The sequence below is a fragment of the Arthrobacter sp. 05T423 genome, assembly GCF_056396245.1.
This window is the reverse complement of the sequence record NZ_JBFTLC010000001.1, coordinates 1-112,735: the sequence shown is the minus strand read 5'-3', so window position 1 is coordinate 112,735 and position 112,735 is coordinate 1. Positions and strand designations below refer to the sequence as shown.

Genomic DNA, 112,735 nt, shown 5'->3' with positions numbered 1-112,735 from the left:
TGTAGACGTACACATTGCCCACCACGGCCGGGCAGATGCCGCCGGCGCAGATGAAGTCGCTCATGTCCATCAGGCGCAGCCCGTCCACCTTGCCCCGGTAGGCGTCCAGCGGCGACTTGGCAGCGAGGGATTCGCCCAGCGGCGGGTTGCACTCCGGCGCGTCCGTGCCGTACTTCTGGACGCATTCCGGCATGTTGATGGCGAAGCGCGGGTTGTCCCGGACCCCGACGACGTCGATCCCGGCGTCGGTGAACGGCTTGATGCCCTCCAGGTAGCCGGGCACCTCGGTTTCAAACGGGGCTTCCTTGTGCGTGAGGGATGCCACAGTGAACACCGCGTCCGGCTTGTGCTCCATGACGTACGCGGCGCTGGCCCTGTTGAAGGCGTTGCAGTCGGCGTCGCGCTCCGTCGATTCGGCGCCGAACCGGCAGTTGCCCTTCAGGAGGGTGACCACCTCCCAGCCGTGCTCCTTGGCGATCGGGCCGAGCGCGGCCATGTACTGCTGGGCGTGGGAGTCGCCGAGCACCACGATCCGCTTGGTGACCTTGTCCGGCTTGCTGTTCTGCAGGCAGCCGCTGAGCAGGGGGTCGCTGGGGACGTTGCCGTCGGTGCACAGCCCGTCGATGTCCGCCCACTCGTTTTTCATGGCGGCGGGGGCCGGAATCACGGTGGCTTCCGGCGTCGGCTTGCCGGCGTTCTCCGGCGCCAGCGCGGCGGCGCCGGGAGTCAGCTCGCGAGGTTGCGCGGCCGCCGCGGCCTCGTCGGCGGTCAGCTTGGTCTGCCACACCGCGACCGGACCGGCCAGCAGGGCGCCGCAGGCAACAATTACGACGGCGGTGCGCCAGGCCCGCAGTTGCGGCCAGTGCCATTCACGCAGCGGCTTCTCGACGAAGCGGGTGGTCAGGACGGCCAGCACCACGGAACCCGCCACAACGGCGAGGCCCTGGACCAGGTTGGGCTTTTCGATGCCCGTGCCGGCCAGTGCCAGGACCAGGACCGGCCAGTGCCACAGGTAGAGGGCGTAGGAGTTGTCCCCCAGGGCCACCAGCGGCTTTGAGCACAGGATCCGGTCCACGCCGAACCGGCTGCCGCTTTGGCCGGCGACGATGATGGCAGCCGCGGCCAGGGTGGGCCACAGCGCAATAAAGCCCGGGAAGGACCGGTCAACGGTGAGCACCAGGCCGCAGGAAATCATGGCGGCAAGTCCGGCCCAGCCCAGGGCCACACGCAGCGCCTTGCCTGGCTTCAGGTAGGGCAGCGCCAGGGCCAGCAGCGATCCCAGCGCGAACTCCCACAGCCGGGTCCGCGTGTCGAAGTAGGCGTAGGCCTGGTTGCTGGCCGTCTGGCCGATCGAGAACACCAGCGAGGCGATGAAGATGCCGCCGAAGGTGACCATCAGGACAGTCCGGTAGCTGACTTCTCGGCGGCGCCGCAGCAGCCGCCACACCAGGGCGGAGCCGGCGAAGATGAGGGGCCAGAGGATGAAGACCTGGCCCTGGATGGACAGCGACCAGAAGTGCTGGAGCGGGCTGGCCCCGGAGTGGTCCTGCGCGTAGTAGTCCACGGCGCTGTTGGCCAGCAGCCAGTTCTGCCCGTAGAGCAGGGACGCCCACGCCTCGTTGAGGACGTCGGGCCAGCGGCTCTGCGGCAGGACCAGCCAGGTTCCGGCCAGCACACCGAGGATCACGACGACGGCGGCCGGGATCAGCCGCTTGAAGAGGTGCAGCCAGTGGCTCACGAGGCGCAGCGGAGCACCTTTCTCCACCTTGCGGACGAAGGACAGGGTCAGCAGGAACGCAGAGATCAGCAGGAAGATGTCCACGCCGCCGGAAACCCGGCCAAGCCACACGTGGTACGTGACCACCATGAGCACCGCGAGGGCACGAAGGCCCTGCACCTCGGGCCGGTAACCAGGCCTGGCCTTCAGCCGGGCAGCCCGCGGCTCATGGTTTTGGTTCCCTGCCGGTTCCTCGCGCGGCATGCTTTCCAGCGGGTCCGTCGATCTCGCTTCTGGCACAGATAACCCCTCAAACGGCAGCACAAAGCACCCATGTTACCAATTCGTGACATTCCAGACGAATCAACCACGCAGGTGCGACCGGGGTCTTAGCCGGGAGAATCCGTCTGAAAGCGCAGAGAAGGCCCGCCCAGCGGCAGCTGGACGGGCCTTCTCATGAGCCGCTTGGAGCGGGCTGCAGCCTAGTGGCTGTGGCCTGCGTGCTCGTCTTCCTCGGCGGCCTTCTCAGCCACCAGGGTTTCGGTGGTGAGCACCAGCGCAGCGATGGAGGCTGCGTTGCGCAGGGCTGCACGGGTGACCTTGACGGGGTCAATGACGCCCGCTGCGATCAGGTCCTCGTACTCGCCGGACTTGGCGTTGAAGCCGTGGTTGTTGTCCTGCTCGGCAACCCGGGCGGCCACAACGTAGCCGTCGTGGCCGGCGTTCTGCGCGATCCAGCGCAGCGGCTGGACCAGTGCACGGCGGACGATGCCGACGGCGGCAGCCGCGTCACCTTCGAGTGCCGTGACAGCCGGGTCCTCGTCGAGTGCCTTCAGCGCGTGGATCAGGGCGGAACCGCCACCGGCCACGATGCCTTCTTCGAGGGCCGCGCGGGTGGAGGACACTGCATCTTCGATGCGGTGCTTCTTTTCCTTCAGCTCAACCTCGGTGGCTGCGCCGACCTTGATCACGCCGATGCCGCCGGCCAGCTTGGCCAGGCGCTCCTGCAGCTTCTCCCGGTCCCAGTCGGAATCGGTGCGGGTCAGCTCGGCGCGCAGCTGCGCAACGCGTGCTGCAACGTCCTCGGCCGAACCTGCGCCGTCGACGATGGTGGTGTTGTCCTTGGTCACCGTGATGCGGCGGGCGGTACCCAGCACCTCGAGGCCCACGGAGTCCAGGCTCAGGCCCAGTTCCGGGGACACAACCTGCGCGCCGGTCAGCGTCGCGATGTCCTGCAGCATGGCCTTGCGGCGGTCACCGAAGCCCGGAGCCTTGACGGCGACCACGTTCAGGGTGCCGCGGATGCGGTTGACGATCAGCGTGGACAGGGCTTCGCCGTCGACGTCCTCGGCGATGATGAACAGAGGCTTGGAGCTCTGCAGCGCCTTCTCCAGCAGCGGCAGGAATTCCTGCACCGAGGAGATCTTGCCCTGGTTGATCAGGATAAGGGCGTCCTCGAGGACGGCTTCCTGGCGCTCGGTGTCGGTGATGAAGTACGGGGACAGGTAGCCCTTGTCGAACTGCATACCCTCGGTCAGAGCCAGTTCGGTCTGCGTGGTGGAGGATTCCTCGATGGTGATCACACCATCCTTGCCAACCTTGTCGAAGGCCTCGGCGAGCAGCTCGCCAACCTCGTCGCTCTGCGCGGAGATGGCGGCAACGTTGGCCACCTGGGTGCCCTCAACGGGACGGGCGTTCTCCAGCAGGCGTGCTGCGATGGCCTCGACGGAGACCTCGATGCCGCGCTTGATCTGGCCAGGAGCGGCGCCGGCGGCAACGTTGCGCAGGCCTTCCTTGACCAGTGCCTGGGCGAGCACTGTGGCAGTGGTGGTGCCGTCACCGGCGACGTCGTTCGTCTTGGTGGCGACTTCCTTGGCCAGCTGGGCGCCAAGGTTTTCGTACGGGTCGTCCAGTTCGACTTCCCGGGCGATGGTCACGCCGTCGTTGGTGATCGTGGGGGCACCCCACTTCTTGTCCAGCACGACGTTGCGGCCGCGGGGACCAAGCGTCACCTTAACCGTGTTGGCGAGCTTGTCGATGCCGGCTTCAAGCGACCGGCGGGCAGCGTCGTTAAACGCAAGCTGCTTTGCCATGGTTTGTCCTTTCAAGACAGAACCCCGTGCAGCCGCCCGGCCAGACAGAATCAGACTCGGGCAGCGGCACGGGGATCCAAAGAGTTACTTTACGACGATCGCCAGAACGTCGCGGGCGGAGAGCACGAGGTACTCGGTGCCGCCGGTCTTGACTTCGGTTCCGCCGTACTTGGAGTAGATGACGACGTCGCCAACAGCTACGTCGACCGGTACGCGGTTGCCGTCTTCGAAGCGGCCGGGGCCTACTGCAACAACTTCGCCTTCCTGCGGCTTCTCCTGGGCGGAGTCCGGGATGACCAGGCCGGAAGCCGTGGTCTGCTCGGCTTCGAGCGGGCGAACAACAATACGATCCTCAAGAGGCTTAATAGAGACCGACACTCGGACCTCTCCTTTTCATCAAAATTCATGGACAGTAAAAACTGTTGCGCCGTGGCGGCAGACCGTCGTCGCGGTGCCGGCAGCAGCCAGGCTGGCAGCTCTTCGTGTGTTAGCACCCTCCTAGGGAGAGTGCTAATGATGACTCTATGTAAGGGGTTAGCACTCGGTCAAGGTGAGTGCCAGAATTTCATCCGCCGTAACCCGCCAGGACCCTTCGTTCAGCGCCCGGCGAGGTCGTCGAACCCCAGGTCCTCGCCGCCGTCGGCGTCCTGGTCCCCCCGCTTACGCTGCTCGCGGACAAGCACGGCGGCGGCCGCCGCTGCGGCAAGCACCGACACGATGAGCACCACGATTCCGCCCACGCGCGCCCCGAGGTACAGGTCGCGGATCTGCCGGGCTTCCTCGGTGGCGTCGCTGATGTTCTTGCCACCCACCGAGTAGACGGTGGAATTGAAGGAGTCGAGCAGGAAGATGATCACCAGCAGGACAAGGCAGACGACGGCGATCACAGCGCCGGCGATCAGCACCGGGCGTGCATACCGGACCAGGCGGCTATGCTGCGCCGGTCCGGGGTTGTTGCGTTCGGGCTGACCAGGGGTTGGCGTTTCGCTGGATTCCATTCAGACCACCCTATCGGGAAGAGCTTGGGCGGCCCCTCCACTAGGCTTGATCCCATGTCTGAAGCACCGCAGGACCAGATCGCCCCGCTCCTCACCGAAGAAGGATGGGAGCTGCTGGCCTCGCTCGGACCGTACCGGGAGGACGATTCCTTCACCCTCAGCTCAACCCTCCGCAAGGCCGGGCACTCCCCCGAGCTCGTCTCCGCCGTCCTGACGCAGTCACGGCTCAGGACCAGGGCCGAGGGCAAGTTCGGCGAGTTCGCCCGGCAGATGCTCTTCACCCAGGCCGGCCTGGAGCAGGCCACCCGGCTCAACGTCGCCGCCCGGCACGCCCAGCGCTTTGCCCAGGCGGGCGTCAGCCATGTAGCCGACCTTGGCTGCGGCCTCGGCGCGGACGCGATGGCCCTTGCATCGCTGGACATTGCCGTGACGGCTGTGGAGGTGGACGAGACCACCGCCGCCTGCGCCACGATAAACCTCATTCCCTTTCCGCACGCCACGGTGGTCCATTCGGACGCGACATCGGTGGCGCTGGAGGACGGGGCCGGCGTGTGGCTGGACCCCGCCCGGCGCACCACCACCACGTCCGGCACCAGGCGGATCTGGGACCCCGAGGCCTTTTCTCCCCCGTTGTCCTTCGTGGAGTCGCTGGCTGCCGCCGGGCGCGCCGTCGGCGTCAAAATGGGTCCCGGCATGCCGCACGAGTCGGTGCCGGCCGGCTGTGAGGCGCAGTGGGTCTCGGTGGGCGGCGACGTCACCGAGGTCACTCTGTGGTTCAACGCCGTGGCCCGTCCGGGCATCCGCCGGGCCGCCCTGGTCATAGGGCCGGAGGGCGCCGCGGAACTTACCAGCGGGGAGGAGTTCGACGGCGGACCCGTTGCCCCCGTGGGCCCGGTGGACGGTTTCCTGTATGAGCCTGACGGCGCGGTCATCCGTGCCGGGCTCGTGGCCGACCTGGCGATGGACCTGGGGGGCCACCTCGTGGACGAGCACATCGCCTACATCTGCGCCCCTGAGCTGGTGGACACTCCGTACGCCCGGGCCTACCGGGTCCTGGAGGTCATGCCGTTCAACGTCAAGGCCCTCAAGGCCTGGGTCCGGGAGAACGGCGTCGGCGTCCTGGACATCAAGAAGCGCGGCATGTCCGTCACCCCGGAGGAGCTGCGCAAGCAGCTGCTGCCCGGGGGCAAGGCCGGCGGGAAGGGCGCCGGTAAAGCCGGCGGGAAGTCGGCGGGCAAAAAGACAGGCACCCTGGTCCTCACCCGGATCGGGGAGGAGAGAGTGGCCGTCTCCGTGGAGCCCGTGTAACTACTGGGCCCGCACTGGCTACTGGGCGCGCACGAACGCCTCGGCGTCCCGGACCTGCTGCTCTGTGGGCCGGATGCCCGTGTACAGCACAAACTGCTCCAGCGCCTGGATGGTGGCTACCTCTGCGCCCGTGATGACCTGCTTGCCGGCTGCCCGCGCCGCCTGAATGAGCGGCGTTTCCGCGGGCAGGGCCACGACGTCGAAAACCACCTTGGCGGCCTCGATGGTTTCGGCGGGAAAGGACAGCGCGTCGGCTTCCGGTCCACCGGCCATTCCCACCGGCGTGACGTTGATGACCATGTCAGCCGTGGCCTCCGGGCCGGTGCCCAGCTCCCCCCGCCAGGCAAAGCCGTAAAGGTCGGCGAGCGCCCGGCCGGTTGCCTCGTTGCGGGCGATGATGCTCACGTCTTTGAATCCCGCGTCACGCAGGGCCGCGGCGGTGGCCTTGGCCATGCCGCCGGCGCCCGTGAGCAGCACCGATGACTCCGCAGGCACGGCGTTGCGCTGCAGCAGCTGCTCGATCGCCGTGTAGTCGGTGTTGTAGGCCGTCAGCCGCCCGCCGTCATTGACGATGGTGTTGACGGAATCGATGGCCTTGGCGGACGGGTCCATGGCGTCCACCAGGGCAATCACGTCCTCCTTGTAGGGCATGGAGACGGCGCAGCCCCGGATCCCCAGGCCGCGGACGCCCGCGATCGCCTGCGCCAGGTCGGTGGGCGCGAACGCCTTGTAGATCCAGTTCAGGCCCAGCTGGTCGTACAGGTGGTTGTGGAAGCGGGTCCCGTTGTTGCTCGGCCGGGCCGAGAGGGAAATGCACAGGGTCATGTCTTTATTCAGAATCGGCACCCCTCCATTAAACGGCGGGGCTGGTCGTTTAACCGGCGGGGCCGTCTTTGTTACCTGCAGCCGGTGCCGGGCGGGTAGGGTCCGACGGCGGCCGGCAGCTTTCCGGGGGCGGTGGCCTTGCTTCCCGGTGCTGCCGGAGGCTTCCTCTGCGCGGTCCGGCCGCGCCAGATCATCATCGTGACCACCCGCCGGGCGGCGTCCTCAAGGCGCGGGAGCGGGAGCTTACCCTCCGTGACCGCACGGACGACGGCGGCATGCGCGGCGGGGGCGTCGGCCGGCATCAGCAGCAGGTCCGCCCCGGCTGCAAGCGCGGCCGGGGCTGCGGAACCGCGGGGATAGCGGCCGGCCGCCGCGCCCATGTTCAGCCCGTCCGTGACGGCCACGCCCTTGAAGCCCAGGCCACGGAGCGCCGAGTACGTTGCCTTCGAGAGGGACGCGGGCACGCCCGGGTCAAGGGCACGGGCCGCGATGTGGCCGGTCATGACCTGGAGCACCTGGCCTGCCTTCTCCTCCAGGCTCATTTTTGCCACCGCCGTGGCGGCAGCGTCGGCGTCGCGCTGCTGCGGGCCCCAGCCCAGCGCCGCCGTGTCCTGCGTTGCAGGCCCCGCCGTGGATGGGGCCGGGCGGTGTGCACCCGGCTGCGGCGAACCGGACCGGGGTGAATTGCCGGGGGTTGCGTTCGGTGAGCCGGAAGCCGAAGCCGCGGGCGCCGTCGTCGTACGTTGTCCTGGTTCGGATGCCGACGGTGGCGCAGTGCACGACGCTACGGCGAACAGCGCCGCGAGCACTGCAGGTGCGGTACGCGCAGGTGCAGTGCGGGAAAGTTTTCTGGGGGATTTGGGGCGGCTGGTTGTGTGAACACTCTCACGCGCCCTGTGTAGCCAGGCCATCACTTCGATGCGACCCCTGCACTAGACTTGGATGACCGTTCCCCTGTCAGCCGTTCGCCAGGAACGGACGGCAACCAGACGTCACCAGGCCAGCACACAGCGAGGAACACATGAAGATTGATTTCGCTTCATCCAGGCAATCAACTCTTGGTGTGGAATGGGAACTCGCGCTGGTGGACGCCCAGACCGGTGAACTTTCGTCGGTGGCCAACGAGGTCCTGCGCGGAGTCGTGGCACGGCATCCCGAGCTGAACGAGGATGACGAGCACCCGCACATCAAGCAGGAGCTGCTGCTCAACACCGTGGAGCTGGTCACGGGCATCTGCGAGACCGCCGCGGAAGCGAAGGAAGACCTGGCCCGCTCCCTGGCCGCCCTTCGCGAAGTCACGGACCCGATGGGCGTGGAAGTGTTCTGCGCCGGAAGCCACCCGTTCAGCCCGCCGCAGCTGCAGCCGGTCACGGACAAGGAACGCTACGCCAAGCTGATCGACCGCACCCAGTGGTGGGGCCGGCAGATGGTGATCTACGGGGTACATGTGCACGTTGGCCTGGACCGGCGCAGCAAAGTACTCCCCGTGCTGGACGGCCTGGTCAACTACTTCCCGCATTTCCAGGCCCTGTCCGCGTCGAGCCCGTTCTGGGGCGGCGAAGACACCGGCTACGCCTCGCAGCGTGCCCTCATGTTCCAACAGCTGCCGACGGCGGGGCTGCCGTTCCAGTTCGCCAGCTGGGAGGAATACGAGTCCTACGTCCAGGACATGTTCACCACCGGCGTGATCGACACCATCTCGGAGATCCGCTGGGACATCCGCCCTGTTCCGGCCCTGGGGACCATCGAGATGCGGATCTGCGACGGCCTGGCCACGCTTGAGGAAGTGGGCGCCGTGGCAGCCCTGACCCAGTGCCTGGTGCATGAATTCTCCACCATCCTCGACGCCGGCGGCAGCATTCCCACCATGCCGCCGTGGCACGTCCAGGAAAACAAGTGGCGGGCCGCCCGCTACGGCATGGACGCGATCATCATCCTCGACGCCGAGGGCAACGAGCAGCTCGTCACGGACCACCTGCTGGAGACGCTCAAGCGGCTCGAACCGATCGCCGCGCAGCTGGGCTGCCCGGATGAGCTGGCCGACGTCGAAAAGATCATCAGCCGCGGCGCGGGGTACCAGCGCCAGCGGCGGGTGGCCGCCGAAAGCGGCGGAGACCTCCAGGCCGTGGTCCTCGACCTCGTGAAGCAGATGCGGAACGGCCCGACGGCGTAAGTCGCCGCTTTCCGCCCACCGCCTAACCCGGCTAGGTAGCAGCTGAGGGCGTTCCCAGCGCTGAGAACGCCCTGTCCTGCGACCTACCTGGGGCCGACACCGTTGTCACCGGCATGGACGAGTCCGGCGCGAAATTGAGGCCGCTCGGTTCGATGCCCGCCATGACCAGCTGTGCGCCGAGCGCCGCCACCATCGCGCCGTTGTCCGTGCACAGATCCAGCGGCGGAACGTGCAGCGTGATGCCGGCGGCCGAGCAGCGCTGTTCGGTCAGCTGCCGCAGCCGTGAGTTGGCGGCCACTCCCCCACCCAGCAGCACGTCCGTAATTCCATGCTCGCGGCAGGCCATGACCGCCTTGGACGTGATGACATCCACCACCGCTTCCTGGAAGGCAGCGGCGATGTCCGCCACCGGCACGGGATCGCCCGCGGCCTCGAACTGCTCCACGCACCGGGCCACCGCCGTCTTCAGGCCGCTGAAGGACCAGTCGTACCGGTGCCGGCCGGGCTCCTCCGCTGTGCCCATGTACTTGGGCTGCGTCAGTCCCCGGGGGAACCTGATGGCCTTGGCGTTGCCTTCGCGCGCCAGCCGGTCAATGGCGGGGCCGCCGGGGTAGCCCAGGCCCAGGATCCTTGCGACCTTGTCGTAGGCCTCGCCGGCGGCGTCGTCGATGGTGGAACCGAGCAGTTCAACGTCGTCGGTGATGCTGCGGATGCGCAGGATCTCGGTGTGGCCGCCGGAAACCAGCAGGGCACCCAGGTTCTCGGGCAGGATGGGGTTCTCGGGCAATACTGGCTTTGCTGCGGCGCCGGTTTGGCCCCCGGTTTGGCCGCCCTTTCCGATGCCTGTGGCGACGCCGGGACGGGGGTTGAGCAGGCCAACGCCCACGTGGGCCACCAAGTGATTGATGGCGTAGAGCGGTTTGCCGGTGGCGACGGCGAGCGCCTTTGCGGCGCATACGCCAACCATCAGCGCGCCGGCCAGCCCCGGACCGGATGTCACCGCGATGGCGTCAATCTCGTCCAGTGTCACGTCTGCCTCGGCCAGCGCGGCCTGCAGGGCTGGTACGAAGGCATCCAGGTGGGCGCGCGAGGCGATCTCCGGGATGACGCCGCCAAACCGGACGTGCTCCTCCATGGACGAGGACACGGTGTTGGTCAGGAGGTCGGTACCGCGGACGATGCCTACGCCCGTTTCGTCGCACGAGGACTCAATGCCGAGCACAAGCGGTTGTGAGCGGTTCATTTCTGGTCTGCCTCCGTCGGAGCGGTCTCCCCGGCGCGGCGGGCTTCGTCAGTCTGCGCGGGCTGGGTTGCGGAGCCGTGCACAATGTCCTGGTGCGCGGCGAGGACGTCCGCCAGCTGAAGCCTCATGATCAGGGCATCGACGCCGTCGCGGTAGTACTTTTTCCGCACGTGGATCTGCTCGAAGCCAAAGCGGATGTACAGCTGCTGGGCCCGCGGGTTGTCGGCGCGGACCTCCAGCAGGATGTCGGCTGCGCCGCGGCGCAGCCCCTCGGCAATGAGGTCGGTGAGGAGCGCTGTCCCGATGCCCTTGCCCTCATACTCGGGGACGACGGCGATGGTCTGGACGTCGGCGATCGGCTCGACGCACATGAGACCCGCGTAGCCGACGATGCCGTCCGGCGCTTCCGCCACGAGGTACCGGCGGGTCTCCGGCTGCATGAGTTCGTCCATGAACATCTGCAGCGGCCACGCGTCCACAGGGAAGAGCCGGACCTCCAGCTCGTGGACGGCGGGGATGTCGGCGGGCAGCATGTCCCGGATGGTCACGCCGGAGTCCAGTTGGCGGGGCAGCACGGGCGTGTTCCCGGCCGCCGGATTACCGGGTACCGCATTTTCGGGCTTCGGATTTCCTGGTGATTTCGGGTTTCCAGGTGATTCGGGCAGCAGGTTCACAGGGCACGCTTCCGGGGGCCGGGGACCTGGGCGTCCGATTCACGGAGGTACAGCGGTGTGGAGTCCAGGAGCTGCTCTCCTGCTTCCAGCCGCGCCAGCGCGAACTGCCCCAGGTACAGGGCGTCCGGCTGTTCGGAGCTGAAATCCGGATCCGCGCGGAGGGCCTCCGGGTACAGCCCTGCCCCTGCGCCATAGGCAGGCAGATCGGGAAGGTCCGCGGCGAAGCCCACGTGCGGCCCGTCCGTAAGCTTTGGCAGCTGACCGGCGGCCAGGGTGTAGCGGGCCCAGTAAACCTCTTTGCGCCGTGCATCGGTGGCCACGAGGAACTCAGCCGGCGCATCCGTGGACTCCGCCACCTCAAGGGCGACGGCGTCGAGGCTCATCAGGCCGTGCAGCGGCGTGTTCCAGACAAAAGCGAGCGTACGGGCCGTCGCAATGCCGGACCGGAGGCCGGTGAACGGGCCGGGGCCAACGCCCACAACGATCGCGTCGATGTCAGCGCCGGTCACTCCGGCGTCCGCGAGCAGCTGCTCGATTCCGGGCGCCAGGACCTCGGCGTGGCTCCTCGTGTCCTCTGTGGAGAAGCTGCCCACCACGCCTTCCAGGGCGTCGTCGGACACCAGCGCGGTGCTGGCTACGGCCGACGTGTCGATGGCGAGAATGAGCATCAGGCGTTTCCTTCCGCGGCCAGAACGGGCTGTTCAGCCCAGCGCGGCCCGAAGCCGCGGATGATGATGGTGCGGGGCTCGTCGTCGTCCTCCGACTCGAAGTCCAGGACCGGCGCTTCAGCGCCGGACGCTGCGGAACCAGACGCCGAGCCGCGTCCCGTTGAACCGTGAGGGGCGTGCAGGGGCACCGCGCCGGCGCCGCCCAGCTGGCGGTGCAGTTCCACCTCGAGCCGGCTCTCGGCCAGATGCTCCACGCGGTCCCGGCCCCACTCCACCACGGTCACGGCGGAGTCCAGCGTGTTCTCAAGGTCGATGTCGTCGATTTCCGACGCCGATCCCAGCCGGTACGCGTCCACGTGCACCAGGTCCGGCCCGCCCGGGCGCGGCCCGCCGGGGAGGTTCGGGTGGATGCGCACCAGCACAAAGGTCGGGGAAATAATGCCCTCCCGGACGCCCAGGCCCTCACCAAGGCCCTGCGTGAAGGTGGTCTTGCCGGCGCCCAATTCGCCTGTCAGGACCAGGAGGTCCCCCGCCCGGAGCACCTCCGCCAGAGCCGCGCCGAGGGCGTGGGTCTGGTCCGCCGTCGTAACCGTCAGGGTCTGGACCCAGAGCGGAGCGTTGCCGGCCTCCGGAACGTTCACGGCGCCGGCGTTTCGGTGGCGGTCAATGCGCCGGCCTGCTCGTCGCTGACGGGAGCCTCGTTGACGTAGGTGCGGGGCACGCGGGGGCTGATGCGGGTGACGATTTCGTAGTTGTTGGTTCCGGCAGCGCGGGCCCAGTCATCGGCAGTGGGGCCGCCGTCGGCACCGTCGCCGAAGAGGACGGCCTCTGCTCCGAGGACGCTGTGGCCGCCCCGGCTCACGTTCAGGGGGCCGAGGTCGATCACCATCTGGTCCATCGCGATCCGTCCCACCACGGGGTAGGTGACGCCCTCCACGCGGACGGGGCCACCGGTGGCGACGCGGGGAACGCCGTCGGCATAGCCGAGCGGAATCAGGCCCAGCGTGCTTTCGCCGGAGGTGTGGTAATTGAAGCCGTAGGAGACGCCCTGCCCGGAGTGCACGTCCTTGCAGTGGGACACGACGGTGCGCAGGGTCATCGCCGGGCGGAGGCCCAGCTCCGCCGAGGTCTGCCCCTCGAAGGGCGAGAGACCGTAGATTCCCAGCCCCGTGCGGACCAGGTCGAAGTGCGTGTCGGGCCGGGACAACGTGGCCGGAGTGTTGGCCAGGTGGCGGACTTCGGGGTCCACGCCGGCGTCCTCGGCGATCGCCAGCACCTCGCGGAACGCGGCGAGCTGGTCATCGGTTTCGGGGCGCTCGGGTTCGTCTGCCACAGCAAGGTGGGAGAAGATACCCACGACGCGCAGCAGCCCCTGGTCCTGGTACTCCACGGCTTCGCCCACCAGGCGGTCCCACACCTCGACGGTGGCGCCATTGCGGCCAAGTCCCGTGTCCACTTTCAGGTGGACGCGTGCCGGCCGTTCCTGCTGCCGGGCTGCGGCCACGATCTGCTCCAGCTCCCAGCCGGAACACCCGATGTCGACGCCGGCTGCCACCGCCGCTCCAAAGTTGCTTTCCGGGGTGTGCAGCCAGGCGAGCAGCGGTGCCTCGATGCCTGCCGCACGCAGTGCGAGCGCTTCGGAGATGTGCGCGACGCCCAGCCAGCCGGCTCCCGCCTCAAGGGCGGCGCGGGCCACCGGCACCGCGCCGTGGCCGTAGGCGTCGGCCTTGACCACCGCCATGACCTTGGCCGGCTCGGCGGCTGCGGCCAGCCGGCGGACGTTGTGCCGAATGGCCTCAAGGTCAATCACGGCGGAACGTTCATGGGCCGTCCGGTCATAAGCGTGGGGCGTCCCGACCGGGCCCGACACTGCCGGGCGGTCTCCTGTTGCTGCTGGATAAATCACTCTACTGATTCTAGTGCTGGCGCTTCGGGCCGAATAATTGCCTGTCCGCAGGACCGGCCTGCGGGCATCCGGCGGCCCGCGTCCTCAGGCGTCCGAAAGGTGCGCGATGGTGGCGGCCGCGCGCCGCTGGGCCTCCTGCGGAACGTCCCGGACAATGTCGGCAAGGAACGAGTAGCGGCGCAGCCACTGGCTTCCGCGGCGTTCCGGCCGGGCGTTGGCGCGTTTCCACCAGTCGGCAATGTCCCCCCAGCCCGGCGCCGCGAGGGACCCGCCCACCTCTTGGACCGCCAGCGCGGCGCAAAGGTTGGCGAACCGCAGCCGGTCGCTGAGGGGCCACCCGGCCAGGCTGCCGACGATGAACGCGGCCCCGAAGCAGTCCCCGGCCCCGGTCGGATCGTAGGCGGCCACCGGCAGGGACGGGACCCATTCCTCCTCGCCCGTTTCCGAGTCCACGGCCACGGCCCCCTGCGCCCCCAGGGTCACCACAGCCACCGGCACCCGGTCTGCCAGGGAGTACAGCGCCGCCCAGGGATCGTCCTTGCCGGTGAAGGCCATGGCCTCGCGCTGGTTGGGCATGAAGGCGTGGAAGTACTGCAGGTTCGCAAGCCGTCCGTGGGCCCATTCACCGGTGGGGTCCCAGCCGACGTCGCCGAACAGCTTCACGCCCTCCTTGTGCGCCGCGAACGCCCACGGCTCCAATTCATGGCCGAGGTCCGCCACGGCAGCCAGGGCTCCGGGCGGATCCCCGATCAGCTCGGAGGAGGTCACCGGCGCGGGGTGCCCGTGCGTGACCATGGAGCGGTCGTGGTCAACGCTGAGTGAGACAGTTACCGGCGAGTGCCAGCCCGGCATTCTGCGGGACAGGGACAGGTCCACGTGCTCCTGCCGGTCCAGGATTTTCCAGTTGTAGTCGCCGTAGCCGTCGTCGCCGAAGGCCGCGGCAAGCCCGGTCCGCAGCCCCAGACGGGCGGCCGCGATGGCCTGGTTCGCCACCCCTCCGGGGCAGCTGCCCATCCCCTCGCTCCAGATTTCGGTTCCGGGCTCGGGCGCATGCGGCAGTCCGGTGAAGATGATGTCCTGGAAGACGGTCCCGGCCAGCAGCAGGTCGAATTCTCCGGCCGCCAGGGTACGGACGGCAGAGAGCGGGTCGAAACGGCGTGCGGGATTCGCCTCCATGTTCGGCACACTACGCCCTGCACCTCAACGTTGAAACCCCGCGATCTGGGGGACGGGAGAGCTGGGGTGCCGCGTTTTAGGCCGTGTGGTTGGCCGGTGCGCATAGACTCCTGCCATGCGGCTCATGATCGCCGGCGGCGGCGGATTCCGGGTTCCTCTCGTTTACCGTGCCCTGTGTTCCGGGCCCTATGCCGGCCTGGTCAGCGAGGTGGTGCTGTTCGATGTCGACGGCGGCCGGCTGGCTGCCATCGAGGCCGTTCTGCGGTCCATGTCTTCCGGTATCGGCCGGCCCCCGGCGGTGAGCGGCGCCGCGGACGGAAGCTCCGCCGTCGGACGTTCCTCCGGGCGTCCGCCCGCGGTGACGTCCACCACGTCCCTCCCGCGCGCCCTCAAAGGGACGGACATGGTGTTCGCCGCCATCCGCCCGGGCGGAACGGCCGGCCGGGTGGCCGACGAGCGGGTGGCCCAGGATCTCGGGCTGCTGGGTCAGGAAACCACCGGCGCGGGCGGCATCTCCTACGCGCTGCGGTCCATCCCGGCCATGCTGGAGCTGGCCAACAGCATGCGGACGCACTGCCCGGACGCCTGGCTGATCAACTTCACCAACCCGGCCGGGATGGTCACGGAGGCGCTGGTACCCGTCCTGGGCCGGAAGGTGATCGGCATCTGTGATTCCGCGAGTGCCCTGGTGCACCGCGCCGCCCGGGCGGCCGGGGTGCCGCTGCCGGCGGGAAAGCTCGACGGCGTGGGCTACTACGGGCTGAACCATCTCGGCTGGCTGTACCGGCTGGAGAGCGGCGGCCGGGATGTTCTTCCCGGCCTGCTGGCCGATGGGGCCGCCCTGGCCGGCTTCGAGGAGGGCAGGCTGTTTCCGCAGCCGTTTCTGCGCGATCTGGGACTGCTGCCGAACGAGTACCTGTTCTATTACTACGACGCGGCGCGCGCGGCGTCGGGCATGCGGGCAATGGCCAGGACGCGCGGTGAGTCGATCCATGGCCAGCAGTCGGAGCTGTATCCGCGGCTGGTTGGCGCCGGCGACGAAGCGTACGGCTTGTGGGAGGCGGCCCGGCGGTCACGGGAGGAGGGGTACCTGGCCGAATCCAGGGCCGGCGGCGAGGCCCGGAACCCCGAGGATCTTGCCGGCGGCGGCTATGAGCAGGTGGCGCTGGCAATGATGCGGGCACTGGCCGGGGGTGCCGGCGGCGAGGGTTCCGGCGTCGAGGGTTCAGGCGGCGACGGTTCAGGCGTCCGGAACGCTCCCACGGAGCTGATCCTCAACACATCGAACTCCGCTGGACCGTCCCCGGCCGGCATTGACGGCTCCCAAGCCGCTATTCCAGGACTGCCGCCGGACGCCGTCGTCGAAGTTCCCTGCAGGGTCGGGCCGTACGGGGCGGTGCCGATCCCGCAGGACCGGCCCGCCGAACAGCAGCTGGGACTCCTGCAGCAGGTCAAGAAAGTGGAGCTGCTCACCGTCCGCGCGGCGTCCACCGGCGACCGCGAGGCGGCGCTTGAAGCCTTCGCGGGACATCCGCTGGTCGGCTCGCCGGAACTGGCGGACGCACTGCTCGCCGGCTACGAGGCCGCGCTTCCGGAGTTGGCCGGGTTGTGGCGGCGCTGATGGCGCCGGCGGGGTGGCCGCTGGGTCTTTACTTCAGCGTGCTACAACCACTGATGTCGCTCTGGTTGCGGGTGCTCCGCCACGTGAGCGGCAGGCACGTGGCCGCCGTTCTGCGGACTGTTCAGGAGTAGTGTTTTATCCGATGCAGTTCCAGCAGTCCGGAGAGGAGGGAGGGCCATGTCGGTGATCAAGCGTGTGGCGTTCCTGTCGCTGCATACCTCCCCCATGGAACAGCCCGGTTCCGGGGACGCCGGCGGCATGAACGTGTACATCCGCGGCCTCGCCTCTGCCCTGGCCGAAACGGGCATCGAAGTGGAAATCTTCACCCGCTCCACCTCAGCCGGCCAGCCCGCCGTCGAACACCCCGACCCCGGCGTCTGCGTCCATAACGTCCTGGCCGGCCCGCCCCGCAAGCTCCCCAAAGAAGAACTCCCCGAACTGCTGCACAGCATGGTCGCCGAAATTGAACGCATCCGCGCCCAGCAACCCCACGGCCGCTACGACCTCATCCACTCCCACTACTGGGTCTCCGGCGTGGCCGGCCTCGAACTCTCCGCCCTCTGGAACATCCCGCTCGTGCACACCATGCACACCATGGCAAAAGTCAAAAACCTCCTCCTGCACTCCGGCGAACAACCCGAACCGCGCCGCCGCGAAGACGGCGAACACCGCATCGCCGACGGCGCCACACGGCTCATCGCCAACACCAGCGCCGAAGCCGCCGAACTCGTCTCCCACTACGGCGCCGACTTCGACCACATCGACGTCGCACCCCCCGGCGTCGACCTCTCCGTCTTCACCCCCGCGTTCCGCACCCGCTCCCGGACCGCCCACGGCATCGCCCCCGGCGCCTTCCACCTGCTCTTCGCCGGCCGGATCCAGCGCCTCAAAGGCCCCCAGATCCTGATCAAAGCCGCCGCCCTGCTCCGGAGCCGCCGGCCCGACATCGACCTAAAGCTCACCGTCCTCGGGGCGCTCAGCGGCGCCAAGGACTTCAACCTCAAAACCCTCGTCAGCGCCGCCGGGCTGGACGACGTCGTCACCCACCACCCGCCCGTCAGCGCACCAGAACTCGCCAACTGGTACCGCGCCGCCGACGTCGTCGTCATGCCCTCCTACAGCGAATCCTTCGGACTCGTCGCCCTCGAAGCCCAGGCCTGCGGCACCCCCGTGGTCGCCACCCGCGTGGGCGGACTCACCCGCGCCGTCAGCCACGGCCGCACCGGCCTGCTCGTGGACGGACACCATGCCGACGACTGGGCCGATGCCCTCGAAGCCCTCCACGACGACCCCGCCACCCGCGAAAACATGGGCACCGCCGCGGCCATCCACGCAGCCAACTCCGGCTGGCAACGCACCGCCGCCATCACCCTCGACAGCTACCACGCCGCCGCCGATGAATTTGCCACCGGCCACCCCATGGCCGCCGTCTACGGGTCCCGGCTCACCGGCTAAGCCCCCTCCGGAAAGGACAACGATGTCTGACAGCACTCCCCTGAGCGGTACCGGCCAGAGCAGCACTCCGACGAGCGACCTGGAAATTGCCCGCAGGGCCGTGCTGCGGCCCATCGAGGAAATCGCCGCGGCGGCGGGCATCGATCCGGAGGCGGTAGAGCTCTACGGCCGGTACAAGGCCAAGATTGACCCAGCGAAGCTCTCGGCCCCCGCTCCTGCCGGGAAGGTGGTCCTGGTGTCGGCGATGTCGCCGACACCAGCAGGGGAAGGAAAATCAACCACCACCGTAGGACTGGCGGACTCGCTCGCCCGGGCCGGCCACAAGGTGATGGTCGCGCTGCGGGAGCCCTCGCTCGGTCCCATACTCGGCATGAAGGGCGGAGCCACGGGCGGCGGACTGTCCCAGGTGCTGCCCATGGACGAGATCAACCTGCATTTCACCGGCGACTTCCACGCCGTGACGTCAGCCAACAATGCGCTCATGGCCCTAGTGGACAACCACATCTACCAGGGAAACGAGCTGAACATCGATCCCCGCCGCATGACGTTCAAACGGGTCCTGGACATGAACGACCGTTCCCTTCGCGAAGTGGTCATCGGACTCGGCGGCCCTACCCAGGGCGTCCCCCGCCAGGATGGCTTCGACATCACCGTCGCATCCGAGATCATGGCGGTCTTTTGCCTTGCCACCGACGTCGCCGACCTGCGGGACCGGCTGGGCCGCATCACCTTCGGCTACACCTATGACCGGACACCGGTCACCGTGGCGGACCTGGGCGTGCAGGGGGCGCTGACGCTCTTGCTCAAGGAAGCGATCAAGCCGAACCTCGTCCAGACCATCGCCGGAACACCGGCGCTGGTGCACGGCGGGCCGTTCGCTAACATCGCCCACGGGTGCAACTCGCTGATCGCCACGCAGACCGCCCGCCGGCTGGCCGACATTGTGGTCACGGAGGCTGGGTTCGGGGCAGACCTCGGCGCGGAAAAATTCATGGACATCAAGGCGCGGATCGCTGATGTGGCGCCGGCCGCCGTCGTGGTGGTGGCCACCGTGCGCGCGCTCAAGATGCAGGGCGGGGTGGCCAAGAACTGCCTGGGCGAACCGAATGTTGAGGCCATGGCGGCGGGTGTGGCCAACCTGCGCCGGCATGTCCGGAATGTGGAGCGGTTCGGCGTGACACCCGTGGTGGCGATCAACAGGTTCCCCGCCGACACCGCGGAGGAGCTCGACTGGCTGCTCGGCTGGTGCGCCGGTGAGGGCATCCAGGCGGCCGTGGCGGACATCTGGGGACGGGGTGGGGGCGGGGACGGCGGCGATGAACTGGCCGCCAAGGTGGCCGCTGCCGTGGACGGGCCGTCGTCGTTCCGGCATCTCTATCCGCTGGACATGTCCGTGGAGGACAAGATCCGCACCATCGTCCAGGAAATCTACGGCGCCGACGGCGTGGACTTTTCGGTACCGGCCCTGCGCCGGCTGGCGGACATCGAGAAGAACGGCTGGTCCGGGCTGCCGGTCTGCATGGCGAAGACGCAGTACTCGTTCACGGACGACGCCTCGCGTCTGGGTGCGCCCAAAGGCTTCACCATCCATGTGCGTGACCTCATCCCCAAGACCGGCGCCGGCTTCATCGTGGCCCTCACTGGAGCGGTGATGACCATGCCCGGCCTTCCCGCCGTTCCGGCCGCAATGCGGATGGACGTGGACCGCGACGGCAACCCGGTCGGCCTCTCCTAGCCCCTCCCTCACCTCCCCAACCCTCTCTCACTCCCCGCAGGCTTTCCCCCGACCCCCTCTCACTCCCCGCAGACTTTCCCCAACCCTCTCTCACTCCCCGCAGACTTTCCCCAACCCTCTCTCACTCCCCGCAGACTTTCCCCGACCCTCTCTCACTTACTGCCGCCTGTGGATAACTTCTGCGGCGCCCCGCGATATGGGTCAGAATGCCTGCATGGAAATGCACCACAGCCTACCTGCACAGTTGGCATCAGCTCCGTTCACCTTCGACGTCGCCCGAGCCGAAGGCATTCCCGCGTCGAGGCTGCGGCGACGCGACGTGATCCATGTGGGGCGGGGACTCTACCGCCCGTGGGACTGGGACTTTGACCTGGAGGCGGCGGCGCGGGCGCTGTCTGAAGTCTCCCCCGGCGCCTGGATCTCACATGTCACTGCGGCGCGGCTTCAATGCCAGGTGCTGCCACCATGGCTGGCGGACTCTTCGGAACTACATTTGAGCAAGCCAACGCGCCTGCCCTCGGTGCGTCGCATTGGAGTGCTTGGCCATACCGTACTTGCCAAAGAAGACGAGGTTGAAACGGTCGATGGCATCCGTATCAGCACCCGATCACGGACCTGGCTGGATCTTGCACGAAGGCTGCCGCTCAGGGATCTGGTGTGCATGGGTGACCAGATAATCCTATCCCTCGACTGGAATTTGAAGGCCGGACGCAGCCCTTCGATACCCTCGATCGGTTGCGTTCCCTCGTTCTGCGGCACCCGAATCTCCAGGGCGTTGTCCGCGCCAGGGAAGCCTTGGACCAGATGCGCGTGGGTGCAGACTCGGCGCCGGAATCAATGCTGCGCTTGGCGATGGTGGACGCCGGACTCCCTGAACCCAACCTCCAACTGACACTGAGAAGCGGCGACCCGTTGTCGCCGTCGGCCGACCTCGGCTACCGTGCCCAGCGGTTGGCTATCCAGTACGACGGCGGTCATCACCTGGTCGAGGCCCAGGTCTTTAGTGACCAACGGCGAGATAAGGCCTTTGAAGCTGCGGGATGGACCGTCGTGATTGTAAAAAAGGATGACCTCGACGATGGTTTCCAGAGGGCCATCCTCCGGATCAGGCGGGCAAGACGAACCGCGCAGTTGGATCACCCTCAAGCTTCGGGGTTTGCCGACGCCGGGTGAGCGAGCGTTGCCGCAAAAGCTGTAGGAAGTGAAAGAGCGTTGCCGCAAAAGCTGTAGGAAGTGAAAGAGCGTCCCTGGAACCAGGCGCCGTACGGCCGGCAGGCAGCTACCCGTCCACTTTGGCAGCAACCTCGGCTCCCCGCCCTGCGCCCCGTCCCGCAGCCGGCACTGCTGAACCCTTCGATCGGGCCCGGTTCGCTGAACGGCCCTCACCTCGCCGGAGTGAAATGAAGACGACGGCGACGCTGAGCGCCACCAGAGCGCCAACGTACAGGGCGGTCGGCAGGTCCTCGGCGAGGAGGCCCGGAATGGCCCGCCCCGGCACCGAGACGGCGAAGCCGAAGGCCACCGCGATGCCGATGTAGCTGCCGATCATGTTGCCGCGGTGGGCGGGAATGTTCCGGCGCACCGCCGCAATGAGCCCAAGGGTGACGGTCACGATCGTGAAAGCCGACAGTCCATGAAGCCAGCTGAAGTGCCCTTCACTGACGATCCAGAAGCTGCTGAAGCAGACGTAGTACATGGCGGCGACCCACAGGTGTCCCATGGTGCGGTGGATACGGTCCCGGCGGCGGCGCAGGATCTGGAACGGGCCAATGGCGAGGACAAAAAGTGCGGCAATGACGTGGCTGGCAAGCAGTGCATTCCAAGGCTCCATTTCCCTAGGATAGGAGCACTATCCAATCGTGTAAATCAAGATAGCCGGCGCGGCAGCTGCTATCCACAGGCTGCCACCGCCGATGAAGGGAGCGGGGATGCAGCTGAAGGAACTCAGCCAGCGGACAGGAGTCTCCCCCGCCAGCATCAAGTTCTATCTCCGCGAGGGGCTGCTGCCTGCGGGCCGTTCGGTCCACGCCACCCGGGCCGAGTATGCGGAACTCCACGTGAGCCGGCTGAAACTCATCCAGGCGCTGCGGCGCGTGGTCGGGCTGAATATTGCCCAAATCGGCTCCCTGCTCAGAATGGCGGACGACGGCGTCCCCCGCCTTGAGCTCTTGGCCGCGGTCCAGCGCACGGTGCTGGGCCTTCACGAGGTGGGCACAGAGCACGGCGGCACGCGGTCGCCGGCGGGTGACGCCGTCGTACGTTTCCGGAACTGGCCGGACGTCCCGAGCGACGCCAGAAACGCCCTCAATGCCCATCTCGCCCTGATGGAAAGTCTCGGTGTGCCGGTGACAGATGACCTGCTCGACGCCTACAGCCAGGCGATTGACGCCATTGCCACAGTGGACATTTCGGCCACCACGGCGCCGGACGACGTCAATGAGCAGATTATTACGGCGGCCGTCGGCATGCACCTGCACGGCCAACTGGTCCTGAAGCTGCTGGCACTCGCCCAGGCGAGCCACGCGATTCGGCGCTACGAAAAGAACGCTTAAACGGCGATGCTCCCCCACCGAAGGTGAGGGAGCAACGCGTCAAACCCGCAGGATCTGAGAGAGCGTCCGGGCAAAACCCGCAGGACGTGAGAGAGCGTCCGGGCAAAACCCGCAGGATCTTAGAGAGCGTCCGGGCAAAACCCGCAGGATCTGAGAGAGCGTCCGGGGTTAGCGCTCGAGGTCGCCGCGGATGAAGGCCTCGACCTTTTCGCGGGCGAGGTCGTCGTTGAACTGCTCCGGCGGGGACTTCATGAAGTAGCTCGACGCCGAGACCAGCGGACCGCCGATGCCGCGGTCCAGGCCGATCTTCGCCGCACGGATCGCGTCGATGATCACACCGGCGGAGTTGGGCGAGTCCCAGACCTCCAGCTTGTACTCCAGCGACACCGGGGCGTCGCCGAAGTTGCGGCCTTCCAGGCGGACGAAGGCCCACTTGCGGTCATCGAGCCACTGCACGTAATCGGACGGGCCGATGTGGACGTCCTTCGCAGCTAGCTCGGCCTCGACGTTGGAGGTCACGGCCTGGGTCTTGGAGATTTTCTTGGACTCGAGGCGGTCGCGCTCCAGCATATTCTTGAAGTCCATGTTGCCGCCGACGTTCAGCTGGTACGTGCGGTCCAGCGTCACACCACGGTCCTCGAACAGCTTCGCCATGACGCGGTGCGTGATGGTGGCACCGATCTGGCTCTTGATATCGTCGCCTACGATCGGCACGCCCGCGGCGGTGAACTTGTCGGCCCATTCCTTGGTGCCGGCGAGGAACACGGGGAGTGCGTTGACGAAGGCCACGCCGGCGTCGATGGCGCACTGGGCGTAGAACTCGGCGGCTTCCTGGGACCCGACCGGCAGGTAGCAGACCATCACGTCGACCTCGGCATCCTTGAGCGCCTGGACAACGTCGACCGGCTCCTCGGTGGACTGCTCGATGGTCTCCAGGTAGTACCGGCCCAGGCCGTCCAGGGTGTGCCCGCGCTGGACCGTCACGCCGGTGGGCGGAACCTCGGCGATCTTGATGGTGTTGTTTTCGCTGGCCAGAATGGCGTCGGCGAGGTCGACGCCGACCTTCTTGCCGTCAACATCGAACGCCGCCACGAACTGGACATCATTGACGTGGTACTTGCCGAACTCCACGTGCATCAGACCCGGAATCGTGGCCTTGGGGTCGGCATCCCGGTAGTAATGAACACCCTGAACCAGCGAAGCGGCACAGTTACCCACGCCGACGATAGCTACACGAATCGGATTTGAAGACACGGAACTCCTTTGAGAACAAACTTCATGTGCCCTGCGCGTCCGTACGTTGTTGTACGACGGCGTCTGACGGGCACCGCGCCACGCGGCGCGCTTATCAGTCTAACCAAACGCTGCCGGGGCCGGCTTTGTTCCCGCCGGCCCCGGCTGCTTGATTACGCGCGCTTTTTTGACGTCGGGGTTCAGACCGGCTGTGCCCAGAGGTTGATGTCGGATTCGACGGCGAACTCGTCGATCGCTGTCAGCTCGTCACTGCTGAACTCAAGGTTATTGATGGCGGCCAGGGTGTCCTCGAGCTGCGTGACGCTGGACGCCCCAACGAGCGCCGAGGTCACCGGGGAGCCCTTGGGCTGGTCGCGAAGGATCCAGGCGATAGCCATCTGCGCCAGCGACTGTCCGCGGCCGGCGGCGATGGCGTTCAGCCCCCGGACCCTGTCCAGTTTTTCCTCCGTCAGGGCCGATTCGGACAGAAACCGTGCTTTTGCGGCGCGCGAGTCAGCCGGGACTCCGTTGAGGTAGCGGTCGGTCAGCATGCCCTGGGCCAGCGGGGAGAACGCGATGGAGCCGGCGCCCACCTGGTCCAGCGCTTCGTAGAGGTTGGGCGAGCCGTTCTCGGTCCAGCGGTTCAGCATGGAGTAGCTGGGCTGGTGGATGAGCAGCGGGGTTCCGAGCTCCTTCAAGATGCGGGCGGCCTCGAGCGTCTGCTCCGGCGTGTAGGACGAGATGCCGGCGTACAGAGCCTTGCCTGAGCGCACGGCGTAATCCAGCGCGCCCATGGTCTCCTCCAGCGGCGTCTCCGGGTCGGGGCGGTGGCTGTAGAAGATGTCCACGTAGTCCAGGCCCATCCGCTGCAGCGACTGGTCCAGGCTGGAGATCAGGTATTTCCGGGAGCCCCATTCGCCGTACGGGCCGGGCCACATGTAGTATCCGGCCTTGGTGGAGATGACCAGCTCGTCGCGGTACGGCTTGAAGTCGACCTGCAGGTGCCGGCCGAAGTTGGTCTCGGCGGACCCGTCCGGCGGCCCATAGTTGTTGGCGAGGTCGAAGTGGTTGACGCCAAGATCGAAGGCGCGGCGGAGGATGGCGCGCTGTTCATCGAAGCGCTTGTCATCGCCGAAGTTGTGCCACAGGCCCAGCGAGATGGCCGGCAGTTTCAGGCCGCTGCGTCCGACGCGGCGGTAGGGCATGGTGTCGTAGCGGGTGTCAGAGGCCACATAAGTCATACGCTCCATCCTGCCAGCCGGGCCCGGCCTGCGGGGCGGGCGTCCACCATCCGGTCACCGGCGGTGGACGCCGCCGGGCAAAGTGCAGTGGACGCCGCCCCGAAGGTGCGTCAGGAAATGCCGTCAGTCGCTGACGACAGCGGCACTCAGCGGAGCGAGCTCCACCCGCTGCCCTTCCAGCCGGTCGGCGTCGTCGGTGCCCAGCAGCAGGGCCGTCCCCGCACCGTCAAGGCTCACCGGCCGGTCGGAGAAGTTGAGCAGCACCTGCACGCCGCCGCGCCGGAACCGCAGCCAGCGGGCGTCCTCGTCGAACTCCACCTGCGTGTCCTCAAAGCCCAGCTTGGTGAGGTCAGGCGTGGAGCGCCGCAGCGCGGTCAGCGAACGGTACAGCTCCAGCAGTCGCGCGTGGTGGCCGGTGGAGGCCTCCGCCCAGTCCAGCTTGGACCTCCGGAAGGTTTCCGGATCCTGCGGATCGGGCACGACGGCGGGATCCCACCCCATGCGCTCGAACTCCTTGATCCGACCTTCCGCGGTGGCTTTGCCGAGCTCCGGCTCCGGGTGGGAGGTGAAGAACTGCCAGGGCGTGGTGGCCCCGTACTCCTCGCCCATGAACAGCATGGGCGTGAAGGGGCCGGTCAGGGTCAGCACCGCGGCGAGGGCCAGGCTCCCGTACGGCTGGGTCTGCGAGAGCCGGTCCCCGGTGGCCCGGTTGCCGATCTGGTCGTGGTTCTGCGAGCAAACCACCAGGGCGGCGGGATGGACCGCCGCAAAATTGATCGGCCTCCCGTGGTGCCGGCCGCGGAAGCTGGAGTAGCTGCCGTCGTGGAAGAAGCCGTCCCGGAGCACCTTGGCGAGGGACGCGAGCGAGGCGAAGTCGCTGTAGTAGCCGGTGGTCTCGCCGGTGATGTTGACGTGGACGGCGTGGTGGAAGTCGTCGCTCCACTGCCCTTCCAGCCCGTACCCGTTGACGTCCCGCGGATACAGCAGCCGCGGATTGTTGAGGTCGGATTCGGCAATGAGCGTCAGCGGCCGGCCCACCTCGGCGGAGATCTGGTCTGCCAGCGCCCCGAAGTCCTCCAGGATGTGGACGGCCCGTTCGTCCTTGAGCGCGTGCACGGCGTCCAGCCGCAGGCCGTCAACGCGGTAGTCACGCAGCCACATGGCCAGGTTGTCCAGGATGTACCGGCGCACATGGTCGGAGCCGGGCCCGTCCAGGTTCACGGAGTCACCCCAGGTGTTGCCCTCGCCCTGTTTTAGGTAGGGCCCGAACCGCGGCAGGTAGTTCCCGCTGGGGCCGAGGTGGTTGTAGACCACGTCCTGGATCACGCCGAGGCCCGCCGCGTGGGCAGCGTCCACGAACCGCTGGTACGCCTCCGGGCCGCCGTACGCCTCGTGTACGGCGAACCACTGCACGCCGTCGTAGCCCCAGTTGTGCGTGCCATTGAACGCGTTCACGGGCAGCAGCTCGATGAAGTCCACGCCCAGGCCCGCCAGGTAGTCCAGCTTGCCGGCGGCCGCATCCAGCGTCCCTTCGGGCGTGAACGTTCCGAGGTGGAGCTCGTAAATGACCGCGCCCTGCAGTTCCCTGCCCTGCCAGCCGTCCTCCTGCCAGCTGTGCGCGGCGGGGTCGAAGGTGCGGGACAGTGCGTGGACGCCGTCGGGCTGGCGCCGGGTCCGCGGATCCGGCAGCGGCGTTTCATCGCCGTCAAGGAGGTAGCCGTAGTCAACGTCGCCATCCGCGGGTGCGTCGGCTGCGGTCCACCAGCCATCGTGCTCAGGTGCGGTGCCGGACCGGCGCTGCATGGAGTACCGCTCCCCGCCGGCCAGCAGGGTGACGGATCCAGCTTCGGGCGCCCAGACGTCGAAGCGCTCCGGGCCCTGCACGGGCTTCGCGGCTTCACGGGGGTAGGTTGCCTGGACTGTGTGCGTCATGACTCTCCTCCTGTCGCGGGTACCAGCAGCGCCACGGGGTAGGTCCGGAAGATGTCGGTGATCTCCACGGTCCCCGGCCCGTAGCCGGCACCGGTCAGTTCGTCTTTCATGGCAGTTTCAAGGTCGACGGCGGTATCCCGCCACCCGCCCGACTGTTCCAGCGCGTAGGGAAGCCTGGTGGCGAGGGTGAGGGCTCCGCCGCGGTCGAACGCGAGCAGGTGCCCGGCAGCGGAGCCACTGGCGTGGACCGGGCGGTAGCCGGTGAACAGCTCCGGCCGGTCGCGCCGCAACCGCAGCGCGCGCGAGGTCACCAGCAGCTTGGCGGCCTGATCGGTAAAGGACGGGGACAGCTCGCCCGCGTCCAGCTGCGCCAGCGCGGCGCGACGGTCCTCGAAGCTGAACGGGCGCCGGTTGTCCGGGTCCGTCAGCGACCGGTCCCAGAACTCCGTGCCCTGGTACACATCCGGAACGCCGGGCATGGTCAGCTGTACAAGCTTTGCGCCAAGCGAATTGGAGGCGCCATGCGGTTCCAGGAGCTCCACGAGGGCCTCGACCTCCGCCCGGACCGCCGGGTTGTCGAACGCGGCGTCGACGGCGGCGGCCAGCTTCTCCTCGAACGCCGGATCCGGATCGGTCCAGTTGGTCGAGTTCCCGGCTTCGCGCGCGGCCTTCAGCGCATAGGACTGGAGGCGTTCCCGGCTGGCGGGCCAGGCGCCGGCGATGGCCTGCCACAGCAGCGCCGACAGCGGGCCGTCGGGCAGCGGAGCCAGCCCATTCAGCCGGTTCAGGGCCTTCTCCCACTCGCCGGCAACCTCGGAGATGACCGAGATCCGCGCCCGGGTGTCCTCGCTGCGTTTGGTGTCGTGCGTGCTGAGAGTGGTCATGGACAGCGGCAACTCGGCCTGCCGGCGGGCCATCCGGGCATGGAACTCGTCAGGCTCCATGGAGAACTCGGTGGGGTCGGCGCCAACTTCCGTGAGGGTGCCCAGGCGGTTGTAACGGAAGAACGCGGTGTCCTCCACGCCCTTGGCCATGACCATTCCCGAGGTCTGCTGGAAGCGCCGGGCGAGCTCCAGGTCCGTGTCCAGCAGCAGCGGCTGCAGAACCTGGATGGCCTGGTCGAGTTCCGGCCGCCGGCGCGCAGCAAGCTCGCACGCCTCCTTCAGGACTTCCGCGCCCTCCGGCAGGTAGGTGCGGTACACCGGGAACGTCGCGATGACCTCGGCTATGGCGTCGGCCGCGGCATCGGCCGAGAGCCCGGCGTCGGCCGGAACCAGCCTGGCCAGCCGCAGGATCTCCGAGTGGAGGATGCCGTCGGTGATCCGGCGCTTGGTGCCGCGGATCATGTCCCCGTAGTCAGCCGGTTCACCGCCGCGCAGTGAAGCGTCCAACCGGTCCAGCGGTTCCTGGCCGCGCGGGTCCACCAGAACCCGGTCGACGTCGGCGAGGGCGTCGTAGCCCGTGGTGCCCTCGCATTCGAAGCTTGCAGGCAGCTGTTCCCCCGGCTCGAGGATCTTCTCGATCAGCAGGTAGGCGCCGCCGGTGACGTTTCGGAGCCGCTTCAGGTACCCCTCGGGATCCGCAAGGCCGTCCGGGTGGTCGATCCGCAGGCCGTCCGCGAGGCCCTCACGGAACCAGCGCACCACTTCCTCATGCGCTTCGTCGAAGACGGCGGGGATCTCCACCCGGACGCCGGCGAGCGTGTTCACCGCGAAGAAGCGGCGGTAGTTCAGCTCGTTGTCCGCGCGCCGCCAGCCTATGAGTTCGTAGTGCTGCCGGGCGTGGACGTCACGCGGGGAGTCACCCTCGGTGTAGCTGCCGTCGGCCAGCGGGAAGCGGTGGTCGTAGTACCGCAGCTCCCCGTCCTTGATTTCGAGCTGGTCCAGATCGTCGTCGCTGCCGAGGACCGGGAGCCGGATGCGCCCCCCGGCGAGGTCCCAGTCGACGTCGAACGCTTCAGCGTAACGGGACTGGCGCCCCTCCTTGAGCAGCGACCACCACCAGGGGTTCTGCACCGGCGTGGCAACGCCGACGTGGTTGGGCACGATGTCGATCAGCACGCCCATCCCGGCGGCGCGGGCGGCCTTGGAAACGGCCGCCAGGCCCTCCGGTCCGCCGCGCTCGGGGTCGACGGCGGAGGGATCGGTGACGTCGTAACCGTGGTCGGAGCCCTGCTCGGCCGTCAGAATCGGAGAGAGGTACACCCAGTCGACGCCGAGCGCGTGCAGGTACGGCACGGTTTCGGCCGCGTCGAACAGCGTGAATCCCTTCCGGATCTGCAACCGGTACGTGGAGACTGGCGTTCTCATGCGTCCTCCCCTGCGGGCTTGACCGCCTTCAAGTGACCGCTCCGCCTTCCGGCCGGCTTTCGTGCCGGTTGCTCCGCCGGTTTCTCCGCCGGTTTCTCCGCCGGCTTTTCTGCCGGCGGCTCCTCCGCGGCCTCGGCCGGTTCCGCAGCAGGCTCAACAGCAGGATCCGCCGCAGGCTCAACAGCAGGATCCGCAGCAGTCTCAACAGCAGGATCCGCAGCAGTCTCGGGAGCCGGGTCCGCAGTAGGCTCGGGAGCCGGCTCCTCAGCCGGCTTCTTCGTCTTGGCCGGCTGGGGAATGGCAGGTGCAGTGAGCGCCGCGGTCTCCGTGGTGGCGGTCTGCGTCAGTGCCGCGAGCGAGGCGGCCACGGAGTGGTCCGGCTCCTCCTGCGGGGCGCTGTGGGCACGCAGCACCACGAGTGACTTGGCCGCAACGGACAGGATGGTTCCGGCATCCGCGGGCTTGGAGTCCGCGCCTTCGCCGGCGGTGTCGATGATGACGTCCCAGGCCGGTGCATACTCGTCCGGCGGCAGCGTGAACTCAACATCGCCGTCGTGGGCGTTGAAGTACAGCAGGAAGTTCACGTCCGTGATCCGGCGGCCACGGTCATCGTGGCCCTGGATGCCGTCGCCGTTGAGGAACATGCCAACGGACCGGCCGAAGCCGCTGTCCCAGTCCTCCGGCGACATGAGGTTGCCGTCGGGATCCAGCCATACGATGTCCGGCAGCCGCTCGCCTTCGCCACGCCGGACGGGCCGGCCGTCGAAGAAGCGGCTGCGCCGGAACGTGGGGTGCTTGGCGCGCAGCGAGTTGACGGCCGCGGTGAATTCGATGAGCGGCTGGTCCACACTGTCCCAGTTGACCCAGGTCAGCTCCGAATCCTGGCAATACCCGTTGTTGTTGCCCTGCTGGGTGCGGCCCATCTCGTCGCCGTGCAGGATCATGGGCACGCCCTGGGAGAGCAGCATGGTGGCGATGAAGTTGCGCTGCTGCCGCGCCCGCAGCCCCAGGACCTTGGGATCGTCCGAGGGCCCCTCTGCGCCGCAGTTCCAGGACCGGTTGTGCGACTCGCCGTCCTTGTTGTCCTCACCGTTGGCGTCGTTGTGCTTCTCGTTGTAGGACACCAGGTCCCGCAGGGTGAAGCCGTCGTGCGCGGTGACGAAGTTGATCGAGGCCACCGGGCGCCGGCCGGAGTGCTCGTACAGATCCGCCGATCCGGTGATGCGCGAGGCGAACTCGCCCAGCGTGGCGGGTTCGCCGCGCCAGAAGTCGCGCACGGTGTCGCGGTATTTGCCGTTCCATTCGGTCCACTGCGGCGGGAAGTTGCCCACCTGGTAGCCGCCGGGGCCGACGTCCCACGGCTCCGCGATCAGCTTCACCTGCGACACCACGGGGTCCTGCTGGATGAGTTCGAAGAATGTAGAGAGCCGGTCGACGTCGTAAAACTCGCGGGCCAAAGCGGCGGCGAGGTCAAAACGGAACCCGTCCACGTGCATCTCGGTGACCCAGTACCGCAGCGAGTCCATGAGCAGCTGCAGCGAGTGCGGCTGGCGGACGTTCAGGGTGTTGCCGGTGCCCGTGTAGTCCATGTAGTACTGCTTGTCGTCCTCCACCAGGCGGTAGTAGGCCTCGTTGTCGATGCCCTTGAAGCTCAGCGTGGGCCCGAGGTGGTTGCCTTCGGCAGTGTGGTTGTAGACGACGTCGAGGATGACCTCGATGCCGGCCCGGTGCAGCGAGCGGACCATCGCCTTGAAGTCCTGGACCTGCTGGCCGGTGTCGCCGGTGGAGCTGTAGGTGTTCTGGGGCGCGAAGAAACCGATGGTGTTGTAGCCCCAGTAGTTGCTGAGCCCCTTCTCCTGCAGCGTGCCGTCATTGACGAACTGGTGCACCGGCATGAGTTCGATCGCGGTGACGCCCAGCTTCTGCAGATGCGAGATCACGGCCGGGTGGGCAACGCCGGCGTACGTTCCGCGCTGCTCCTCGGGGATCTCCGGGTGGAGTTCCGTCAGCCCCCTGACGTGCGCCTCGTAGATGACCGACTTGTGGTACGGAATGCGCAGGTTCTGGTCGTTGTCCCAGTCGAAGAACGGGTTGATGACCACGCCCATCATCATGTGCGCCGCGGAGTCGGCGTCGTTCCTGGATGAGGGGTCACCCATGTTGTACGAGAACAGGGCGGGGTCCCAGTCGATCTGGCCTGAAACTGCCTTGGCGTACGGGTCAAGTAGCAGCTTGTTGGCGTTGAAGCGCTGGCCTTTGGCAGGGTCATAGCTCCCGTGCACGCGGTAACCGTACTTCAGCCCGGGCTGGATCTGCGGCAGGTAGCAGTGCCACACGTAGCCGTCGACCTCTCGGAGCGTGACCCGGGTCTCGGTGCCCTCGTCGTCGAAGAGGCAAAGTTCCACCTTTTCGGCGTGCTCGCTGAACAATGCGAAGTTGGTTCCAGTACCGTCAAACGTGGCTCCCAGCGGGTAAGCCGATCCGGGCCAGATTTCCATTCGTGCTCCTATACCTCGTCCAACACTGCGTCCGGCAGGCCTTCACGCACGACCTGCACGGAACTTGGTCTTACCGTAGCGGGTGGGTGTGACTATTACGTGACCCACACGCTAATTACTAAGCGTGCTGACTTTACCCCATATTTCGGGTAGGGCGTCGCCAATCCGCCCCGCCGTCAGCGGGCCGCCGGCCGCGGCTGCTGCTCCGGCCAGGCCGTGCAGGCTCGCTCCCATGGCGGCAATTGCCGCCCAGCGTTCGTCTGGATCGATGCCCATCGCCCGGAAGCGTCCGACGTCGGACCCCACCTGGGCGAGCAGCGCACCAATGATTCCGGCCAGCACATCGCCGCTTCCGGCGGTGGCCAGCCAGGGTGTGCCCTCGGACTGGCTGTAGAAATCCTGGTAAGGCGAGGCCACCAGCGTGCTGGCCCCTTTCAGCAGCACCGTGGCCTCCGTCAGGCCTGCTGCGCGGCGCACGGCGGCGAGCGTGGAGCCCTCGACGGCCGCGCGGTCCAAGTCTGCGCCGAGGCGCTGAAGCAGGGTAGCCAACTCCCCGGCATGCGGCGTCAGCACCACCTGCGGGGCCAGCACGTCGGGCAGCACGTGCAGGGCGCCGGCGTCGGCCACGGTGGGCAGGCCCGAGTCCACGGCGTCGCGGACACGCTGCATCTCCTGCTGGTCCGATCCGTCCATCCCGGAGCCCACCAGCCAGGCCTGGACGTGGGTCTCTGCCACTGTGCCGGTACTGCAGACCACCTCGGGGCAGCTGTGGCGGATGAGGTCGGCAACCTCCGGCGGCCCGACATAGCGGACCATCCCGACACCGGCAGCAAGCGCCCCGCGGCAGGCGAGCACGGCGGCGCCGGGGTAGGCCGGGGATCCGGCAACCACGCCGAGGACGCCCCGCGAATATTTGTGGGCCCGCCGCGCGGGCCGCGGGAGCAAGGCTGCCAGGTCGGCGGCCTCCAGGCGCCGCAGGGCCGGCCACGGGAGCGAGTCCTCGATCCCGATCGGGACCACCAGGACCCGGCCGGCGAAGTCCGCACCGGGATCCGTCAGCAGGCCCGCCTTGGCCCCGCCGAACGTGACGGTGATGTCCGCAGGCAGCACGGGTCCGGCGGCCTCGCCGGTGTCCGCGTCCACGCCGCTGGGCACGTCGCACGCCACCACGAGGCCGTGGGTCCCGCCGGCAAGCTGCGACACAAGTTCCGCCGACGCTCCCCTGAGTCCGCCCTGGGCGCCGGTTCCCAGCAGAGCGTCAATAACGACGTCGGCCCTGCCGGCCAGCGCTGCCAGATCGCCGGCGTTCGCGTCAGTCAGTGTGAGTACCCGGCCGCCGGCGCGCCGAAAGGCCGCCAGGCCGTCGGGGTGGGCCGTGTCGGAGGCGAGGACCGCCGTCGTCCGCATTCCCCGTCCGGCGAGGTGCGCGGCGGCGAAGAGGCCGTCGCCGCCGTTGTTGCCCTTGCCGGCCAGGACGGCAACGCTGGAGCCGTACGGGCGGCGTCCGCGGCTGCGCAGCTCAGCGATGGCGGCGCCAGCCATGCCGCGGGCCGCCCGCTGCATGAGAACAGCGCCCATACCGGAATCCAGCAGGGGCTTTTCAGCCTCCCTGATCTGGGTTCCGGTATAGGCGCTGATCATGTGGTCAGTCCGTCCGGGGTCAGCCCTCGGCCAGGACGGTGGCCGTGGCGATGCCGCCGTCGTGGCTCATGGACAGGTGCCAGCGTTTGACGCCCTTGGCCTCGGCAACGGCGAGCACGGTTCCCTTGACCTGGACGGTGGGGCCGTTCTGGTCCAGCCCGATCCAGCAGTCCTGCCAGTTCATGCCGGCCGGCGCGCCCAGGACCTTGGCCACGGCTTCCTTAGCGGCAAACCGCGCCGCCAGGGAGCGGGTGTTCAGTTCCCGTTCGGCCGGCACAAACAGCCTGTCCCGGAGTCCGGGGGTGCGCTCCAGCTGCCGTCCGAAACGCTCGATGTCCACTACGTCCACCCCGATGCCAACAATCATGGGCTTACTCTACTGTGACGCTTTTGGCCAGGTTGCGCGGCTGGTCCACGTCGTAGCCCTTGGCGGCGGCAAGTTCGCACGCGAAGATCTGCAGCGGCACGGTGGTCAGCAGCGGCATGAGCAGCGTCGGGGTTTCCGGGACGTAGAAGACGTGCTCGGCGTAGTCCCGGACCGCTTCGTCGCCTTCCTCGGCGATCACCAGGGTACGGGCACCGCGGGCCCGGATCTCCTGGATGTTGGACACCACCTTGGAGTGCAGCGAGTCGCGGCCGCGCGGGGACGGGACCACCACGAACACCGGCTGGCCCTCGTCGATCAGCGCGATCGGGCCGTGCTTGAGCTCACCGGCGGCGAAGCCCTCGGCGTGGATGTACGCGATTTCCTTCAGCTTCAAAGCGCCCTCGAGCGCCACCGGGTAGCCCACGTGGCGTCCCAGGAACAGCACGGACTTCTCGTCTTTCATGCTTCGGGCCAGCTCGCGCAGTTCCTCGGCCGAGTCCAGGATCTTCTGGATCTTCGCCGGGATCTTGCCCAGGTCAGCCAGCACGTCCTTGACCTGCCCGGAGAAGATGTTCCCGCGCAGCTGCGCCAGGTACAGCCCCAGCAGGTACGCCGCGGTGATCTGAGCCAGGAACGCCTTGGTGGAGGCCACCGCGATCTCCGGACCGGCGTGCGTGTACAGCACGGCGTCGGACTCACGCGGAATGGTCGAGCCGTTGGTGTTGCAGATCGACACCGTCTTGGCACCCTGCTCGCGGGCGTAGCGCACGGCCATCAGCGTGTCCATGGTCTCGCCGGACTGGCTGATGGAGACCACCAGGGTGTTCTCCGTCACGATCGGGTCGCGGTAACGGAACTCGTGGGCGAGCTCCACCTCGGTGGGGATCCGGCACCAGTTCTCGATCGCGTACTTGGCCACCAGGCCCGCGTACGCGGCCGTGCCGCAGGCCAGCACGATGATCTTGTCGACCTTCTTCAGCAGCGCCGGATCAATGCGCAGCTCATCCAGGGTCAGCCGGCCATTCAGGTCCGAACGCCCCAGCAGCGTCTGGGACACGGCGTCGGGCTGGTCATGGATTTCCTTCTCCATGAACGATGCGAAGCCGCCCTTCTCAGCAGAGGCCGGGTCCCAGTCAACGTGGTATTCCTTGCCCTCTGCCGGGGCGCCGAAGAAGTCCGTGATCTCCACCGAGTCCGCCGTGATCGTCACGATCTGGTCCTGGCCCAGCTCCACCGCACGGCGGGTGTAGTCAATGAACCCGGACACGTCCGAACCCAGGAAGTTCTCGCCCTCGCCCAGGCCCACCACCAGCGGTGAGTTCCGGCGCGCGGCCACCACCACCTCAGGCTGGTCAGCGTGCACCGCGAGCAGCGTGAACGCACCCTCAAGCCGCTGGCAGGCCAGCTCCATCGCCCGGGTCAGGCCGCCGTCGGAGACGTCCCCGCCCAACTTGTTCCGGAAAATGTCACCCAGCAGCGCCGCGGCCACCTCGGTGTCCGTCTCCGAGGCGAAGACAACACCCTTGGCCAGCAGCTCCTGCTTCAGCTCAGCAAAGTTTTCAATGATGCCGTTGTGGATCACCGCGAGCTTCCCGCCATCAGAGAGATGCGGGTGCGCGTTCTGATCCGTCGGACCACCATGCGTGGCCCACCTCGTGTGACCGATGCCGGTCAGCGACTCCGGCAGCGGCCGCTCCTCCAGCTCGGCCAGCAGGTTGCTCAGCTTCCCGGACTTCTTCCGCGAGGAAATCTCCCCGTCAGCCACCACGGCAACACCGGCGGAGTCATAACCCCGGTACTCCAGACGGCGCAGCCCCTCAAGAACAACATCCAACGCGCCGTGCCCGGCATCAGCCCGGCCCGACGAACGGCCTACATAACCCACGATTCCACACATGGGTATAAGCCTAACTGGCTTTGCGGAGAACCGACGTCGGATGACATCCGCCGCCGGACGCCGCTACGGCGCCGCTACGGCACTCAGGGAACGGCCATTCGGCCGAAATTGGCCTGTCATCAGGCACTTTAGGATCGCGCCTGATCTGCCAACGGACACCGCCGTTTTTCGCTACAGGCGTTGCGGGGGGTGCGTCATGCTTCCCGTCGCCGCCTGCGGACGCCCAGGAAGAGGAACAGCATGCACTGGCCGATGATGCCGGCTACCGCCAGAATCACCCAGAGGTCGCGGTCCGGGTCGCCCAGGGCGCTGGTGAGGAATCCAACCAGCGGGATGGCGTAAAGGGGCTTCCCCTTAATCTGCCGGGCACGGACGGGCTCTGCGTCGTTGGCACTGCTGTTGTCGCCCTTCGTGACCAGCGTCCGCTCACCGGCCTGCGTGGCACCAAAGCCAACAATCCGGTGAGTCGTGACCTCGGGGTTGCCCGGAGCAGGCTGGTAGGTGACCATGTCCCCGTATTTCAACTGACTCAGCGGCGCGGGTTTCACTACCAGGAACGTGCCGGCGGAATACGTCGGTGCCATGGAATTTGTGAGCAACGTGTAGGTCTGGGACCCGGTGGCCTGGGGAATGACCACCAGTCCAAGTGCGGCGAAGAGGAGGACAAAGAGAACCGCATAGTTGGCCAGGCGTCCTGCTGCGGCGGACCGCTTGCGGCGGCGTATCTCGAGGATCCGCGTGGCTGCTCCCCCGCCGCGCCTGCCGCCAAAGTCACGGCCCGTCCGCTGCGGCGCCTGCGGAGTCACTGCCTTTGCCATGTCGAGACCCTTCAAATTCTGCGTCGGTTCCCCTTATTCACTGAACGGTCCCGCGGCAGGCTCAGGAATCGGTAACGCGTAGGGTCAAGATTCACTCAAGAATGGCCGCATTTCGCTCTCGGCGCCGGTCGGGGCAGAATCTCTAGGGTGACTTTGCAACGCAACGAAGCGAACGGGGAGGGTGTTTCCCCGTTCGTGGAGCTGGACCGGCAGACCTGGTCCCGCCTTTCGGCCCAGATGGAGCAACCCCTTAATGAAGAGGACGTGCTGCGCCTTCGGGGTCTCGGTGACCCTCTAAACATCGATGAAGTGCGTGAGGTCTACCTCCCCCTGTCCCGGCTGCTGCACCTGTACGTGGAAGCCGCCGGCCAGCTGCATGCGGCCACCACCACGTTTCTTGGCGAGCAGACCCAGCGCACCCCCTTCGTGATTGGCGTCGCCGGCTCCGTGGCGGTGGGCAAGTCCACCATTGCCCGTGTTCTCCGCGAGATGCTGCGGCGCTGGCCGGGCACGCCGAACGTCGAGCTCATCACCACCGACGGGTTTCTGTATCCGCTGGCCGAACTCAAGCGCCGGCAGCTGCTGGACCGCAAGGGTTTCCCGGAGTCGTACGACCGCCGCGCGCTGCTGCGCTTCGTGAGCGAGATCAAGGGCGGCGCCGAGGAGGTGCGGGCACCCTGGTATTCGCACGTCACCTATGACATCGTCCCCGGCAAGGAAGTGGTGGTCCGGCGCCCCGACGTCCTCATTGTCGAGGGCCTGAACGTGCTGGCTCCCGCGCGGCCGCGGCACGACGGCCGCCAGGGACTGGCGCTCAGTGACTTCTTCGACTTTTCCATCTACGTGGATGCCAAGACGTCACATATCGAGGAATGGTATGTGGACCGGTTCCGCAAGCTCCGTACCACCGCCTTCGCGCAGCCGGAGTCGTACTTCCACCGCTATGCCACGCTTTCCGACGCCGAGGCTGAAGCGACGGCCCGCGACATCTGGAAGCGCATAAACGAACCGAACCTGGAAGAGAACGTGCTGCCCACGCGGGGGCGGGCGCAGCTTGTGCTCACCAAGGAAGCGGACCATTCCGTCCGCAGGATGCTGCTGAGGAAGGTCTAGCACGCATGTGCAACTACTGCTCCCCCGGGCCTTCCGCCGAGGTCCAGTCCGGCCGGCACCTCACGCGCCGCGCGGTAGCCCGGTTGCTGGTTGCCGGCGCGGGCCTGTCGGCCCTGGCTGCCTGCACCCCCGGCCCCGCCCAGCCGGGGGCCCCGGCAACCGGTTCGCCCGTCTCGGGCGCGGCGTCCGCTGCTGCTACCGGGAAGGCCTCGCCGCCCCCCTCCGGATCCGCCGCCGCCTCCAGTTCTGCCCCGGCGTCCCCGGCCGCTTCCCCTGCCTCTTCGGCCAGTCCGTCCGCAACGGCGCCTTCCGCTACGGCGACGGGGACGACGACGGCGGCGGCAGCCCCGCCGTCGGCCGCCTCCCGGCTGCCAAAACAGTTCTCAATCACCGCACCCGCCAGCCCCTGGGTGATCGTCAACAAGCACAGCCCGCTCAAGCCGGCCGACTACGTCCCGGCCGATCTGGTCCAGCCGCGGGTGGCCCTCGCCGTCACCGGCGAGGCGTCGCAGCTGAACAGCACGACGGCGGCTGCCGCAGAACGGATGTTCGCCGCGGCGGCGGCGGACGGGGTAACCATGACGCTGGCGAGCGGCTACCGTTCCTATGCGACGCAAATCGTCACGTACAACGGCTGGGTGAGCTCCGAGGGGCGGGCCGCGGCGGACAACGCCTCGGCGCGGCCGGGCTATTCCGAGCACCAGACAGGTTGGTCGTTCGACATCGGCGACGGTGGCGGCGCGTGCAGCTTCCAGCCGTGCTTTGCCGAGCAGCCGGCCGCCGTCTGGGCGAAGGCCAACGCGCACCGCTTCGGGTTCGTGGTTCGGTACCCGTTGACGCAGCAAGCCATCACGGGATACCTCTACGAGTCATGGCACCTGCGGTACGTGGGCGTGGAGGTGGCATCGGACATGCGGACACGCGGCATCGCCACCCTGGAGCAGTACTTCGGCCTGGAGTCCGCACCCGACTACCGCTGAGGCGGCTGCCCTGTTAAATGGCAAGCTGTTACGTGCCTGCCGTTGGCCGGTCAGCCCCGGAATCAGGGTGCGGTAATTTGGTTGGCATGCTTAGTGGATTCAAGAAGTTCATTCTCAAGGGAAACGTCATCGACCTGGCCGTGGCGGTGGTCATCGGATCGGCGTTCAGCGCCGTGGTGGATGCACTGGTCAAGAGCGTCCTGATGCCGCTGATCTCGCTGCTGGTCGGAGAACCGAATTTTGACAACTTCCTGGCGTTCGGCGATGTGCGGTTCGGCGTGCTGCTCACCGCGGTGGTGAACTTCCTGCTGGTCGCCTCCGCTCTCTACTTCGTCATCGTCGCGCCGATGAACCAGCTGATCGAGCACCGCAACCGCAAGCTGGGTATCGGGCAGGACGCGAAGAAGGAAGCGGCAGAGGATCCGCAGATCGCCCTGCTCAAGGAGATCCGCGACGCCCTGCAGGCGCAGAACCAGAACGAGGCCGCCAAGTAGGGCCGCCGGACACCAGTTCCAAAATCCCGGCCCCGCAAAGCCGGGGAACAGAGCAGCCCGCCTCCTTCGAAGGAGGCGGGCTGCTTTTGCTTTGCGGGACGCGAATCTAGTCGCCGACGAGCTGCAGGGCCAGCTGGGTCTTCACAACCTGGGCGAGGCGTTCGGCGATGACCTGGGCGGTCTGCTGGTCGCCAGCCTCCACCATGACACGCACAACGGGCTCCGTGCCGGAGGGGCGCAGGAGCACGCGGCCGGTGTCGCCCAGCTCGGCTTCGGCTGCCTTCACGGCTGCGGCCAGGGTCTCGTCGCCACTGACGCGTGTCCGGTCCACGTCCTTCACGTTGATGAGGACCTGGGGCAGCTTGGTCATGATCGTGGCGAGTTCCTTGAGCGGGCGGCCCGTCAGGGCCACCTGGGCCGCCAGCTGCAGGCCGGTCAGCACGCCGTCGCCGGTGGTGGCGTAGTCGGCGAGGATCACGTGGCCGGACTGTTCGCCGCCCAGGTTGTAGCCGCCGTCGCGCATTTGTTCCAGCACGTACCGGTCCCCCACACCCGTCTCACGGATGGCGATGCCGGCGTCGCGGAGGGCGATCTTAAGGCCGAGGTTGCTCATGACGGTGGCCACGAGGACGTTGTCCGTGAGCTTGCCGGCGTCCTTGAGGGCGACAGCAAGGATAGCCATGATCTGGTCGCCGTCCACCTCGTTGCCCTCGTGGTCCACGGCCAGGCAGCGGTCGGCGTCGCCGTCGTGGGCAATGCCGAGGTCGGCGCCGTGGTCCACCACGGCCGCCTTGAGCGGGCCCAGGTGCGTGGAGCCCACCCCCTCGTTGATGTTGAGGCCGTCCGGTTCCGCGCCGATGACCACGACGTCAGCACCGGCGTCCTTGAAGACTTGGGGGGAGCAGCCGCTGGCGGCACCGTGCGCGCAGTCCAGGACCACTTTCAGGCCATGGAGGTTGTGCGGGAGGGTTCCCAGGAGGTGGACGATGTAGCGGTCCTCGGCGTCGGAGAAGCGCTGGATGCGCCCCACCTCGCCGCCCACGGGGCGGAAGGGCTCCTTGCCCATCTGGGCCTCGATGGCGTCCTCCACCTCGTCGGGGAGTTTCTGGCCGCCGCGGGCGAAGAACTTGATCCCGTTATCGGGAGCCGGGTTGTGCGAGGCAGAGATCATGACGCCGAAGTCGGCCTTCAGGTCTGCCACGAGGTAGGCGGCGGCGGGGGTGGGCAGCACGCCGGCGTCGTAGACGTCGATCCCGGAGCTGGAAAGCCCTGCCTCCACGGCGGCGGCGATGAACTCGCCGCTTGCGCGGGGATCCCTCGCCACCACGGCACGCGGCCGCGCACCTTCGCCGGTGCGTTCATGGCCAAGCACCACGGCGGCGGCCTGGGCCAGCTGCATTGCGAGCTCGGCAGTCAGCAGGCCGTTCGCCAGGCCCCGGACACCGTCTGTTCCAAATAATGTAGACATCGCGTCCAAGTTTAGACGATTCAGGTGCCCGTCCCCGCCCGGCACGGCGTCCGCGACGGGCGGGGCGGACGTTTCCCCAGCTCACCGCGTTGCCAGTGGCGTAACCGGACTTAACGGCAGAAGCCCGCCCCGCCAAATGGCGGAACGGGCTTCTGTGAAGCGCCTGACGGCGCTTCGCAAGCGGATTTAGCGCTTGGAGTACTGCTGAGCCTTGCGTGCCTTCTTGAGACCGGCCTTCTTACGCTCGATGACGCGGGCGTCACGGGTGAGGTAGCCGGCCTTCTTCAGGGTGGCGCGGTTGTTCTCGACGTCGATCTCGTTCAGCGAACGGGCGATGCCGAGGCGCAGTGCACCGGCCTGGCCGGAGGGGCCACCGCCGTGGATGCGGGCGATGACGTCGTAGGCGCCTTCGAGATCCAGGATCTTGAAGGGCTCGTTGACGTCCTGCTGGTGCAGCTTGTTCGGGAAGTAGTTATCCAGCTCGCGGCCGTTGATGGTCCACTTGCCGGAGCCCGGCACAACGCGAACGCGTGCAACGGCTTCCTTGCGGCGGCCAACAGCTGCGCCGGCAACGGTCAGTGCCGGGCGCTCCTTCTTCGGAGCAGCTTCGGTAGCGCTGCTTTCCGAGGTGTAGCTGGTCAGGTTTTCCTCAGCCTCAACGGCTTCGGTGGTCAGTTCATCGTTCTGAGCCACGGTTCTCCTTGTAGATAAAAGTGTTGGTGGCCAGGACTACTGGGCGACCTGGGTAATTTCGAAAGTCTTGGGCTGCTGGGCTGCGTGGGGGTGCTCGGCTCCACGGTAGACCTTCAGCTTGCCCAGCTGCTGGGCAGCGAGGGAGTTCTTGGGGAGCATGCCCTTGATGGCCTTCTCAACGGCGCGGACCGGGTTGGTCTCAAGCAGTTCCGCGTAGTTGACGGAGGTCAGGCCGCCCGGGAAGCCGGAGTGGCGGTATGCGCGCTTCTGCTCCAGCTTGGCGCCGGTGAGGGCAACCTTTTCAGCGTTGATGATGATGACGAAGTCGCCCATGTCCATGTGGGACGCAAAGGTCGGCTTGTGCTTTCCGCGCAGCAGTGTTGCGGTCTGGCTGGCAAGACGACCCAGGACAACGTCGGTGGCGTCAATGACGTGCCACTGGCGGTTGATATCGCCGGGCTTCGGGGTGTACGTACGCACGGTGTTTGCCTCGTTCTTGTTCTGGCGTTCTTGTTTTAGGCGTCACGCGGGGTGCGCCTACTATCTATGCGCGACCGGAACAGAGGTGAGGGCTCTATGGACCAGTTATCCCCTAGTCCCGAATATGCCCGGTGAGTATTGATCCTGCAACTGGATCCCCACGCGGGCACGCATCATCGAGAAAGGACACGCACAACGACTACCAAGAATAGCGTGAACCGGGCGCCAGGGTCAAAATGGGGTATCCGGTGGCGGGGGCCATACAGTCCCGCGCCAGCGCCGGGCCCTTCCATCCAGGAGTCCACGTGTCTTCAGCAGGTATCGCCGCCAACGCCTGGCCGCTTTTTGCAGTGGCCTTGGGACTCCTTGGCATTCTACTGAGCCTGCTGGCTGAACACCTCATCTCCCGCGCTCTCCCCCGCCTTGGCAGCTTGCCGGGCGCACGGACAAGAATCACGACGGCGGCGCTCACCGGCGCGCTCTGCGCCGCGCTTGCGCTGCGGTTCGGGTTGGACTGGTCCCTGCCGGCCTTTCTGCTGCTGGCCACCCTGGGGGTGCAGCTGGCACGCATCGACCTGGCCCATCATTTGCTGCCGAATCCCCTGGTGCTCACGCTGCTAATTGCCGGGCTTGCACTCCTCTTGCTTAGCAGCACCGCCACGGCGGACTGGGGCGAGCTGCTCCGTGCGGCGGCGGGCGCCGCAATACTGTTCATCATTTTCCTGATTCTGGCGCTGATTTCGCCAAACGGCATCGGCATGGGGGATGTCAAGCTGGCCGCGCCGGTGGGCCTGTACCTGGGTTACTTGGGCTGGAGCCACTTGTTCTACGGCGGGGCACTCGGCTTCGTGGTGGGCGGGATTTTATCCGTCGTTTTGATTAGGCTAAATCGCGCCAATTTGCGTTCGGAAGTCGCTTTTGGCCCCTCGATGCTGGCCGCTGCCTTGGGCACGGTTTTACTGGCATCCTGAAAGTGGAATTTCCGCTGAAACGCTGAAACAAGCGGCGAGTTCCTTGATGCTTTCTTGATCAAACAAGTAGCGCCACAAGGGCATTGTCGGAATCTGCGTACACCGCTGGTGCCGCTACTTATCCGACTTTCCTAAAAGTCGGGTAGAACTACGCATTGTTGCCGCCCTGGTTCAGGTGGATTCTTTAGCTATCGAAGCGCCAGCCCTTTCGCGGTATGGGGGCGGCTGGAATTCGAAGCATTTATTCCATCGAACTTAAGGAAAATACAATGACTACTCTCATGGTCTCCGTTCTTGCCTTCGTTTCCGGAATCAAGGACCGGCTGGAATCGGAAAAAGGCGCCACCGCAACCGAGTACTCGCTGCTCGTGGCCTTCATCGCCTTCCTGATCATTGGCGGCGTGTCAGCATTCGGCGGTGCCCTCGGCGGCTGGTTCACCACATTGGGACAGACGGTCGGCGGTTGGGCCAACACAACCCCCTAGTTCCACCCGCGTTGTTCAACGTGCCGCGCTCACGTGACGTGGGCGCGGCGCACCGTCCCCCATTCAGCTGTCCCTAATCGCGGAGGGTCCAGTGAAACGCAGAAGTTCACGCTCCACCAGGCGGGCGGGCGCCCGGACAGAGCGCGGCGCAGCTGCCGTCGAGTTCGCTCTGGTTGCACCCATCCTCCTGGCGCTGGTGGCAGGCATTGTTGAGTTCTCGCACGCCTACAACCTGCAGATTTCGGTCGCCCAGGCTGCCCGGGAAGCTGCCCGGTCGATGGCGATCGAGGACGACCAGGCAGCGGCAGCAACTGCCGCGGCCGCCGGCGCGCCCGGATTGAACGGCGCCGATTTTCAGTATGCCTTCTCCCCCGGGAGCTGCACCGCCGGGCAAAACATGACGGTCACCATCACCTACCCCGCCGCCACTCTCACAGGGATGTTCGGCAGCACCGTCACGGTCACCGGAACGGGAGCCATGCGATGCGAAGGCTAAGATCCCGCAAGCGTGACGCCGAGCGTGGTGCGGCGGGCGTTCTGGTGGCGGTCATGATGCTCGCGATCATCGGCGCCGGCGCACTCGCTGTGGATGTGGGCCAGATCTACTCCGAACGGGCGCAGCTCCAGAACGGCGCCGACGCAGGCGCGCTTGGCGTTGCCCAGGCGTGCCACAAAACGGGCTGCACGCAGGCGCAGGCCCAGGCGTTTGCAAATGCCTTGGCAAACGGAAACGCCAACGACGGCGACGCGAACGTCTCCGACGTGGACCTTTCTGTACCGGACCAAGTGACGGTACGGACCACCACGAAAAACGGCAGCAGCAGCGTGCTGGCCAAACTGTTCGCCAGCGTGCTGAACGCACCGGCAGTCAGCGTGGGCGCTCACGCCACCGCGTCCATCGAGGTTCCTGGGGCTGGCGCAGGGTTCCCCTTGGCACTCTCCGAATGCCAATACGACCTCAGCGATGCCGTGGCAACGGGCGTCCTCCAGCAGATCCGCTACAAGCCCGGTATGGCCAACTGCAGCTCAACGTCCGGGCATGTCATCCCCGGCGGATTCGGCTGGCTGAACCAGAACGGGGGCCAGTGCCGGGCGACCACCGACACAGACGACAACGCAGCCTACGATCCCGGCGCCGATTACCCCAACAAACCTGGCCAGAACTGCGATTCGGTCCTCCAGGGCTGGATCAACACCATACAGGCCGGCGACGAAGTACTCGGCGTCTTTCCGGTGTACGACAACGCCGGCAAGGACAAGGGCAACGGCTGGTTCCACATCCGCGGGTACGCCACTTTTCAAATGGTGGGCTGGAAGTTTGGCGGAGGTTCCAGCGGCCCGCGCACCTACAACAATTCCCCCACTCCGGCGACTGCCTGCGTGGATCCCTGCCGGGGCATCATCGGCAAATTCAAAAAATTCGAGTCCATTGATGCATTCGAAGGAAATTCTGGCAGCGGAGACGACCTTGGAACCGTCTACATTCGCCTCATCAACTAATCACTCAGCTAGGGGGATACAATGAAAACCCGCCTTTTGGGAGGAATTGCTGCGCTATTGGTGGCAATTATCGGAACAGTCCTATTGATCAGCTATGTGCAGAATGCAGATAAGCGCGCCCTGGCGGACACGGAAACCGAATCCGTATATGTCGTGGAGAAAACCATCACGGCCGGCACGGGAATCGATATGGCTGCAGGCGCCGTCGTCCGGAAAGAAGTACCAAAACTGGCTGTGGCCGCCGGAGCAGTGACCGATCTGAACCAGGTTGGCCAGAAGGTCGCCGCCGTGGACCTCATGCCCGGGGAGCAGCTCCTCAGCACCCGCATGGTGGACGCCGGTTCCCTCCTCGGGCCGGCCCGCGTCCAGGTGCCCACCGGCATGCAGGAGATCACGCTCAAGCTTCCCATCGAGCGAGTGGTGGGCGGCACGCTTACCGCCGGGGACACCGTAGGCGTCTTCCTCTCGGTGGAGGACTCCGCGGCAAAATCGGGCCAAACCCAGCTGACCTTCCACAAGGTCCTGGTCACGGCGGCCCAGTTCAGCAACGGCAGCACGGCCACGCCCCAGGAGACGGCAGCCGCGGAGGATTCCTCGAAGGGATCGCTCACCTCGAAGAAGTCTGCCTCGTCGAATGACACCTACCTCATCACCGTGGCCCGCAACTCCGCGGACGCTGAGCGGATCATCTTCGCCACCGAGTTCGGCAGCGTCTACCTCTCCAAGGAGCCGGCGAACGCGGTGGAGGGCACGTCCGGCGTGGTGAACACCGGAAGGCTGTTCCGATGAGCCGCTTTGTTCTCATTACGCCAAATGCAGACTTCGAACGCCGCATCCAGCTGGCAGTGTCAGGCATGCACGGTTCGCTGCGGGTGTTCCAGGCGGACTACCTTCCCGAGAGTCCGCAGGACTTCCTCCGGCAGCTCGTCGGCGAGCCGCCTGAGGTGCTGATCCTCGGGCCGGGCCTGCCGGTTGACGGCTCCCTGAAACTGGCATCGGTCATGGATCTCCAGTATCCGGAGATCAGCGTGGTGCTGGTGGTGCCGGAAACCAAGGAAGTCGTACTCCAGGCCATGCGCTCAGGCGTACGCGACCTGCTCGACCCCGCCTCCGACCCGGACGCCATCCGCGTCCTGCTGGAGCGGGCCAGCCTCGCGGCGGCAGGCCGCCGTCGTGGTTTGGCCCCCGGCGCGTCCGAGCACGCCGACCACGGCGAGGGCGGGCGGGTCATCGCCGTCATGTCCCCCAAAGGTGGGGTTGGCAAGACCACTGTGGCCACCAATCTCGCCGTCGGCCTTGGTAAATCCGCGCCCATGAGCGTGGTGATCGTGGACATGGACCTGCAGTTCGGCGATGTTGCCAGCGGGCTGATGCTGGATCCGGAGCACACCATCACCGATGCCGTGGTGGGCGCAGCCAGCCAGGACTCCATGGTCCTGAAGGCGTACCTCACCGTCCACCCGGCCGGAATCTATGCCCTCTGTGCGCCCAGGAACCCGATCGAGATGGACAGGATTTCGGGCGAGCAGGTCAGCCGGCTCCTCAACCAGCTGCGCGAGGAGTTCCACTACATCGTGGTGGACACGGCACCGGGGCTGGGTGAACATGTCCTGGCAACGCTGGAGCAGGCCACGGATGCCGTCTGGATCTGCGGAATGGACATTCCCAGCATCCGGGGCCTCAGGACGGGGTTCCAGATCCTGGCCGAGCTCGGGCTGCTTCCGGAGAAACGGCACGTGGTGCTGAACATGACGGACCGGCGGGCGGGCCTCACGCTGCAGGACATCGAGGCCACGATCGGCTCCCCGGTGGACGTTGCGCTCCCCCGCTCCAAGACGCTGCCATTCTCCACCAACAAGGGAGTGCCCATCCTGCAGGACGGCAGCCGGGACTCGGCCGGTAAGGGGCTGCGCCAGCTGGTGGAGCGCTTCAAACCCAACTGGGAAGAAAGACCCCACAAGAAGCTGCACAGAAGGGCGGTAGTCCAGTGAACCTCACAGACCGGTTCCAGAACCTCCGGGGCGAGCCCAAGCCCGATCCCGAGAAGCCGCAGGCCGCCGACGTCTTCAAGCAAAAGCCGGCCGCTGCCACACTTGGCAAGAAGCATGAAGAGCAGGCCGCTGGCTCGGCGGCGAGCGCCACGGCGGCCCTTGAGGTGCCGGCCGTTGCTTCCGTTGCCAGCGAAGCCCTGAACGCCCTGAAGGAACGGGCTACCCAGACGCTCTTTGAACGGCTGGGTTCACGGCTCACCGACTCCTCCCTCGAGGACGAGGAACTGCACCAGTTTGTCCGTGATGAATTGAAGATCGTGGTGGACGAGGAGCAGGTCCCGCTGTCCGGCCCGGAGCGGCAGCGGCTGATCCGGGACATCATCGACGACGTCCTGGGCCACGGTCCCATCCAGCGGTTCCTCGATGACCCATCCATCACCGAGGTCATGGTGAACCGCTTCGACCAGGTCTACGTGGAACGCCAGGGCCGCATCTTGCCCACGGACACGAAGTTCACCTCGGATGACGCGCTGCGCCGGGTGATCGACCGGATCGTGTCCAAGGTGGGCCGCCGCATCGACGAATCCTCCCCACTGGTGGACGCCCGGCTCGCGGACGGCTCGCGCGTGAACGCCATCATTCCCCCGCTGGCCGTCAACGGGCCTGCCTTGACCATCCGGAAGTTTGGCAGGGAAGCTTTGACGGTCCACGACCTGGTGTCCATGGGAAGCCTCTCCCCCGAGATGGCGGAGCTCCTGCACGCCTGCGTCCTGGCCCGGATGAACATCATCGTCTCCGGCGGCACCGGCACGGGAAAGACCACCCTCCTCAACGTCTTGTCCGGGTTCATCCCGCCGGAGGACAGGATCGTAACCATCGAGGATGCCGTCGAACTGCAGCTCCAGCAGGAGCACGTCATCAGGCTCGAAAGCCGCCCACAGAACATCGAGGGCAAAGGCGAGGTTTCAATCCGGGACCTGGTCCGGAACTCGCTGCGCATGCGGCCGGACAGGATTGTGGTGGGAGAGGTCCGCGGCGGCGAATGCCTCGACATGCTGCAGGCCATGAACACCGGCCACGACGGTTCCATCTCCACCGTGCACGCCAACTCGCCGCGGGACGCAATCGCCCGCCTCGAGACGCTGGTGCTAATGGCAGGAATGGACATCCCGCTCCGCGCCGTGCGCGAGCAGCTGGCCTCCGCCGTCAACCTGGTGGTGCACATCACCAGGATGCGCGACGGCTCCCGCCGGGTCACGCACATCACCGAGGTGCAGGGCATGGAAGGCGACATTGTCACCCTCCAGGACGCCTTCGTGTTTGACTACTCGGCCGGCATGGACGCCAACGGGCGGTTCCTCGGGAAGCCGGTGCCGACGGGCGTGCGCCCACGGTTCACCGAGCGATTCGCCGAACTCGGCATCGAGATCTCCCCGGCCGTGTTCGGGGCATCGCTCATCGGCGTTGCGCCGGCAAGGGGGCGGTGACCGTGCCGCACGACTCCGGGATTTTCGTGGTGGCGCTGGTACTGCTGTACCTCGCCATCTTCCTGGTCTTCGGCGTGGCCCTTCGGCCGAACTCGGGCATTCCAATGTCCCGACGACGGCCCGATGTCCCCACGCAGACCTCGTCACTGACCAAACTCACCAACCAGGCCGTGGGTGCGCTGAACAAGGGCCTGAGGAAGCGCGGACCAGGCTTGCTTACCCAGGAGCGGCTGGACGAATGCGGGCTCAAGAAGGAACCGGGCGACTACCTGATTATGGCGGGGGTCATCACCCTGACCGCCGCCGTCGTCGGCTTCTTCCTTGGCGGCGTCTTCGCCGCTGTCCTCCTGACCCTGCTGGCCCCGCTGGGGCTGCACCTGCTGCTGAATTTTCTGGCCGGACGCCGCCGTCGGCAGTTTGACCAGCAGGTGCCGGACACGCTGCAGATGTTCTCGGGTGGCCTGCGGGCAGGCCACAGCCTGCTCCGGGCGGTGGACGCGGCCGGGCAGGAGAGCCAGCCGCCCATGTCCGAGGAGCTGGGCCGGATCGTCAACGAGACCAGGATCGGCCGGGACCTCGGCGAGTCATTGGCGGACGTGGCCAAGCGGACCAGGAGCGAGGATTTCCTGTCCATCTCACAGGCCATCGAGATCCACCGGGAGGTGGGAGGAGACCTGGCAGAGGTGCTGGACCATCTGGGCGCTACCGTCCGCGATCGGAACCAGGTGCGGGGCCAGATACGGGCCCTTAGCGCCGAAGGCCGGATGTCGGCCATCGTCCTGATGGCACTGCCCGTGGTGATGTTCATCGGGCTGACCCTGTTCAACGAGATGTACTCCCGTGTCTTCACAGCCACCCTGCCGGGCTACGCCATGATCGCCGCGGCAGTCGTGCTGCTCTCCGCCGGCGGTTTCTGGCTCAGCCGGATCATCAAACCCAAGTTCTAGGAAGAAGGTGGTCATCATGCAGCCTGTGGCTTATGCGGCGATCCTGGCGGTGGTCGTTCCCGTGGCCGTCATGACGTGGTTCGCCTTCACCGGCGACAGGGCGGGGCTCCGCAACATCCAGGCGAACCTCGGCCGTGTGTCCAGGGCCAAGGGCCCGGCACTCAGCGTCAACCAGAGGCTGATTCTGGCCAGCCAGCGCATCATGCCGAAGGGCTACGCGGCGTGGCTGGACCGGCAGCTCGGCGGTGCGGGCCGGCCGAAGGAGTGGCCGCTGGCCCGGCTCATCATGGTGAAGCCGCTGCTTGCCTTCGCGGGCGCAGTGGCCGGGTACCTGCTCTTTGCCGGTGGCGCACCGGCCCAGCGGTTCCTCATCATGCTGGGCCTTGTGGCCCTCTGCTACTTCACCCCCGACCTGCTGGTGCGCAACCGGGCCCAGAAGCGGCGGGAGGCCATCCGGCTGGAGTTGCCGGTAGCGCTGGACCACATGCTCATCTCGGTCCAGGCAGGCCTCGGGTTCGAAGCAGCGATGGGGCGCGCCGGCACCAACGGCAAGGGGCCGCTGGCTGAGGAGCTGATCCGCACGCTCCAGGACATGCAGGTGGGCCGGTCGCGGAAGGACGCCTACCTCGCCATGGCGGAGCGCATTGATGTTTCCGACGTTCGCAGCTTCATCCGCGCCGTGGTCCAGGCGGACGCTTACGGCGTGGCGATCGCCCGCGTCCTGAAAACGCAGGCCGAGGACATGCGGATCAAGCGGAAGCAGCGCGCCGAGGAGCACGCCATGAAGATGCCGGTGAAGATGCTCTTCCCGCTGATCTTCTTCATCCTGCCCACGCTATTCATCGTGGTCCTGGGGCCGACGGTGATGAGCATCATTTCGCTTTTTGCGGGGTAGGTTCGGCGCTTTGCGGCGACCCTTCGGTTCATCGAGCCGAGGGGTCCTGCTGCTGCATTTCAGCGGCGGAAACAGCTTCAAGGTTCAAGGTTTGCGCAGGGCAAGCGCAGGAAACGCGCAGTCGACTAAAGGTTGGCTCAGGATGCTGCAAAGAACCTACTTGAGGCCGAATTCCGTTGCTAACTTTTTTACAGAGCTGGTGCTGGACCAGCTTTCCAACACTCGCTCAGGAGTAAAAAATGCTTGCTCTCTACACCAACTTTTCAGTTCGTGTCCGTCAGAACGAGAAGGGCGCAACCGCCGTTGAATACGGCATCATGGTTGCCCTGATCGCGGTCGTCATCATCGTCGCTGTTACTCTGCTCGGAGGGACGCTGAACACTATGTTCCAACAAGTAAAGTGCCAAGTTGGCGGCGGCACTTGGACGGCAGTCGCCCAGACCGCCACCACGGCCGCTGGCGGATCCTGCGCGCCGTAACTCCTGCCTCCCCACTCCTGATGTGCCCAGGCACATCAACCAAACCAAGTGGCGGCGGCACTCAAGCCGCCGCCACTTTGGCTGTCGCCCCTCCCATTTGTCTGATGCGAAAGGTGCCGACATGTCCAGGGCATCCGAGCGCGGAGCCGTTGCGATCGAATTCGCTATCCTGGCACCTGTTCTGATCATGATTCTGCTCGGGATCATGGAATTCGGCAGGGCGTACAACGTTCAGAACTCCCTTACCAACGCCGCCCGTGAGGGGGTTCGCAATATGGCAGTCAACAACAACCCAACGACGGCAGTCACTGCAGCCAAGAATGCCGCTTACCTTGTCAGTCCGAAGTTGCAAGACTCGAATATTGCTATCGCCTTCCAAACCGTGCCTGCGACGACCCCTGTGCCAACCTCCTGTTCGGCCGGGGTTCAGGTGACAGTCACGATCAGCTACAACCTCAGCACGATGACCGGCATCGCTGGCCCGTTTGCCATGAAGGGCAGAGGAACCATGCTGTGCGGCGGATAACAGCAACGGCGAATATGGAGCGCGGCGGAATCGCCGTTATTGTCGCGCTTACCATGGTTGTTCTTCTGGGCTTCGCCGCCATATCCATTGATGTTGCGCGGCTCTATTCGGAGCGCGCCCAGCTTCAAAACGGCGCTGACGCAGCTGCACTGGGCGTCGCTGGATACTGCGCAAAAAACGACTGCTCCACCCCAGCTTTACGAGCAAGTGCAGCGTCACTAGCGGCAGGATTGGCTAACGCCAACGCCAACGATGGCAGCACCAACCTTAGCGTCTTCTCCCTGGACACCACCCAGCGAAGCATTCGTATTGTGGCGGGGGCTAAGGAGACGAGCGGCGGCACGAACTCCCTCTCTCTCCTTTTTGCGAGGGCACTGGGATTTTCCAGCGCCCAGGTTCTGGCCACTACCAATGCACAATGGGGAACGCCGACAGCGGGAACAATAGTGTTTCCCCTCGCGATCGCTGAGTGCAAGTTCTCCTCCGATCCCGCTTACGTCCAAGTACTAGCTCTGGATGTAAATGGCTGTGGAGGAATACCAGGAGGCTTTGGCTGGGTGAACGACAGTAAGGACAGCAAATGCAGTGTCAAGCTGACCGCTGGCGCGTCGACCGACCCTGGAATATGGTTCAGCAGCGACACAGGCGCGAGTCCCCCCTCAGTCTGTAATACCGCAAACATCGCCGGGCTCCGCGATCAGACCATACTTCTGCCTCTCTACGCAACGGCCTCCGGAACCGGTTCGGGAGGCATGTTTTATGTAAAAGGATTTGCTGCCTTTCACGTGACTGCTTATCACTTCTCGAACGAGAACTGGAGTCTGGGCAGCTCCATCCCAAACAAGTCTATACGTGGATACTTTGTGAAATACGTGTCCTTGTCGCAAGCATTCGAACTCGGCAACTCCCCAAATTACGGGACAGCTGTCATCCGCCTCACCAATGGAGCACCATAGTCATGAAGTCCCGACTCTTCGCAGGAATCGCTGCAGTAGTCCTCGCCCTCGTCGGTGCCATGCTGGTGGTTTCGTACGCGCAGGGCGCAGACCAGCGAGCCGTTAAGGACCTTGAACCCGTCGACGTCCTGGTGGTGAAGACGGCGATTCCTGCGGGCACGCCCATTGAATCCATGGCTGCTTCCGTCGTCACCAAGCAGGTTCCTGCATCGGCAGTGACGGGATCATCGCTGAAATCTCTGGATGCATCGAAAGGGAAGGTCGCCGCAGTGGACCTTGTACCCGGGGAGCAGTTAGTTTCGCAGCGACTGGTGGCTCCCGAAGATGTTAAGGCGTCAGGCTCGGTACAGATCCCCGCCGGTCTTCAGGAAGTCTCCTTCCAGCTCCAGCCAGATCGCGTCGTTGGTGGACGGCTGGCTCCCGGTGACCATGTCGGAGTCTTCGTCAATCTTGACAAAGGAGGATTGGACGACAAGCCCGAGGCCGAGACCACTAAACTGACAGTCAGCAAGGCCCTTGTGACAGCTGTACAGCGTGCACCGGAACCGGCAGCGTCTGCTCAGCCCGCGCCTACTGCGAGCGCGGATCCAAACGCGGCCGATCCCCAGGACACCACCCTCCCGACAGGTTCCCTTATGCTGACCGTCGCTGTCAGTGACGTGGACGCAGCCAAGATTGTCTTCGCTGCCGAGTACGCCAAGATGTGGCTCAGCAAGGAGCCCGCCAACGCCAAGGACAGCGGTCCCCGGATCATTCAGCGGAGTGAGGTGTACAAGTGAGCCGCTTCGTCCTGATCACCCCCAGCGCCGATTTTGACGGCCGGCTGCGGCAGGCTGTGGCCGGCGGGCTTCAAGGCGGCGTTCAGACCTTCCTCACGCACATCCTGCCCGCAGGCCCTTACGACCTGTTTGCCCAATTGAACCAGGAACAGCCAGAGGTCCTTATCCTCGGTCCGGACCTGCCGATCGAAGAGGCACTGCGTCTGGCTACGGTGCTCGACGTCCAGGTTCCTGACCTGATGGTGCTTTTGGTCAGCGAACCAGATCCGGCCCTGATCCTGCAGGCCATGCGGGCCGGCGTGCGAGATGTCCTCAGCCCCTCCGCCGATCCCGCTCAGCTTAGGGTGCTTCTGGAACGGGCCTGCCAGTCCTTCGCTAACCGGCACCGTACGGAGCAGCGGGGCCCCGTAGAAAGTCAGAAAGGTGCGGTCATCGGCGTTTTCTCGCCCAAGGGGGGCGTGGGCAAGACGACCATTGCCACCAACCTTGCTGTTGGCCTGGGCCAACTGTCCCCAATGAGCGTGGTCCTGGTGGACTTGGACCTGCAATTCGGCGACGTCGCATCCGGTCTGTACCTGAATCCGGAGCACACGGTCACCGACGCCGTTTCTCCGGCCGCCAGTCAGGACACCCTGGTACTTAAGGCCTTTCTCACGGTCCATCCTGCCAGCATTTATGCACTGTGCGCACCGGCGAGCCCCATAGAAGCCGACTTCATCACACCGGAACAGGTCACACGTTTGCTTGAACAACTGGCGGACGAGTTCCAGTACGTCGTCGTCGACACGGCTCCCGGCCTGCCGGAAATCGGTCTTGCCGCCATGGAAGCCTGCACGGACGTGGTCTGGGTCAGCGCGATGGATATCCCGAGCGTCCGTGGCCTCCGTTCAGGCATGGATATCCTGCGCCAGTTGGAGATTCTCCCCGAAGGCAGGCACGTCGTCCTGAACATGGCCGACTCCAAGTGTGGCCTCACTGTCCAAGACATCGAGTCGACGATTGGAGCGCCTGTGGACGTAAGCGTTCCCCGTTCGCGTGCCGTAGCTTTGTCGACCAACCGCGGGACACCCGTCCTGCTGGATGCAAAGAAGGACCCCGCGGCCAAGGGCCTCAGCCAACTGGTGGGCCGTCTCGGTCCCGCGAGTGGCATCAAGCAGGCACGGAGCAGCCACCGCCGGGTGGTGGTCTAGATGAAGCTCTCTGAACGTATCCAGGCCGCGCAGCTCAGGTCTGAGGTTGGCGGCGCCCCGCTGCACGTCCCGCCTGCGCCGAAGCATTCTCCGGCTGGCGTGATGAACACTTCGGCCGCGCCGGCTGCATCACTCCCTGCACCGCCGCCGGCCACCCCGCTGCAGATCCAGCCAGCACCCGCGATAGGAAGCACTGCTCCAAGGCCTATTTCTGGTGTGTCCACCTACCAAACGCGTGCGGCGCGGCGTGCAGCCGAAGCTGCCGCCCAGGCGGCAGCTCAGGCGCAATCTGCTTCCTCCGCTAGGACCGTGCCGGCGGCCCCTGCTGCGTCCGCGTCTGAGGCAGCTAAGGAGCAAGTTCGGTCCGCGCACCAGACTCCCGCAACGCCGCCCCAGAACCATCGGCCAGCGGCACAGGCAGCCCTGGCTCAACCGCCTGTCGCACCACAGACGGCGCCCTTCAAGGGCAAGCCCCAGCAGCCCGTGGACGTTTTTGCCGCCCTCAAGCAGCGCGCCGCTACAGCCCTGTTCGAGCGCATGGGGGCGCGGTTCAACGACTCAACCCTCACGGAGCAGGAGCTCCGCCGAACCGCACGCGAAGAGCTCATCCGCATCATTGACGCCGAGCAGGTGCCGCTGACTCCCGACGAGCGGACGCGTCTGGTGGCAGACGTCGCTGATGACGTGCTCGGCTACGGCCCGCTGCAGCGGCTCCTGGACGATCCTGCGGTCACCGAAATCATGGTGAACCGGATGGACCAGATCTATGTGGAGCGAAAGGGCACGCTGACGCTGACGGATTCGCGGTTCAGTTCAGAGGAACATCTGCGGAAGGTTATAGAACGCATCGTTTCCAAGGTGGGCCGGCGCATCGATGAGTCCTCGCCGCTGGTTGACGCACGTTTGGAAGACGGTTCGCGCGTCAACGCTGTGATCCCTCCGCTCGCCGTCGGCGGTTCGTCGCTGACAATCCGAAAATTCAGCAAGGTGCCGTTGACTGTCCGGAATCTCATCGACTTCGGAACTCTCACGCCGGAGATGGCCGAGCTGCTCAACGCCTGCGTCAAGGCCAAACTCAACATCATCGTTTCCGGTGGTACGGGTACCGGTAAGACGACTCTGCTGAATGTCCTGTCTTCCTTCCTGCCTGCCGACGAGCGCATTGTGACCATCGAGGATGCCGTGGAGCTTCAGATCCAGCAAGACCATGTGGTCCGGTTGGAAAGCCGTCCGCCGAACACAGAAGGCAAGGGTGAAGTGACCATCCGCGAACTGCTCCGGAACTCCCTGCGTATGCGTCCGGACCGCATTGTGGTGGGTGAGGTCCGCGGCGGGGAATCCTTGGACATGCTGCAAGCCATGAACACCGGCCACGACGGCTCGCTGTCCACGGTGCACTCCAACTCGCCCCGTGACGCCATTGCGCGTCTGGAGACCCTTGTCCTGATGGCGGGAATGGATCTGCCGCTCCGAGCCATCCGCGAACAGATCGCCTCTGCGGTAAACCTTATTGTCCAGATCTCCCGTCTCCGGGACGGCACCCGGCGCATCACACATGTGACGGAGGTCCAGGGCATGGAGGGCGACATCGTCACCCTCCAAGATGCTTTCGTCTTCGACTACTCGGCCGGAGTGGACCAGCACGGAAAATTCCTTGGCAAGCCCGTCCCCACCGGAATCCGCCCGCGGTTCATCGACCGCTTTGAAGACTTGGGAATTCACGTATCAGCAGGCGTCTTCGGGGCACCCCCAATCTCCCCAGAAAGGCACTGAAGATGATCGTCACACTAGGCGTTGTCCTCGTGGTTGCCTCGGTGGTGCTGGGCGGCGTGGCGGTGCTGATTCCGCGTACGCCCACGGTGCCGCTCGACCGGCGTCGGCCTTTTCGTAAGGAAGCGGACTCTCAACTCACCCGCTTCGCCGGCAATGCAGTGCAGTCCATCGACCGTGTCCTTGCCAGGAGGAATGTCCGCTACTTCAACCGGGAGAGCCTGGAGAACGCCGGGCTCCGGCTTAGCCAGGCCGAATTCATCCTGCTGATAATGGTGGGCGCTTTCGTGGGCGCACTCATCGGCCTTGTGGTCGCCGGGCCGCTGCTGGCGATCCTGCTGGTCGTCGCTGCACCCTTCATGGGACATCTTGTGCTGGGCTTCCTGGCCGGCAAAAGGCGCGCCAAGTTCGATGAGCAACTCGGTGATACCCTCCAACTGCTGTCCGGCAGCCTGCGGGCGGGGCACAGCATCCTGCGCGCCATCGACGCCGCCGCCAACGAGTCCCAGACTCCGACGTCGGAAGAGATGCGCCGCATCGTCTCGGAAACCAGCTTGGGGCGCGACCTTCTCGTGTCGCTTAACGACACTGCTGACCGTATGAAGAACGAGGACTTCATCTGGATTTCCCAGGCCATCCAGATCAACCGTGAGGTAGGCGGAAACCTAGCGGAGGTACTCGACCAGGTGAACGAGACCATCCGCGAGCGCAGCGAGATCAAGGGACACATCAAAGCCTTGGCGGCCGAGGGCAAGTTCTCCGCGTATATTCTCATGGCCATGCCGGTCGGAATCGTCATCATGCTCATGCTCGTCAATCCGGGCTACATGAACAAGATGTTCACCAACCCGCTGGGCTGGATCATGATCGTGGCCTCCATCATCTTCATGACCATTGGCGGTCTGTGGATGCGCAAGATCATCGACCTGAAGTTCTGAGGCAGCCGTGAGTCCCCTGATCATCCTTGCCCTGCTCCTGATCTGCCTTCCGCTCGCCTACCTGGCGTGGTCCTTTCTTTCAGTCGACCGGAAAGCGGCAGCGAACGCCCGCGTCCTTCTATCCAGGGGCATCCACCGGGCTGAAGTAGAGAAAAAGCCCCACAACGGTCTGGTCGAGAAGATCGGCTACCGCCTCACCCCCGCCAGTTACGTGTATAAGCTCGACAAGCTGCTTGCCCTGGCTGGCCGCCCGGCATCCATGCCGCTCGGCAGATTACTGGCTGCCAAGCCGGCGCTGGGTCTGACTGGCGGTCTTCTCGGGTTGTATATCAGCTCCATCGGGACTACGCCGATCATGAAGCTCGTGGGCATCTTTGTCCTGTTCCTTGGCTACTTCGTCCCGGACCTGATGCTCTACAGCAAGGGCCAGGAGCGGCAGAAAGCCATGCAACTGGAGCTCGCCAACACCTTGGACCAGATGCTGATTTCCGTCGAGGCGGGTCTCGGCTTCGAGGGTGCAATGGCTCGTGCCGGCGAGAACGGCAAGGGACCGCTCGCGGAGGAACTGGTCCGCACGCTGCAGGACATGCAGGTGGGCCGCAGCCGCCGCGAGTCCTACCTCGCATTGGCCGAACGAACCAACATCCCGGAACTGCGCAGCTTCGTCCAGGCCGTGGTGCAGGCGGACACATACGGCATCGCCATCAGCCGCGTCCTACGGGTTCAGGCCAAGGTTATGCGCGTGAAGCGCCGGCAGCGTGCCGAGGAAAAGGCGATGAAGCTTCCGGTGATGATCCTGTTCCCGCTGCTGTTCTTCATCTTCCCGGTCCTCTTCATTGCCATCCTGGGCCCGGCCGTCATCAACGCCATCGAGACCTTCGCCAACCAGTAATGTGGGGACTTCCGCAGGTTCGGGCCCACCACAAGGTACCCGCAGGGTTTCCACAGGATCCAAGCTCAATCAGGGTTTTCCCAACCTCAGAAAGTAGCCTTAAGTCATGTCCATTTCAGGTTCCGGAGCAGCCGACAGCAGCGCCAACGGCGTCTGCTCCCCGGCGTCTGGCACCCCTGGTGGCAGGGCTCATAACGAATCGGAGAGTGTCATTTTGCCCGTCCTCGACCTGGATGTACTTCACGAACTTGAAGGAGACATGGGCAACACCGGCATAGCGCACAACTTCGCGCGTGACTACATCAAAATCTGGGACAAGCGCCGCACCTATCTTGAAGCGTCCGTCGAGGACGACGACGCCGACGCAGCGATGGACGCCGTCCTCAGCCTGAAGAACTCAGCATTGATGGTTGGCGCCGCGCGGCTGGCCAAGTTGGCCGTGGACCTGGAGCAGTTGGTCAAACGCGGTGACCTGTCCGCGGCACGGCAATTACTGCCCTGCGTGGCGCTCACTGGCGAAGAAACCGTCAGCGGCCTGAAGCTGGGCTACCTGCCGCCGGAATCCTAGCCAGCAAGCCGCTGGGAGGGGCGCTCCTAAACCTACTCCGCCCGCTTAGGTGCCAGACGGTAACCAACCCCGCGCACCGTCACCAGCCACCGGGGGTTCTGCGGATCCTCACGAAGCTTGCGGCGCAGGTTGCCGATGTGGACCTCAACTGCCCGCTCGTCGGCCTCGCTGATATAGGTGTCCTCGCCGTAGTACTCGCCTCGCACCACACGCACCAGATCGGCCCGGGTGCGCACGGCGCCCGTTCCCCTCAGCAGCTCGTGCAAGAGGTCGAATTCGCTCCGTGTCAGCCCCAGCGGCGTACCGTGCAGGGCCACAGTCCGGGTTTCCGTGTCCATTGCCAGCCCATTGTGCTGCAGCACAGTGCCACGGCGCGTACCGGAGGAGCCAGTGGAGCCAACCGGCCCGGACTCTGAAGCTGACGGAGTGTCCTCGCCGGAAGCAACCCTGGGCCGGCGCATCATGGCGGAGATCCGGGCCCGCAGTTCGCGCGGCCGGAAGGGCTTGACGATGTAGTCGTCCGCGCCGCCCTGAAGCGCGCTGATCGTGTCCAGTTCGTCCCCGCGGCCGGTGAGCATCACGATGTAAGCGTCGCTGAACTGACGGATGCGGCGAAGGACCTCGAAGCCGTCAATGTCCGGAAGACCGACGTCGAGAGTTATTACGTTTGCCTGGCGCTGCCTGGCGACATCAACCCCGTCACGGCCGGTTCCTGCCGAGTGCACCTCAAAACCAGCCTGCTGCAAGACCGCGTCAAGAAGATTCCGAACGTCCACATCATCTTCGATGACCACGGCAACACCAAGATCGCCCACCACTACCTCTATCCAGGTAAAAACCACCGCACAGCCCAGCGCAATGCGGTAAGCGCTACCAGATTACCTACGCTACAACGTAGACAGGCCCAAAGACCCTAAATTACCGATATCTTTTAGACGCACACAGCACAGCATCGCCTTCCCCTCCAATTACCGAAGAATGGACGTGCATAATGGGCTTCATGTCTTCGTTTAACTACGAGTGGCCCGGGAATTCGGCAGCGCAGGCGAGTAACGGACGCAGCAGCATTGGGTGAGCAGGTGCTGGTCCATGGCACGGACCGATTCTTCCGACGGCTGCAGCCCCGTGTCCGGGTGGCACTCTGCCAACTCCCAGTAACCCTTATTCTTGCCGCGCTGGCAATAGCCGCTCCGGCGGTGTGGCCCACGCTGATCGAGAGCGGCGTCTTCATCGCTGCCATCATCATGATGGTTGCCACGTTTCTCGGCTGCTTTCTGATCCCTTGGGAACGGCTGGCGCCCAACGCCTACCTGGTAATTCCGATACTCGACATGGTGGTCATCGGGCTGGCCCGCAACGGTGCCGTTCCTGCCGTGGCCGGGCTTGGAGTTCTGGCAATATTCCCCGTGATCTGGCTTTCCAGCGCCGAAGACTTCCCGCGCCTCACGGTATTTCTGAGCTTTTTCGGCACGTTGCTCATCTCCTTTCCCACACTGGTGGAAAAGTTTCCCAAAATTTCACCTTCGGACATTGCCTCGGCAATTCTGCTTCCGCTAATGATGCTGGCCGTATCGCTGGCAATCAGGTTCGCCGGCGCCAATGTTCGGCTGCAGCGCCAGAGGCTGGAGAAGAAGGATGCCGAGCTCCGCGAGCTGCTGGTGGAGAGCAGGAACCGCGAACGGCTGCTCAAGACCATTCTGGACACCACGGACGTGGGAATTGTGGCCGTGGACGCCGGCGGCCAGAAGGTGCTGGTCAACGACCAGCAGAAAACGTTCCGGGAGGCGGCTGCCCCCGCCGGCACGGAGCAGCCGCTGGAAGCACAGCAGCTCATGTTCGGCCAGGACCGGGTGACCCCGCTCCCGCTGGACAAGCGGCCCATCCGCCGCGCCGTCGCTGGCGAGACGTTCGCCGACTACCTGGTGTGGCTGGGCGAGGGAACCTCGCAACGGGCAGTTTCCACCGCCGCGCGGATCATCAGGAACGACGACGGCGGGTTCAGCGGGGCGGTCATCGTTTACAGTGACGTCACGGGGCTGGTGGAGGCGCTCTCCGCCAAGGAGGAGCTGATTTCCAACGTCTCGCATGAGTTCCGCAGTCCCCTGATGTCGGTCCTCGGCAACGTGGACCTGGTGATGGATGAAGCGGACGGCCTATCCCCCGACTCCGTGCACAGGCTGGAAGTGGTGCAGCGCAATGCCGAACGGCTGCTCTCCCTTGTCTCCGAACTGCTGGTGTCGGCGTCCGCCGTCCTGGCCGTTCACCCCCGCCGGACAGACCTGGCGGGGCTAATCGAGAACAGCATCGGCTCGGTCCAGGCCCAGGCCGACGCCAGCAACGTCTCCCTGGCCACCGACGTCCCCGCACCGCTGTGGGCGCACGCCGACCCGCTCCGCATCGGCCAGGCACTGGACAACCTGGTGTCCAATGCCATCAAATACTCTCCCGACGGCGGCAAGGTCACCGTGAGTGCCCGGCGCAGCGACGCCTTGGTGAAGTTGAAGGTCCAGGACACTGGCATGGGCATCAGTGAAGAGGAAACATCGCGGGTGTTCACCCGGTTCTTCCGCAGCCAAGCCGCACGCCAGGCTGCCATTCCCGGTGTGGGCCTGGGCCTGTCCATCACCAAGACCATCGTGGAGCGGCACGGCGGCAACATCTCCTGCGAGAGCAAGCCCGGTGCTGGCACCACGTTCACCCTCACGCTGCCGGCCGAGGGAACCCCCGAATCCTGACGCGGGTTTGAGTCATATCCGGTTATCCACATAGGCCCGGTTTTCCACATAGACGCGAAGCAGCGTCATTCTCGTCGCAGGCCGGTGGCATGCTGTGGGTATGGAAAACAGTGCGGCTGCTGATGCGTTGGAGGCCATTAGTGCCTCTGCCGCCACGCTGGCTGCTGAGCTCCGCAGGACGGCTAGTCCGGGCCCGGCGGGTGTGGATCCGCTGCCGCATCAGCCGGACCCGCTGCGTGATCAGGCGGATATCTGCCTGGACGGCATGTCCGAGGTGGCCAGGATGGAGGCCCGTCTGGCGGCCGTGAAGGTGCACTTCGCCGCCGGATTCGCAGCGGCGGAGGAGGCCCTGGCATCGCCTTATGCTTCCCCGCAGGACCGCACCGTCCGGCAGATGTCCGTGACCGCGGAGGTGGCTGGGGCACTAACCGTGAGTGAAGGGTCGGCGGAACGGTTGCTGGTTGAGTCGGCCATGCTGAGCAATGACCGGCCGTTAACGCTGGCTGCACTGGGGTCAGGGAGCATTTCGTGGCAGCACGCGCGGGTGATGTGTGATGAAACCTCCGGTTTTGATCCTGCGGATGCGGCGGCGTTTGAGGCGCATTTCCTGGACCCTGACGCACCGAATGCTGCCCGGGGTTGCCCTGCCGGGGAGCTGACACCAAGCAGGTTCCGGGCCAAGGCACGCTCTTGGCGGGAGCGGCACCACCCGGAGAGCATCGAAATACGCCACCGCCATTCTGCCGCCGACCGGCGGCTGGAGTACGTCCCGGACCGGGACGGAATGGCGTGGTTCTCTGCCTATCTGCCAGCGGACCAAGCTGCCGGGATCTGGAACCGCGTCACCGCAGCCGCCCGCGCCATGCAGGGCCCCGCCGAATCCCGCACCCTGACCCAACTTCGCGTCGACGCCGCCGCCACGTGGCTGCTCACCGCAGGCCACCGGGGCGAGGGCGGCGTCGGTCGGCGGTGCGGCCGCGGGTTCTGTGCTGGCAAGTTTTGTGCCGGCAGGTTCAGAGCCGGCAGGTCCAGTGCCGGCAGGTTCAGAACTGCCAGATTCGGCCCCGGCCAGCGCTGTGTTGGCCGGTGGTCTGCCGGCCGGTGACGTGCCGTCGCCGTCGGCGCAGGTCCTGATCACAGTTCCGGTGTTTTCACTCCTCGGCCTGACCGAAGAACCGGCCACACTGGACGGGTACGGTCCAATCCCGCCGTCCATGGCCCGCCGGCTCGTCGCCGACGGCGGAACATCCTTCCTGCGTGTCCTCACCGACCCGCGCAACGGGGCGCCACTGGAGATCGGACGCACCAGCTACCGGCTGACGAAGCCGATGCGCCAATGGCTGCGGCTGCGCGACGCCAAGTGCACCTTCCCCAACTGCAACAACCACTCCCTCGACAACGACGCCGACCACATCCTCGCCTGGTCCGACGGCGGCGGCACCGGCGTCGCCAACCTCGGCCAGCCCTGCCCCAAGCACCACCGCCTGAAACACACCACGGCGTGGAAACCTGTCGGCGCCACCCGCGAGAGCCCGCCCGGCTGGATCTCACCCAAGGGTCGTACCTACGCGGCCGAACACCAGGACTGGGAACCACCCAGCTGGCCAGAACTGCCAAGCGAGCACGCATGGCGAGAACTGCCGCCGGGCCAGTACTGGCCGGGACAGCCACCCAACCAGGGATTGCCCGAGCCGCCACCCAACCAGGACTGGCCGGGACTGCCACCCAACCAGGACTGGCCGGGACTGCCACCCAGCCAGGACGGGCCTGAACCGTCACCCGGCCAGGATTTGCCGGAGCCGCCGGTTTGGCTCGACCCGCCGGGACGGCTCAACGGGCCCAATAGCTTCGACGAGTTCGACGACTACTCAGGCCTGGCCAATGACCAGCGGCCCGGACCTTCGGAGGCTCCCGACGACCCAGACGGACAAGAGAGACCGGTGGCTCTCGACGGCCTTGAACCACCACTGCCAGTGGCCCCTTGGCCCGACTGGGCATCATCCCCCGGCTCGGCATCATCAACAGCAGCCTAGGAAGGCGGCTAAAGAAGGGGAAGTGCCCTAGTCCAGCGGGAGGGTTACGGTGACGCAGGTTCCCAACGAAGGAGTCGATTCGATCGCCATGTGGCCGCCCGCGGAAGTTACGGCCAGGCGCATGAAGCGCAGTCCCATGCCGGAGTGCCTGCCGTGGGTGGCGGCCTCGACGTCGAACCCGCCGCCGTCGTCGGTCACACGGAGCTGGACAGCGTGGTTGTCCCCGGAACGGCAGACACAGCACAGGCGGACGGTCACGGAGGACGCCCCAGCATATTTATGGATGTTGCTCAGGAGCTCCTGCGCGGCCCGGTAGAGCAGCGTGGCGGACTTCCTGTCCACTTCCATTCCATGGTGGGGCGCCTCGAGTTGTACGGTGATCCCACGCTCTCGCAACGGGAGGGCCAAACGGTCAATCGCCCCCGCGACGCCAAGCGCGTAGAAATCGACCGGATGCGTATCGGTAAGAACGCCACGGACTGCGACGACGTCGTCGCTTGTAAGTGATTTCATGTCTTAACGGTGCGCCCGATGCCTTGTTATTTTCTTGTAACCTTGGCGGCGTGTCCCCCGTTTGGAGGGCCGCATTCTGAGCGTGCTGCAAGGCACAGGAGCGGCAGCGTCCTGACCTGCGGCACCGCCTGCCGCTACGCCAAGGTGTAGCCGGAGCCCCGGACCGTCTTCAGCCAGCGTGGCTGCCGGGCGTCGTCACCCAGCTTGCGGCGCAGGTTGCCGATGTGGGTTTCGATGATCCGGCCGGGGTCCCGTGTTCCCGCTGCGCCGCCGTCCTGGTTCCCGGCCTCCCGCTTGACGAGTCCCAAGAGCCCAACGAGTTCCGCCTTGGTGACCACGCCGCTGCCGCGCTGCAGCAGGATGTGCAGGAGATCGAACTCGGTGCGGGTCAGCGGCAGGGCACGGCCGCCGAGGGTGGCAGCCCGCGTGGCGCCGTCGAGCTCCAACCCCTTGTGCTCGTAGCCCTGGCCTGCGGCTGGAGAGGGGGCCGCGGATGAAAGGCCCGGGGCCTGTGCGGCTACTGGGACCGGCTGTAGGACCGGCACCGGCTGGGGGCGGCGCAGCCGCGGCGAGACCAGGGGCGGCTCCCGCGGCGTCACGATCGGCGGCACCGTCAGCTGCCACGGCCGGCGCAGCATCCCGTCCACGCGGGCCCGCAGCTCGCGGGGCCGGATGGGTTTGACCATGTAGTCGTCAGCCCCGGCGTCGAACCCCTTCAGGGTGGCCCGGAGGTCACTTTGCGCGGTGACGATCAGTATGTAGGTGTGGCTGAATTCGCGGATGCGCCGCAGCACCTCGTAGCCGTCCATGTCCGGGAGCAGCAGGTCCAGCGTGACAGTGTCCGGCTGCCTGGCTCGCACCAGCGCAACGCCAGCCTCGCCGGTGGCAGCGCAGTGCACCTCGAACCCGGCTTCCCCGAGCGTGGCCCGCAACACGGACCTGGCTTCCTCATCCTGCTCAATAACGACGACGACGCGACGATCATTCATCCCTTACCCCCTGTAAGGACCACATGATTAAAGACTGCGTCTCAGCCTACTAGTCGCGCGCCCGGAAATGAGGGACGACCCTCACAGCGTGCAACACAACGCCCGGCCACACAGGAGCACGGCCCAGGCCTACTTCCGCACCGCCCTCGTTAGCTCCGCGCGGGCCAGCAGTTCGTCGTCGGAGGGGTAGGCCACTTCCTCCAGCACCAGGGGGTGCGGCGCGGCCAGGACGGAACGGGCGTCGCGCTTCCTCGCCAGCAGGCGCTCGTGCAGCCACTCCGGACGCTCCTGCCCCTCCCCCACGTACAGTGCCGACCCCACCAAGGCGCGCACCATGTTGTGGCAGAAGGCGTCGGCCTGGACGGTAACCACGATGAGTCCGTCCGGGCCACGGGAAAACTCGAACCGCTGCAGCTCCCGGACGGTGGTGGAGCCTTCCCGCGGCTTGCAGAAGGACAGGAAGTTGTGGAGGCCCAGCAGCTGCGCCGCGCCCTCATTCAGCAGGTCCACGTCCAGGGGCGTCTTGTGCCAGAGGGTGTCGTAGCGGCCGAGCGGATCCCATTTCTCGAAGCCATCGGCGATCCGGTAACTGTAGCGGCGCCACAGCGCGGAAAAGCGGGCGTCAAAACCTTCGGGGGCTATGGCCGCGTGCTGCACAACGATGGAGCCGGTCTGGTCCCCCAGCCCGCGGCTGACCGTGCCACGCAGGCGGCGCAGGAGGGCGACGGCGGGATCGACGGCCGCACCGCGGTTCAGTCCCAGCCACTCGGCTTCCGTCAGGTCGAGGTGCACCACCTGGCCGCGGGCGTGCACGCCTGCGTCCGTGCGTCCTGCCACGGTGACGCGCACCGGTCGGCGGATCAGCAGCTCCAGCGCGCCTTCCAGAACCCCCTGAACTGTACGCAGGCCTGGCTGCACTGCCCACCCGCTGAACGGGCCGCCGTCGTACGCCAAATCGAGCCGGATACGCAAAAACCCGCCGCCCCCCAAAACGGGGGCAGCGGGTTTTCGGTGGGTCATAGACTCAAGTCTATGCGAAGGATTTAGCGAATTACTTCGCGTCCTTGGCCTCGTCAGCAGCAGCTTCTTCGGCGGGTGCTTCTTCAGCAGCAGCCTCTTCGGCCGGAGCTTCCTCAGCGGCCGGAGCCTCTTCGGTTGCGGCTTCCGTCTCAGCAGCTTCGGTCTCGACGACCTCTGCCTCGGGAGCTTCCTCGGCGGCCGGAGCAGCCTTGGCAGCGGCCTGAGTAGCCTCGGCTACAACAGCCTGCTTGGCGGAAACCGGCTCGAGAACCAGTTCGATGACAGCCATGGGAGCGTTGTCGCCCTTACGGTTGCCGATCTTGGTGATGCGGGTGTAGCCGCCTTCGCGGTTCTCCACAGCCTGGGCGATGTCGGTGAACAGCTCGTGGACGACGCCCTTGTTGCTGATCAGGCCGAGAACGCGGCGGCGGGAAGCGAGGTCGCCACGCTTGGCGAAGGTGACCAGGCGCTCTGCATACGGCTTCAGGCGCTTGGCCTTGGTGACTGTGGTGGTGATCCGCTTGTGCTCGAACAGTGCGGAAGCCAGGTTCGCGAGCATGAGACGCTCGTGAGCCGGGCCGCCTCCGAGGCGCGGACCCTTAGTGGGGGTAGGCATAATTGTTTCTCCTCATATGGAAGCCGGGGGGCTGCGCACAACACGGTGCGGACCAGCCCCTCGGCCAAGATCTGCTTGTTAGAGCTCGTCGTCGCTGAACGCGGCGTCGTCCTCTTCGATGGCTGCGGCGCGGGCTGCCAGGTCGAAACCGGGAGGGGAGTCCTTCAGGGACAGACCCAGTTCAACCAGCTTTGCCTTGACCTCATCGATGGACTTCGCACCGAAGTTGCGGATGTCCATCAGGTCAGCCTCGGAGCGGGCAACGAGTTCACCCACGGTGTGGATGCCCTCACGCTTGAGGCAGTTGTAGGAACGGACGGTGAGGTCCAGATCCTCGATCGGCAGAGCCATGTCTGCTGCCAGGGCAGCATCCGTCGGCGACGGGCCAATCTCGATACCTTCAGCTGCGGTGTTCAGCTCGCGGGCCAGACCGAACAGTTCCACCAGGGTGGTGCCTGCGGAAGCAACCGCATCGCGCGGGGCGATGGCCTGCTTGGTCTCGACGTCGACAATGAGCTTGTCGAAGTCGGTGCGCTGCTCAACACGGGTGGCTTCCACGCGGAAAGTAACCTTCAGCACCGGCGAGTAGATCGAGTCAACCGGAATGCGGCCGATCTCTGCGTCGCCGGACTTGTTCTGAGCTGCCGAAACGTAGCCGCGGCCGCGCTCGATGGTCAGTTCGAGTTCGAACTTGCCCTTCGAGTTCAGCGTGGCAATGTGCATGTCCGGGTTGTGGAACTCGACGCCGGCCGGCGGAGCGATGTCCGCGGCGGTGACGACTCCGGGGCCCTGCTTGCGCAGGTACGCAACAACCGGCTCGTCGTGCTCGGAGGAAACGGACAGGTTCTTGATGTTCAGGATGATCTCGGTGACATCTTCCTTGACACCCGGAACCGTCGTGAACTCGTGCAGCACGCCATCGATCCGGATGCTGGTTACAGCGGCACCGGGAATGGAGGAGAGCAGGGTACGGCGGAGGGAGTTTCCGAGGGTGTAACCGAAGCCCGGCTCCAGCGGTTCAATGATGAACCTGGAGCGGTTTTCGGAGACGACCTCTTCGGAGAGGGTGGGGCGCTGTGCAATGAGCACTTAGGTTTCCTTTCGGCGAGCATCCGCTATATGACGCAACACAGGTGGTGGAAATGCGGTCTGAGGACTTAACGCGGCGGGCTTGCCCGGACCCGAAACGGGTCCGGGCAAGCTCCGGTGCGCGGAAAATACTTAGACGCGGCGGCGCTTCGGCGGACGGCAGCCGTTGTGCGCGGCGGGGGTCACGTCCTGGATGGAGCCAACCTCGAGGCCGGCAGCCTGCAGCGAACGGATGGCGGTTTCGCGTCCGGAACCCGGTCCCTTGACGAACACGTCAACCTTCTTCAGGCCGTGCTCCTGTGCACGCTTGGCGGCAGCTTCGGCAGCCATCTGCGCAGCGAACGGGGTGGACTTACGCGAGCCCTTGAATCCAACCTCACCGGCGGAAGCCCAGGAAATCACAGCACCGCTCGGGTCCGTGATGGACACGATGGTGTTGTTGAACGTGCTCTTGATGTGCGCCTGGCCAAGCGCGATATTCTTCTTGTCCTTCTTACGCGGCTTGCGAACCGCGCCACGAGTCTTCGGGGGCATTTCTTCTCCTACAGAAAGTTATTTGGGGGAAGGCCGTTGCTGATCCCTCATTTGCCGTCAGGCAAATGGGGTTTAGCGGGCCTTCTTCTTGCCTGCGACGGTGCGCTTCGGACCCTTGCGGGTACGTGCGTTCGTCTTCGTACGCTGTCCGCGCACTGGCAGGCCCTTGCGGTGGCGAATACCTTCGTAGCTGCCGATTTCAACCTTGCGGCGGATATCTGCTGCTACTTCGCGGCGAAGGTCACCCTCAACCTTGTAGTTGCCTTCAATGTAGTCACGCAGCTCTACCAGCTGCGCATCCGTCAGGTCCTTGACCCGAACGTCAGCGCTGATGCCGGTGGCAGCCAGGGTTTCGTGTGCACGGGTCTTGCCCACGCCGTAGATGTAAGTAAGCGCAATTTCCAGCCGCTTTTCGCGGGGAATGTCTACGCCAGCGAGACGAGCCATAGTGGCAGTACTCCTTGAATAAACCGGAGGTCGTAGGCAGTACACCCGCACTTTCAGTGCGGCCCCAGCCTCCGACCGGGGGTTAGCTGTCCGGGCTCATGCGTCCCAGTTCAGCTTGTGCTGCCTTTATTTACTTGCGTGGGTTAGCAACCCAGGGATTCCCTGACGGGAATTAGCCCTGGCGCTGCTTGTGGCGCGGGTTCTCGCAGATCACCATGACCCGGCCGTTACGGCGGATCACTTTGCACTTTTCGCAGATCTGCTTGACGCTCGGCTTGACCTTCATGGCGTTCCTTTGCGTGATAGCAGTTGGGCCGATGGAGCGGCCTTAGGCAAATGCCTTGGCCGCCCAACGTTTACTTGTAGCGGTAGACGATACGACCACGTGTCAGGTCGTAAGGGCTCAGCTCCACCACTACGCGGTCCTCAGGGAGAATCCTGATGTAGTGCTGGCGCATCTTTCCAGAGATGTGTGCCAGGACGACGTGCTTGTTGGTGAGCTCAACACGAAACATCGCGTTGGGCAGCGCCTCAGTCACTACGCCCTCGATCTCTATGACCCCGTCCTTCTTGGCCATATCCTCCGCTAACTGTTGTTTGCCACAGACCTCCGGCTGGCGCCGGGCATGACTGCGGACGTTTTTTGATTTGATTGATCGTCACCCTCCGGCCCACAAATGGGCGTGGCAGGGCAGACAACCAACATGCAACTCTACGGCATGAGGCCCGGAAAGTTAAATCCAGCCATGTTAGCGCACATTGCCCCCGTATGCACCAAATTCACCCGCAGGAGTTGTCACCGCCCGTGCGCTACTGACCCCGTCCAGGATGGCCAGGCGTACGACGTCGGCTGCCGCACTCTGCAGGGTAATGAGACTCGCCTGCCGGGCGGCTTCCGTACTCCGGTCCAGCTCCTGGCCTCCGGTGGCGAGGCAGAACACGGTGTCCCCGTCCGCCAGGGTGTGGCTGGGATTCAGCCCCCGAGCCAGCCCCGCATGTGCAGCCGAGGCGGTCCGATTGCACTCGGCCACATCCAGCACCGCATTCGTGGCGACGACGACGAGGGTGGTGTTGAGGGCTGGGCTGGGTCCCGTCCCAACGGCCGAAACCCTCTGCTCGGGTGTGGCGGTCTCGCCCGAGGCCTCTGGAACCAAGGGCAGGCCCAGCGCGTTCACAACTGCCAGTGCCCCCACGACAATCCCGCTCTCCAGGGAAACCGACGCGGTGCCCACTCCGCCCTTGTATTTGCCCCGTCCTATGACGGCTCCGGTCCCGGCTCCCACGTTGCCGCGGCCGACGTCGTGCCCTTCCGTTTGCGCGCCTGCGGCCGCGGCAGCCGCGTAGCCCATGGCCTCATCGGGGCGGGCGCTGAAGTCGCCGCCGCGGCCGAGGTCGAAGATGGCTGCCGCCGGAACGATGGGCACCACCCCTCCCGCCACGGCGAAGCCCCGGCCCTGCTCCTCGCACCAGCGCTGGGCGCCGTGGGCTGTGACCAGGCCGTAGGCGCTGCCGCCGGTAAGCACCACGGCGTCCACAGTGCGCACCAGGGTGGTGGGGTCCAGCGCGTCGGTCTCGTGGGTGCCGGGCCCACCGCCACGGACGTCCACCGAACCCACTGTCCCCGCAGGGGGCAGGACGACGGTCACCCCGCTCAGCCACCCGCCGTCGGACTTCTGTCGGTGCCCCACACGCATGCCAGGCACATCGGTGATCTTTCCCTGCGCTGCGGCTCCATCACTCACACCCATGGCTCCCATTGTGCCCCACCCAACTAACTGGCAGTTGTTGTCGTTTTCAGCCTTCAAAACGACAACAACTGCGAGTCAGTTGGGAATCGGGACCGGCACCACGCCAAGGGCTGCGAGCTTCGCGGCGCCGCCGTCGGGCGCGGACAGCACCCAGATGCCCTTCTCGTGCACTGCCACGGAATGCTCCCACTGGCATGAGCGCTTGCCGTCGGTGGTAACCACGGTCCAGTCGTCCTCCAGGACCGCTGTCTCGATGCCGCCGCGCACCAGCATCGGCTCGATGGCCAGGCACAGGCCGGGACGGATCTTCGGCCCGCGGTGGCTGGTGCGGTAGTTCAGCACGTCCGGCGCCATGTGCATCTCCGAGCCGATCCCGTGGCCGACGTAGTCTTCGAGGATGCCCAGCGGTTTGCCGGGCACCGAGGAGACGTAATCGTCCACGGCCGCGCCGATGTCACCCACGAACTTACCCTTAGCCAGGGCGGCGATGCCGTGCCACAGGGCGGCCTCTGTGACATCCGAGAGCCGCTGGTCCTCCGGGTCCGGCGTTCCCACGATGACAGTCCGCGCCGAGTCGGAATGCCAGCCGTTGACGATGGCGCCGCCGTCGATCGAGATGATGTCCCCGTCCTGCAGGACCTTCTCCCCCGGGATGCCATGAACCACTTCTTCGTTGACCGACGTGCAGACGGTGGCCGGGAACCCGTGGTAGCCCAGGAAGTTGGACTTGGCACCCGCCTCAAGCAGCACGGCAGCGAAGACCTCATCGAGCTGCCGGGTGGTGACGCCCGGGGCTGCCGCCGCCACGGCCGCGTCGAGGGCCCGGCTCAGGACGAGCCCGGCCTCATGCATGGTGCGCATCTGCGCGTTGGTCTTGTATTCAATCCGTGGCTGGCCGAATGCCATCTGGGGTGTTTCCTCTCAATGTGCCCCCGCCGGCCTGGTTGCCGGATGTGGAACCAGAAAGCGCGGGGCTAAAAGCCGGAGGCCCCTCCCCGTGGTGCGGGAGGAGCCTCGTAGCGTTAGAACAAAATCAGGCGGCCTGCGCCTCTTTGATGGCCTGCATGACGCGGTCGGTGACCTCGTCGATCTGGCCAATGCCATCCACCCGGGTCAGGATGCCGCGTTCGGCATACTTGGCCACTACAGCCTCGGTCTGCTCGTGGTAGAGGTCCAGGCGGTGGCGGATGACGGCCTCGTTGTCGTCACTGCGTCCGGTTTCCTTAGCGCGGCCCAGCAGGCGCGAGACGAGTTCCTCGTCATCGGCTGTGAGCTGCAGGACGACGTCCAGCTTCTGGTCGCCGTCGGCCAGGATCTGGTCCAGGTAATCAACCTGGGCAGTGGTGCGCGGGTAGCCGTCCAGCAGGAAGCCGTCCTCGACGTCGGCTTCGCTGAGACGGTCGCGGACCATCTTGTTGGTCACGCTGTCCGGGACGAAATCTCCGTTGTCCATGAACTTCTTGGCCTCAACGCCGAGCGGCGTTTCGCCCTTCACGTTGGCGCGGAAGATGTCGCCGGTGGAGATCGCAACGACGCCGAGGCGTTCTGAGATGCGTTCCGCCTGCGTGCCCTTGCCCGAACCCGGTGGTCCGATAATCAACATTCTGGTCATCGCAATAGCCCTTCGTAGTGACGCTGCTGTAGCTGCGCGTCAATTTGCTTGACGGTTTCCAGGCCAACGCCCACCATGATCAGGATCGAGGTGCCACCGAACGGGAAGTTCTGGTTTGCGTTGATCAGCACGAGCGCCACCAGCGGGATCAGTGCCACGAAGCCAAGGTAGAAGGCGCCGGGCAGCGTGATCCGCGACAGGACGTACTGCAGGTAATCCGCGGTCGGCTTGCCGGCACGGATACCCGGAATGAAGCCGCCGTATTTCTTCATGTTGTCGGAGACCTCTTCAGGATTGAAGGTGATCGCCACATAGAAGTAGGTAAAGAACACAATCATGGCGAAGTACATCACCATGTACATGGGGTGGTCACCGCGGGTCAGGTTGTTGTTGATCCACTCAACCCACGGCTGGATCGACTCCCCCGCCTTCGGCTGGTTGAACTGCGAGATCAACGCCGGCAGGTAGAGCATCGAGGAAGCAAAGATGACGGGAATGACGCCAGCCATGTTCACCTTGATGGGAATGTAGGTACTGGTGCCGCCCACTGTGCGGCGGCCGATCATGCGCTTGGCGTACTGCACCGGGATACGGCGCTGGGACTGCTCCACGAAGACCACCAGGGCAACAGTCAGCAGACCGATGACGACGACGATGAAGAACGTGCCCGGGCCCTGCGCCTTCCAGATGGCGCCCAGCGAGGTGGGGAAGCCCGCAGCGATGGCCGTGAAGATCATCAGCGACATGCCGTTGCCGACGCCCTTCTCGGTCACCAGCTCACCCATCCACATGATGAGGCCGGTGCCGGCCGTCAGCGTGATGATGATGAGGATCGTGGTGATGATGCCCTGCTCAGGGATGATCGGCAGGTTACAGCCGGGCAGCAGCTGGCCGGACCGGGCCAGCGACACCAGCGTCGTGGCGTTCAGCAGGCCAAGGGCGATGGTCAGGTACCGCGTGTACTGCGTCAGCTTGGACTGCCCGGAGGCGCCCTCTTCGTACAGCTGCTGGAACCGCGGGATGACCACGCGCAGAAGCTGCACAATGATGCTCGACGTGATGTACGGCATGATACCCAGAGCGAAGATGGAGACCTGCAGCAGCGCACCGCCGCTGAAAAGATTGACGAGCTGGTAGATCCCGCCCTGGGTCTGCCCGTTCGACAAACATTGCTGGACATTCTGGTAGCTCACACCAGGCGAGGGGATGAAGGCTCCCAAGCGGAAGATTGTGATGATTCCCAGCGTGAACAACAACTTGCGTCGCAGATCAGGCGTTCGAAACGCCCGGCCGAATGCGCTTAGCAAGCGTCCTCCTCAGTTGTTAATAAGTCTTGTGATGCAGGTCTATGAACCCAACAACCGAGTCTAACCGGTGATTGCGGCCTGCGAACAATCCGGAAGACCCAATAGGTATGAAAAAACTCCCGGCACAGGGGCATCGGCCCCCGTGCCGGGAGTTTGCGCAGCAGGCTGTTGCCCACCGGCTCCGGGAAGAATCCCTTAGAGCGCGGTGGTGCTTCCGCCGGCAGCAGCGATCTTTTCAGCGGCGCTGGCCGAGAATGCGTGGACGGTGACGTCAACCTTGACGGTGATGTCGCCGGTGCCAAGCACCTTGACGGGCTGGTTCTTGCGAACGGCACCCTTTTCGACCAGGTTCTCCACGGTGACATTGCCACCTTCCGGGAACAGCTCGTTGAGCTTCTCCAGGTTCACAACCTGGAACTCAACCCGGAACGGGTTCTTGAAGCCGCGCAGCTTCGGCAGGCGCATGTGCAGCGGCAGCTGGCCGCCGGCAAAGCCAGCCTTTATCTGGTAGCGGGCCTTCGTACCCTTGGTACCGCGACCGGCGGTCTTACCCTTGGAACCCTCACCACGACCAACACGGGTCTTGGCGGTCTTGGCACCCGGGGCGGGACGCAGGTGGTGAACCTTCAGAGCGCTCTGCTTATCAGCAGCGGCGGTCTCTGCCTTTTCGGCTTTCTCTGCCATTTACTTCGCCTCCTCTACCTTTACCAGGTGCGGAACCGTGTTGAGCATGCCAACGGTCACGGCGTCGGCGGTACGGACAACGGTGTGTCCGATCCGCTTCAGGCCGAGGGACCGCAGGGTGTCGCGCTGGTTCTGCTTGCCGCCAATGGCGGACTTGATCTGAGTGATCTCCAACTGGGCGTCGGAGGGAATCAGGTTCTTAGCCATGACTTAGACACCTGCCTTCTGGTTCATCAGAGCCTTCACCAGTGCCGGCGGAGCGATCTCGTCGAGGGGCAGGCCACGGCGTGCTGCCACGGCTGCCGGCTCTTCGAGGCGCTTGAGGGCATCAACGGTCGCGTGAACGATGTTGATGGCGTTGGAGGAACCGAGCGACTTGGAGAGGATGTCGTGGATGCCCACGCACTCCAGTACTGCACGGACCGGACCACCGGCGATAACACCGGTACCGGCGGAAGCCGGACGCAGCATTACGACGCCGGCAGCGGCTTCACCCTGAACGCGGTGAGGGATGGAGTTGCCCACGCGGGGAACGCGGAAGAAGGACTTCTTAGCCTCTTCAACGCCCTTGGCGATAGCAGCGGGAACTTCCTTGGCCTTGCCGTAACCGACGCCGACCAGGCCGTTACCGTCACCAACGACGACGAGTGCGGTGAAGCTGAAGCGACGACCACCCTTGACGACCTTGGAAACGCGGTTGATGGTAACAACGCGCTCGATGAACTGGTTCTTCTCGGCTTCACGTCCGCCATCGCGGCCACCACGGCCACCGCGGTCGCCGCGGCCCTGGCCACGGTCGCCACGCTCGCCGCGACGGGCGCCACCACGGCGGTCTTCGGCAGCGGGGGCAGTGGTCTCAGCAGCTGCGGCTTCGGTCGCCTTCTCTTCTGCAGGCACAGTGTCCTTTTCCTTGTTTGCTTCGGTCACAGTGACAGCCCACCTTCGCGTGCACCGTCAGCGACGGCAGCGATCCGGCCGTGGTACTTGTTACCACCACGGTCGAAGACAACAGCTTCGACGCCGGCAGCCTTGGCACGCTCGGCTACGAGCTCGCCAACGCGCTTGGCCTTGGCGGTCTTGTCACCGTCGAATGCACGAAGGTCAGCTTCCAGAGTGGACGCGCTCGCTACGGTCTGGCCAAGGGTGTCGTCGACAACCTGGACAAATACGTGGCGTGCGGAGCGGTTGACGACCATGCGAGGACGTACAGCCGTTCCGGAGATGCGCTTGCGGATACGAAGCTGGCGGCGGCTGCGCGAAGCAGACTTGCTCTTGTTCGTACGCTTCTTGTTAATGGCGATGGCCATGGTTACTTACCAGCCTTTCCGACCTTGCGGCGGATGACTTCGCCTGCGTAGCGAATGCCCTTGCCCTTGTACGGGTCAGGCTTGCGCAGCTTGCGAATGTTGGCAGCAACCTCGCCGACCTGCTGCTTGTTGATGCCTGAGACAGAGAGCTTGGTCGGACCCTCTACTGCAAAGGTGATGCCAGCCGGAGCCGAAACGTTGACCGAGTGGCTGTAGCCGAGAGCGAACTCAAGGTCAGAACCCTTGGCCTGAACGCGGTAACCGGTACCGACGATTTCGAGCTTCTTCTCGTAGCCTGCGGTGACACCCTGGATCATGTTGGCGATCAGGGTGCGGGTCAGGCCGTGGAGCGAGCGGGAGGCCCGCTCGTCGTTCGGGCGGGTGACGGTCAGGGTGCTGTCTTCCAGCGCAACCTCGATCGGGCTGGCCACAGTGTGGCTCAGCTCGCCCTTGGAACCCTTGACGCTGACGACAGAGCCGTCAACCTTGACCTCAACGCCGGCAGGAACGGTGATGGGGAGACGTCCAATACGTGACATTATTCTCTTCCTTTCCCGTTACCAGACGTAAGCGAGGACTTCGCCGCCCACGCCCTTCTTGCCGGCCTGCTTGTCAGTCAGGAGGCCGGAAGAGGTGGACAGGATTGCGATACCCAGGCCACCCAGCACGTGCGGCAGGTTGGTGGACTTCGCGTAAACGCGGAGACCCGGCTTGGAAATACGACGGACACCCGCGATTGAACGCTCGCGGTTCGGACCGAACTTGAGATCAAGGGTCAGCTTTTTGCCGACTTCAGCGTCCTCTTCCTTCCAGCCGGCGATGAAACCTTCGGCCTTGAGGATGTCAGCAACGCGAGCCTTGAGCTTGCTGTAAGGCATAGACACGGAATCGTGGTATGCCGAGTTTGCGTTACGCAGGCGCGTAAGCATATCTGCGACAGGATCTGTCATTGTCATTTGGGCACTTGCCCTTCCTCGTAACGGTTTCCGCCGTTCTGTCCCTGTGGGATCAGAGCGGCCGGACCTTTTACGTAGTTAATTAAGCTTCGGTTTTGAACGGGAAACCAAGCGCCTTGAGCAGCGCGCGGCCTTCGTCGTCGGTCTTGGCGGTGGTCACGACCGTGATGTCCATACCGCGGGTGCGGTCGATGGAGTCCTGGTCGATCTCGTGGAACATAACCTGCTCGGTCAGACCGAAGGTGTAGTTGCCGTTGCCATCGAACTGCTTGCCGCTGAGGCCGCGGAAGTCGCGGATACGGGGCAGGGCCAGCGTGACCAGACGGTCCACGAATTCCCACATGCGGTCGCCACGCAGGGTTGCGTGTGCACCAATGGGCATGCCTTCGCGCAGCTTGAACTGGGCGATCGACTTGCGGGCCTTGGTGACCTGCGGCTTCTGGCCGGTGATCAGGGTGAGGTCGCGGACAGCGCCGTCGATCAGCTTGGAGTCCTTGGCGGCATCTCCAACACCCATGTTCACTACAACCTTGACCAGACGGGGAACCTGGTTCACGTTCTCGTACTTGAATTCCTCAAGAAGCGCGCTCTTGATGGAATCGGCGTACTTGGTCTTCAGACGAGGAACGATCTTCGTTGCCGGAGTCTCGAGAGTCTCAGTCATTAGATGTCCTTCCCGGAGCTCTTGGCCACGCGGATGCGGACGGTCTTCTTGACGCCGTCCTTCTCAACCGTGTCGAGGCGGAAACCAACGCGGGTCGGCTTCTTGGTGGACGGGTCAACCAGAGCCACGTTGGAAACGTGGATGGAAGCCTCGACAACCTCGATGCCGCCGGTCTTGGTGCCGCGCTGCGACTGGCCGACCTTGGTGTGCTTGGTTACGCGGTTGATACCCTCAACCAGCACGCGGTTGGTTTCCGGGAACACGCGCAGAACCTTGCCCTGCTTGCCACGGTCGCCGCCGCGCTCAGCCTTGGCGCCAGTGATGACCTGAACCAGGTCACCCTTCTTGATCTTAGCCATGGACTAGAGCACCTCCGGAGCCAGAGAAACGATCTTCATGAACTTCTTGTCACGGAGTTCACGACCAACCGGTCCGAAGATACGGGTACCGCGGGGGTCACCGTCGTTCTTCAGGATCACAGCTGCGTTCTCGTCAAACTTGATGTAGGAACCATCCGCACGGCGGCGTTCCTTCTTTGTACGGACGATGACAGCCTTGACGACGTCGCCCTTCTTTACGTTGCCGCCCGGGATTGCATCCTTGACGGTTGCGACGATTACGTCGCCAATGCCTGCGTAGCGACGGCCAGATCCACCGAGAACGCGAATGGTAAGGATTTCCTTAGCACCCGTGTTGTCGGCGACCTTGAGTCGCGACTCCTGCTGAATCACTATTTACTCCTTGCGTCGCGCCGGTTCTCAGACCGAAAATCTTCCTACGGAATGAGCCTTGCGGAACGGTTGATCGGGGTGTCTCTTGACCTGACTGGATTTTGCCAGACCAGGCCTAAACGCCCGTGCCACCAACAGTTGCTTCCCAAGCCCATGAAGGCGCAAGGGGGCACTATGCCGTGGCACGATTGTTTACGAGGTTTGCTGTCGGCACACAAGAGGCGCCATACAAACTCAATATCCTAGCACATTTCGCGACCATCCCCATATCACAACCGGCAGGGGGCCAGCCACTCCCCCGCACCCCGGCCGGCCGCCGTCGGACGCTCCGCGCTTAACGAGGAAACCCCCGCTCCCAAAAGGAACGGGGGTTTCCGGTACAGCCGCCAGGGGCGATGCTGCAGGTGTTACTTAGCCTTCTCGAGGATCTCCACGAGCCGCCAGTTCTTGGTGGCGGACAGCGGGCGGGTCTCGGCGATGACAACCAGGTCGCCGATGCCGGCGGTGTTCTGCTCGTCGTGTGCCTTGACCTTGGAGGTGCGGCGGATGACCTTGCCGTACAGGGCGTGCTTCACGCGGTCTTCAACCTGAACAACGATGGTCTTGTCCATCTTGTCAGAGACCACGTAGCCGCGACGCGTCTTACGGTAACCGCGCTGCTCAGCCGTAGCTGCCGTAGCAGTTTCCGTCACGTTCTCGTCCTTTTCACTCACTTGGCGTCCTCCTCGGTCTCAGCCTCGGCCGGCTTTTCAGCCTTCTTAGCTGCAGACTTCTTGGACTTCTTTTCTTCCTTGGCTTCCACAACCGGTGCGGCAACCTCGGCACGAATGCCCAGCTCGCGCTCACGGAGAACGGTGTAGATGCGTGCGATGTCCTTCTTTACCGCGCGCAGACGACCGTGGTTCTCCAGCTGTCCGGTGGCGGACTGGAAACGCAGGTTGAACAGCTCTTCCTTGGACTTGCGGAGTTCTTCAACGAGACGCTCGTTGTCGAAACCGTCCAGCTGTGCGGGTGCAAGATCCTTTGACCCAACTGGCATTTCTATTCACCACCTTCGCGACGCACAATGCGTGCCTTCAACGGGAGCTTGTGGATCGCCAGGCGCAGGGCCTCGCGGGCTACCTCATCACTAACACCGGAGAGTTCAAAGAGAACCCGGCCCGGCTTGACGTTGGCGACCCACCATTCCGGCGAACCCTTACCGGAACCCATGCGGGTTTCGGCAGGCTTCTTGGTCAACGGACGGTCCGGGTAGATGTTGATCCAGACCTTACCGCCACGCTTGATGTGGCGGGTCATCGCGATACGGGCAGATTCGATCTGACGGTTCGTGACGTATGCCGGGCTCAGGGCCTGGATACCGTACTCACCGAACGAGACCTTGGTGCCGCCCGTGGCAGCGCCGGAACGACCCGGGTGGTGCTGCTTACGGTGCTTGACTCGACGTGGGATAAGCATTTAAGCCTGTCCTCCTTCTGCTGCCTGTGCCGGTGCGGCTGCCTCGGCTGCCGGAGCTGCAGCAGCAGGTGCTGCGTCGGCTGCCGGACGGTCGTTACGACGGCGGCGGTCACCACGGTCAGCGCCACCCGGGCGGCCCGGACGGTCGCCGGAACGGCCACGGGACGGAGCAGCAGCTGCCTGCTGAGCCAGTTCCTTGGAGGTAACGTCGCCCTTGTAGATCCAGACCTTCACGCCGATGCGGCCGAAGGTGGTCTTGGCTTCGTAGAAGCCATAGTCGATGTTCGCGCGGAGGGTGTGCAGGGGCACACGGCCTTCGCGGTAGAACTCCGAGCGGGACATTTCTGCGCCACCCAGACGGCCCGAGCAAGCGATACGGATACCCTTGGCACCGGCACGCTGTGCGGACTGCATGGCCTTCTTCATCGCACGGCGGAATGCCACGCGGGAAGTCAGCTGCTCTGCAACACCCTGGGCAACAAGCTGGGCTTCCATCTCGGGGTTCTTGACCTCGAGGATGTTCAGCTGGACCTGCTTGCCGGTGAGCTTTTCGAGCTCGCCGCGGATGCGGTCTGCCTCGGCGCCGCGGCGGCCGATAACGATGCCCGGACGTGCCGTGTGGATGTCCACGCGGACACGGTCGCGGGTGCGCTCGATCTCGACCTTGGCGATGCCGGCGCGCTCCATGCCCGTGGACATGAGCTGGCGGATACGGATGTCTTCGCGAACGAAGTCCTTGTACCGCTGACCGGACTTGGTGCTGTCAGCGAACCAGTGCGATACGTGATCGGTGGTGATGCCGAGTCGGAACCCGTGCGGGTTTACTTTCTGTCCCACTTAGCGAGCCTCCTCTTTCTCCGGGGTAGCGACTACCACGGTGATGTGGCTGGTGCGCTTCTTGATCTGAAATGCACGACCCTGAGCACGCGGCTGGAACCGCTTCATGGTCGGGCCTTCATCAACAAACGCTTCGCTGATGATGAGGTCACCCTCGTCGAACGCAACGCCATCGCGGTCCGCGAGGACGCGGGCGTTGGAAATTGCCGACTGAACTACCTTGAATACCGGCTCCGAAGCTGCCTGGGGGGCAAACTTCAGAATTGCCAGAGCCTCGTTCGCTTGCTTACCACGAACAAGGTTGACGACGCGCCGGGCCTTCATAGGCGTTACGCGGATGTGGCGCGCAATTGCCTTGGCTTCCATTGCTTTCCTTCTCTCGTCTTTGACGTAAGTGCAGGCGCCTAGCGGCGCTTGCCCTTACGGTCGTCCTTGACATGGCCGCGGAATGTCCGCGTGGGAGCGAATTCGCCGAGCTTGTGCCCGACCATCGACTCGGTGACAAACACCGGGATGTGCTTGCGTCCATCGTGCACGGCGATCGTGTGCCCGAGCATGTCGGGGATGATCATCGAGCGGCGGGACCAGGTCTTGATGACGTTCTTGGTGCCCTTTTCGTTTTCCCTTGCGACCTTCACAAAGAGGTGCTGGTCAACGAAAGGACCTTTTTTCAGGCTGCGTGGCATGTGTCCAGGCTCCTATCGCTTGTTCTTGCCAGTACGACGGCGACGAACAATAAGCTTGTCGCTCTCTTTGTTGGGGCGGCGGGTGCGGCCTTCCGGCTTACCGTTCGGGTTGACCGGGTGACGTCCACCGGAGGTCTTACCTTCACCACCACCGTGCGGGTGGTCGACCGGGTTCATGGCGACACCACGGACGGTCGGGCGAACGCCCTTCCACCGCATACGGCCGGCCTTGCCCCAGTTGATGTTCGACTGCTCGGCGTTGCCGACCTCGCCGATCGTGGCGCGGCAGCGCACGTCAACGTTGCGGATTTCGCCGGAGGGCAGACGCAGCTGGGCGAAGCGGCCTTCCTTGGCGACGAGCTGAACAGAAGCACCGGCGGAACGGGCCATCTTGGCACCGCCGCCCGGGCGCAGTTCAACCGCGTGGATAACGGTACCCACGGGGATGTTGCGCAGGGGCAGGTTGTTGCCAGGCTTGATGTCAGCGTTGGCGCCGGCTTCCACGAAGTCGCCCTGGGAGAGCTTGTTCGGGGCGATGATGTAGCGCTTGGTGCCATCAACGTAGTGCAGGAGGGCGATGCGAGCCGTGCGGTTCGGATCGTACTCGATTTCGGCAACGCGGGCGTTGACGCCGTCCTTGTCGTGGCGACGGAAGTCGATCAGACGGTACTGGCGCTTGTGTCCACCACCCTTGTGACGGGTGGTGATCTTACCGGTGTTGTTACGGCCGCCCTTTTTGGGCAGCGGACGTACCAACGACTTTTCCGGCGTCGACCGCGTGATTTCGGTGAAGTCAGCTACGCTCGAGCCGCGACGGCCCGGCGTAGTCGGCTTGTATTTACGGATTCCCATAATTTATTTCCTCGTTAAAGTGGTCTCCGCTACGCGAGCGGACCGCCGAAGATGTCGATAGTGCCTTCTTTGAGGGTCACAATGGCACGCTTGGTGTTCTTGCGGGTACCCCATCCGAATTTGGTGCGCTTGCGCTTACCGGCACGGTTGATGGTGTTGATCGATTCGACCTTGACGGAGAAAATCTTCTCCACGGCCAGCTTGATCTCGGTCTTGTTCGAGCGGGGGTCCACCAGGAAGGTGTACTTGCCCTCGTCGATCAGGCCGTAGCTCTTTTCCGAAACGACGGGTGCAAGCACGACGTCGCGCGGGTCTTTGATGGTGGCTGCGCTCACTTGGCATCCTCCTCGTTCTTTGCAGCCTTGTCAGCAACGAATGCTTCGTAGGCAGCCTTGGTGAAGACTACGTCGTCAGAAACGAGAACGTCGTAGGTGTTCAGCTGGTCTGCGTACAGAACGTGAACTCCCTCGAGGTTGCGCACGGACAGTGCAGCAACATCGTTGGCGCGCTCAATGACAACGAGCAGGTTCTTGCGCTCGGAGACGCCGCGCAGCGTTGCCAGTGCTTCCTTGGAGGACGGCTTGTCGCCGGCAACCAGGTCAGCAATGACGTGGATGCGTCCGTTACGGGCGCGGTCAGACAGTGCGCCGCGCAGTGCAGCAGCAATCATCTTCTTGGGGGTGCGCTGGCTGTAGTCACGCGGGGTGGGACCGTGGACAACGCCACCACCGGTCATGTGAGGAGCACGGATCGAGCCCTGACGGGCGCGGCCGGTACCCTTCTGCTTGAACGGCTTGCGGCCTGCACCGGAAACTTCGGCGCGGGTCTTGGTCTTGTGGGTACCCTGGCGAGCAGCAGCGAGCTGTGCAACGACGACCTGGTGCAGCAGCGGCACGTTGGTCTGAACGTCGAAGATCTCTGCAGGCAGGTCAACCTGGACAGTGCTAGTCATTGAACTAGGCTCCCTTCACGGCGGTGCGTACGAGTACGACCTGGCCGCGGGCGCCGGGGACGGCACCCTTGATCAGGAGCAGCGACTTCTCGACGTCAACCGCGTGAACAGTGAGGTTCAGCGTGGTGTGACGAACGGCGCCCATGCGGCCGGCCATTTTCATGCCCTTGAAGACGCGGCTCGGGGTGGATGCTCCACCGATAGAACCGGGCTTACGGTGGTTCTTGTGGGCACCGTGGGAAGCTCCAACGCCGTGGAAGCCGTGACGCTTCATAACACCGGCGAAGCCCTTACCCTTGGTGGTGCCAACGACGTCGATCTTCTGGCCGGCTTCGAAGACCTCTACAGAGAGCTCCTGGCCCAGCTCGTACTCAGCAGCATCTGCGGTACGGAGTTCGACTACGTGACGGCGAGGCGTGACGCCTGCCTTTTCAAAGTGACCAGCCAGCGGCTTGGTGACCTTGCGGGGATCGATCTGGCCGTAGCCGATCTGAACGGCGACGTAGCCATCAACATCTGCGTTGCGCAGCTGGGTGATGACGTTCGAGTCAGCCTGGACAACAGTGACGGGGATGAGCTTGTTGTTCTCGTCCCAGACCTGGGTCATGCCGAGCTTCGTGCCCAGCAGGCCCTTTACGTTACGGGTTGCGGTCATAGTCTCTCAGCACCTCCCTACAGCTTGATTTCGATGTTCACGTCGGCCGGCAGGTCGAGACGCATGAGCGAGTCAACAGCCTTGGGCGTGGGGTCGATGATGTCGATCAGACGCTTGTGCGTGCGCATTTCAAAGTGCTCGCGGCTGTCCTTGTACTTGTGGGGAGAGCGGATAACGCAGTACACGTTCTTCTCCGTGGGCAGCGGCACGGGGCCGACTACCGTTGCGCCTGCGCGCGTGACCGTCTCAACGATCTTCCGTGCTGAAACGTCAATGACCTCGTGGTCGTATGACTTCAGCCGGATGCGGATTTTTTGTCCCGCCATGTCGCCTGACTCTCTTTCAGTTGTGCTTCCCCGGGTTAGGGCTGCCCTGTTCACTTTCCTGTTGTATGTGGCTGCCGAAGCATTCAAAGTCGTAACTACCACCCGCCGCACAAGCTGAATCCGGATGAATCCGGGTTCCTCAACCTGCCGGCGTAACCGACCCCCGCGGTCGGGCGTGTCGCGCAGTGCAAAACGCACGAGCCCGCATTTCCTTGGAGGGTTGGGTTATGTTTGGGCTTCAGCCTGGACCCTGACACCCGGCATTATCCGGATCGGGACACGAAGAAGCGCTTGAACAACTCAACTAGTATGCCGGAATTTGTCCGAGGATGCGAATCGGGCCCGGACGAAGGGGACTACCGGACCCGTACAGCCGTTGCCGCGTGCCAGCCCCGGTTGGATGATGGGTGGATGGCCGTGCAGAATGCCGACGCCGGCAACGACGCAGTCAACGCAGATTCAGTGCAGAACCTCGCCGGGCGCCTGCGCCCGGATTTCACGCTGGGCGTTGCTGCCGCCGCCTTCCAGATCGAAGGCGCCCTGGCCGCGGACGGCCGCGGCCCGTCAGGCTGGGATGCCTTTGCGGCCACGCCGGGCAACATCCACGGCGGGCATTCGCCGGCGGTGGCCTGTGACCACTATAACCGCGTGGCGGAGGACGTTGCCCTCATGCGCGAACTCGGCATCGACGCATACCGATTCTCGATCGCGTGGCCCAGGATCCACCCCGAGGGCCGCGGCGCGGCCAATCCGCGGGGCCTGGACTTCTACGACCGGCTGGTGGATCTGTTGCTGTCTGCCGGCATCTCCCCCATGGCCACGCTCTACCACTGGGACACTCCGCTTCCCCTGGAGCGCAGCGGCGGCTGGATGAACCGGGCCACCGCGGAGCGGTTCGGCGAGTACGCGGCGGCTGCCGGCCAACGGCTCGGTGACCGGGTGGCGCAGTGGGTCACGCTCAACGAGCCCGTGTCCGTCACGCTGAACGGCTACGCCCTCGGCGTCCATGCACCGGGCCGCGAGCTGCTGTTCAACGCCTTGCCCTCGGTCCACCATCAACTGCTGGGCCACGGGCTCGCGGTCCAGGCCCTGCGCGCGGCTGGCGTGGCCGGAACCATCGGCGTCACCAACCTGCACTCCCCCGTGCGCCCTGCCACCCGGCGGCTGCCGGACAGGCTGCTGGCCAAGGTCTTCGACCTCGTCCTCAACCGTGTTTACGCAGACCCCATCCTCCTGGGGCGCTACCCCGCCCCGCCGCTTGTTGCCCGCCCCTGGTTCAGGTTCCTGTCCCGGGCGTCCGACGACGACCTCCGCCTGATCAGCCAGCCGCTCGACTTCTATGGGGTGAACTACTACTACCCTGTCCGGGTCGCCGCCGGGCAGGGCCCGCCGGACACCCCGACCGGAAACACACCGGCCATGGCACGGGTGCCGTTCCATCTGGCGGCCTTCCCCGAATATGCCACCACCGGCTTTGGCTGGCCGGTGGCGCCGGAGCATCTGGGCATCCTGCTGCGGGAGCTCAAGGACAGGTACGGCGCCGCGTTGCCGCCGGTGTACATCACCGAGAGCGGCGCAAGCTTCCCTGAACCCGAGCACGTGACCGGCCCCATCGCTGACTCAGGCCGGATCGAGTACCTGGCGCACCATCTGGACCAGGCGGTGAACACCACTGGGCCCGGCGGCATCGCGCACGACGTGGAACTACTCGGCTACTTCGTCTGGACCTTCATGGACAACTTCGAATGGGCCGCCGGATATTCACAGCGGTTCGGCCTGGTGCATGTGGACTTCCAGACCCTGAAACGGACGCCCAAAAAATCCTTCTACTGGCTGCAGGCGCTCAGCCGGGCACGGCAACGCAGTGCCTGAGCTGCGGCCGCTACTGGTTCTTGTTGGCGCGGTTGATCCGCTTAGCGCGTTCAATCTCATTGCGGAAGTGCTTCTTCGTCCAAACGACACCCACCACCACGGCGGCAACAACCAACAGGAAAATAAGCCAACCCATGACGCTCCCTCATTGCAACGGAACTGTCGCGAGCACTAACCGTATCAGGGCGGCCCGCTGGCCAGAGGCCGCAGATACAAAAACAGCCCCGCTGCCAGAAGCAGCGGGGCTGTTTTCGAAGATCAGGCCAATGAACGGCCCGCGATCAGCAAGAGTTACTTGTTGATCTTGGTGACACGTCCCGAACCAACGGTGCGGCCGCCTTCACGGATAGCGAAGCCGAGGCCCTCTTCCATAGCGATCGGCTGGATGAGCGCAACGGTCATCTCAGTGTTGTCGCCAGGCATAACCATTTCCGTGCCTTCCGGCAGGGTGATAACGCCGGTTACGTCCGTGGTACGGAAGTAGAACTGCGGGCGGTAGTTCGAGTAGAACGGGTTGTGACGTCCGCCTTCGTCCTTGGACAGGATGTAGACGTTGGCCTCGAAGTCGGTGTGCGGGGTGATGGAACCCGGCTTGACGACAACCTGGCCACGCTCGACGTCGTCGCGCTTCAGACCGCGGAGCAGCAGGCCACAGTTCTCGCCGGCCCATGCTTCGTCGAGCTGCTTGTGGAACATCTCGATACCGGTAACCGTGGTCTTCTGGACCGGGCGGATACCGACGATCTCGACCTCAGAGTTGATGGCGAGGGTACCGCGCTCGGCGCGGCCCGTTACAACGGTGCCACGACCGGTGATGGTGAAGACATCTTCGATCGGCATCAGGAACGGCTTGTCGCGGTCACGTACGGGGTCCGGAACGGACTCGTCGACAGCAGCCATCAGGTCCTCGACGGACTTGACCCACTCCGGGTCGCCTTCCAGAGCCTTGAGGCCGGAAACGCGGACAACCGGTGCTTCGTCGCCATCGAAGCCCTGCGAGCTCAGGAGCTCACGAACTTCCATTTCGACGAGGTCGAGGAGTTCCTCGTCGTCAACCATGTCTGCCTTGTTCAGCGCGACCAGCAGGTAGGGAACGCCAACCTGGCGGGCGAGCAGAACGTGCTCGCGGGTCTGAGCCATCGGGCCGTCAGTAGCGGCAACCACGAGGATTGCGCCGTCCATCTGAGCAGCACCGGTGATCATGTTCTTGATGTAGTCAGCGTGACCCGGAGCGTCTACGTGTGCGTAGTGGCGCTTCTCGGTCTGGTACTCAACGTGGGAGATGTTGATGGTAATGCCGCGCTGACGCTCTTCCGGAGCAGAGTCGATCGACGCGAAGTCACGCTTCTCGTTGAGAGTCGGGTACTTGTCGTACAGCACCTTGGAAATGGCGGCCGTCAACGTCGTCTTACCGTGGTCAACGTGACCAATGGTACCGATGTTAACGTGCGGCTTAGTCCGCTCGAACTTTGCCTTTGCCACAGGTTCCTCCTAGAACGTTTTTCAAATGGCTTACCTTCGACCGCGCTTATCGCGGCAGAAACTCCAGTAAGTCTACTTGGGGGCTTTGGATTGGTGAAATTGCAGATTCAGGAACTAATACTAGTGCCTAGAGCCTGTTCGTGCAGATGGCCGGAACCCGGCCGGGGACCACAGTCCCGGCCATCAGCACTAGGTGTGTTCCGCAGGGGAAACGCACCCGGTTTTTCGCAGCTTGTCGCGAGGACAGTTCTGGGGACTATTCGCCGCGGGACTTCTGGATGATCTCGTCGGCAACTGCCTTCGGGACCTCGGCGTAGCTGTTGAACGTCATGGAGTACACAGCGCGGCCCTGGGTCTTCGAACGCAGGTCACCGATGTAGCCGAACATGCCGGACAGCGGGACGTGTGCACGGACAACCTTGACGCCCTGGGCATCCTCCATGGACTGCATCTGGCCACGGCGGGAGTTGAGGTCACCGATAACTTCACCCATGTATTCCTCAGGGGTGCGGACCTCGACATCCATCAGCGGTTCGAGCAGAACAGGGTTCGCCTTGCGTGCGGCTTCCTTGAAAGCCATACGGCCGGCGATCTTGAACGCCATTTCCGAAGAGTCAACATCGTGGTACGCGCCGTCAATCAGCGTGGCCTTGATGCCGACAACCGGGTAACCGGCCAGGACGCCGTCGTTCAGTGCATCCTGGATACCGGCGTCAACCGAGGGGATGTACTCGCGGGGAACGCGGCCACCGGTGACCTTGTTCTCAAACTCGTACAGCTCGCCTTCGGAGGTGTCCATCGGCTCGATCGCAATCTGGATCTTTGCGAACTGGCCGGAACCACCGGTCTGCTTCTTGTGCGTGTAGTCGTGACGCTCTACAGCACGCTTGATGGTTTCGCGGTAGGCAACCTGCGGCTTGCCAACGTTTGCCTCGACCTTGAATTCGCGGCGCATGCGGTCCACCAGGATGTCCAGGTGGAGTTCGCCCATGCCGGCGATGATGGTCTGGCCGGTGTCTTCGTTGAGGGAGACCTGGAAGGTCGGGTCCTCAGCGGAGAGCTTCTGGATGGCCGTGGAGAGCTTCTCCTGGTCACCCTTGGTGTTCGGCTCGATGGCAACTGAGATCACGGGCTCCGGGAAGCTCATGGACTCAAGGACGATCTGGTTGCTGGAGTCGCACAGGGTGTCGCCCGTGGTGGTGTCCTTCAGACCGATGGCTGCGTAGATGTGGCCCGCGGTAGCGCCCTCGACCGGCATTTCCTTGTTGGCGTGCATCTGGAACAGCTTGCCGATGCGCTCCTTCTTGCCCTTGGTGGAGTTAACCACCTGCGCGCCTGCTTCCACGTGACCGGAGTACACGCGGATGAAGGTGAGCTGGCCGAAGAACGGGTGCGCAGCAATCTTGAAGGCCAGTGCAGAGAACGGCTCTTCGGAAGAAGGCTTGCGGGTGAGTTCCTTCTCTTCGTCGCGGGGATCGTGACCGATCATCGGCGGGACGTCGAGCGGGTTCGGCAGGTAGTCGACGACTGCATCGAGCATCGGCTGAACGCCACGGTTCTTGAACGCGGAACCACAGAACACCGGGTAGATCTCGGAGTTGATCGTCATCTTGCGGATGCCGGCCTTGAGTTCATCGATGGTGATTTCTTCACCTTCGAGGTACTTCTCCATGAGCTCCTCGGAGGCCTCGGCGACGGCTTCCACGAGGTCTGCGCGGTATTGCTCGGCCTTGGCCTTGAGGTCTTCCGGGATCTCGCGGATTTCGTACTTGGCGCCCATGGTGACGTCACCCTTGGCATCGCCAGGCCATACGAGCGAACGCATGTAGAGCAGGTCGACGACGCCGATGAAGTCGTTCTCGGCACCGATCGGCAGCTGCATGACCAACGGCTTGGCACCGAGGCGGCTGATGATGGTGTCCACGGTGAAGTAGAAGTCAGCGCCCAGCTTGTCCATCTTGTTGACGAAGCAGATGCGCGGAACGTTGTACTTGTCAGCCTGGCGCCAAACGGTTTCAGACTGCGGCTCAACGCCTTCCTTGCCATCGAAGACGGCGACTGCACCGTCGAGGACGCGCAGGGAGCGCTCGACCTCAACCGTGAAGTCCACGTGGCCCGGGGTGTCGATGATGTTGATCTGGTTGTTTTCCCAGAAGCAGGTCACGGCGGCAGACGTGATGGTGATGCCGCGTTCCTTTTCCTGTTCCATCCAGTCGGTGGTCGAAGCGCCGTCGTGCGTTTCGCCAATCTTGTGGTTCACACCTGTGTAGAACAGAATGCGCTCGGTGGTGGTGGTCTTGCCGGCATCGATGTGGGCCATGATGCCGATGTTGCGGACCTTACTAAGGTCTGTAAGCACGTCCTGTGCCACGGTGTCTCCCTTTCGGATGGACTACGCGTTCGCCGCCGGCTCGTCGGAGCCGGCGGCGTACGGGAAGTTTTACCAGCGGTAGTGGGCGAAGGCCTTGTTGGACTCGGCCATCTTGTGGGTGTCTTCGCGACGCTTCACAGCGGCACCGAGACCGTTCGAGGCATCCAGGATTTCGTTCTGGAGACGCTCGGTCATCGTCTTTTCGCGGCGGGCCTTGGAGTAGCCGACCAGCCAGCGCAGGGCGAGTGCGGTGGAGCGGCCCGGCTTGACCTCAACCGGAACCTGGTAGGTGGCGCCACCCACACGGCGGGAGCGGACCTCGAGGGAAGGCTTGACGTTGTCCATGGCCTTCTTGAGGGCTGCAACGGGGTCGCCGCCGGACTTCGCGCGGGCACCCTCGAGGGCACCGTAAACGATGCGCTCGGCGGTGGACTTCTTACCGTCAACCAGCACCTTGTTGATCAGCTGGGTAACCAGCGGGGAGCCGTAGACGGGATCTGATACGAGCGGCCGCTTCGGGGCCGGACCCTTGCGAGGCATATTACTTCTTCTCCATCTTTGCGCCGTAGCGGCTGCGCGCCTGCTTACGGTTCTTCACACCCTGGGTATCGAGGGCACCACGGACGATCTTGTAGCGGACACCGGGAAGGTCCTTCACACGACCACCACGAACGAGCACAATGGAGTGCTCCTGAAGGTTGTGGCCAACACCGGGGATGTAGGCGGTAACTTCGATACCACCGTTGAGGCGCACACGTGCAACCTTACGCAGAGCCGAGTTCGGCTTCTTCGGGGTGGTGGTGTAAACGCGGGTGCAAACACCGCGGCGCATCGGGCTGCCGTTCAGCGCGGGTGCCTTGGTCTTTTTGACCTTAGGCGTGCGGCCCTTGCGGACCAGCTGGTTAATCGTAGGCACTTTCGTGTTCTCCGTTGGTTGATCTCTGCCCCGCGCCAGGCGACAGCCTGTGTTGCGTGAGAGCTTTGGCGTTGTCCCTGCGGCTTCGGATCCGAAAGGGTCCGTGGGCGTGCAAAAGTGCGGCATTCGTTGCGCACGTAGCCCGCAACCCGGAAACAGGCTCCACCCAACATCATGAGAACAAAACCGAAATGATGCTGCGGCGGCCTTCATCCACTGCCACACAGAACAATTACACAAAGTCTAGCATGGCTTGATCTGGAGCCTTAATCGGGTGTAGGGCGCAAAAGGGGAAGGACCCCGCACTGAGTGAGTGCGGGGTCCTTCCTTGGCATTGCAGACTACAAGGGCAGGGCGGCAGGGTCCCTACGTGGCGCGGAACGCGACACGAAAGGGCCCGCCGTGCCCGCTAGCGGAAGTCGTTTCCGAGGTCGTAGTCATCCAGCGGGATGGCGTGGAACTCAGGAGCTCCGTCGCCGCCCAGCGTGTCGTAGGAGAAATCGCTGAACGCGCTCGGGCCGGTGAACAGGTTGGCCTTTGCTTCTTCAGTCGGTTCCACCGTGATCTCGGTGTAGCGCGGGAGGCCCGTGCCGGCCGGGATCAGCTTACCGATGATGACGTTCTCCTTGAGGCCGAGCAGGGGATCGCTCTTGCCTTCCATGGCCGCCTGCGTCAGGACGCGGGTGGTCTCCTGGAAGGAAGCTGCGGACAGCCAGGACTCGGTGGCCAGCGACGCCTTGGTGATACCCATGAGCTCAGGACGTCCGGAAGCCGGAGTCTTGCCCTCGGATACCACGCGGCGGTTGGCGTCCTCGAAGCGGCTGCGCTCGGCCAGCTCACCCGGGAGCAGGTCGGAGTCGCCGGATTCGATGACCGTGACGCGGCGCAGCATCTGGCGGACGATGACTTCCACGTGCTTGTCGTGGATGCCAATGCCCTGGCTGCGGTACACGCCCTGCACTTCGTCCACGAGGAACTTCTGTGCGGCACGCGGGCCCATGATGCGCAGGACCTGCTTCGGGTCGACCGGACCGTTGATGAGCTTCTGGCCCACCGTGACGTGCTGGCCGTCTTCGATCAGGAGGCGCGACCGGCGCAGGACCGGGTAGGCGATCTCTTCGGAACCGTCGTCCGGAGTGATCACCAGGCGCATCTGGCGCTCGGATTCCTCGATGGTAATGCGGCCGGCTGCTTCCGCAATCGGCGCCACACCCTTCGGGGTACGCGCTTCGAAGAGCTCCTGGATACGGGGCAGACCCTGGGTGATGTCGTCGCCACCGCTGGCGGAAACAGCACCACCGGTGTGGAACGTACGCATGGTCAGCTGGGTACCGGGTTCACCGATGGACTGCGCGGCGATGATGCCCACAGCTTCACCGATGTCCACGGTCTTGCCGGTTGCCAGCGAACGGCCGTAGCACAGGGCACAGGTTCCGACGCTGGACTCACAGGTGAGCACGGAGCGGACCTTGACCTCGGTGATGCCGGCTGCGAACAGCTCAGCGATCACGACGTCGCCGCAGTCGGTACCGCCAGCAGCCAGGACGTTGCCCTTGGAGTCAACGACGTCCACGGCCAGCGTACGGGCGTAGGCGCTGTTCTCGACGTTCTCGTCCAGGGTCAGCTCACCGTTGGCGTCAGCCACGGCGATCGGCGTGACAAGGCCGCGTTCGGTGCCGCAGTCCTCTTCACGGACGATGACGTCCTGCGAGACGTCCACCAGACGACGGGTCAGGTAACCCGAGTTGGCGGTACGCAGCGCGGTGTCGGCAAGACCCTTACGTGCACCGTGCGTCGCGATGAAGTATTCCAGCACCGACAGGCCCTCGCGGTAGGAGGACTTGATCGGACGCGGGATGATTTCACCCTTCGGGTTGGCCACGAGGCCACGGATACCCGCGATCTGGCGGACCTGCATCCAGTTACCACGTGCACCGGAGGACACCATGCGGTTGATGGTGTTCATCGGCGACAGGCTGTCGCGCATGACCTGGGCGATCTCGTTGGTTGCCTTGTTCCAGATCTCGATCAGTTCCTGGCGACGCTCGTCGTCGTCGATCAGGCCCTTGTCGTACTGTCCCTGGATCTTGGCGGCGCGCTCCTCATAACCGGCGAGGATGGCCGGCTTCTCCACCGGAACCTCGATGTCGGAGATGGCGACGGTGACGCCCGAGCGGGTGGCCCAGTAGAAACCGGCGTCCTTGAGGTTGTCCAGCGTTGCGGCCGTGACAACCTTCGGGTAGCGCTCCGCGAGGTCGTTGACGATGCGGGAAAGCTCGCCCTTGTCGGCAACAGCCTCAACCCACGGGTAGTCCTCGGGCAGGGTCTCGTTGAAGAGAACCTGGCCCAGGGAGGTGTCCACCAGTGCGGGCTGACCCTGCTCCCAGCCTTCCGGAGCTTCCCAGCCGGCGTAAGGAACAAAGCCCTCGAGACGGATCTTGACCTGGGAGTTCAGGTGCAGCTGGTGGGCGTCGAAGGCCATGATGGCCTCGGACACGGAGCCGAAGATCCGGCCTTCACCGGCTGAACCCACACGCTTGGTGGTCAGGTGGTAGAGGCCGATGATCATATCCTGCGAAGGCAGGGTCACCGGACGGCCGTCAGACGGCTTCAGGATGTTGTTGGACGACAGCATCAGGATGCGTGCCTCAGCCTGGGCTTCGGGGCTCAGCGGCAGGTGGACTGCCATCTGGTCGCCGTCGAAGTCGGCGTTGAACGCGCCACAAACCAGCGGGTGGAGCTGGATGGCCTTGCCTTCAACAAGCTGCGGCTCGAATGCCTGGATACCGAGGCGGTGCAGGGTAGGTGCACGGTTGAGCAGCACCGGGTGTTCGGTGATGATCTCTTCCAGCACGTCCCAGACCTGCGGACGGTAGCGCTCGACCATGCGCTTGGCCGACTTGATGTTCTGCGCGTGGTTGAGGTCAACCAGGCGCTTCATCACGAACGGCTTGAAGAGCTCCAGCGCCATCTGCTTGGGCAGGCCACACTGGTGCAGCTTCAGCTGCGGCCCGACGACGATGACCGAACGGCCGGAGTAGTCGACGCGCTTGCCGAGCAGGTTCTGGCGGAAACGGCCCTGCTTGCCCTTGAGCATGTCGCTCAGGGACTTCAGCGGACGGTTGCCCGGTCCGGTGACCGGACGGCCGCGGCGGCCGTTGTCGAAGAGGCTGTCAACAGCTTCCTGAAGCATGCGCTTCTCGTTGTTGACGATGATCTCCGGAGCACCCAGGTCAAGCAGTCGCTTGAGTCGGTTGTTGCGGTTGATCACGCGGCGGTAGAGGTCGTTGAGGTCGGAGGTTGCGAAGCGGCCACCGTCCAGCTGGACCATCGGGCGCAGTTCCGGCGGGATCACCGGGACGGCATCCAGCACCATGCCGAGCGGGCTGTTGTTGGTGGTCAGGAACGCGTTGACCACCTTCAGGCGTTTCAGGGCGCGGGTCTTGCGCTGGCCCTTGCCGTTGGCGATGATGTCGCGCAGGTTGTCGGACTCGGCCTGCATGTCGAAGTTCTCAAGACGCTTCTTGATGGCTTCGGCACCCATGGAGCCCTCGAAGTACATGCCGTAGCGGTCACGCAGCTCGCGGTACAGGCCCTCGTCACCTTCGAGGTCGGCGACCTTCAGGTTCTTGAAGCGGTCCCAGACCTGCTCGAGGCGCTCGATCTCGGCGTCGGCGCGCTTGCGGACGTTCGCCATCTGGCGGTCAGCGGAGTCGCGTGCCTTCTTCTTGTCGGCAGCCTTCGCACCCTCGCCCTCGAGACGGGCAAGCTCGTTCTCAAGGTCGCGGGCGATCGCGGCGATGTCGGAGTCGCGGTTGTCGATCAGCTGCTTCTTCTCGACGTCATGCTCAACCTGCAGGTTGGGCAGTTCCGCGTGGCGGTTTTCTTCGTCGACGCTGGTGATCATGTAGGCAGCGAAGTAGATGACCTTTTCGAGGTCCTTCGGAGCCAGGTCAAGGAGGTAGCCCAGGCGGGAGGGAACACCCTTGAAGTACCAGATGTGGGTTACGGGAGCAGCCAGTTCGATGTGGCCCATGCGCTCACGGCGCACCTTGGCGCGGGTGACCTCAACGCCACACCGCTCACAGATGATGCCCTTGAAGCGCACGCGCTTGTACTTGCCGCAGTAGCATTCCCAGTCACGGGACGGGCCGAAGATCTTCTCGCAGAAGAGGCCGTCCTTCTCGGGCTTGAGCGTGCGGTAGTTGATGGTTTCCGGCTTCTTAACCTCGCCGTACGACCAGCCGCGGATGTCTTCCGCGGTGGCGAGGCCGATCTGCATGAGGCCGAAGGAGGATTCGCTGGACATATGGTCCCTGTTCTCTCTTGTTCTCTAAATTCTGAAGTCTTGGTTGCGGGAAGGGTCGAGGGGCCGACGGCGGGTGGTCACCACCCGCCGTCGGGAGCCCTGCTAGACCTCTTCTACGGAGCTGGGCTCTGCACGAGACAGATCGATGCCCAGTTCTTCCGCAGCCGTGAAGACTGCGTCATCAGAGTCACGCATTTCAATTGTGGTTCCGTCGGTGGAAAGAACTTCCACGTTCAGGCACAGCGACTGCATTTCCTTGATCAACACCTTGAAGGATTCGGGAACACCCGGCTCAGGGATGTTCTCGCCCTTGACGATCGCCTCGTAGACCTTCACACGGCCGTGGATGTCATCGGACTTGATCGTGAGCAGTTCCTGGAGCGTGTAGGCGGCGCCGTAAGCTTCGAGCGCCCACACTTCCATTTCACCGAAGCGCTGGCCACCGAACTGTGCCTTACCACCCAGCGGCTGCTGCGTGATCATGGAGTACGGGCCGGTGGAGCGGGCGTGGATCTTGTCGTCCACCAGGTGGTGGAGCTTCAGGATGTACATGTAGCCGACCGAGATCGGATCCGGGAACGGCTCGCCGGAGCGGCCGTCGAACAGGCGGGTCTTGCCCGAGGAGTTGATCAGGCGTTCGCCGTCACGGGTCAGGTTGGTGGAGTCCAGCAGCCCGGTGATTTCCTCTTCGCGGGCGCCGTCGAAGACCGGCGTTGCAACAGTGGTCTGGCCACTCTCGCGCGGCAGGTTCGGCAGCTGCTTGGCCCACTCCGGCTCGCCTTCGATCTTCCAGCCCGTCTTCGCGACCCAGCCGAGGTGCGTTTCCAGCACCTGGCCGACGTTCATACGGCCCGGAACACCCAGCGGGTTCAGGACGATGTCAACGGGAGTACCGTCGGCAAGGAAGGGCATGTCCTCGATCGGGAGGATCTTGGAGATAACACCCTTGTTGCCGTGGCGGCCGGCGAGCTTGTCGCCGTCGGTGATCTTGCGCTTGGCAGCCACGTAGACGCGGACCAGCTGGTTGACGCCCGGGGGCAGTTCGTCGTCGTTGTCGCGGTCGAAGACGCGCACGCCGATGACGGTGCCGGACTCGCCGTGCGGAACCTTCAGGGAGGTGTCGCGCACTTCGCGGGACTTCTCGCCGAAGATGGCGCGGAGCAGGCGCTCTTCCGGGGTCAGTTCGGTTTCACCCTTCGGGGTGACCTTTCCGACCAGGATGTCGCCGGCTTCGACCTCGGCACCAATGTGGATGATGCCGCGCTCGTCCAGGCCTGCCAGGACTTCCTCGGACACGTTGGGGATGTCACGGGTGATTTCCTCGGCACCAAGCTTGGTGTCGCGGGCATCGATCTCGTGCTCCTCGATGTGGATGGAGGAAAGAACGTCCTCGGCAACGATGCGCTGCGAGAGGATGATGGCGTCCTCGAAGTTGTGGCCTTCCCATGACATGAATGCCACGAGGAGGTTCTTACCAAGGGCGAGCTCGCCCTGGTCCGTTGCCGGGCCGTCGGCGATGATGCCGCCAACTTCCAGGCGCTGGCCTTCGTTCACCAGGACACGGTTGTTGTAGCAGTTGCCCTGGTTGGAGCGGGCGAACTTGTTGATGCGGTAGTTGGTTTCCGTGCCGTCGTCGTTGAGCATGATGACGAGCTCGGCGGAGACCTCGGTAACCACACCGGCCTTCTTGGCGATGGTGACGTCACCGGCGTCGACCGCTGCAGCACGTTCCATGCCGGTGCCCACGAACGGGGCCTCGGAGCGGACCAGCGGCACAGCCTGGCGCTGCATGTTCGCGCCCATGAGTGCGCGGTTGGCATCGTCGTGCTCGAGGAACGGGATCAGGGCGGTTGCCACGGACACCATCTGGCGCGGGGAAACGTCCATGAACTGCACTTCGGCGGCGGGAACGAGCACCGGCTCGCCTCCACCACCGCGGGCACGGACCAGGACGGTCTCTTCAGCGAAGCTCTTGTTCTCCTCGAGCGGAGCGTTGGCCTGTGCGATCAGGACCTCTGCCTCGTCGTCGGCCGTCAGGTACTGGACGTCGTCGGAGACGACGCCGTCCTTGACCAGGCGGTACGGCGTCTCGATGAAACCGAAGGGGTTGATGCGGCCGTAGGAGGCCAGCGAACCGATCAGACCAATGTTCGGGCCTTCAGGGGTTTCGATGGGGCACATACGTCCGTAGTGGGACGGGTGGACGTCTCGGACTTCCATGCCGGCACGGTCACGGGACAGACCGCCGGGGCCCAGCGCGGACAGGCGGCGCTTGTGGGTCAGGCCCGAGAGCGGGTTGTTCTGGTCCATGAACTGGGACAGCTGGGAGGTTCCGAAGAACTCCTTGATGGCTGCCACCACGGGACGGATGTTGATCAGGGTCTGCGGCGTGATGGCCTCGACGTCCTGCGTGGTCATGCGTTCGCGGACGACGCGCTCCATACGGGACAGGCCGGTGCGGACCTGGTTCTCGATGAGCTCGCCGACCGCGCGGATGCGGCGGTTGCCGAAGTGGTCGATGTCATCGATCTCGACGCGCAGCTCGTGGTCTGCGCCATCGCGCTTGCCCATGAGGGTCTTCTCGCCGGCGTGCAGCGCGACGAGGAACTTGATCATGGCGACGATGTCTTCAACGTGCAGGACCGAGGCTTCCTTGTCGCCAAGGGAGCGGTCGATGCCAAGCTTGCGGTTGATCTTGTAGCGGCCAACCTTGGCCAGATCGTAGCGCTTGGAGTTGAAGTACAGGTTGTCCAGCAGGGACTGGGCAGCCTCGACTGTGGGCGGCTCGCCCGGACGCAGCTTGCGGTAGATGTCCAGCAGGGCGTCTTCGCGGGTTTCGGTGGCGTCCTTCTCCAGCGTTGCACGCATGGAGTCGTACTGGCCGAACTCCTCGAGGATCTGGCCTTCGGTCCAGCCGAGGGCCTTCAGCAGCACCGTGACCGACTGCTTGCGCTTGCGGTCGAGGCGCACGCCGACCTGGTCGCGCTTGTCGATCTCGAGCTCGAACCAGGCGCCGCGGGACGGAATGATCTTTGCTGTAAAGATGTCCTTGTCGCTGGTCTTGTCAGCGGTGCGCTCAAAATAAGCGCCCGGGGAACGGACCAGCTGGGAAACGACGACACGCTCGGTGCCGTTGACGACGAAGGTGCCCTTCTCGGTCATCAGCGGGAAGTCACCCATGAACACGGTCTGCTGCTTGATTTCGCCCGTGTTGTTGTTCATGAATTCGGCCTTGACGTACAGCGGTGCCGAGTACGTAGCGTCCCGGTCCTTGCATTCAGCCATGGTGTACTTCGGGTCAGCGAACTCTGGATCGGAGAAGCTCAGGGACATGGTGCCCTGGAAGTCCTCAATCGGGGAGATCTCTTCGAAGATGTCGGAAAGACCGGAGGTGGTGGCGACACTCAGGTCGCCTTCTTCGACGGCCTTCGCAACGCGGGCCTGCCAGCGTTCATTTCCGACCAGCCAGTCGAAGCTGTCCGTCTGCAGGGCAAGCAGATTCGGAACGTCAAGAGGTTCGTGAATCTTTGCGAATGAGAGTCGGCGAGTTGCACCGTCGGTGCTTGCCATATTAGCGGTTTCGTTATTAGAGGTGCTCGAGGCGACCAAGAGGGATCCTTCCACAGACCTTCAGGCGTTTTCAGATCTCCCCCGCTTTCACCCTGCGAAGTGACTTCGCAGTGCTACCATCCGGTTCCGCTATATGACCCGGGACCTGGTTCTGACCATGCTGGTGACGTTGTTCACGGCACATTGATGGAACAGCTAACAGGCTAAGCCCACCGCTATATGAAGGCTGAAGGTAAACAGGGAAGACGCAAATATCTACGATACGGCAAAACCCCACGCGTGTCTACCCCACTTGCCAGCAGAATGCAAGCACCGTTGCCGCGGGCACCTAACCGGAATGCGCTCCGCCTCCCCAGCGTTTGAATGGATAGGTGACCGGGCTCACGATACCCTTAGGCCAACCCTCGACAAAGATCGGAAGAAACAAACCATGAGCAATTCCGCGGACAACAGCGACGTTGTCATCCTGTCCGGCGCGCGCACTCCGCAGGGCCGGCTGAACGGGCAGCTGGCCAGCTTCACCGCCGTCGAACTCGGGGCGCACGCCATCAAGGCGGCCATCGCGGCGAGCGGACTGGAAGCCGATCGGGTGGACGCGGTCATCATGGGCCAGGTCCTGCAGGCCGGGGCCGGGCAGAACCCTGCCCGGCAGAGCGCCATCGGCGCGGGCATCGGCTGGAACGTCCCCAGTGTGACCATCAACAAGGTCTGCCTTTCCGGGCTGACCGCGGTGATCGACGCGGCGCGGATGATCCGTGCCGGTGACGCCACCGTCGTCGTCGCCGGCGGCCAGGAATCGATGACGCGCGCTCCCCATGTCCTCCCCGGCTCCCGCCAGGGCTGGAACTACGGGACCGTCCAGGCACTGGATGTTGCGGCGCACGATGGCCTGACCGATGCGTTCGACGGCCAGTCGATGGGCCTTTCCACGGAATCCAAGAACCTCATACTGGGCATCGACCGGACCGCCCAGGACACCGTGGCCGCCAACTCCCACCAGCGCGCCGCCATCGCCTCCAAGAACGGGGTTTTCGACGACGAGATCTCACCGATCAGCGTCAAGCAGCGCAAGGGTGATCCCGTGGTGGTGTCTGCCGACGAGGGCGTCCGGCCGGACACCTCCGTCGAGTCCCTGGCCGGCCTGCGGGCCGCCTTCGTCACCGACGGCACCATCACCGCCGGCAACTCCTCTCCCCTGTCCGACGGCGCCTCCGCCCTGGTCCTGGCCTCCCGCAAGTTCGCGGAGGAGAACGGGCTGGAGTACCTGGCTGTGGTGGGCAAGCCCGGGCAGGTCGCCGGACCTGACAATTCCCTGCACTCCCAGCCCTCCAACGCCATCCGGAACGCCCTGGACCGCGCCGGCTGGAGCACCGCGGACCTGGACTTCATCGAGATCAATGAGGCCTTCGGTTCAGTGGCCGTTCAGTCCCTCAAGGATCTGGACTACCCGCTGGAGCAGTGCAACATCCATGGCGGCGCCATCGCCCTGGGCCACCCGATCGGCGCCTCCGGTGCACGGCTGGCACTCCATGCTGCCCACGAACTGAAGCGCCGCGGTCAGGGCAAGGCTGCCGTCTCGCTCTGCGGCGGCGGCGGGCAGGGCGAGGCCCTCCTGCTGTTCCGCGACTGATGAACGGCAGGGAGCGCTTCCTTGCCGACGCCGCTGCCCGCGGCCTGGACGTCCAGCTGGTGGAGCGGCTGGCCGCCCATAGCCTTGAGGAGGCGGCCGCGATCCTGGGCATCAGCCCGGCGGACATTGTGAAGTCCCTCGTGGTGAAGCATAAGGACGGCAGCTTCCTCTTCGCCCTTATCCCCGGCGACCGACAGATCTCCTGGCCCAAACTGCGCAGCCTGGTCGGCGTCAATAAGCTCTCGTTGCCGCAGGCGGACGTGGCACTGGAAGCCACAGGCTATGAGCGCGGCACCATCACGCCGCTCGGCAGCACCACCGCGTGGCCCGTCTATGCGGACCGGAGCATCGCCGGCAAGCGGATTTCCATGGGCGCGGGCCAGCACGGCTACAGCGCTTTCGTGGACGCGGACGCCCTGGTATCCGCCCTCGGCGCCGTGCTCGCGGACATCAGCGATCCCAACTGAGGTCCCCAAAGCAACGCGGGGTCACTTAGCGCCCAATTCGACGTTTGGATTGGGCGCTAAGTGACCCCGCGTTGCTGTTAAACACAGGAATCCCCGCCCACCGGAGTGGACGGGGATTCCTGAACAAGCAGTGTTACTTGAGGGTAACGCGGGCGCCAGCTTCTTCGAGCTGAGCCTTTGCCTTCTCGGCAGCTTCCTTGGTGGCGCCTTCGAGAACAGCCTTGGGAGCGCTGTCAACCAGGTCCTTGGCTTCCTTGAGGCCCAGGGAGGTGATGGCGCGAACTTCCTTGATCACTGCGATCTTCTTGTCGCCAGCAGCTTCGAGGATGACGTCGAAGTCGGTCTTCTCTTCGGCTTCCTCGGCGGCAGCGCCACCGGCGGGGCCGGCGACCGCAACAGCAGCAGCGGTAACTTCGAAGGTCTCTTCGAAGAGCTTGACGAACTCGGAGAGCTCGATGATGGTCAGTTCCTTGAAAGCTTCAATGAGCTCTTCGTTGCTGAGCTTCGCCATGGTGTGGCGTCCTTCCTATAAAGGTGGGCGGGGCTTGATGCCTGCCGTTCCACCGGAGTCTTTTGGGGAGAGAGTTAGTTCTCTTCGGCAGCGGCTTCGGCCGGAGCCTCAGCTGCCGCTTCTGCGTCAGCTTCTGCGGCGGGAGCTTCTTCAGCGGCGGGAGCTTCGGCTTCAGCCGGAGCACCGTTCTCTTCTTCAAGCTTGAGGCGCAGTGCGTCGATGATGCGTGCAGCAGCGGCAGCAGGAGCCTTGAGGATGCCTGCAACCTTGGCGAGCTGCAGCTCGCGGGACTCGAGTGCTGCCAGGGCAGCAACTTCGCTGGCGTTCAGTGCCTTGCCCTCGAAGTAACCGGTCTTGATGACCAGCTGCTTGTTGGCTTTGGCAAAATCCGTCAGGCTCTTGGCAGCTGCAACTGCGTCACCCTTGATGAACGCGATTGCAGTGGGGCCGGCGAGCTGGCCGTCGAATGCTTCGACACCAGCTTCCTTGGCTGCAATGGCGGTCAGGGTGTTCTTGACGACCGCGAACTTGGTGTCCTGGCCGAGAGAAACACGCAGCTGCTTGAGCTGTGCAACGGTGAGCCCACGGTATTCGGTCAGGACAGCGGCGTTCGATTCCTTGAAATCGTTAGTGATCTCAGCTACTGCTGAAACCTTGGTAGGCGTTGCCATAACCCTCCTTCCGGGGATAGTGCCGGTATTCCGGGTCCCCGCTCAGGTGAGCTAAAACTAAAAACGCCCCGCGCAGATGCACGGGGCTTGGCTCAACGCTGTCCATGACAGCGGAACTTTGCTTCGTTCACCTGCGCCGGCCGCCCTATGTTCAGGGTCCTTCGTCCGGAAACCCACTGGCTCTTCCGCACACAACTGCAGAGTTGAGCTGAGCTCGAAAGAGTGGGAATCCAACAACCGACGGTCTTTGGTAGTTCAAGCTTAGGGGACGGCCCTGCGCATTACCAAATCGGCAGCTCCGCCGCGGCCGGGGCCTAACTCCTGCTGGGTCCAAGGTCCGGCAGTTCCTTCTGCCAGATGCCGGTGACTCCCGCCGTCGTAAATCCGAGCTGGCGGTTGACCGTGAGCAGATACCGGTTTTCCGGGGCGTTCCAGGTGTAGATGACCCGCGCAGCGGGGAACTGCTCGGTAAGGCGCTCCATGTTCGCAACTTTGATGAGCAGGCCGAGCTTGTTGCCCCGGTGCGCCTGCAGCACCACCGTGTCGTCCTGGAAAACGACGTCCTGGCGCTGCGCCAGGACACTGATGGTGGTCAGCCCCACCAGCGTCTCGGTGGCGATGTGTTCGACGGCGGTTACCACCGTCCGCCGCCCCTGGGAGATCGTGACTTCCTCGGCTTCGCGCAGGATCTTTGCGTCGAAGACCATGCTGTCGGCGTCCTCCGCCGGTCCGGCGTCGCCGCCGGCCTGGTTTTCCAGGGCTGCCACCGACTCCAGCCAGCGCTCCGGGCAGCGGTCAGTCCAGTGGTGCAGCCGGTAGCGGCCGTTATTGGCTTCCGCCGCCTCCGCCTCGAGCTCGGCCACGAGCTTGCTGTCCAGCGGCAGGGCGCACGAGCTGAACTGTTCAATGTGCTGCAGCGTGTAACCGGTGCGCTGGGCGAATTCCACCTCGCGGCTGCCCAGCGGCACGTAGCCCTGGCCCGTTCCGGGCACCAGCTGCTCGGGCGCGAATTCGTGCAGGGAGGCCCCGGGGTGGTTCGTGTCCACCAGGATCATGGTGCGGCCCTCATTCCGGGCGAAGTGTTCCGCAGCCTCCAGCAGCTGCCTGCCGACGCCCTGGCGCTGGTACTCGGGGAGGATGTCCAGGGTGAACTCAGCCAGGTCCAGGTTGTCGGCGAGGGGAAGGGCGATGTCCACGGTGCCCACGATGTCGTCGTCGACCTTTGCCACGAGGATCACCTGGCGCTCGTACGGGTCGTCCAGTTCGAGGAGCTTTTCCAGCGGCGTGTAGGCGAGGTCGTCGCTGCCCCAGGTATCCATCCGGACCTTCCGCCCCACCTCCACCGCAGCGAGGAAGTCCTTTGCGTCGGCAGCGTCCACCGAGTCCGGAATCCACAGCCGCTCGATCCGCACCTTTGTTGCCATCATCCCCAGCCGTTTCCGCCGCTCGCCTCACAAGGCTGCGGGCTTGAGTCGCGGTGTATCCGTCGCCAGCATATGCCGGTTAGCGCCGGCGCTGCCACTCACCGTCATACCCTGCCGGACGGAACCCGAGGGCAAAGTTAATGGCAAGCATGTGGTCATTCTCGGCGGCGTTGAATGTCACGACCCGCTCCACTTCGGGATGGCCCTGCTGCAGGCGCCGCAGATTGAGCACCTTAACCAGCATCCCCAGCCGGTGGCCGCGGTGAGCCTTGGCCACCAGAGTGTCGTCCTGTACAGCCAGCCACGGTTTTTCACCCGAGTACTGCAGCACCGAGTAGGCGGCCAGCTCGCCGCTGTCCTTGTGGCGGGCCACCGCCACCAGCGACTCCTGGCCCGTCCGCTTCCATTCGTCCTCGACATGCCGGACGCGCTTGGCGTCCCACACTTCGGCGTCGTAATGCAGCTCCCCTGCCGGAGAGTCCGTGCTCATCCTGGACATGAGGAGGGCCATTTGTTCCACATACTCTTCGGGGCAGCGGTCCGTCCAACCAAGAATCTGGTATTGGTCCCCGGCGATGCCGGCCGCCTCGCGTTCCTGCGCGTCCAGGACACCGTCCGACGGCGGCAGGTCCAGTGCGCTGAAACGCGTCACCTGCTCCAGGGTGTAACCGGCCGCCACGGCAAACCGCACGCTGCGGGCCGCGGCCGGGACCCCGCCCGTGCCCGTGCCGGGTTTCAGGATCCCCAGGCCGTCCGGGTCGAACCCCGGAGCGTGCTCGGTGTAGGACTGCAGGGTGGTGCGCCCGTGCTCAGCCGCCAGCTCCTCCGCATGCCGCAGGAGTGCCTGACCGATGCCACGGCCGCTGAACTCCTGGAGGACGTCCACCCTGAGAAACGCGTCCTGGAGGTTCTCCTGTTGCGTAAACCTGACCCAGGATCGTGCTGCCATGCGGCCGTCCAGCCGTACGAAAAAGAGCTGCAGGTGCTCATAGTCGTCGTCGCGCCACGCTTCCAGCCGTGCCGCTCGCGGGGTGGCCCGGTCCAGGTTGCCCCAAAGCTCCAGCACGACGGCATCGCTGAGGTCGCTGAATTCGAGGAAGTCGGTGGCATCAGGCGCGTCGAGCGACGCAGGCAGGAAAAGCGGCTCGATCCGGTAGGAGGGCGTCGTCACCGGATCAGCCTAGCCGCAACGCCCTCACTCCAACAGACTGCCGATCCATCAGACTGCAGGCCCAACTGACTGCACCTGCAGACGCAACCAGCGCACCCGTCTGGAGTCCCGGCGTCGTACTTCCGGGCAACGAACTTCCGGGCAACGAAAAGGACCACCGGTAAGCAAAAGGACCGCCCGGCAAAATGCCGGACGGTCCTTTTGGGGCTGGCCGGAGATCCGGCCGAGGTTCGCGAGACTTATGCCTCGATGAGAACCTTGGTGACGTTGGGGTCAACGGAGATGCCGGGACCGAACGTGGTGGCAACGGTTGCCTTCTGGATGTAGCGACCCTTGGAAGCGGAAGGCTTCAGGCGGAGCACCTCTTCGAGGGCAGCTGCGTAGTTCTCGGCCAGCTTGACGGAGTCGAACGAAACCTTGCCGATGATGAAGTGCAGGTTGGAGTGCTTGTCGACGCGGAAGTCGATCTTGCCGCCCTTGATGTCGTTGACAGCCTTGGTGACGTCGGGGGTGACGGTGCCGGTCTTCGGGTTCGGCATCAGGTTACGCGGACCCAGGACCTTACCGAGGCGGCCAACCTTGCCCATGAGGTCAGGGGTGGCAACGGCTGCGTCGAAGTCGGTCCAGCCGCCGGCGATCTTTTCGATCAGGTCATCGGAACCAACGAAGTCGGCGCCGGCAGCGATTGCTGCTTCGGCCTTCTCGCCCGTGGCGAACACGAGGACGCGGGCGGTTTTACCGGTGCCGTGCGGCAGGTTGACGGTGCCGCGCACCATCTGGTCGGCCTTGCGGGGGTCGACGCCCAGGCGGAAGGCGACCTCAACGGTGGCGTCGAACTTGGACGGGTTGGTGTCCTTGGCGAGCGTTACTGCCTCGAACGGCGCGTAGAACTTCTCCGCGTCGATCTTGGCGACGGCTGCCTCATATGCTTTGCTGCGCTTTGCCATGCTGCTTATTCTCCTTGTGCAGTTGTGGTCTGCGGACCGCGCTGGGCCCTGCCACAGCCACTAGTCCGGCTGTTGTATCCGTGCCGGAACTGGCGGCATTTCAATGTTTCAGTGGTGCCGGTTGCCCGGCGGTGCTGCCCGGCGTCGTTCCCGGTGTCCCGGACCCGTCGCCGCATCAGCGGGGAATTAACCCTCGACGGTGATGCCCATGGAGCGGGCCGTGCCGGCGATGATCTTCGCTGCGCCTTCCAGGCTCGTGGCGTTGAGGTCTTCCATCTTGGTGGTGGCGATCTCGTTGACCTGGGCCTGGGTCAGCTTGGCAACCTTGACGGTGTGCGGGGTAGCCGAACCCTTGGCAACGCCTGCAGCCTTCTTGATGAGCTCTGCAGCCGGCGGGGTCTTGGTGATGAACGTGAACGAACGGTCTTCGTAGACGGTGATTTCAACAGGAATAACGTTGCCGCGCTGGGCTTCCGTCGCAGCGTTGTACGCCTTGCAGAATTCCATGATGTTGACACCGTGCTGGCCAAGCGCAGGACCGATCGGCGGGGCCGGGTTAGCGGCACCTGCCTGGATCTGCAGCTTGATGAGGCCGGTGACCTTCTTCTTGGGAGCCAATGTAGGGTCCTTCTCTCAAATGCGTCCTGGGACACAGGAGCGTGCCTCAGGTGGTTGACCGCCATGGCGAGGCGGTCGGCCGTTCCGGAACTGCTAAAGCGGGCCGCTCCGAAACGAAATCCGTGGTGATCAGCTAGATCTTGGTGACCTGGTTGAAGGCCAGTGTGACCGGTGTCTCGCGTTCGAAGATGGACACCAGCACCACGAGGGTCTGGGAATCCACCTTGATCTCGGAGATCGTGGCGGGAAGGGTCTCGAACGGGCCTTCCTTGACGATGACCGACTCGCCGACCTCGAAGTCGACGTTGACCGGGGCGGCAGCCTGCTTGGTGGGCTTGCCCTTCTCCGCCTGCTCCTCTTCGAAGACCGGGGCGAGCATGGAGAAGACCTCATCGAGGCGCAGCGGCACGGGGTTGTGGGCGTTGCCCACGAAGCCGGTGACACCGGGGGTGTGGCGGACGGCGCCCCACGAGGCGTCGGTCAGGTCCATGCGGACCAGGACGTAGCCGGGGATGCGGACGCGGTTAATGACCTTGCGCTGAGCGTTCTTGATCTCAACGACTTCTTCCATCGGAACCTGGATTTCGAAGATGTAATCTTCCATGTCCAGGGTCTGGATGCGGGTCTCAAGGTTGGCCTTGACGCGGTTTTCGTAACCGGCGTAGGAGTGGATGACGTACCAGTCACCCTCCTGGCGGCGCAGCTTGGACTTGAACTCTTCGGCGGGATCTGTGGCCTGGGCGGCAGCAGCGGCCAGGACGTCAGCCCCGTCGTCGCCTTCCTCGGCGTCCTCTCCAGTCACGTCGTCGGCGTCAGTCTCGGCCTCAGCGTCGTCGTCGCCTTCGGAATCAGCGTCGGTCACGTCGTCGGCGTCAGTCTCGGCCTCAGCGTCGTCGTCGCCTTCGGAATCGGCGTCAGTCACGTCGTCGGCGTCAGTCTCGGCTTTAGCCTCGTCGTCGCCTTCGGAATCGGCGTCAGCGTCGCCTTCGGAATCGGGTGCAGCAGACTCAACCTCGGAACCCTCAACGGCGTCAGCCGCGGGGTTCTGGGTTTCATCCAGCTCAGTCTCAGTTACCTCGAGCTCCTGCTCAGACACTTGGTCTCCTGCTTCCTCATTGCTTATTGCCTATTTAAATGGCTCAATTCCGCACACTGCGCAGCTCCTTACCGATTCCGGTCAGGGAGTCAACGCAGTCTGCGGACCGATCGCCTTAGCGGCCCGTGGCGCCTGTACCGCCAAGGACCCAGCCCACCGCGGTGCCGAACGCCAGGTCCAGCAGGGTGACGATGACCATCATGATGACTACGAAAACGAGCACCACGAGCGTGTAGTTGATCAGTTCCTTGCGGGTGGGGGCGACGACCTTCTTCAGTTCGCCAATGACCTGGCGGATGAAGAGTGCGATGCGAGCGAAGAAGCCAGCCTTGGCGGCTTTCTTTGCAGGGCGGCCCTTGGAGCTGCTTGCAGCTGTTTCGGTCACCTGTTCCTCACTCATCCTCGCAAGCCGGAATTACCCGGCTCTGAACTGAACCTTTGGTTGCTGCGCTTGCTCCGGCTTTTCACCGGAACAGCCTGCGCAGGGCAGACAGGACTCGAACCTGCAACCTGCGGTTTTGGAGACCGCTGCGCTACCAATTGCGCCACTACCCTATGGATCGAAAACCGATGGAGGCCGCACTTCCCCAAGGTCGTCTGGGGCGCACGCCATCATCTGTGTTTTCAACACCGGAAAACTAGTCTACGCAACAACTGCGCTTACGTCGAACCAGCCTCGTTTCGGACCGTTTTTGGCTTCAGGATCTGCGCCGCACCGCAGTCACAAATCCGTGTTCCACCTCGAACGATCCGGTGAACAGCATAGAGTAGATTCCGTCGAAATCCACCATTCAGCTGACCAGCTGCAAGCGAAGAACGGACCCGCCATGTCTTCCGCCCGCGTTTCCCAACGCATTTCCGCCATTGCCGAATCCGCCACCCTGGCTGTCGACGCCAAGGCCAAGGCGCTGAAGGCGGCCGGCCGGCCGGTGATTGGCTTCGGTGCGGGCGAGCCCGACTTCCCCACCCCGGACTACATCGTCCAGGCCGCCATCGTCGCCGCCAGCCAGCCGAAGTACCACCGCTACTCCCCCGCCGGCGGCCTGCCCGAACTGAAAAAGGCCATCGCCGAGAAGACGTTGCGCGACTCCGGTTACAAGGCTGACCCCGCCCAGGTGCTGGTCACCAACGGCGGCAAGCAGGCGGTCTACAACACGTTCGCTACCCTCGTGGATCCGGGCGATGAAGTGATCGTGCCCACGCCGTTCTGGACCACCTACCCCGAGGCCATCCGCCTCGCCGGCGGCGTCCCGGTGGAGGTCTTTGCCGGCCCGGAGCAGGATTACCTGGTGACCGTGGAGCAGCTCGAGGCAGCCGTCACGGACCGCACCAAGATCCTGCTGTTCGTGTCGCCGTCGAACCCCACGGGTTCCGTCTACTCGCCCGAGCAGGTCGCCGAGATCGGGAAGTGGGCCGCCGCCAAGGGACTGTGGGTGGTCACCGACGAGATCTACGAGCACCTGACGTACGACGGTGTCCCCTTCACCTCCATCGCCACCGCGGCCCCAGAACTGGGCGACAAGGTAGTGATCCTCAACGGCGTGGCCAAGACCTACGCGATGACCGGCTGGCGCGTGGGCTGGATGATCGGCCCCGCCGACGTCATCAAGGCGGCCACCAACCTGCAGTCCCACGCCACCTCCAACGTGTCCAACATTCCGCAGGTTGCTGCCCTGGCGGCGGTCTCCGGCCCGCTCACCGCGGTGGACGAGATGAAGGTCGCCTTCGACCGCCGCCGGAAGGCCATCGTGGCCGGGCTGAACGCCATCGAAGGCGTTGAATGCCCGACGCCGAAGGGCGCCTTCTACGTGTACGCGGACGTCCGCGCGCTGCTGGGTAAGGAATTCCCGACGGCGAACGGTACGGCCCGCCCGGAGACCTCGGCCGCGCTGGCCGCCCTGATCCTGGATGAGGTTGAGGTCGCCGTGGTCCCCGGCGAGGCGTTCGGCCCGTCCGGCTACCTGCGCCTCTCCTACGCCCTGGGCGACGAGGACCTCGCCACCGGCGTCGGCCGCCTCCAGGACTTCCTCGGCAAGGCGCAGTAACCCAACGCTCGATCACTTCCTGCAGAAAATGCCTAAACGCTCCCGCACCAACATAAGGTGCGGGAGCGTTTGGGCTAGAGGAGGCGGCGTTCGACGGCCCACTTGGTCAGTTCGTGCCGGCTGGAGAGCTGCAGCTTCCGGAGCACGGCCGACACATGGGTTTCCACGGTTTTGATGGAGATGAAGAGCTCCTTGGCCACCTCCTTGTAGCTGTATCCGCGGGCGATCAGCCGCATCACCTCGAGTTCCCGGGCCGACAGCTTGTCCAGCTCGTCGTCGGCAATGTCGGCCGGGGCCGTGCCGAAAGCGTCCAGGACAAAGCCTGCCAGCCGCGGCGAGAACACGGCGTCGCCGCCGGCAACCCGGAAGACGGCGTTGGTGATTTCCGCACCGGAAATGGTCTTGGTGACATAGCCGCGGGCTCCCGCGCGGATGACTGCCACGACGTCTTCGGCGGCGTCGGACACGCTCAGGGCGAGGAACCGGGTGGTGGCCAGAAGCGCCGCGGAACCGGTGATGACTTCCCGCCCTCCCCCACCGCGGCCGCCAGGCAGGTGCACGTCCAGCAGCACCACATCGGGCAGGGCTGCGGCAATAACCTCGATGGCCTGTTCCACCGTGCCGGCTTCGCCGACCACCACAACGCTCGGGTCCAGGTCAGCCTTCAGGCCGGACCGGAAAATCGCGTGGTCGTCCACGATCACAACCCGGACCGTTTTCGCCGGGCTGACAGCCACGCCTGCTCCTGCTGGTGTACTCATGGTTTCCCTTCCCCGTTGTCCGCGACGGCCGCAGGCAGCCTAAGGCGCACCTCGGTGCCGTCGGTTCCGCTGTCAATTACGGCATTTCCGCCGTGCCGTTTCATCCGGCCAATGATTGATTCCCGTACGCCCAGCCGGTCGTGCGGGACCGTGTTCAGTTCGAAGCCCGCGCCGCGGTCCTTGACGAACACTTCCGCGCCGCCTTCAGACACCTCGAGGTAGACGGAAACGGGACCGCCGCCGTGGCGGGCGGCGTTGAGCATGGCCTCGCGGCTGGCCTGGACCAGCGCCTCATGGCGCTCGGTCATCTCCGTGTCGCCCACCGTCACGACGTCGACGGCGTTTCCGAGCCCGTCTTCAACCTCGGCGGCGGCGGCCTTGATCCGGTCCGAGAGCTGGCCGGCGTCGCGGGTGGGGTCCTTGAAGAGCCAGCCCCGGAGCTCGCGCTCCTGCGCCCGGGCAAGGCGGACGACGTCGTTCTCGTTGCCGGCGCGGCGCTGGATCAGGGCAAGCGTCTGCAGCACGGAGTCGTGCAGGTGGGCGGCGATCTCCGCCCGCTCGGTCTCCCGCACCCGTCCGGCCCGCTCGGTCTCCAGGTCGCGCCAGAACTTCAGGCCCCAGGGCAGCAGCACCAACGCCACGCCGCCCAAGACGGCCACGGACGCGAGCAGCGCGAGCCAGGTCTGCTGCCATGAGCCCGACCCGGAGACCATGACCAGCACCCCGGCTACCACGAGCGCCAGGCCCGCCGCCAGCCGCGCCCAGCCGCCCGCCTGGTCCGCCTTGGTCTTATCCACCAGCCCGGCGCGCCGGGTCTCATCCAGCTGCATCCAGGCGATCGCGGCGCCGCCGAGGATCGCCGCGGCCGGGATCAGCGTGCCCAGGGGGACCTCCACGCCCAGCAGCCTGGCGATCAGGATGGCGGCGACGAGCAGCAGCCCGGCGCCCAGCAGGATCTCCTTGCCGTAGCGCATGCTCCGGATCCGGAACCATGTGCCGGCCCCGGGAGCGGCGGCAGGCGCCGGGGGCTGGAAGGCGGTGCCGGCGTCGTACTCTCCCGCGGGCGGCGGGCCGGCGGGGGCTGAAGGGAGCATGCCCGGTGAAGGAACCATGCCCGGCGAAGGAACGACGGCGGGGGCCGGGCCGGGCGGCAGACTCACGGGCGGCAGGCTCACGGCCGGAGCAATGGGCGACGCCGGCCGGCGGGCATTGCGTTTGGCGTTCTCGTCCGCGGTGGGAACCATGATCCACAGCCACGCGTAGAACGCGAGTCCTGCACCCCCGGCGAAGGCAGCGACCACCATGCCGATCCGGACCATGCGCACCGGCCAGCCTAAGTGGACCGCCAGGCCGCTGCAGACGCCGGCGATCACGCGGTCACTGCTGCGGACCAGCGGAGGGCGGACGGGGGCTGTGGTCATGCATCCATCCAAACACGGATCAGGGTTCCCGGGGCCCGTTGTGGGGGTGAACCCGGGGTAAGTCAGGGACGGGTCAGGGTGTTCCCCAATAGAGGACTGACCAGCGGAAACGGCACTATCGAAGTATGAACTCGCAGAACCCCAACCCCAATGATGGCCAGCAGCCAGCCAGCCCCTCCGAGGGCACCACCGGCCCGGAACCGGAGCACCCAGCAGAGCCGGAACAGCACGCCGCCTCGGAAACTCCCACCGCTTCGGAAAACGCAGAACCGGAAATCCCCACCGAGCCGCTGCTCCCGCCGCACGCCTCCGATGAACCCCCGCACACCTCCGCCGGGGCCACCCCTCCATCCGGAACGCACGCAGGGCCGCAGGCCGGAATGCACGCAGGGCCCGCTTACGGCGCTCCTGCGTACGGCGCTCCCGGCTTCGGCCGGCCCGCCCAGCCGCTGAACTTCTTCGACTGGATCCGCAGCCACGGCGTACACCGGGGGCGCGACCGCTGGATCGGCGGCGTCTCAAGCGGCATCGCGGAAAGGATGGGCATCGATCCCCTGATCGTGCGCGGCATCTTCATCGTGCTGACGCTCTTCGCAGGCATCGGCGTCCTCCTGTACGGCCTCGGCTGGGCCCTGCTGCCTGAGCCCGACGGCCGGATCCACACCCAGGAGGCTGGCGCCGGCCGCTGGAGCACCGGCATGACCGGCGCGCTCATCACCTCGATCCTTGGCCTCACCGGCTTGGGCGGCGGCTTCTGGGGTTGGGGCCACGACGGCTTCGGCTTCTTCTGGGCGCTGTTCTGGATCGGCGGAGTGATCTACCTGATCTACTTCCTGAGCCAGCGCAACAAGAACCGGAGCGGAGCACCCGCGGGCAGCACCCCCGGGGGCCGGGCGGCCTACGGCTATGCCGCCGCCGGCACACCGCCGGCGGCTGCCTCAGCCGGATCCTCCGCACCGCCGTTCCCGTCTTCCTCCTTGGCCGCCGGCGGCCTCACGCCGGCTCAGCCCTTCACGGTACCGCCGACACCGGACGCTATCCCGTCGTACGGCTCCACCGCCCCTGCAGCCCCGTACGGCGGCGGCGTTCCCCCGCGCCGGCCCGCGCCGGTACCCGCCCCCGTTCCGGCGCCCAAGCCGAGGCCAGGCGGCCCGGGTGCTCCGGCCGTGGCAATCACTGCCGGACTGGCGCTGCTGGCGGGCGGCGCACTTAAGGCGCTCGACGCCGGCAACCTGGTTGATCTGGGCGATTCGCCCAACGCTGTGGTCTGGGCAGCCGGCGCAGCCGTCCTAGGCCTTGGCATCCTGCTGGCCGGACTGCGGGGCAGGACCTCGGGTGTCCTCGGGTTCTTTGCCGTGGTGGCTCTCATCGTTGGCGGCGTCTTCAGCGCAGTGCCCAACGGTGACCGGTTCCGATTCCAGAACGCGGACTGGAATCCGGTCAGCATCGAACAGGCCCGCCAGGGCTTCCAGATCACCGGAGGCCGCGGAACTGTGGACCTGACCGGCCTGAACCTGACCCCGCCCCTGGGCACCGACGTCGTGATCCCCCTCGACGCCACAGCCAGCAACGTAACGGTCATCATTCCGCGCACCGTGCCGGTGGATGTCCGGGCCGACATGACCCTGGGCAACCTGAACGAGGGCACGGACAGCCGCAGCGGCATCACCTCCCGTCAAAGCAGCTACAACTCGGACAAGCCGGGCGCCAGGCTGATCCTCCAGATCGACGGCACCGTCAGCAACGTCACCATCCAGGAAGGAAACTGACATGAGCAGTTTTGATCCGTCACCGGAAACAAACAAGTTGCCCAGACCGTCCACGGCAGGAAAGGACGAACCCGCCGAAGCGCCGGCTCGGGTGGGCACCATCGTCTGGGGGCTGGTGGTCCTCGCCCTGGCCGTCCTGATCGTCATCTCGCAACTGGGGATCGTGGTTCTGAACGGGACATATGTGCTGATCGGCCTGATGATCGGGGCCGGGGCCGCGCTGGTGATCGGCGGGCTGCTCTCAGCAAGAAAACGTGACAAGAGCAAAACAAACGGGAAGTCTTGAACCATGGAAAAGTTCTTCAGCATTGTCAGGGGCCTTGGCCTAAAGCGCGGACCGCAGCGCTGGCTGGGCGGCGTGTGCGGCGGAATCGCCGAGAAACTGAACGTCGATGTGGCATTCGTCCGGATCGGGTTCCTCATCTTTTGCCTGCTGCCGGGCCCGGCCATCGTGTTCTACCTCGCGGCCTGGCTGGTCCTTCCGGATCAGAACAACTCGATTGCCCTTCAGTCCTTCCTCGAAAAGCGCGGCATAGGCCAGTAGGAACCGCCCCCGGCGGCAGCCACCGTCGTCCGTTAGTACAGTGCCCCCGTCCGTACCTGGACGGGGGCACTGCGCCGTCCCTGCTCATGCCGAATCCGGTGATCGGGGTTCCCCGAAGGTGTAACCGTTTGTGTCCCACCCCACACTCCCCACTAGAATCTCTAATTGAGCTCAGCGTGGCGCTCTGCCCGTAAACCCCTTCGAACCAGGATTTGAGCCAAGAAAATGAAAATTGGAATCCTCACCAGCGGCGGCGACTGCCCCGGACTGAACGCCGTTATCCGCGGCGCTGTCCTCAAAGGCATTGCCATCCACGGCCACGAATTCGTGGGGTTCCTCGACGGCTGGCGCGGCGTGGTTGAGGGTGACGTCATCCCCATTCCCCGTACTCTTGTCCGCGGTATCGCCAAGCAGGGCGGCACCATCCTGGGCACGTCCCGGACCAATCCGTTCGAGAACGGCGGCGGACCGGACGTCATCAAAGCCCACATGGACCGGCTGGGGATCGACGCCATCATCGCCATCGGTGGCGAAGGAACCTTGGCTGCCGCCAAGCGACTCACCGACGCCGGGCTGAAAATCGTCGGCGTTCCCAAGACCGTGGACAACGACCTCGACGCCACCGACTACACCTTCGGCTTCGACACGGCGGTGCAGATCGCTACTGAGGCAATCGACCGGCTCCGGACCACCGGCGAATCCCACCA

114 protein-coding genes, 1 tRNA gene and 1 pseudogene (1 of these 116 cut by a window edge) are annotated in these 112,735 nt (G+C 65.0%); 38 read left to right on the top strand and 78 right to left on the bottom strand.

Annotation, left to right across the window (positions count from 1 at the left end; translation table 11 throughout):
• The 4 genes from AC1DFE_RS00580 to AC1DFE_RS00565 form a co-directional block, all read right to left on the bottom strand.
• Positions 1–1,981: the 5' portion of an acyltransferase family protein gene (locus AC1DFE_RS00580; protein ID WP_476904362.1), read on the bottom strand. It extends 89 nt beyond the left edge of the window; 1,981 of the gene's 2,070 nt are visible here — the first part of the coding sequence; the start codon lies at positions 1,979–1,981; its stop codon lies beyond the left edge, outside the window.
• Positions 1,982–2,199: 218 nt separating this feature from the next.
• Positions 2,200–3,810 carry a chaperonin GroEL gene (gene groL / locus AC1DFE_RS00575; RefSeq protein ID WP_476903989.1) on the bottom strand — a complete coding sequence of 537 codons (1,611 nt, stop codon included), beginning with the start codon at positions 3,808–3,810 and terminating at the stop codon, positions 2,200–2,202.
• A gap of 84 nt (positions 3,811–3,894) precedes the next feature.
• The gene (gene groES, locus AC1DFE_RS00570; protein WP_003805290.1) at positions 3,895–4,188 is read right to left on the bottom strand and encodes a co-chaperone GroES; all 294 of its coding nucleotides are present in this window, start codon (positions 4,186–4,188) and stop codon (positions 3,895–3,897) included.
• A gap of 218 nt (positions 4,189–4,406) precedes the next feature.
• The gene (locus AC1DFE_RS00565) at positions 4,407–4,808 is read right to left on the bottom strand and encodes a hypothetical protein (protein ID WP_476903988.1); all 402 of its coding nucleotides are present in this window, start codon (positions 4,806–4,808) and stop codon (positions 4,407–4,409) included.
• Positions 4,809–4,862: 54 nt separating this feature from the next.
• On the opposite strand from AC1DFE_RS00565, the gene AC1DFE_RS00560 reads away from it, so the two are divergent.
• Positions 4,863–6,116, top strand: coding sequence for a class I SAM-dependent methyltransferase (locus AC1DFE_RS00560; RefSeq protein WP_476903987.1), 1,254 nt, complete (start codon positions 4,863–4,865; stop codon positions 6,114–6,116).
• 18 nt (positions 6,117–6,134) lie between these two features.
• On the opposite strand, the gene AC1DFE_RS00555 is transcribed toward AC1DFE_RS00560, so the two are convergent.
• Together AC1DFE_RS00555 and AC1DFE_RS00550 are read right to left on the bottom strand one after the other, a co-directional pair.
• Entirely contained in the window at positions 6,135–6,962 is an 828-nt protein-coding gene (locus AC1DFE_RS00555) for a shikimate 5-dehydrogenase (RefSeq protein WP_476903986.1), read from the bottom strand.
• A 50-nt stretch (positions 6,963–7,012) separates the two neighbouring features.
• Complete coding sequence (locus AC1DFE_RS00550) at positions 7,013–7,483, bottom strand: glycoside hydrolase family 3 N-terminal domain-containing protein (RefSeq protein WP_476903985.1); 471 nt, start codon at positions 7,481–7,483, stop codon at positions 7,013–7,015.
• Between the two features lie 479 nt (positions 7,484–7,962).
• On the opposite strand from AC1DFE_RS00550, the gene AC1DFE_RS00545 reads away from it, so the two are divergent.
• A complete protein-coding gene (locus AC1DFE_RS00545; protein ID WP_476903984.1) occupies positions 7,963–9,114 on the top strand; it encodes a glutamate--cysteine ligase in 1,152 nt (383 codons plus the stop codon).
• Positions 9,115–9,145: 31 nt separating this feature from the next.
• On the opposite strand, the gene AC1DFE_RS00540 is transcribed toward AC1DFE_RS00545, so the two are convergent.
• From AC1DFE_RS00540 to AC1DFE_RS00515, 6 genes are all read right to left on the bottom strand, one after another.
• Positions 9,146–10,357 carry a tRNA (adenosine(37)-N6)-threonylcarbamoyltransferase complex transferase subunit TsaD gene (locus AC1DFE_RS00540; protein ID WP_476903983.1) on the bottom strand — a complete coding sequence of 404 codons (1,212 nt, stop codon included), beginning with the start codon at positions 10,355–10,357 and terminating at the stop codon, positions 9,146–9,148.
• Positions 10,354–10,890, bottom strand: coding sequence for a ribosomal protein S18-alanine N-acetyltransferase (rimI, locus tag AC1DFE_RS00535; protein ID WP_476904361.1), 537 nt, complete (start codon positions 10,888–10,890; stop codon positions 10,354–10,356). The genes AC1DFE_RS00540 and rimI overlap by 4 nt, the downstream gene beginning before the upstream one ends.
• Before the next feature lie 137 nt (positions 10,891–11,027).
• Positions 11,028–11,699: a tRNA (adenosine(37)-N6)-threonylcarbamoyltransferase complex dimerization subunit type 1 TsaB gene (tsaB, locus tag AC1DFE_RS00530; protein WP_476903982.1), complete on the bottom strand. Its 672-nt coding sequence runs from the start codon at positions 11,697–11,699 to the stop codon at positions 11,028–11,030.
• Entirely contained in the window at positions 11,699–12,340 is a 642-nt protein-coding gene (gene tsaE, locus AC1DFE_RS00525) for a tRNA (adenosine(37)-N6)-threonylcarbamoyltransferase complex ATPase subunit type 1 TsaE (RefSeq protein ID WP_476903981.1), read from the bottom strand. Before tsaE ends, tsaB begins: the two co-directional genes overlap by 1 nt.
• The gene (gene alr, locus AC1DFE_RS00520; protein WP_476903980.1) at positions 12,337–13,605 is read right to left on the bottom strand and encodes an alanine racemase; all 1,269 of its coding nucleotides are present in this window, start codon (positions 13,603–13,605) and stop codon (positions 12,337–12,339) included. The genes tsaE and alr overlap by 4 nt, the downstream gene beginning before the upstream one ends.
• A gap of 84 nt (positions 13,606–13,689) precedes the next feature.
• A complete protein-coding gene (locus AC1DFE_RS00515) occupies positions 13,690–14,781 on the bottom strand; it encodes a carbohydrate kinase family protein (RefSeq protein WP_476903979.1) in 1,092 nt (363 codons plus the stop codon).
• 115 nt (positions 14,782–14,896) lie between these two features.
• Between AC1DFE_RS00515 and AC1DFE_RS00510 the strand changes: the two genes are divergently transcribed.
• The 4 genes from AC1DFE_RS00510 to AC1DFE_RS00495 all read left to right on the top strand — a co-directional run bounded on the left by AC1DFE_RS00510 (position 14,897) and on the right by AC1DFE_RS00495 (position 20,765).
• Positions 14,897–16,402: a family 4 glycosyl hydrolase gene (locus tag AC1DFE_RS00510; RefSeq protein ID WP_476903978.1), complete on the top strand. Its 1,506-nt coding sequence runs from the start codon at positions 14,897–14,899 to the stop codon at positions 16,400–16,402.
• A gap of 177 nt (positions 16,403–16,579) precedes the next feature.
• A complete protein-coding gene (gene mshA / locus AC1DFE_RS00505) occupies positions 16,580–17,857 on the top strand; it encodes a D-inositol-3-phosphate glycosyltransferase (protein WP_476903977.1) in 1,278 nt (425 codons plus the stop codon).
• A gap of 22 nt (positions 17,858–17,879) precedes the next feature.
• Positions 17,880–19,592, top strand: a complete 1,713-nt coding sequence (locus tag AC1DFE_RS00500) for a formate--tetrahydrofolate ligase (protein ID WP_476903976.1) — start codon at positions 17,880–17,882, stop codon at positions 19,590–19,592.
• Between the two features lie 795 nt (positions 19,593–20,387).
• A complete protein-coding gene (locus AC1DFE_RS00495; RefSeq protein ID WP_476903975.1) occupies positions 20,388–20,765 on the top strand; it encodes a DUF559 domain-containing protein in 378 nt (125 codons plus the stop codon).
• Positions 20,766–20,871: 106 nt separating this feature from the next.
• Here the strand turns inward: AC1DFE_RS00495 and AC1DFE_RS00490 are convergent, their stop codons facing one another.
• On the bottom strand, positions 20,872–21,423 hold the full coding sequence (locus AC1DFE_RS00490) for a DUF2306 domain-containing protein (RefSeq protein WP_476903974.1): 552 nt from the start codon (positions 21,421–21,423) through the stop codon (positions 20,872–20,874).
• 97 nt (positions 21,424–21,520) lie between these two features.
• On the opposite strand from AC1DFE_RS00490, the gene AC1DFE_RS00485 reads away from it, so the two are divergent.
• On the top strand, positions 21,521–22,144 hold the full coding sequence (locus AC1DFE_RS00485) for a MerR family transcriptional regulator (RefSeq protein ID WP_476903973.1): 624 nt from the start codon (positions 21,521–21,523) through the stop codon (positions 22,142–22,144).
• Positions 22,145–22,312: 168 nt separating this feature from the next.
• On the opposite strand, the gene AC1DFE_RS00480 is transcribed toward AC1DFE_RS00485, so the two are convergent.
• The 9 genes from AC1DFE_RS00480 to AC1DFE_RS00440 form a co-directional block, all read right to left on the bottom strand.
• A complete protein-coding gene (locus AC1DFE_RS00480) occupies positions 22,313–23,398 on the bottom strand; it encodes an inositol-3-phosphate synthase (RefSeq protein WP_476903972.1) in 1,086 nt (361 codons plus the stop codon).
• A 179-nt stretch (positions 23,399–23,577) separates the two neighbouring features.
• Positions 23,578–24,618: an L-glyceraldehyde 3-phosphate reductase gene (gene mgrA / locus AC1DFE_RS00475; RefSeq protein WP_476903971.1), complete on the bottom strand. Its 1,041-nt coding sequence runs from the start codon at positions 24,616–24,618 to the stop codon at positions 23,578–23,580.
• A 123-nt stretch (positions 24,619–24,741) separates the two neighbouring features.
• Positions 24,742–26,550, bottom strand: coding sequence for a malto-oligosyltrehalose trehalohydrolase (gene treZ / locus AC1DFE_RS00470; protein ID WP_476903970.1), 1,809 nt, complete (start codon positions 26,548–26,550; stop codon positions 24,742–24,744).
• Positions 26,547–28,859, bottom strand: a complete 2,313-nt coding sequence (gene treY / locus AC1DFE_RS00465; RefSeq protein WP_476903969.1) for a malto-oligosyltrehalose synthase — start codon at positions 28,857–28,859, stop codon at positions 26,547–26,549. Before treY ends, treZ begins: the two co-directional genes overlap by 4 nt.
• Positions 28,856–31,357 (bottom strand): glycogen debranching protein GlgX, encoded by a 2,502-nt coding sequence (gene glgX, locus AC1DFE_RS00460; protein ID WP_476903968.1) that lies wholly within the window; start codon positions 31,355–31,357, stop codon positions 28,856–28,858. The genes treY and glgX overlap by 4 nt, the downstream gene beginning before the upstream one ends.
• Before the next feature lie 111 nt (positions 31,358–31,468).
• Positions 31,469–32,998, bottom strand: coding sequence for an NAD(P)H-hydrate epimerase (locus tag AC1DFE_RS00455; protein WP_476903967.1), 1,530 nt, complete (start codon positions 32,996–32,998; stop codon positions 31,469–31,471).
• Positions 32,999–33,017: 19 nt separating this feature from the next.
• The gene (locus tag AC1DFE_RS00450) at positions 33,018–33,365 is read right to left on the bottom strand and encodes a holo-ACP synthase (RefSeq protein ID WP_066277757.1); all 348 of its coding nucleotides are present in this window, start codon (positions 33,363–33,365) and stop codon (positions 33,018–33,020) included.
• Between the two features lie 4 nt (positions 33,366–33,369).
• Entirely contained in the window at positions 33,370–35,262 is a 1,893-nt protein-coding gene (glmS, locus tag AC1DFE_RS00445; RefSeq protein WP_476903966.1) for a glutamine--fructose-6-phosphate transaminase (isomerizing), read from the bottom strand.
• 194 nt (positions 35,263–35,456) lie between these two features.
• Entirely contained in the window at positions 35,457–36,080 is a 624-nt protein-coding gene (locus AC1DFE_RS00440) for a signal peptidase I (protein ID WP_476903965.1), read from the bottom strand.
• A 147-nt stretch (positions 36,081–36,227) separates the two neighbouring features.
• Between AC1DFE_RS00440 and coaA the strand changes: the two genes are divergently transcribed.
• On the top strand, positions 36,228–37,193 hold the full coding sequence (gene coaA / locus AC1DFE_RS00435) for a type I pantothenate kinase (RefSeq protein WP_476903964.1): 966 nt from the start codon (positions 36,228–36,230) through the stop codon (positions 37,191–37,193).
• Positions 37,194–37,206: 13 nt separating this feature from the next.
• On the opposite strand, the gene AC1DFE_RS00430 is transcribed toward coaA, so the two are convergent.
• Positions 37,207–37,614 (bottom strand): hypothetical protein, encoded by a 408-nt coding sequence (locus AC1DFE_RS00430; protein WP_476903963.1) that lies wholly within the window; start codon positions 37,612–37,614, stop codon positions 37,207–37,209.
• On the opposite strand from AC1DFE_RS00430, the gene AC1DFE_RS00425 reads away from it, so the two are divergent.
• Complete coding sequence (locus AC1DFE_RS00425; RefSeq protein WP_476903962.1) at positions 37,604–38,173, top strand: M15 family metallopeptidase; 570 nt, start codon at positions 37,604–37,606, stop codon at positions 38,171–38,173. The genes AC1DFE_RS00430 and AC1DFE_RS00425 overlap by 11 nt on opposite strands.
• An 86-nt stretch (positions 38,174–38,259) precedes the next feature.
• Positions 38,260–38,667: a large conductance mechanosensitive channel protein MscL gene (gene mscL / locus AC1DFE_RS00420; protein WP_476903961.1), complete on the top strand. Its 408-nt coding sequence runs from the start codon at positions 38,260–38,262 to the stop codon at positions 38,665–38,667.
• Positions 38,668–38,773: 106 nt separating this feature from the next.
• Here the strand turns inward: mscL and glmM are convergent, their stop codons facing one another.
• The 3 genes from glmM to rplM form a co-directional block, all read right to left on the bottom strand.
• Positions 38,774–40,135 (bottom strand): phosphoglucosamine mutase, encoded by a 1,362-nt coding sequence (gene glmM, locus AC1DFE_RS00415; RefSeq protein WP_476903960.1) that lies wholly within the window; start codon positions 40,133–40,135, stop codon positions 38,774–38,776.
• 186 nt (positions 40,136–40,321) lie between these two features.
• Positions 40,322–40,828, bottom strand: a complete 507-nt coding sequence (gene rpsI, locus AC1DFE_RS00410; protein WP_476903959.1) for a 30S ribosomal protein S9 — start codon at positions 40,826–40,828, stop codon at positions 40,322–40,324.
• A gap of 36 nt (positions 40,829–40,864) precedes the next feature.
• Positions 40,865–41,308 carry a 50S ribosomal protein L13 gene (rplM, locus tag AC1DFE_RS00405; RefSeq protein WP_476903958.1) on the bottom strand — a complete coding sequence of 148 codons (444 nt, stop codon included), beginning with the start codon at positions 41,306–41,308 and terminating at the stop codon, positions 40,865–40,867.
• Between the two features lie 305 nt (positions 41,309–41,613).
• Here rplM and AC1DFE_RS00400 point away from each other — a divergent pair, with 305 nt between their 5' ends.
• From AC1DFE_RS00400 to AC1DFE_RS00315, 18 genes are all read left to right on the top strand, one after another.
• A complete protein-coding gene (locus tag AC1DFE_RS00400; protein WP_476903957.1) occupies positions 41,614–42,279 on the top strand; it encodes a prepilin peptidase in 666 nt (221 codons plus the stop codon).
• Between the two features lie 269 nt (positions 42,280–42,548).
• Positions 42,549–42,764, top strand: a complete 216-nt coding sequence (locus AC1DFE_RS00395; protein ID WP_476903956.1) for a Flp family type IVb pilin — start codon at positions 42,549–42,551, stop codon at positions 42,762–42,764.
• A 91-nt stretch (positions 42,765–42,855) separates the two neighbouring features.
• Positions 42,856–43,260, top strand: a complete 405-nt coding sequence (locus AC1DFE_RS00390) for a TadE/TadG family type IV pilus assembly protein (RefSeq protein WP_476903955.1) — start codon at positions 42,856–42,858, stop codon at positions 43,258–43,260.
• Complete coding sequence (locus tag AC1DFE_RS00385; RefSeq protein ID WP_476903954.1) at positions 43,248–44,264, top strand: TadE/TadG family type IV pilus assembly protein; 1,017 nt, start codon at positions 43,248–43,250, stop codon at positions 44,262–44,264. Before AC1DFE_RS00390 ends, AC1DFE_RS00385 begins: the two co-directional genes overlap by 13 nt.
• 96 nt (positions 44,265–44,360) lie before the next feature.
• Positions 44,361–45,053 carry a Flp pilus assembly protein CpaB gene (gene cpaB, locus AC1DFE_RS00380; RefSeq protein ID WP_476903953.1) on the top strand — a complete coding sequence of 231 codons (693 nt, stop codon included), beginning with the start codon at positions 44,361–44,363 and terminating at the stop codon, positions 45,051–45,053.
• Positions 45,050–46,255: a CpaE/TadZ family protein gene (locus tag AC1DFE_RS00375; RefSeq protein WP_476903952.1), complete on the top strand. Its 1,206-nt coding sequence runs from the start codon at positions 45,050–45,052 to the stop codon at positions 46,253–46,255. Before cpaB (AC1DFE_RS00380) ends, AC1DFE_RS00375 begins: the two co-directional genes overlap by 4 nt.
• Entirely contained in the window at positions 46,252–47,742 is a 1,491-nt protein-coding gene (locus AC1DFE_RS00370) for a CpaF family protein (protein ID WP_476903951.1), read from the top strand. Before AC1DFE_RS00375 ends, AC1DFE_RS00370 begins: the two co-directional genes overlap by 4 nt.
• A gap of 2 nt (positions 47,743–47,744) precedes the next feature.
• Positions 47,745–48,689, top strand: a complete 945-nt coding sequence (locus AC1DFE_RS00365; RefSeq protein WP_476903950.1) for a type II secretion system F family protein — start codon at positions 47,745–47,747, stop codon at positions 48,687–48,689.
• A 16-nt stretch (positions 48,690–48,705) separates the two neighbouring features.
• On the top strand, positions 48,706–49,584 hold the full coding sequence (locus tag AC1DFE_RS00360) for a type II secretion system F family protein (protein ID WP_476903949.1): 879 nt from the start codon (positions 48,706–48,708) through the stop codon (positions 49,582–49,584).
• Between the two features lie 239 nt (positions 49,585–49,823).
• Positions 49,824–50,063: a Flp family type IVb pilin gene (locus AC1DFE_RS00355; RefSeq protein ID WP_476903948.1), complete on the top strand. Its 240-nt coding sequence runs from the start codon at positions 49,824–49,826 to the stop codon at positions 50,061–50,063.
• Between the two features lie 121 nt (positions 50,064–50,184).
• On the top strand, positions 50,185–50,589 hold the full coding sequence (locus tag AC1DFE_RS00350) for a TadE/TadG family type IV pilus assembly protein (RefSeq protein ID WP_476903947.1): 405 nt from the start codon (positions 50,185–50,187) through the stop codon (positions 50,587–50,589).
• Positions 50,577–51,545, top strand: a complete 969-nt coding sequence (locus tag AC1DFE_RS00345) for a TadE/TadG family type IV pilus assembly protein (protein WP_476903946.1) — start codon at positions 50,577–50,579, stop codon at positions 51,543–51,545. The genes AC1DFE_RS00350 and AC1DFE_RS00345 overlap by 13 nt, the downstream gene beginning before the upstream one ends.
• A 2-nt stretch (positions 51,546–51,547) precedes the next feature.
• On the top strand, positions 51,548–52,324 hold the full coding sequence (gene cpaB, locus AC1DFE_RS00340; protein ID WP_476903945.1) for a Flp pilus assembly protein CpaB: 777 nt from the start codon (positions 51,548–51,550) through the stop codon (positions 52,322–52,324).
• On the top strand, positions 52,321–53,514 hold the full coding sequence (locus tag AC1DFE_RS00335) for a CpaE/TadZ family protein (RefSeq protein ID WP_476903944.1): 1,194 nt from the start codon (positions 52,321–52,323) through the stop codon (positions 53,512–53,514). The genes cpaB (AC1DFE_RS00340) and AC1DFE_RS00335 overlap by 4 nt, the downstream gene beginning before the upstream one ends.
• 423 nt (positions 53,515–53,937) lie before the next feature.
• A complete protein-coding gene (locus AC1DFE_RS00330; protein WP_476904360.1) occupies positions 53,938–55,287 on the top strand; it encodes a CpaF family protein in 1,350 nt (449 codons plus the stop codon).
• 2 nt (positions 55,288–55,289) lie between these two features.
• Positions 55,290–56,222 carry a type II secretion system F family protein gene (locus AC1DFE_RS00325; RefSeq protein WP_476903943.1) on the top strand — a complete coding sequence of 311 codons (933 nt, stop codon included), beginning with the start codon at positions 55,290–55,292 and terminating at the stop codon, positions 56,220–56,222.
• A 7-nt stretch (positions 56,223–56,229) separates the two neighbouring features.
• A complete protein-coding gene (locus AC1DFE_RS00320; protein ID WP_476903942.1) occupies positions 56,230–57,114 on the top strand; it encodes a type II secretion system F family protein in 885 nt (294 codons plus the stop codon).
• Positions 57,115–57,220: 106 nt separating this feature from the next.
• Positions 57,221–57,682, top strand: coding sequence for an Hpt domain-containing protein (locus AC1DFE_RS00315; protein WP_476903941.1), 462 nt, complete (start codon positions 57,221–57,223; stop codon positions 57,680–57,682).
• 32 nt (positions 57,683–57,714) lie between these two features.
• On the opposite strand, the gene AC1DFE_RS00310 is transcribed toward AC1DFE_RS00315, so the two are convergent.
• Positions 57,715–58,497, bottom strand: coding sequence for a response regulator transcription factor (locus AC1DFE_RS00310; protein ID WP_476903940.1), 783 nt, complete (start codon positions 58,495–58,497; stop codon positions 57,715–57,717).
• A gap of 252 nt (positions 58,498–58,749) precedes the next feature.
• Between AC1DFE_RS00310 and AC1DFE_RS00305 the strand changes: the two genes are divergently transcribed.
• Entirely contained in the window at positions 58,750–60,417 is a 1,668-nt protein-coding gene (locus AC1DFE_RS00305) for a sensor histidine kinase (RefSeq protein ID WP_476903939.1), read from the top strand.
• A gap of 100 nt (positions 60,418–60,517) precedes the next feature.
• A pseudogene (locus tag AC1DFE_RS00300) lies at positions 60,518–62,450 on the top strand (HNH endonuclease signature motif containing protein).
• Positions 62,451–62,477: 27 nt separating this feature from the next.
• Here AC1DFE_RS00300 and AC1DFE_RS00295 read toward each other — a convergent pair.
• From AC1DFE_RS00295 to rpsJ, 33 genes are all read right to left on the bottom strand, one after another.
• On the bottom strand, positions 62,478–62,963 hold the full coding sequence (locus AC1DFE_RS00295) for a sensor histidine kinase (protein WP_476903938.1): 486 nt from the start codon (positions 62,961–62,963) through the stop codon (positions 62,478–62,480).
• 134 nt (positions 62,964–63,097) lie between these two features.
• Complete coding sequence (locus AC1DFE_RS00290; RefSeq protein ID WP_476903937.1) at positions 63,098–63,952, bottom strand: response regulator transcription factor; 855 nt, start codon at positions 63,950–63,952, stop codon at positions 63,098–63,100.
• 129 nt (positions 63,953–64,081) lie between these two features.
• The gene (gene truA / locus AC1DFE_RS00285) at positions 64,082–64,972 is read right to left on the bottom strand and encodes a tRNA pseudouridine(38-40) synthase TruA (RefSeq protein WP_476903936.1); all 891 of its coding nucleotides are present in this window, start codon (positions 64,970–64,972) and stop codon (positions 64,082–64,084) included.
• Positions 64,973–65,003: 31 nt separating this feature from the next.
• A complete protein-coding gene (gene rplQ, locus AC1DFE_RS00280) occupies positions 65,004–65,588 on the bottom strand; it encodes a 50S ribosomal protein L17 (RefSeq protein WP_476903935.1) in 585 nt (194 codons plus the stop codon).
• Positions 65,589–65,666: 78 nt separating this feature from the next.
• Complete coding sequence (locus AC1DFE_RS00275) at positions 65,667–66,677, bottom strand: DNA-directed RNA polymerase subunit alpha (protein WP_476903934.1); 1,011 nt, start codon at positions 66,675–66,677, stop codon at positions 65,667–65,669.
• A gap of 132 nt (positions 66,678–66,809) precedes the next feature.
• On the bottom strand, positions 66,810–67,211 hold the full coding sequence (gene rpsK, locus AC1DFE_RS00270) for a 30S ribosomal protein S11 (protein ID WP_102973678.1): 402 nt from the start codon (positions 67,209–67,211) through the stop codon (positions 66,810–66,812).
• A gap of 72 nt (positions 67,212–67,283) precedes the next feature.
• On the bottom strand, positions 67,284–67,658 hold the full coding sequence (rpsM, locus tag AC1DFE_RS00265) for a 30S ribosomal protein S13 (RefSeq protein ID WP_028275004.1): 375 nt from the start codon (positions 67,656–67,658) through the stop codon (positions 67,284–67,286).
• 172 nt (positions 67,659–67,830) lie between these two features.
• Positions 67,831–67,944 carry a 50S ribosomal protein L36 gene (rpmJ, locus tag AC1DFE_RS00260; protein WP_009358722.1) on the bottom strand — a complete coding sequence of 38 codons (114 nt, stop codon included), beginning with the start codon at positions 67,942–67,944 and terminating at the stop codon, positions 67,831–67,833.
• Between the two features lie 70 nt (positions 67,945–68,014).
• Complete coding sequence (infA, locus tag AC1DFE_RS00255; RefSeq protein WP_011775571.1) at positions 68,015–68,236, bottom strand: translation initiation factor IF-1; 222 nt, start codon at positions 68,234–68,236, stop codon at positions 68,015–68,017.
• Between the two features lie 171 nt (positions 68,237–68,407).
• The gene (locus AC1DFE_RS00250) at positions 68,408–69,406 is read right to left on the bottom strand and encodes a P1 family peptidase (RefSeq protein ID WP_476903933.1); all 999 of its coding nucleotides are present in this window, start codon (positions 69,404–69,406) and stop codon (positions 68,408–68,410) included.
• A gap of 75 nt (positions 69,407–69,481) precedes the next feature.
• Positions 69,482–70,312, bottom strand: a complete 831-nt coding sequence (gene map / locus AC1DFE_RS00245; protein WP_476903932.1) for a type I methionyl aminopeptidase — start codon at positions 70,310–70,312, stop codon at positions 69,482–69,484.
• Positions 70,313–70,439: 127 nt separating this feature from the next.
• Positions 70,440–71,009 carry an adenylate kinase gene (locus AC1DFE_RS00240; protein ID WP_476904359.1) on the bottom strand — a complete coding sequence of 190 codons (570 nt, stop codon included), beginning with the start codon at positions 71,007–71,009 and terminating at the stop codon, positions 70,440–70,442.
• 5 nt (positions 71,010–71,014) lie between these two features.
• The gene (gene secY, locus AC1DFE_RS00235) at positions 71,015–72,325 is read right to left on the bottom strand and encodes a preprotein translocase subunit SecY (protein WP_476903931.1); all 1,311 of its coding nucleotides are present in this window, start codon (positions 72,323–72,325) and stop codon (positions 71,015–71,017) included.
• Between the two features lie 195 nt (positions 72,326–72,520).
• Complete coding sequence (rplO, locus tag AC1DFE_RS00230) at positions 72,521–73,009, bottom strand: 50S ribosomal protein L15 (RefSeq protein ID WP_476903930.1); 489 nt, start codon at positions 73,007–73,009, stop codon at positions 72,521–72,523.
• Complete coding sequence (gene rpmD / locus AC1DFE_RS00225; RefSeq protein ID WP_056626615.1) at positions 73,010–73,216, bottom strand: 50S ribosomal protein L30; 207 nt, start codon at positions 73,214–73,216, stop codon at positions 73,010–73,012. It lies immediately after the preceding gene.
• 3 nt (positions 73,217–73,219) lie between these two features.
• Positions 73,220–73,936: a 30S ribosomal protein S5 gene (gene rpsE, locus AC1DFE_RS00220; RefSeq protein ID WP_476903929.1), complete on the bottom strand. Its 717-nt coding sequence runs from the start codon at positions 73,934–73,936 to the stop codon at positions 73,220–73,222.
• Positions 73,933–74,316 carry a 50S ribosomal protein L18 gene (gene rplR, locus AC1DFE_RS00215; protein WP_476903928.1) on the bottom strand — a complete coding sequence of 128 codons (384 nt, stop codon included), beginning with the start codon at positions 74,314–74,316 and terminating at the stop codon, positions 73,933–73,935. Before rplR ends, rpsE begins: the two co-directional genes overlap by 4 nt.
• A gap of 2 nt (positions 74,317–74,318) precedes the next feature.
• Positions 74,319–74,855 (bottom strand): 50S ribosomal protein L6, encoded by a 537-nt coding sequence (gene rplF, locus AC1DFE_RS00210; RefSeq protein WP_476903927.1) that lies wholly within the window; start codon positions 74,853–74,855, stop codon positions 74,319–74,321.
• 18 nt (positions 74,856–74,873) lie between these two features.
• A complete protein-coding gene (rpsH, locus tag AC1DFE_RS00205) occupies positions 74,874–75,272 on the bottom strand; it encodes a 30S ribosomal protein S8 (RefSeq protein ID WP_015937843.1) in 399 nt (132 codons plus the stop codon).
• Positions 75,273–75,354: 82 nt separating this feature from the next.
• Positions 75,355–75,936 (bottom strand): 50S ribosomal protein L5, encoded by a 582-nt coding sequence (gene rplE / locus AC1DFE_RS00200; protein ID WP_003803769.1) that lies wholly within the window; start codon positions 75,934–75,936, stop codon positions 75,355–75,357.
• Positions 75,936–76,295: a 50S ribosomal protein L24 gene (gene rplX, locus AC1DFE_RS00195; RefSeq protein ID WP_102973687.1), complete on the bottom strand. Its 360-nt coding sequence runs from the start codon at positions 76,293–76,295 to the stop codon at positions 75,936–75,938. The genes rplE and rplX overlap by 1 nt, the downstream gene beginning before the upstream one ends.
• 3 nt (positions 76,296–76,298) lie before the next feature.
• Entirely contained in the window at positions 76,299–76,667 is a 369-nt protein-coding gene (gene rplN, locus AC1DFE_RS00190) for a 50S ribosomal protein L14 (protein WP_003803789.1), read from the bottom strand.
• Positions 76,668–77,074: 407 nt separating this feature from the next.
• Positions 77,075–77,380, bottom strand: coding sequence for a 30S ribosomal protein S17 (gene rpsQ / locus AC1DFE_RS00185; RefSeq protein WP_076801234.1), 306 nt, complete (start codon positions 77,378–77,380; stop codon positions 77,075–77,077).
• Positions 77,377–77,706 carry a 50S ribosomal protein L29 gene (rpmC, locus tag AC1DFE_RS00180; protein WP_476903926.1) on the bottom strand — a complete coding sequence of 110 codons (330 nt, stop codon included), beginning with the start codon at positions 77,704–77,706 and terminating at the stop codon, positions 77,377–77,379. The genes rpsQ and rpmC overlap by 4 nt, the downstream gene beginning before the upstream one ends.
• A gap of 2 nt (positions 77,707–77,708) precedes the next feature.
• A complete protein-coding gene (rplP, locus tag AC1DFE_RS00175) occupies positions 77,709–78,125 on the bottom strand; it encodes a 50S ribosomal protein L16 (RefSeq protein WP_102973688.1) in 417 nt (138 codons plus the stop codon).
• Positions 78,126–78,962 carry a 30S ribosomal protein S3 gene (gene rpsC, locus AC1DFE_RS00170; protein WP_003803796.1) on the bottom strand — a complete coding sequence of 279 codons (837 nt, stop codon included), beginning with the start codon at positions 78,960–78,962 and terminating at the stop codon, positions 78,126–78,128.
• Entirely contained in the window at positions 78,963–79,328 is a 366-nt protein-coding gene (gene rplV, locus AC1DFE_RS00165) for a 50S ribosomal protein L22 (RefSeq protein WP_003803798.1), read from the bottom strand.
• Between the two features lie 38 nt (positions 79,329–79,366).
• Positions 79,367–79,648: a 30S ribosomal protein S19 gene (rpsS, locus tag AC1DFE_RS00160; protein WP_003803803.1), complete on the bottom strand. Its 282-nt coding sequence runs from the start codon at positions 79,646–79,648 to the stop codon at positions 79,367–79,369.
• A 12-nt stretch (positions 79,649–79,660) separates the two neighbouring features.
• A complete protein-coding gene (rplB, locus tag AC1DFE_RS00155; protein ID WP_003803804.1) occupies positions 79,661–80,500 on the bottom strand; it encodes a 50S ribosomal protein L2 in 840 nt (279 codons plus the stop codon).
• A 29-nt stretch (positions 80,501–80,529) separates the two neighbouring features.
• Positions 80,530–80,835: a 50S ribosomal protein L23 gene (gene rplW, locus AC1DFE_RS00150; protein WP_011692807.1), complete on the bottom strand. Its 306-nt coding sequence runs from the start codon at positions 80,833–80,835 to the stop codon at positions 80,530–80,532.
• Entirely contained in the window at positions 80,832–81,452 is a 621-nt protein-coding gene (gene rplD, locus AC1DFE_RS00145) for a 50S ribosomal protein L4 (RefSeq protein ID WP_476903925.1), read from the bottom strand. Before rplD ends, rplW begins: the two co-directional genes overlap by 4 nt.
• A 4-nt stretch (positions 81,453–81,456) precedes the next feature.
• Complete coding sequence (gene rplC, locus AC1DFE_RS00140; RefSeq protein ID WP_011692809.1) at positions 81,457–82,107, bottom strand: 50S ribosomal protein L3; 651 nt, start codon at positions 82,105–82,107, stop codon at positions 81,457–81,459.
• Between the two features lie 17 nt (positions 82,108–82,124).
• Positions 82,125–82,433 (bottom strand): 30S ribosomal protein S10, encoded by a 309-nt coding sequence (gene rpsJ, locus AC1DFE_RS00135; protein WP_003803825.1) that lies wholly within the window; start codon positions 82,431–82,433, stop codon positions 82,125–82,127.
• A 411-nt stretch (positions 82,434–82,844) separates the two neighbouring features.
• Between rpsJ and AC1DFE_RS00130 the strand changes: the two genes are divergently transcribed.
• The gene (locus AC1DFE_RS00130) at positions 82,845–84,305 is read left to right on the top strand and encodes a GH1 family beta-glucosidase (RefSeq protein WP_476903924.1); all 1,461 of its coding nucleotides are present in this window, start codon (positions 82,845–82,847) and stop codon (positions 84,303–84,305) included.
• 10 nt (positions 84,306–84,315) lie between these two features.
• Here the strand turns inward: AC1DFE_RS00130 and AC1DFE_RS00125 are convergent, their stop codons facing one another.
• The 7 genes from AC1DFE_RS00125 to rpoB all read right to left on the bottom strand — a co-directional run bounded on the left by AC1DFE_RS00125 (position 84,316) and on the right by rpoB (position 96,992).
• Positions 84,316–84,441 (bottom strand): hypothetical protein, encoded by a 126-nt coding sequence (locus AC1DFE_RS00125; protein WP_476903923.1) that lies wholly within the window; start codon positions 84,439–84,441, stop codon positions 84,316–84,318.
• Positions 84,442–84,596: 155 nt separating this feature from the next.
• A complete protein-coding gene (tuf, locus tag AC1DFE_RS00120) occupies positions 84,597–85,787 on the bottom strand; it encodes an elongation factor Tu (protein WP_102973690.1) in 1,191 nt (396 codons plus the stop codon).
• A 256-nt stretch (positions 85,788–86,043) separates the two neighbouring features.
• Positions 86,044–88,158: an elongation factor G gene (gene fusA / locus AC1DFE_RS00115; protein ID WP_476903922.1), complete on the bottom strand. Its 2,115-nt coding sequence runs from the start codon at positions 88,156–88,158 to the stop codon at positions 86,044–86,046.
• 69 nt (positions 88,159–88,227) lie between these two features.
• Positions 88,228–88,698 (bottom strand): 30S ribosomal protein S7, encoded by a 471-nt coding sequence (gene rpsG / locus AC1DFE_RS00110; RefSeq protein ID WP_003803829.1) that lies wholly within the window; start codon positions 88,696–88,698, stop codon positions 88,228–88,230.
• A 1-nt stretch (position 88,699) separates the two neighbouring features.
• Complete coding sequence (gene rpsL, locus AC1DFE_RS00105) at positions 88,700–89,074, bottom strand: 30S ribosomal protein S12 (protein WP_018773658.1); 375 nt, start codon at positions 89,072–89,074, stop codon at positions 88,700–88,702.
• 409 nt (positions 89,075–89,483) lie between these two features.
• Positions 89,484–93,383, bottom strand: a complete 3,900-nt coding sequence (locus AC1DFE_RS00100; RefSeq protein ID WP_476903921.1) for a DNA-directed RNA polymerase subunit beta' — start codon at positions 93,381–93,383, stop codon at positions 89,484–89,486.
• 102 nt (positions 93,384–93,485) lie between these two features.
• On the bottom strand, positions 93,486–96,992 hold the full coding sequence (gene rpoB / locus AC1DFE_RS00095; protein ID WP_476903920.1) for a DNA-directed RNA polymerase subunit beta: 3,507 nt from the start codon (positions 96,990–96,992) through the stop codon (positions 93,486–93,488).
• Positions 96,993–97,383: 391 nt separating this feature from the next.
• On the opposite strand from rpoB, the gene AC1DFE_RS00090 reads away from it, so the two are divergent.
• Complete coding sequence (locus tag AC1DFE_RS00090) at positions 97,384–98,583, top strand: acetyl-CoA C-acetyltransferase (protein ID WP_476903919.1); 1,200 nt, start codon at positions 97,384–97,386, stop codon at positions 98,581–98,583.
• Positions 98,583–99,050, top strand: coding sequence for an aminoacyl-tRNA deacylase (locus tag AC1DFE_RS00085; RefSeq protein WP_476903918.1), 468 nt, complete (start codon positions 98,583–98,585; stop codon positions 99,048–99,050). The genes AC1DFE_RS00090 and AC1DFE_RS00085 overlap by 1 nt, the downstream gene beginning before the upstream one ends.
• 133 nt (positions 99,051–99,183) lie before the next feature.
• On the opposite strand, the gene rplL is transcribed toward AC1DFE_RS00085, so the two are convergent.
• The 9 genes from rplL to AC1DFE_RS00040 form a co-directional block, all read right to left on the bottom strand.
• Positions 99,184–99,561, bottom strand: coding sequence for a 50S ribosomal protein L7/L12 (gene rplL, locus AC1DFE_RS00080; protein WP_476903917.1), 378 nt, complete (start codon positions 99,559–99,561; stop codon positions 99,184–99,186).
• A 74-nt stretch (positions 99,562–99,635) separates the two neighbouring features.
• Entirely contained in the window at positions 99,636–100,232 is a 597-nt protein-coding gene (rplJ, locus tag AC1DFE_RS00075) for a 50S ribosomal protein L10 (protein ID WP_111905186.1), read from the bottom strand.
• 314 nt (positions 100,233–100,546) lie between these two features.
• Positions 100,547–101,656, bottom strand: a complete 1,110-nt coding sequence (locus AC1DFE_RS00070) for a GNAT family N-acetyltransferase (RefSeq protein WP_476904358.1) — start codon at positions 101,654–101,656, stop codon at positions 100,547–100,549.
• A gap of 79 nt (positions 101,657–101,735) precedes the next feature.
• Positions 101,736–102,827: a GNAT family N-acetyltransferase gene (locus AC1DFE_RS00065; RefSeq protein WP_476903916.1), complete on the bottom strand. Its 1,092-nt coding sequence runs from the start codon at positions 102,825–102,827 to the stop codon at positions 101,736–101,738.
• A 239-nt stretch (positions 102,828–103,066) separates the two neighbouring features.
• Positions 103,067–103,774 (bottom strand): 50S ribosomal protein L1, encoded by a 708-nt coding sequence (rplA, locus tag AC1DFE_RS00060; RefSeq protein WP_476903915.1) that lies wholly within the window; start codon positions 103,772–103,774, stop codon positions 103,067–103,069.
• A gap of 186 nt (positions 103,775–103,960) precedes the next feature.
• Entirely contained in the window at positions 103,961–104,392 is a 432-nt protein-coding gene (gene rplK / locus AC1DFE_RS00055; protein ID WP_018773647.1) for a 50S ribosomal protein L11, read from the bottom strand.
• Between the two features lie 133 nt (positions 104,393–104,525).
• Positions 104,526–105,488, bottom strand: coding sequence for a transcription termination/antitermination protein NusG (nusG, locus tag AC1DFE_RS00050; protein WP_476903914.1), 963 nt, complete (start codon positions 105,486–105,488; stop codon positions 104,526–104,528).
• A gap of 115 nt (positions 105,489–105,603) precedes the next feature.
• Entirely contained in the window at positions 105,604–105,888 is a 285-nt protein-coding gene (gene secE / locus AC1DFE_RS00045) for a preprotein translocase subunit SecE (RefSeq protein WP_476903913.1), read from the bottom strand.
• An 82-nt stretch (positions 105,889–105,970) separates the two neighbouring features.
• Positions 105,971–106,043: transfer RNA gene (locus AC1DFE_RS00040), tRNA-Trp, on the bottom strand.
• A gap of 272 nt (positions 106,044–106,315) precedes the next feature.
• Between AC1DFE_RS00040 and AC1DFE_RS00035 the strand changes: the two genes are divergently transcribed.
• A complete protein-coding gene (locus AC1DFE_RS00035; protein WP_476903912.1) occupies positions 106,316–107,533 on the top strand; it encodes a pyridoxal phosphate-dependent aminotransferase in 1,218 nt (405 codons plus the stop codon).
• Positions 107,534–107,607: 74 nt separating this feature from the next.
• Here AC1DFE_RS00035 and AC1DFE_RS00030 read toward each other — a convergent pair whose 3' ends face one another.
• Both AC1DFE_RS00030 and AC1DFE_RS00025 read right to left on the bottom strand, forming a co-directional pair.
• Positions 107,608–108,294 (bottom strand): LuxR C-terminal-related transcriptional regulator, encoded by a 687-nt coding sequence (locus AC1DFE_RS00030; protein ID WP_476903911.1) that lies wholly within the window; start codon positions 108,292–108,294, stop codon positions 107,608–107,610.
• Positions 108,291–109,715 (bottom strand): ATP-binding protein, encoded by a 1,425-nt coding sequence (locus AC1DFE_RS00025; protein WP_476903910.1) that lies wholly within the window; start codon positions 109,713–109,715, stop codon positions 108,291–108,293. The genes AC1DFE_RS00030 and AC1DFE_RS00025 overlap by 4 nt, the downstream gene beginning before the upstream one ends.
• 125 nt (positions 109,716–109,840) lie before the next feature.
• Between AC1DFE_RS00025 and AC1DFE_RS00020 the strand changes: the two genes are divergently transcribed.
• From AC1DFE_RS00020 to AC1DFE_RS00005, 4 genes are all read left to right on the top strand, one after another.
• Positions 109,841–111,484, top strand: a complete 1,644-nt coding sequence (locus AC1DFE_RS00020; protein WP_476903909.1) for a PspC domain-containing protein — start codon at positions 109,841–109,843, stop codon at positions 111,482–111,484.
• A 1-nt stretch (position 111,485) separates the two neighbouring features.
• Entirely contained in the window at positions 111,486–111,770 is a 285-nt protein-coding gene (locus AC1DFE_RS00015; RefSeq protein WP_476903908.1) for a hypothetical protein, read from the top strand.
• Between the two features lie 3 nt (positions 111,771–111,773).
• The gene (locus AC1DFE_RS00010) at positions 111,774–112,028 is read left to right on the top strand and encodes a PspC domain-containing protein (RefSeq protein ID WP_476903907.1); all 255 of its coding nucleotides are present in this window, start codon (positions 111,774–111,776) and stop codon (positions 112,026–112,028) included.
• Between the two features lie 225 nt (positions 112,029–112,253).
• Positions 112,254–112,735, top strand: a 482-nt coding sequence (locus AC1DFE_RS00005; RefSeq protein WP_476903906.1) for a 6-phosphofructokinase, incomplete at its 3' end; no start/stop codon positions are given.

Bases quoted from the DNA above. Each gene is read 5' to 3' on its own strand.
- groL (WP_476903989.1), bottom strand. From the start codon at position 3,810: ATGGCAAAGCAGCTTGCGTTTAACGACGCTGCCCGCCGGTCGCTTGAA.
- AC1DFE_RS00565 (WP_476903988.1), bottom strand. From the start codon at position 4,808: ATGGAATCCAGCGAAACGCCAACCCCTGGTCAGCCCGAACGCAACAAC.
- AC1DFE_RS00560 (WP_476903987.1), top strand. From the start codon at position 4,863: ATGTCTGAAGCACCGCAGGACCAGATCGCCCCGCTCCTCACCGAAGAA.
- AC1DFE_RS00550 (WP_476903985.1), bottom strand. From the start codon at position 7,483: ATGAGCCTGGAGGAGAAGGCAGGCCAGGTGCTCCAGGTCATGACCGGC.
- AC1DFE_RS00545 (WP_476903984.1), top strand. From the start codon at position 7,963: ATGAAGATTGATTTCGCTTCATCCAGGCAATCAACTCTTGGTGTGGAA.
- AC1DFE_RS00540 (WP_476903983.1), bottom strand. From the start codon at position 10,357: ATGAACCGCTCACAACCGCTTGTGCTCGGCATTGAGTCCTCGTGCGAC.
- rimI (WP_476904361.1), bottom strand. From the start codon at position 10,890: ATGCTGCCCGCCGACATCCCCGCCGTCCACGAGCTGGAGGTCCGGCTC.
- tsaB (WP_476903982.1), bottom strand. From the start codon at position 11,699: ATGCTCATTCTCGCCATCGACACGTCGGCCGTAGCCAGCACCGCGCTG.
- AC1DFE_RS00515 (WP_476903979.1), bottom strand. From the start codon at position 14,781: ATGGAGGCGAATCCCGCACGCCGTTTCGACCCGCTCTCTGCCGTCCGT.
- AC1DFE_RS00510 (WP_476903978.1), top strand. From the start codon at position 14,897: ATGCGGCTCATGATCGCCGGCGGCGGCGGATTCCGGGTTCCTCTCGTT.
- mshA (WP_476903977.1), top strand. From the start codon at position 16,580: ATGTCGGTGATCAAGCGTGTGGCGTTCCTGTCGCTGCATACCTCCCCC.
- AC1DFE_RS00500 (WP_476903976.1), top strand. From the start codon at position 17,880: ATGTCTGACAGCACTCCCCTGAGCGGTACCGGCCAGAGCAGCACTCCG.
- AC1DFE_RS00490 (WP_476903974.1), bottom strand. From the start codon at position 21,423: ATGGAGCCTTGGAATGCACTGCTTGCCAGCCACGTCATTGCCGCACTT.
- AC1DFE_RS00485 (WP_476903973.1), top strand. From the start codon at position 21,521: ATGCAGCTGAAGGAACTCAGCCAGCGGACAGGAGTCTCCCCCGCCAGC.
- mgrA (WP_476903971.1), bottom strand. From the start codon at position 24,618: ATGACTTATGTGGCCTCTGACACCCGCTACGACACCATGCCCTACCGC.
- treZ (WP_476903970.1), bottom strand. From the start codon at position 26,550: ATGACGCACACAGTCCAGGCAACCTACCCCCGTGAAGCCGCGAAGCCC.
- treY (WP_476903969.1), bottom strand. From the start codon at position 28,859: ATGAGAACGCCAGTCTCCACGTACCGGTTGCAGATCCGGAAGGGATTC.
- glgX (WP_476903968.1), bottom strand. From the start codon at position 31,357: ATGGAAATCTGGCCCGGATCGGCTTACCCGCTGGGAGCCACGTTTGAC.
- AC1DFE_RS00455 (WP_476903967.1), bottom strand. From the start codon at position 32,998: ATGATCAGCGCCTATACCGGAACCCAGATCAGGGAGGCTGAAAAGCCC.
- AC1DFE_RS00450 (WP_066277757.1), bottom strand. From the start codon at position 33,365: ATGATTGTTGGCATCGGGGTGGACGTAGTGGACATCGAGCGTTTCGGA.
- glmS (WP_476903966.1), bottom strand. From the start codon at position 35,262: ATGTGTGGAATCGTGGGTTATGTAGGCCGTTCGTCGGGCCGGGCTGAT.
- AC1DFE_RS00440 (WP_476903965.1), bottom strand. From the start codon at position 36,080: ATGGCAAAGGCAGTGACTCCGCAGGCGCCGCAGCGGACGGGCCGTGAC.
- mscL (WP_476903961.1), top strand. From the start codon at position 38,260: ATGCTTAGTGGATTCAAGAAGTTCATTCTCAAGGGAAACGTCATCGAC.
- glmM (WP_476903960.1), bottom strand. From the start codon at position 40,135: ATGTCTACATTATTTGGAACAGACGGTGTCCGGGGCCTGGCGAACGGC.
- AC1DFE_RS00395 (WP_476903956.1), top strand. From the start codon at position 42,549: ATGACTACTCTCATGGTCTCCGTTCTTGCCTTCGTTTCCGGAATCAAG.
- AC1DFE_RS00385 (WP_476903954.1), top strand. From the start codon at position 43,248: ATGCGAAGGCTAAGATCCCGCAAGCGTGACGCCGAGCGTGGTGCGGCG.
- AC1DFE_RS00375 (WP_476903952.1), top strand. From the start codon at position 45,050: ATGAGCCGCTTTGTTCTCATTACGCCAAATGCAGACTTCGAACGCCGC.
- AC1DFE_RS00360 (WP_476903949.1), top strand. From the start codon at position 48,706: ATGCAGCCTGTGGCTTATGCGGCGATCCTGGCGGTGGTCGTTCCCGTG.
- AC1DFE_RS00355 (WP_476903948.1), top strand. From the start codon at position 49,824: ATGCTTGCTCTCTACACCAACTTTTCAGTTCGTGTCCGTCAGAACGAG.
- AC1DFE_RS00350 (WP_476903947.1), top strand. From the start codon at position 50,185: ATGTCCAGGGCATCCGAGCGCGGAGCCGTTGCGATCGAATTCGCTATC.
- cpaB (WP_476903945.1), top strand. From the start codon at position 51,548: ATGAAGTCCCGACTCTTCGCAGGAATCGCTGCAGTAGTCCTCGCCCTC.
- AC1DFE_RS00325 (WP_476903943.1), top strand. From the start codon at position 55,290: ATGATCGTCACACTAGGCGTTGTCCTCGTGGTTGCCTCGGTGGTGCTG.
- AC1DFE_RS00315 (WP_476903941.1), top strand. From the start codon at position 57,221: ATGTCCATTTCAGGTTCCGGAGCAGCCGACAGCAGCGCCAACGGCGTC.
- AC1DFE_RS00295 (WP_476903938.1), bottom strand. From the start codon at position 62,963: ATGAAATCACTTACAAGCGACGACGTCGTCGCAGTCCGTGGCGTTCTT.
- AC1DFE_RS00290 (WP_476903937.1), bottom strand. From the start codon at position 63,952: ATGAATGATCGTCGCGTCGTCGTCGTTATTGAGCAGGATGAGGAAGCC.
- truA (WP_476903936.1), bottom strand. From the start codon at position 64,972: ATGACCCACCGAAAACCCGCTGCCCCCGTTTTGGGGGGCGGCGGGTTT.
- rplQ (WP_476903935.1), bottom strand. From the start codon at position 65,588: ATGCCTACCCCCACTAAGGGTCCGCGCCTCGGAGGCGGCCCGGCTCAC.
- rpsK (WP_102973678.1), bottom strand. From the start codon at position 67,211: ATGCCCCCGAAGACTCGTGGCGCGGTTCGCAAGCCGCGTAAGAAGGAC.
- rpsM (WP_028275004.1), bottom strand. From the start codon at position 67,658: ATGGCTCGTCTCGCTGGCGTAGACATTCCCCGCGAAAAGCGGCTGGAA.
- rpmJ (WP_009358722.1), bottom strand. From the start codon at position 67,944: ATGAAGGTCAAGCCGAGCGTCAAGCAGATCTGCGAAAAGTGCAAAGTG.
- infA (WP_011775571.1), bottom strand. From the start codon at position 68,236: ATGGCCAAGAAGGACGGGGTCATAGAGATCGAGGGCGTAGTGACTGAG.
- AC1DFE_RS00250 (WP_476903933.1), bottom strand. From the start codon at position 69,406: ATGGGTGTGAGTGATGGAGCCGCAGCGCAGGGAAAGATCACCGATGTG.
- map (WP_476903932.1), bottom strand. From the start codon at position 70,312: ATGGCATTCGGCCAGCCACGGATTGAATACAAGACCAACGCGCAGATG.
- AC1DFE_RS00240 (WP_476904359.1), bottom strand. From the start codon at position 71,009: ATGTTGATTATCGGACCACCGGGTTCGGGCAAGGGCACGCAGGCGGAA.
- rplO (WP_476903930.1), bottom strand. From the start codon at position 73,009: ATGGCAGAGAAAGCCGAAAAGGCAGAGACCGCCGCTGCTGATAAGCAG.
- rpmD (WP_056626615.1), bottom strand. From the start codon at position 73,216: ATGGCTAAGAACCTGATTCCCTCCGACGCCCAGTTGGAGATCACTCAG.
- rplR (WP_476903928.1), bottom strand. From the start codon at position 74,316: ATGGCCATCGCCATTAACAAGAAGCGTACGAACAAGAGCAAGTCTGCT.
- rplF (WP_476903927.1), bottom strand. From the start codon at position 74,855: ATGTCACGTATTGGACGTCTCCCCATCACCGTTCCTGCCGGCGTTGAG.
- rpsH (WP_015937843.1), bottom strand. From the start codon at position 75,272: ATGACAATGACAGATCCTGTCGCAGATATGCTTACGCGCCTGCGTAAC.
- rplE (WP_003803769.1), bottom strand. From the start codon at position 75,936: ATGACTGAGACTCTCGAGACTCCGGCAACGAAGATCGTTCCTCGTCTG.
- rplX (WP_102973687.1), bottom strand. From the start codon at position 76,295: ATGGCTAAGATCAAGAAGGGTGACCTGGTTCAGGTCATCACTGGCGCC.
- rpmC (WP_476903926.1), bottom strand. From the start codon at position 77,706: ATGCCAGTTGGGTCAAAGGATCTTGCACCCGCACAGCTGGACGGTTTC.
- rplP (WP_102973688.1), bottom strand. From the start codon at position 78,125: ATGCTTATCCCACGTCGAGTCAAGCACCGTAAGCAGCACCACCCGGGT.
- rplV (WP_003803798.1), bottom strand. From the start codon at position 79,328: ATGGAAGCCAAGGCAATTGCGCGCCACATCCGCGTAACGCCTATGAAG.
- rpsS (WP_003803803.1), bottom strand. From the start codon at position 79,648: ATGCCACGCAGCCTGAAAAAAGGTCCTTTCGTTGACCAGCACCTCTTT.
- rplB (WP_003803804.1), bottom strand. From the start codon at position 80,500: ATGGGAATCCGTAAATACAAGCCGACTACGCCGGGCCGTCGCGGCTCG.
- rplD (WP_476903925.1), bottom strand. From the start codon at position 81,452: ATGACTAGCACTGTCCAGGTTGACCTGCCTGCAGAGATCTTCGACGTT.
- rplC (WP_011692809.1), bottom strand. From the start codon at position 82,107: ATGACCGCAACCCGTAACGTAAAGGGCCTGCTGGGCACGAAGCTCGGC.
- rpsJ (WP_003803825.1), bottom strand. From the start codon at position 82,433: ATGGCGGGACAAAAAATCCGCATCCGGCTGAAGTCATACGACCACGAG.
- AC1DFE_RS00130 (WP_476903924.1), top strand. From the start codon at position 82,845: ATGGCCGTGCAGAATGCCGACGCCGGCAACGACGCAGTCAACGCAGAT.
- AC1DFE_RS00125 (WP_476903923.1), bottom strand. From the start codon at position 84,441: ATGGGTTGGCTTATTTTCCTGTTGGTTGTTGCCGCCGTGGTGGTGGGT.
- rpsG (WP_003803829.1), bottom strand. From the start codon at position 88,698: ATGCCTCGCAAGGGTCCGGCCCCGAAGCGGCCGCTCGTATCAGATCCC.
- AC1DFE_RS00100 (WP_476903921.1), bottom strand. From the start codon at position 93,383: ATGTCCAGCGAATCCTCCTTCGGCCTCATGCAGATCGGCCTCGCCACC.
- AC1DFE_RS00090 (WP_476903919.1), top strand. From the start codon at position 97,384: ATGAGCAATTCCGCGGACAACAGCGACGTTGTCATCCTGTCCGGCGCG.
- AC1DFE_RS00085 (WP_476903918.1), top strand. From the start codon at position 98,583: ATGAACGGCAGGGAGCGCTTCCTTGCCGACGCCGCTGCCCGCGGCCTG.
- rplL (WP_476903917.1), bottom strand. From the start codon at position 99,561: ATGGCGAAGCTCAGCAACGAAGAGCTCATTGAAGCTTTCAAGGAACTG.
- rplJ (WP_111905186.1), bottom strand. From the start codon at position 100,232: ATGGCAACGCCTACCAAGGTTTCAGCAGTAGCTGAGATCACTAACGAT.
- AC1DFE_RS00070 (WP_476904358.1), bottom strand. From the start codon at position 101,656: ATGGCAACAAAGGTGCGGATCGAGCGGCTGTGGATTCCGGACTCGGTG.
- rplA (WP_476903915.1), bottom strand. From the start codon at position 103,774: ATGGCAAAGCGCAGCAAAGCATATGAGGCAGCCGTCGCCAAGATCGAC.
- secE (WP_476903913.1), bottom strand. From the start codon at position 105,888: ATGAGTGAGGAACAGGTGACCGAAACAGCTGCAAGCAGCTCCAAGGGC.
- AC1DFE_RS00035 (WP_476903912.1), top strand. From the start codon at position 106,316: ATGTCTTCCGCCCGCGTTTCCCAACGCATTTCCGCCATTGCCGAATCC.
- AC1DFE_RS00030 (WP_476903911.1), bottom strand. From the start codon at position 108,294: ATGAGTACACCAGCAGGAGCAGGCGTGGCTGTCAGCCCGGCGAAAACG.
- AC1DFE_RS00025 (WP_476903910.1), bottom strand. From the start codon at position 109,715: ATGACCACAGCCCCCGTCCGCCCTCCGCTGGTCCGCAGCAGTGACCGC.
- AC1DFE_RS00020 (WP_476903909.1), top strand. From the start codon at position 109,841: ATGAACTCGCAGAACCCCAACCCCAATGATGGCCAGCAGCCAGCCAGC.
- AC1DFE_RS00015 (WP_476903908.1), top strand. From the start codon at position 111,486: ATGAGCAGTTTTGATCCGTCACCGGAAACAAACAAGTTGCCCAGACCG.
- AC1DFE_RS00010 (WP_476903907.1), top strand. From the start codon at position 111,774: ATGGAAAAGTTCTTCAGCATTGTCAGGGGCCTTGGCCTAAAGCGCGGA.